This is a genomic window from Pandoraea horticolens (assembly GCF_902459555.1).
GTDB classification, from domain to species: domain Bacteria; phylum Pseudomonadota; class Gammaproteobacteria; order Burkholderiales; family Burkholderiaceae; genus Pandoraea; species Pandoraea horticolens.
Window position 1 is genome coordinate 1 of the sequence record NZ_CABPSM010000013.1, and the last position, 115,343, is coordinate 115,343.

At 60.0% G+C, this 115,343-nt stretch carries 101 protein-coding genes and 2 pseudogenes (1 of these 103 running past the window's edge); 34 read left to right on the forward strand and 69 right to left on the reverse strand.

Annotated elements, in window-relative coordinates; translation table 11 throughout:
- The 6 genes from PHO31112_RS27210 to PHO31112_RS19370 form a co-directional block, all read left to right on the forward strand.
- Positions 1–1,575, forward strand: a 1,575-nt coding sequence (locus tag PHO31112_RS27210; RefSeq protein ID WP_425495218.1) for an RCC1 domain-containing protein, incomplete at its 5' end; no start/stop codon positions are given.
- A 36-nt stretch (positions 1,576–1,611) separates the two neighbouring features.
- Positions 1,612–4,842, forward strand: coding sequence for an RCC1 domain-containing protein (locus PHO31112_RS19350; protein ID WP_150622118.1), 3,231 nt, complete (start codon positions 1,612–1,614; stop codon positions 4,840–4,842).
- A gap of 31 nt (positions 4,843–4,873) precedes the next feature.
- Positions 4,874–5,122: a hypothetical protein gene (locus PHO31112_RS19355; RefSeq protein ID WP_150622120.1), complete on the forward strand. Its 249-nt coding sequence runs from the start codon at positions 4,874–4,876 to the stop codon at positions 5,120–5,122.
- 48 nt (positions 5,123–5,170) lie between these two features.
- Entirely contained in the window at positions 5,171–6,613 is a 1,443-nt protein-coding gene (locus tag PHO31112_RS19360; RefSeq protein WP_150622122.1) for an RCC1 domain-containing protein, read from the forward strand.
- Positions 6,610–8,064, forward strand: a complete 1,455-nt coding sequence (locus tag PHO31112_RS19365; protein ID WP_150622124.1) for an RCC1 domain-containing protein — start codon at positions 6,610–6,612, stop codon at positions 8,062–8,064. The genes PHO31112_RS19360 and PHO31112_RS19365 overlap by 4 nt, the downstream gene beginning before the upstream one ends.
- A 143-nt stretch (positions 8,065–8,207) precedes the next feature.
- Positions 8,208–9,839 (forward strand): Ig-like domain-containing protein, encoded by a 1,632-nt coding sequence (locus PHO31112_RS19370; protein ID WP_150622126.1) that lies wholly within the window; start codon positions 8,208–8,210, stop codon positions 9,837–9,839.
- Here the strand turns inward: PHO31112_RS19370 and PHO31112_RS19375 are convergent.
- Positions 9,838–10,072 (reverse strand): annotated as a pseudogene (locus tag PHO31112_RS19375) (transposase); the annotation flags it as partial. The gene PHO31112_RS19370 and the pseudogene PHO31112_RS19375 overlap by 2 nt on opposite strands.
- A gap of 673 nt (positions 10,073–10,745) precedes the next feature.
- On the opposite strand from PHO31112_RS19375, the gene PHO31112_RS19380 reads away from it, so the two are divergent.
- Complete coding sequence (locus tag PHO31112_RS19380; RefSeq protein ID WP_174995791.1) at positions 10,746–12,239, forward strand: EAL domain-containing protein; 1,494 nt, start codon at positions 10,746–10,748, stop codon at positions 12,237–12,239.
- A gap of 351 nt (positions 12,240–12,590) precedes the next feature.
- On the opposite strand, the gene aqpZ is transcribed toward PHO31112_RS19380, so the two are convergent.
- Positions 12,591–13,295, reverse strand: a complete 705-nt coding sequence (gene aqpZ / locus PHO31112_RS19385) for an aquaporin Z (RefSeq protein WP_217427054.1) — start codon at positions 13,293–13,295, stop codon at positions 12,591–12,593.
- Positions 13,296–14,407: 1,112 nt separating this feature from the next.
- On the opposite strand from aqpZ, the gene PHO31112_RS19390 reads away from it, so the two are divergent.
- On the forward strand, positions 14,408–15,322 hold the full coding sequence (locus tag PHO31112_RS19390; RefSeq protein WP_150622133.1) for a LysR substrate-binding domain-containing protein: 915 nt from the start codon (positions 14,408–14,410) through the stop codon (positions 15,320–15,322).
- A gap of 191 nt (positions 15,323–15,513) precedes the next feature.
- On the opposite strand, the gene PHO31112_RS19395 is transcribed toward PHO31112_RS19390, so the two are convergent.
- The 23 genes and pseudogenes from PHO31112_RS19395 to PHO31112_RS19505 form a co-directional block, all read right to left on the reverse strand.
- Positions 15,514–16,242 carry a helix-turn-helix transcriptional regulator gene (locus PHO31112_RS19395; RefSeq protein ID WP_150622135.1) on the reverse strand — a complete coding sequence of 243 codons (729 nt, stop codon included), beginning with the start codon at positions 16,240–16,242 and terminating at the stop codon, positions 15,514–15,516.
- 928 nt (positions 16,243–17,170) lie between these two features.
- The gene (locus tag PHO31112_RS19400) at positions 17,171–18,121 is read right to left on the reverse strand and encodes a hypothetical protein (protein WP_150622137.1); all 951 of its coding nucleotides are present in this window, start codon (positions 18,119–18,121) and stop codon (positions 17,171–17,173) included.
- A 309-nt stretch (positions 18,122–18,430) separates the two neighbouring features.
- Positions 18,431–18,748 (reverse strand): annotated as a pseudogene (locus PHO31112_RS19405) (integrase core domain-containing protein); the annotation flags it as partial.
- Between the two features lie 688 nt (positions 18,749–19,436).
- On the reverse strand, positions 19,437–19,706 hold the full coding sequence (locus PHO31112_RS19410; protein ID WP_150622141.1) for an acyl carrier protein: 270 nt from the start codon (positions 19,704–19,706) through the stop codon (positions 19,437–19,439).
- Positions 19,703–20,968, reverse strand: a complete 1,266-nt coding sequence (locus tag PHO31112_RS19415) for a hypothetical protein (RefSeq protein WP_150622143.1) — start codon at positions 20,966–20,968, stop codon at positions 19,703–19,705. The genes PHO31112_RS19410 and PHO31112_RS19415 overlap by 4 nt, the downstream gene beginning before the upstream one ends.
- A 223-nt stretch (positions 20,969–21,191) precedes the next feature.
- The gene (locus PHO31112_RS19420; protein WP_150622145.1) at positions 21,192–22,202 is read right to left on the reverse strand and encodes an IpaD/SipD/SspD family type III secretion system needle tip protein; all 1,011 of its coding nucleotides are present in this window, start codon (positions 22,200–22,202) and stop codon (positions 21,192–21,194) included.
- A gap of 55 nt (positions 22,203–22,257) precedes the next feature.
- On the reverse strand, positions 22,258–22,548 hold the full coding sequence (locus PHO31112_RS19425; protein WP_150622147.1) for an H-NS histone family protein: 291 nt from the start codon (positions 22,546–22,548) through the stop codon (positions 22,258–22,260).
- Between the two features lie 93 nt (positions 22,549–22,641).
- Positions 22,642–23,976: an IpaC/SipC family type III secretion system effector gene (locus tag PHO31112_RS19430; protein ID WP_150622149.1), complete on the reverse strand. Its 1,335-nt coding sequence runs from the start codon at positions 23,974–23,976 to the stop codon at positions 22,642–22,644.
- A gap of 47 nt (positions 23,977–24,023) precedes the next feature.
- On the reverse strand, positions 24,024–25,892 hold the full coding sequence (sctE, locus tag PHO31112_RS19435; RefSeq protein ID WP_150622151.1) for a type III secretion system translocon subunit SseC family protein: 1,869 nt from the start codon (positions 25,890–25,892) through the stop codon (positions 24,024–24,026).
- Positions 25,856–26,413, reverse strand: coding sequence for a type III secretion system translocator chaperone SicA (sicA, locus tag PHO31112_RS19440; protein WP_425495219.1), 558 nt, complete (start codon positions 26,411–26,413; stop codon positions 25,856–25,858). The genes sctE and sicA overlap by 37 nt, the downstream gene beginning before the upstream one ends.
- A 120-nt stretch (positions 26,414–26,533) precedes the next feature.
- On the reverse strand, positions 26,534–27,643 hold the full coding sequence (locus PHO31112_RS19445) for an EscU/YscU/HrcU family type III secretion system export apparatus switch protein (protein WP_150622153.1): 1,110 nt from the start codon (positions 27,641–27,643) through the stop codon (positions 26,534–26,536).
- 11 nt (positions 27,644–27,654) lie between these two features.
- Positions 27,655–28,395 (reverse strand): type III secretion system export apparatus subunit SctT, encoded by a 741-nt coding sequence (gene sctT, locus PHO31112_RS19450; RefSeq protein WP_150622155.1) that lies wholly within the window; start codon positions 28,393–28,395, stop codon positions 27,655–27,657.
- A gap of 22 nt (positions 28,396–28,417) precedes the next feature.
- A complete protein-coding gene (gene sctS, locus PHO31112_RS19455) occupies positions 28,418–28,672 on the reverse strand; it encodes a type III secretion system export apparatus subunit SctS (protein WP_150622157.1) in 255 nt (84 codons plus the stop codon).
- Positions 28,673–28,717: 45 nt separating this feature from the next.
- On the reverse strand, positions 28,718–29,395 hold the full coding sequence (locus PHO31112_RS19460) for an EscR/YscR/HrcR family type III secretion system export apparatus protein (RefSeq protein WP_150622159.1): 678 nt from the start codon (positions 29,393–29,395) through the stop codon (positions 28,718–28,720).
- Positions 29,389–30,381: a type III secretion system cytoplasmic ring protein SctQ gene (gene sctQ, locus PHO31112_RS19465; protein ID WP_150622161.1), complete on the reverse strand. Its 993-nt coding sequence runs from the start codon at positions 30,379–30,381 to the stop codon at positions 29,389–29,391. The genes PHO31112_RS19460 and sctQ overlap by 7 nt, the downstream gene beginning before the upstream one ends.
- Complete coding sequence (locus tag PHO31112_RS19470) at positions 30,378–31,247, reverse strand: SpaN/EivJ family type III secretion system needle length determinant (protein WP_150622164.1); 870 nt, start codon at positions 31,245–31,247, stop codon at positions 30,378–30,380. Before PHO31112_RS19470 ends, sctQ begins: the two co-directional genes overlap by 4 nt.
- Positions 31,228–31,692, reverse strand: a complete 465-nt coding sequence (locus PHO31112_RS19475; protein WP_150622166.1) for a hypothetical protein — start codon at positions 31,690–31,692, stop codon at positions 31,228–31,230. Before PHO31112_RS19475 ends, PHO31112_RS19470 begins: the two co-directional genes overlap by 20 nt.
- Positions 31,676–32,980 (reverse strand): type III secretion system ATPase SctN, encoded by a 1,305-nt coding sequence (gene sctN / locus PHO31112_RS19480; protein WP_150622376.1) that lies wholly within the window; start codon positions 32,978–32,980, stop codon positions 31,676–31,678. Before sctN ends, PHO31112_RS19475 begins: the two co-directional genes overlap by 17 nt.
- A gap of 2 nt (positions 32,981–32,982) precedes the next feature.
- The gene (locus PHO31112_RS19485; RefSeq protein WP_150622168.1) at positions 32,983–33,390 is read right to left on the reverse strand and encodes an InvB/SpaK family type III secretion system chaperone; all 408 of its coding nucleotides are present in this window, start codon (positions 33,388–33,390) and stop codon (positions 32,983–32,985) included.
- Between the two features lie 15 nt (positions 33,391–33,405).
- Positions 33,406–35,499: an EscV/YscV/HrcV family type III secretion system export apparatus protein gene (locus PHO31112_RS19490; protein WP_150622170.1), complete on the reverse strand. Its 2,094-nt coding sequence runs from the start codon at positions 35,497–35,499 to the stop codon at positions 33,406–33,408.
- A complete protein-coding gene (sctW, locus tag PHO31112_RS19495; RefSeq protein ID WP_150622172.1) occupies positions 35,493–36,659 on the reverse strand; it encodes a type III secretion system gatekeeper subunit SctW in 1,167 nt (388 codons plus the stop codon). The genes PHO31112_RS19490 and sctW overlap by 7 nt, the downstream gene beginning before the upstream one ends.
- A gap of 4 nt (positions 36,660–36,663) precedes the next feature.
- A complete protein-coding gene (gene sctC / locus PHO31112_RS19500; protein ID WP_150622378.1) occupies positions 36,664–38,424 on the reverse strand; it encodes a type III secretion system outer membrane ring subunit SctC in 1,761 nt (586 codons plus the stop codon).
- Between the two features lie 100 nt (positions 38,425–38,524).
- Positions 38,525–39,217 carry a helix-turn-helix domain-containing protein gene (locus tag PHO31112_RS19505; RefSeq protein WP_343042769.1) on the reverse strand — a complete coding sequence of 231 codons (693 nt, stop codon included), beginning with the start codon at positions 39,215–39,217 and terminating at the stop codon, positions 38,525–38,527.
- Positions 39,218–39,600: 383 nt separating this feature from the next.
- Between PHO31112_RS19505 and PHO31112_RS19510 the strand changes: the two genes are divergently transcribed.
- The 8 genes from PHO31112_RS19510 (at position 39,601) to PHO31112_RS19550 (ending at position 45,812) form a co-directional block, all read left to right on the forward strand.
- Positions 39,601–40,869, forward strand: coding sequence for a PrgH/EprH family type III secretion apparatus protein (locus PHO31112_RS19510; protein WP_150622176.1), 1,269 nt, complete (start codon positions 39,601–39,603; stop codon positions 40,867–40,869).
- Between the two features lie 3 nt (positions 40,870–40,872).
- Positions 40,873–41,151, forward strand: coding sequence for a type III secretion system needle filament subunit SctF (gene sctF, locus PHO31112_RS19515; protein WP_150622178.1), 279 nt, complete (start codon positions 40,873–40,875; stop codon positions 41,149–41,151).
- 42 nt (positions 41,152–41,193) lie between these two features.
- Positions 41,194–41,508 carry a type III secretion system inner rod subunit SctI gene (gene sctI, locus PHO31112_RS19520; protein ID WP_150622180.1) on the forward strand — a complete coding sequence of 105 codons (315 nt, stop codon included), beginning with the start codon at positions 41,194–41,196 and terminating at the stop codon, positions 41,506–41,508.
- 7 nt (positions 41,509–41,515) lie between these two features.
- Positions 41,516–42,286, forward strand: a complete 771-nt coding sequence (sctJ, locus tag PHO31112_RS19525; protein ID WP_150622182.1) for a type III secretion system inner membrane ring lipoprotein SctJ — start codon at positions 41,516–41,518, stop codon at positions 42,284–42,286.
- The gene (locus tag PHO31112_RS19530; protein ID WP_150622184.1) at positions 42,283–42,867 is read left to right on the forward strand and encodes a type III secretion apparatus protein OrgA/MxiK; all 585 of its coding nucleotides are present in this window, start codon (positions 42,283–42,285) and stop codon (positions 42,865–42,867) included. The genes sctJ and PHO31112_RS19530 overlap by 4 nt, the downstream gene beginning before the upstream one ends.
- Entirely contained in the window at positions 42,836–43,570 is a 735-nt protein-coding gene (locus tag PHO31112_RS19535; protein ID WP_150622186.1) for an HrpE/YscL family type III secretion apparatus protein, read from the forward strand. The genes PHO31112_RS19530 and PHO31112_RS19535 overlap by 32 nt, the downstream gene beginning before the upstream one ends.
- Positions 43,571–43,840: 270 nt before the next feature.
- A complete protein-coding gene (locus tag PHO31112_RS19545; RefSeq protein WP_150622190.1) occupies positions 43,841–44,974 on the forward strand; it encodes a DUF2827 family protein in 1,134 nt (377 codons plus the stop codon).
- A gap of 307 nt (positions 44,975–45,281) precedes the next feature.
- Positions 45,282–45,812: a lytic transglycosylase domain-containing protein gene (locus tag PHO31112_RS19550; RefSeq protein WP_150622192.1), complete on the forward strand. Its 531-nt coding sequence runs from the start codon at positions 45,282–45,284 to the stop codon at positions 45,810–45,812.
- A gap of 1,191 nt (positions 45,813–47,003) precedes the next feature.
- On the opposite strand, the gene PHO31112_RS19555 is transcribed toward PHO31112_RS19550, so the two are convergent.
- Together PHO31112_RS19555 and PHO31112_RS19560 are read right to left on the reverse strand one after the other, a co-directional pair.
- On the reverse strand, positions 47,004–47,954 hold the full coding sequence (locus PHO31112_RS19555) for a hypothetical protein (protein ID WP_150622194.1): 951 nt from the start codon (positions 47,952–47,954) through the stop codon (positions 47,004–47,006).
- A 788-nt stretch (positions 47,955–48,742) separates the two neighbouring features.
- Positions 48,743–49,597, reverse strand: a complete 855-nt coding sequence (locus PHO31112_RS19560; RefSeq protein WP_150622196.1) for a CPBP family intramembrane glutamic endopeptidase — start codon at positions 49,595–49,597, stop codon at positions 48,743–48,745.
- 885 nt (positions 49,598–50,482) lie between these two features.
- Between PHO31112_RS19560 and PHO31112_RS19565 the strand changes: the two genes are divergently transcribed.
- A complete protein-coding gene (locus PHO31112_RS19565) occupies positions 50,483–51,001 on the forward strand; it encodes a hypothetical protein (protein ID WP_150622198.1) in 519 nt (172 codons plus the stop codon).
- 338 nt (positions 51,002–51,339) lie between these two features.
- On the opposite strand, the gene PHO31112_RS19570 is transcribed toward PHO31112_RS19565, so the two are convergent.
- Positions 51,340–51,591 (reverse strand): hypothetical protein, encoded by a 252-nt coding sequence (locus tag PHO31112_RS19570; protein WP_150622200.1) that lies wholly within the window; start codon positions 51,589–51,591, stop codon positions 51,340–51,342.
- A 353-nt stretch (positions 51,592–51,944) separates the two neighbouring features.
- Between PHO31112_RS19570 and PHO31112_RS19575 the strand changes: the two genes are divergently transcribed.
- Together PHO31112_RS19575 and PHO31112_RS19580 are read left to right on the forward strand one after the other, a co-directional pair.
- The gene (locus PHO31112_RS19575) at positions 51,945–52,685 is read left to right on the forward strand and encodes a response regulator transcription factor (RefSeq protein WP_150622202.1); all 741 of its coding nucleotides are present in this window, start codon (positions 51,945–51,947) and stop codon (positions 52,683–52,685) included.
- On the forward strand, positions 52,672–54,123 hold the full coding sequence (locus tag PHO31112_RS19580) for a sensor histidine kinase (protein ID WP_150622204.1): 1,452 nt from the start codon (positions 52,672–52,674) through the stop codon (positions 54,121–54,123). Before PHO31112_RS19575 ends, PHO31112_RS19580 begins: the two co-directional genes overlap by 14 nt.
- A gap of 5 nt (positions 54,124–54,128) precedes the next feature.
- Here the strand turns inward: PHO31112_RS19580 and PHO31112_RS19585 are convergent, their stop codons facing one another.
- A complete protein-coding gene (locus PHO31112_RS19585; protein ID WP_150622206.1) occupies positions 54,129–54,905 on the reverse strand; it encodes an acid phosphatase in 777 nt (258 codons plus the stop codon).
- A 375-nt stretch (positions 54,906–55,280) separates the two neighbouring features.
- Between PHO31112_RS19585 and PHO31112_RS19590 the strand changes: the two genes are divergently transcribed.
- The 5 genes from PHO31112_RS19590 to PHO31112_RS19610 all read left to right on the forward strand — a co-directional run bounded on the left by PHO31112_RS19590 (position 55,281) and on the right by PHO31112_RS19610 (position 61,116).
- On the forward strand, positions 55,281–56,774 hold the full coding sequence (locus PHO31112_RS19590; RefSeq protein WP_174995794.1) for an alkaline phosphatase family protein: 1,494 nt from the start codon (positions 55,281–55,283) through the stop codon (positions 56,772–56,774).
- A 115-nt stretch (positions 56,775–56,889) separates the two neighbouring features.
- On the forward strand, positions 56,890–59,229 hold the full coding sequence (locus PHO31112_RS19595; protein ID WP_150622209.1) for a TonB-dependent receptor: 2,340 nt from the start codon (positions 56,890–56,892) through the stop codon (positions 59,227–59,229).
- 67 nt (positions 59,230–59,296) lie between these two features.
- Positions 59,297–59,968, forward strand: coding sequence for a MotA/TolQ/ExbB proton channel family protein (locus PHO31112_RS19600; protein WP_150622211.1), 672 nt, complete (start codon positions 59,297–59,299; stop codon positions 59,966–59,968).
- 9 nt (positions 59,969–59,977) lie between these two features.
- On the forward strand, positions 59,978–60,370 hold the full coding sequence (locus tag PHO31112_RS19605) for an ExbD/TolR family protein (RefSeq protein ID WP_150622214.1): 393 nt from the start codon (positions 59,978–59,980) through the stop codon (positions 60,368–60,370).
- Positions 60,367–61,116 (forward strand): TonB family protein, encoded by a 750-nt coding sequence (locus PHO31112_RS19610; RefSeq protein ID WP_174995795.1) that lies wholly within the window; start codon positions 60,367–60,369, stop codon positions 61,114–61,116. The genes PHO31112_RS19605 and PHO31112_RS19610 overlap by 4 nt, the downstream gene beginning before the upstream one ends.
- Before the next feature lie 87 nt (positions 61,117–61,203).
- Here the strand turns inward: PHO31112_RS19610 and PHO31112_RS19615 are convergent, their stop codons facing one another.
- On the reverse strand, positions 61,204–62,076 hold the full coding sequence (locus tag PHO31112_RS19615) for a LysR family transcriptional regulator (RefSeq protein ID WP_150622218.1): 873 nt from the start codon (positions 62,074–62,076) through the stop codon (positions 61,204–61,206).
- Positions 62,077–62,172: 96 nt separating this feature from the next.
- Between PHO31112_RS19615 and PHO31112_RS19620 the strand changes: the two genes are divergently transcribed.
- Positions 62,173–63,585, forward strand: coding sequence for an MFS transporter (locus tag PHO31112_RS19620; protein ID WP_150622220.1), 1,413 nt, complete (start codon positions 62,173–62,175; stop codon positions 63,583–63,585).
- A 94-nt stretch (positions 63,586–63,679) separates the two neighbouring features.
- On the opposite strand, the gene PHO31112_RS19625 is transcribed toward PHO31112_RS19620, so the two are convergent.
- The 3 genes from PHO31112_RS19625 to PHO31112_RS19635 form a co-directional block, all read right to left on the reverse strand.
- Complete coding sequence (locus PHO31112_RS19625) at positions 63,680–64,222, reverse strand: GNAT family N-acetyltransferase (RefSeq protein ID WP_150622221.1); 543 nt, start codon at positions 64,220–64,222, stop codon at positions 63,680–63,682.
- 135 nt (positions 64,223–64,357) lie between these two features.
- Positions 64,358–64,795 (reverse strand): GNAT family N-acetyltransferase, encoded by a 438-nt coding sequence (locus PHO31112_RS19630; RefSeq protein WP_150622223.1) that lies wholly within the window; start codon positions 64,793–64,795, stop codon positions 64,358–64,360.
- 154 nt (positions 64,796–64,949) lie between these two features.
- A complete protein-coding gene (locus tag PHO31112_RS19635) occupies positions 64,950–65,498 on the reverse strand; it encodes a YbhB/YbcL family Raf kinase inhibitor-like protein (RefSeq protein WP_246178399.1) in 549 nt (182 codons plus the stop codon).
- 106 nt (positions 65,499–65,604) lie between these two features.
- On the opposite strand from PHO31112_RS19635, the gene PHO31112_RS19640 reads away from it, so the two are divergent.
- Positions 65,605–65,886 (forward strand): hypothetical protein, encoded by a 282-nt coding sequence (locus tag PHO31112_RS19640; protein WP_150622225.1) that lies wholly within the window; start codon positions 65,605–65,607, stop codon positions 65,884–65,886.
- Positions 65,887–66,001: 115 nt separating this feature from the next.
- Here PHO31112_RS19640 and PHO31112_RS19645 read toward each other — a convergent pair whose 3' ends face one another.
- On the reverse strand, positions 66,002–66,379 hold the full coding sequence (locus PHO31112_RS19645) for a MerR family transcriptional regulator (protein WP_150622227.1): 378 nt from the start codon (positions 66,377–66,379) through the stop codon (positions 66,002–66,004).
- 98 nt (positions 66,380–66,477) lie between these two features.
- Between PHO31112_RS19645 and PHO31112_RS19650 the strand changes: the two genes are divergently transcribed.
- Complete coding sequence (locus PHO31112_RS19650) at positions 66,478–67,317, forward strand: SDR family NAD(P)-dependent oxidoreductase (RefSeq protein WP_150622229.1); 840 nt, start codon at positions 66,478–66,480, stop codon at positions 67,315–67,317.
- Between the two features lie 217 nt (positions 67,318–67,534).
- Here the strand turns inward: PHO31112_RS19650 and tcuC are convergent, their stop codons facing one another.
- From tcuC to PHO31112_RS19680, 6 genes are all read right to left on the reverse strand, one after another.
- Complete coding sequence (tcuC, locus tag PHO31112_RS19655; protein ID WP_150622231.1) at positions 67,535–68,854, reverse strand: MFS transporter; 1,320 nt, start codon at positions 68,852–68,854, stop codon at positions 67,535–67,537.
- Between the two features lie 54 nt (positions 68,855–68,908).
- Positions 68,909–70,123, reverse strand: a complete 1,215-nt coding sequence (gene tcuB / locus PHO31112_RS19660; RefSeq protein WP_150622233.1) for a tricarballylate utilization 4Fe-4S protein TcuB — start codon at positions 70,121–70,123, stop codon at positions 68,909–68,911.
- Entirely contained in the window at positions 70,110–71,519 is a 1,410-nt protein-coding gene (gene tcuA, locus PHO31112_RS19665) for an FAD-dependent tricarballylate dehydrogenase TcuA (protein WP_150622235.1), read from the reverse strand. The genes tcuB and tcuA overlap by 14 nt, the downstream gene beginning before the upstream one ends.
- 63 nt (positions 71,520–71,582) lie before the next feature.
- Complete coding sequence (locus PHO31112_RS19670; RefSeq protein WP_150622237.1) at positions 71,583–72,536, reverse strand: LysR family transcriptional regulator; 954 nt, start codon at positions 72,534–72,536, stop codon at positions 71,583–71,585.
- 376 nt (positions 72,537–72,912) lie between these two features.
- Entirely contained in the window at positions 72,913–74,070 is a 1,158-nt protein-coding gene (locus PHO31112_RS19675; protein ID WP_150622239.1) for an epoxide hydrolase family protein, read from the reverse strand.
- On the reverse strand, positions 74,067–74,996 hold the full coding sequence (locus tag PHO31112_RS19680; protein WP_150622241.1) for an NmrA family NAD(P)-binding protein: 930 nt from the start codon (positions 74,994–74,996) through the stop codon (positions 74,067–74,069). Before PHO31112_RS19680 ends, PHO31112_RS19675 begins: the two co-directional genes overlap by 4 nt.
- A gap of 117 nt (positions 74,997–75,113) precedes the next feature.
- Here PHO31112_RS19680 and PHO31112_RS19685 point away from each other — a divergent pair, with 117 nt between their 5' ends.
- On the forward strand, positions 75,114–76,010 hold the full coding sequence (locus tag PHO31112_RS19685; protein ID WP_150622244.1) for a LysR family transcriptional regulator: 897 nt from the start codon (positions 75,114–75,116) through the stop codon (positions 76,008–76,010).
- A gap of 436 nt (positions 76,011–76,446) precedes the next feature.
- Here PHO31112_RS19685 and hydA read toward each other — a convergent pair whose 3' ends face one another.
- The 5 genes from hydA to PHO31112_RS19710 all read right to left on the reverse strand — a co-directional run bounded on the left by hydA (position 76,447) and on the right by PHO31112_RS19710 (position 81,457).
- Positions 76,447–77,931: a dihydropyrimidinase gene (hydA, locus tag PHO31112_RS19690; RefSeq protein ID WP_150622246.1), complete on the reverse strand. Its 1,485-nt coding sequence runs from the start codon at positions 77,929–77,931 to the stop codon at positions 76,447–76,449.
- Complete coding sequence (locus PHO31112_RS19695; RefSeq protein ID WP_150622248.1) at positions 77,928–78,656, reverse strand: maleate cis-trans isomerase family protein; 729 nt, start codon at positions 78,654–78,656, stop codon at positions 77,928–77,930. Before PHO31112_RS19695 ends, hydA begins: the two co-directional genes overlap by 4 nt.
- A 60-nt stretch (positions 78,657–78,716) precedes the next feature.
- Positions 78,717–79,505, reverse strand: coding sequence for an ABC transporter ATP-binding protein (locus tag PHO31112_RS19700; protein WP_150622250.1), 789 nt, complete (start codon positions 79,503–79,505; stop codon positions 78,717–78,719).
- Between the two features lie 26 nt (positions 79,506–79,531).
- Positions 79,532–80,359 (reverse strand): ABC transporter permease, encoded by an 828-nt coding sequence (locus tag PHO31112_RS19705; RefSeq protein ID WP_246178400.1) that lies wholly within the window; start codon positions 80,357–80,359, stop codon positions 79,532–79,534.
- Between the two features lie 87 nt (positions 80,360–80,446).
- On the reverse strand, positions 80,447–81,457 hold the full coding sequence (locus tag PHO31112_RS19710; protein WP_150622254.1) for an ABC transporter substrate-binding protein: 1,011 nt from the start codon (positions 81,455–81,457) through the stop codon (positions 80,447–80,449).
- 356 nt (positions 81,458–81,813) lie between these two features.
- Between PHO31112_RS19710 and PHO31112_RS19715 the strand changes: the two genes are divergently transcribed.
- Positions 81,814–82,527 (forward strand): GntR family transcriptional regulator, encoded by a 714-nt coding sequence (locus tag PHO31112_RS19715; RefSeq protein WP_174995796.1) that lies wholly within the window; start codon positions 81,814–81,816, stop codon positions 82,525–82,527.
- A 144-nt stretch (positions 82,528–82,671) separates the two neighbouring features.
- On the opposite strand, the gene PHO31112_RS19720 is transcribed toward PHO31112_RS19715, so the two are convergent.
- The 8 genes from PHO31112_RS19720 to PHO31112_RS19755 all read right to left on the reverse strand — a co-directional run bounded on the left by PHO31112_RS19720 (position 82,672) and on the right by PHO31112_RS19755 (position 88,947).
- Entirely contained in the window at positions 82,672–84,063 is a 1,392-nt protein-coding gene (locus PHO31112_RS19720) for an FAD-binding oxidoreductase (RefSeq protein WP_150622256.1), read from the reverse strand.
- Positions 84,064–84,303: 240 nt separating this feature from the next.
- Entirely contained in the window at positions 84,304–84,516 is a 213-nt protein-coding gene (locus PHO31112_RS19725) for a DUF1059 domain-containing protein (protein ID WP_150622258.1), read from the reverse strand.
- 177 nt (positions 84,517–84,693) lie between these two features.
- Positions 84,694–85,683 (reverse strand): lysozyme inhibitor LprI family protein, encoded by a 990-nt coding sequence (locus PHO31112_RS19730; protein ID WP_150622260.1) that lies wholly within the window; start codon positions 85,681–85,683, stop codon positions 84,694–84,696.
- 106 nt (positions 85,684–85,789) lie between these two features.
- Positions 85,790–86,020 (reverse strand): hypothetical protein, encoded by a 231-nt coding sequence (locus tag PHO31112_RS19735; RefSeq protein WP_150622262.1) that lies wholly within the window; start codon positions 86,018–86,020, stop codon positions 85,790–85,792.
- A 171-nt stretch (positions 86,021–86,191) separates the two neighbouring features.
- Positions 86,192–86,824 carry a GntR family transcriptional regulator gene (locus tag PHO31112_RS19740; RefSeq protein ID WP_246178402.1) on the reverse strand — a complete coding sequence of 211 codons (633 nt, stop codon included), beginning with the start codon at positions 86,822–86,824 and terminating at the stop codon, positions 86,192–86,194.
- Between the two features lie 212 nt (positions 86,825–87,036).
- Entirely contained in the window at positions 87,037–88,008 is a 972-nt protein-coding gene (locus PHO31112_RS19745) for an alpha/beta hydrolase (protein ID WP_150622265.1), read from the reverse strand.
- Positions 88,002–88,280, reverse strand: a complete 279-nt coding sequence (locus PHO31112_RS19750) for a 2Fe-2S iron-sulfur cluster-binding protein (protein WP_150622384.1) — start codon at positions 88,278–88,280, stop codon at positions 88,002–88,004. The genes PHO31112_RS19745 and PHO31112_RS19750 overlap by 7 nt, the downstream gene beginning before the upstream one ends.
- A 355-nt stretch (positions 88,281–88,635) precedes the next feature.
- Entirely contained in the window at positions 88,636–88,947 is a 312-nt protein-coding gene (locus PHO31112_RS19755; RefSeq protein ID WP_150622267.1) for a 2Fe-2S iron-sulfur cluster-binding protein, read from the reverse strand.
- Positions 88,948–89,182: 235 nt separating this feature from the next.
- On the opposite strand from PHO31112_RS19755, the gene PHO31112_RS19760 reads away from it, so the two are divergent.
- Positions 89,183–90,112 carry an ornithine cyclodeaminase family protein gene (locus PHO31112_RS19760; protein ID WP_150622269.1) on the forward strand — a complete coding sequence of 310 codons (930 nt, stop codon included), beginning with the start codon at positions 89,183–89,185 and terminating at the stop codon, positions 90,110–90,112.
- Between the two features lie 88 nt (positions 90,113–90,200).
- Here PHO31112_RS19760 and PHO31112_RS19765 read toward each other — a convergent pair whose 3' ends face one another.
- The 6 genes from PHO31112_RS19765 to PHO31112_RS19790 all read right to left on the reverse strand — a co-directional run bounded on the left by PHO31112_RS19765 (position 90,201) and on the right by PHO31112_RS19790 (position 97,072).
- On the reverse strand, positions 90,201–91,232 hold the full coding sequence (locus tag PHO31112_RS19765) for a 2Fe-2S iron-sulfur cluster-binding protein (RefSeq protein WP_150622271.1): 1,032 nt from the start codon (positions 91,230–91,232) through the stop codon (positions 90,201–90,203).
- Positions 91,233–91,250: 18 nt separating this feature from the next.
- Positions 91,251–91,730 (reverse strand): GlcG/HbpS family heme-binding protein, encoded by a 480-nt coding sequence (locus PHO31112_RS19770; RefSeq protein ID WP_150622273.1) that lies wholly within the window; start codon positions 91,728–91,730, stop codon positions 91,251–91,253.
- A 32-nt stretch (positions 91,731–91,762) separates the two neighbouring features.
- Complete coding sequence (locus PHO31112_RS19775; RefSeq protein ID WP_150622275.1) at positions 91,763–93,217, reverse strand: aldehyde dehydrogenase family protein; 1,455 nt, start codon at positions 93,215–93,217, stop codon at positions 91,763–91,765.
- Positions 93,218–93,315: 98 nt separating this feature from the next.
- Complete coding sequence (locus PHO31112_RS19780) at positions 93,316–94,047, reverse strand: iron-containing redox enzyme family protein (RefSeq protein ID WP_010806156.1); 732 nt, start codon at positions 94,045–94,047, stop codon at positions 93,316–93,318.
- Between the two features lie 147 nt (positions 94,048–94,194).
- Positions 94,195–95,514 (reverse strand): MFS transporter, encoded by a 1,320-nt coding sequence (locus tag PHO31112_RS19785; protein WP_150622277.1) that lies wholly within the window; start codon positions 95,512–95,514, stop codon positions 94,195–94,197.
- Between the two features lie 49 nt (positions 95,515–95,563).
- The gene (locus PHO31112_RS19790) at positions 95,564–97,072 is read right to left on the reverse strand and encodes an amidase (protein WP_150622279.1); all 1,509 of its coding nucleotides are present in this window, start codon (positions 97,070–97,072) and stop codon (positions 95,564–95,566) included.
- A gap of 282 nt (positions 97,073–97,354) precedes the next feature.
- Here PHO31112_RS19790 and PHO31112_RS19795 point away from each other — a divergent pair, with 282 nt between their 5' ends.
- Complete coding sequence (locus PHO31112_RS19795) at positions 97,355–99,691, forward strand: hypothetical protein (protein WP_150622282.1); 2,337 nt, start codon at positions 97,355–97,357, stop codon at positions 99,689–99,691.
- Between the two features lie 135 nt (positions 99,692–99,826).
- On the opposite strand, the gene PHO31112_RS19800 is transcribed toward PHO31112_RS19795, so the two are convergent.
- The gene (locus PHO31112_RS19800) at positions 99,827–101,137 is read right to left on the reverse strand and encodes a hypothetical protein (RefSeq protein WP_150622284.1); all 1,311 of its coding nucleotides are present in this window, start codon (positions 101,135–101,137) and stop codon (positions 99,827–99,829) included.
- Between the two features lie 412 nt (positions 101,138–101,549).
- Here PHO31112_RS19800 and PHO31112_RS19805 point away from each other — a divergent pair, with 412 nt between their 5' ends.
- Positions 101,550–102,428: an IclR family transcriptional regulator gene (locus tag PHO31112_RS19805; protein WP_150622286.1), complete on the forward strand. Its 879-nt coding sequence runs from the start codon at positions 101,550–101,552 to the stop codon at positions 102,426–102,428.
- Positions 102,429–102,471: 43 nt separating this feature from the next.
- Here PHO31112_RS19805 and PHO31112_RS19810 read toward each other — a convergent pair whose 3' ends face one another.
- From PHO31112_RS19810 to PHO31112_RS19840, 7 genes are all read right to left on the reverse strand, one after another.
- Positions 102,472–103,881, reverse strand: a complete 1,410-nt coding sequence (locus PHO31112_RS19810) for an amidase (RefSeq protein WP_150622289.1) — start codon at positions 103,879–103,881, stop codon at positions 102,472–102,474.
- A gap of 13 nt (positions 103,882–103,894) precedes the next feature.
- Positions 103,895–104,968, reverse strand: coding sequence for a cyanuric acid amidohydrolase (atzD, locus tag PHO31112_RS19815; RefSeq protein WP_150622291.1), 1,074 nt, complete (start codon positions 104,966–104,968; stop codon positions 103,895–103,897).
- Positions 104,969–105,111: 143 nt separating this feature from the next.
- Complete coding sequence (locus PHO31112_RS19820; protein ID WP_150622293.1) at positions 105,112–106,047, reverse strand: ABC transporter permease; 936 nt, start codon at positions 106,045–106,047, stop codon at positions 105,112–105,114.
- Positions 106,044–107,111: an ABC transporter permease gene (locus tag PHO31112_RS19825; protein WP_174995797.1), complete on the reverse strand. Its 1,068-nt coding sequence runs from the start codon at positions 107,109–107,111 to the stop codon at positions 106,044–106,046. Before PHO31112_RS19825 ends, PHO31112_RS19820 begins: the two co-directional genes overlap by 4 nt.
- 20 nt (positions 107,112–107,131) lie before the next feature.
- Positions 107,132–108,712 (reverse strand): ABC transporter ATP-binding protein, encoded by a 1,581-nt coding sequence (locus PHO31112_RS19830; protein ID WP_150622297.1) that lies wholly within the window; start codon positions 108,710–108,712, stop codon positions 107,132–107,134.
- Between the two features lie 2 nt (positions 108,713–108,714).
- Positions 108,715–109,761 carry a BMP family protein gene (locus PHO31112_RS19835; RefSeq protein ID WP_174995798.1) on the reverse strand — a complete coding sequence of 349 codons (1,047 nt, stop codon included), beginning with the start codon at positions 109,759–109,761 and terminating at the stop codon, positions 108,715–108,717.
- Between the two features lie 527 nt (positions 109,762–110,288).
- Positions 110,289–110,864 (reverse strand): TetR/AcrR family transcriptional regulator, encoded by a 576-nt coding sequence (locus PHO31112_RS19840; RefSeq protein ID WP_150622301.1) that lies wholly within the window; start codon positions 110,862–110,864, stop codon positions 110,289–110,291.
- Between the two features lie 147 nt (positions 110,865–111,011).
- Here PHO31112_RS19840 and PHO31112_RS19845 point away from each other — a divergent pair, with 147 nt between their 5' ends.
- Positions 111,012–111,695, forward strand: a complete 684-nt coding sequence (locus PHO31112_RS19845; protein WP_150622303.1) for a glutathione S-transferase — start codon at positions 111,012–111,014, stop codon at positions 111,693–111,695.
- A 42-nt stretch (positions 111,696–111,737) separates the two neighbouring features.
- Here the strand turns inward: PHO31112_RS19845 and PHO31112_RS19850 are convergent, their stop codons facing one another.
- On the reverse strand, positions 111,738–113,261 hold the full coding sequence (locus PHO31112_RS19850; protein WP_425495220.1) for an MFS transporter: 1,524 nt from the start codon (positions 113,259–113,261) through the stop codon (positions 111,738–111,740).
- Positions 113,262–113,418: 157 nt separating this feature from the next.
- Between PHO31112_RS19850 and PHO31112_RS19855 the strand changes: the two genes are divergently transcribed.
- Entirely contained in the window at positions 113,419–114,324 is a 906-nt protein-coding gene (locus PHO31112_RS19855; RefSeq protein WP_217427052.1) for a LysR family transcriptional regulator, read from the forward strand.
- A 428-nt stretch (positions 114,325–114,752) separates the two neighbouring features.
- Here the strand turns inward: PHO31112_RS19855 and PHO31112_RS19860 are convergent, their stop codons facing one another.
- Positions 114,753–115,343 carry the 3' portion of a cation diffusion facilitator family transporter gene (locus PHO31112_RS19860; RefSeq protein WP_150622306.1) on the reverse strand. The gene runs 285 nt beyond the window's last position, so 591 of the gene's 876 nt are visible here — the last part of the coding sequence; its start codon lies beyond the right edge, outside the window; its stop codon occupies positions 114,753–114,755.

Genomic DNA, 115,343 nt, shown 5'->3' on the forward strand with positions numbered 1-115,343 from the left:
ACCGTGGACAAGTCGATCGTCGTGGCCGACACCGGGCAAACCGTCACGCTCGACTACACCCTCATGCGCGCGGCCGGCGGGCAGGACGAAACCTCTCCGCCCTCCGTCTACGATGTGCGACGCGAAATCGGCAGCGGCGACGTGCTGGTGATGGGCGCCCGCTTTCATGGAGGCATCTACCGGGCTTCGGCGGCGCCGCAGTACCTGCGCGCGCTGGATAAAACGACGCGCGGCGATTTGATCGCCGAATGGCGTTACGACGACGAATCCACCTGGATCCAAGACACCACCTTCCAGGACACGCGCCCCTGGGTGGCGCTGAAGGTGCGCACCAAATCTGGCCAGGTGACGATCAACCCAGTCAACATCATCGGCTCGGGGTCGGACGCCGACGTAAAGACCCCCGTCGCCGCGCTCACCGCATTGCTGTCCGGCGACAGTGTGACCTGTTGGGGCGCACCCGACTACGGCAACAACATCTCCCCCACGATCATGACCTATACCAACGTGGTCGAGATCAGTTCGACGCAAGGCGCCTTCGCGGCGCGGCTCAGCAACGGCCGTGTCGTCCCATGGGGGAACGCCGCGCTGGGCGGAACAATGCCCGCCAGCACGAACATCATCAATGCCAAGCGCATTTTCGGTAATGGCGCAGCCTTCGTGGCGGTCGAGGGTAACGGTACGTTGGCCGCTTGGGGCGATGCGACCAAGGGCGGCACGCTCTCCGCCGAAGCCGCAGCGCTGAGCGACGTGGTGACGATCGCCTCCTCCGGCGGCGCCTTCTGCGCGCTGCGACGCAACAATCAGGTGACGGCCTGGGGCCCCAGTACCTTCGGCGGCGACGTGCCCAGCGACATCAAGGGGTTCAACGACATCGTGGACGTGCGCGGCAACTATGGATCGTTCTGCGCGCTACGCGGCAACGGCCACGTGGTCGCATGGCGTCGTCAGGACGGCTACGGCGGGGACGTGCCCAGCGCTATCGCGACGCGCAGCGACATCGCCAAACTGGCCAGTGCTTCGGCGCGTGCCTTCGCGGTGCTCACCACCGGCGGCGAGGTGTTGGCATGGGGCCCCCAGGCCTGGGGCGGAACGGTGCCCACCGACGTTGCAGTCCTCAACGACATCAAGGAAGTCAGCGCGACCTGGGGGGCTTTCTGCGCGCGGCGTAGCAATGGCTACGTGGTCGCATGGGGCGATCCGGCGCGGGGGGGCAATGTCCCGACGGAAATCGCCTTGTTGAACGATATCGTGCAGGTCGCGAGCACCGCTTCGGCCTTCGCGGCGCTGCGCCGCAACGGCACGGTCGTCGCATGGCCCGCCACGTCCTCCTCCGGCAACACGGCGGCGGTCGCCAGCCAACTCGTCAACATCCGCGCCGTGTACAGCGATACGCAAGCCTTCGTCGCACTGAAAGAGGGGGGCGGCGTGGTGACCTGGGGCGTTCCGGGCGCCGGCGGCGACAGTGCCGGGGTCAAATCGATTCTCGACAGCAGACTGTTTTATCAAGCGACATCGGGCGGAATCTCCTATGCCACGGAACAAGGCAAAGCCATCGCGGCACTCGATGTTTGATGCAGGACGTCCCCAACCACGCAAGAGGACATCTTCATGGACACTAAATATGTAACCCTGGTACCGTCGAGCGGCTCCGCCGCCGATCCCGATGCCGAGCGCGACGTGCGGCGGGCCGAGACGGCAAACGGCTCGGCGCCCGGCATCGAGCCTGGCGCGGTGCCCGTCCTGCTGCCGCCCCCGGCGTGCGCTGAGGCCGCCAGCGGCTACCTCAATCCGGATGCACTGCCGTCGAAGGGCGTGGACTTTACTATCGCGGCCTATCCTGGCATGAGCCAGGGCGACTACCTCTTGGGCTACTTCGACAAGGGCGGCCCTGGCGAGTACACGTCGCCGGAGATCGACATCACCAAGAATTCAGTCGGCAAGCCTCAAGCGTTCAACGTACCGAAAGCCAACGTCGTCAAGGCGCTCGATAAAGACGTGAAGGTCTACTACACGGTCGAATTCGCCGACGGCACGAGCGCGGACTCGCCCGAGCTCGCCCTGCACATCGGCGAGCCGACCCAGCTCAGGGCGCCCAGCGTGGACGAAGCACCGGACGGACACCTTAGCGATGCGCTCGCGCATGCCGACGTGCACGTCAGAATCCCCGTCTACGACGGCATGGCGGCGAAGGACCAGATCTACATGTACTGGGGCAACGCCGGCGATCCCGGCTACTACGACGACGAGATCACCATCCGCGCGGTACGCGAAGTCGCGATCCTGGTGCCGGCCGAGTACGTCGAGGCCTACATCGACAAAAGCGTGAAGGTCACCTACGACGTCAAGCGCGGCGATGCGGACTACCCGTCCGATCCTCTTACGCTGCTTATCGGCAACGCCGAGGATCCGAACCTGATGCCGGCGCCAGTGGTACAGGAAGCCTTCGACGGCATCCTCAACCCCGACCTGGTCAACCCCGACGGGGCCACGGCGCTGATCGGCCCCAACCCCACCCTCGCCAACGGCGTCACCGGCAAGGTCGTGTGGTGCGGCGGGCCGTCCAACGGCGGGGCGGAGTGGCCGTTCGACATCAGCGAGCATTACCTGACCAATCCCTACCCGGTCACAATCCCTTACGACAAGATCTCCCCATTCATCGGCAAGACGGCCACGCTCTCCTACGAGGCCGACATCATGCCTCCCACGCCGTTCCTGTCGAACACGCTCACCTTGAAAATCGAGAGCAAGACGGCCCAGGTAGAGCAAGTGTCCATCCCCGAACTGGTCAACGGCGTGCTCGATCCGCGCAACGTCTCGCCTTCCGACGGCGTCTTCGTTTACGTGCCGCCCGACGCGCAGATGAAGATGGGCGACACCGTCCGGCTGACGTGGGCCTGCGAGAATTCTCTGGGCAACTGGGACAATAGCTTCATCATCCTGCCGTCGGATGTCGGTAAATCGATCGGCTTCCAAGTGCCGTTCCAGTCGATCATCGCGGGCCGCGAGCTCAAGGTGACGGTCTCCTACGACATCGTGCGCGGCGGCAAAACCTTCGCGCAAGGCGCACCTTTGACGCTGCTCATCCATCAGGGGGAACTGCCGGCGCCGACGATCGACGAGGCCAAACAGGACAAGCTCAACCCGGCGGATTGCGCCAACGGCGCCACGGTACGGCTGGCCGCCTCGGGCAGTTTCCTCAAGGGCGACCTGATCACGCTGAACTGGCGGGGCGCAAACACGCTTGATGGCACGGTCTCCGTACCGCACGCCGTCACCGACCAGGAGTCCGGCGGCGACATCACGCTACTGGTACCCCTCAAGACCGTGCAGGCGGACGTTGGCCAGTCCGTCACGCTCGACTACACCGTCCAGCGCGCCAGCAGCACGCCGGACGAAACCTCCCCGCCGTCCATCTATGACATCGTCGCCGTGCCGGGCAAGGGCCAGTTGCTGGTGATGGGTGCGCGCAACAACCGGAGCATCTATCGCGGCACCAGCACCTCGCAGTACCTGAGCGCGTTCGACAAAACGACGCTGGCACCGGTAAGCGCGCAATGGACCTACGTGGACCAGAAGACCTCGATGGTGGGAGCGTCGTTCAAGGACACGCGCCCCTGGGTCCCGCTCACGGTGCAGACACAGGACGATTCGATCACGCTCAATTGGGCCAATATCGTCGGCTCCGGCTCGGACGCCGCCACGCCCGGCGCGTCGGCCCTGGCCGCCCACCTCAATCACGGCAACGTGATCGCCTGGGGCGTGGCCGACTTCGGCGGCAACGAACCGCCGACGACCATCACTTACAACGACGTGGTCGAGGCGAGCTCCTCGCAAAAGGGCTTCGCCGTGCGGCGTAAGGATGGAAGGATTGCCGCATGGGGCACGCCGGTACTGCCTGACGGCTTCGTCATGACCGACGCGGCGCGCATCTCCGGCAACGCCGCAGCATTCGCGGTACTGCGCACCACGGGCCAGGCGGCGGCATGGGGCGACGCAGCCAACGGGGGCAAGGTATCGGACGCCGTGGCCGCGCTGAGCGACCTCACCACGCTCCACATGGCCGGCTTCGCCTTCGCCTCGATACGGAAAACAGGGAACGTCGTGGCATGGGGCAATGCCGCATACGGGGGGGCCGTGCCCAGCAGCGACATCGGCCAAATGACCGACATCGTCGACGTGCGCGGCAATTACACGGCGTTCTGCGCCTTGCGTGCCAACAAGACAGTGGTGGGCTGGGGATTCGCCAGCGATGGCGGTACGGTGCCCACCAACATCGCGGCCCGTTCCGACATCGTGGAGCTGGCCAGCGCCTCGGCGCGCGCCTTCGCCGTAATCACCGAAGGCAGGCAAGTGCTCGCATGGGGCAACACCGCGAACGGCGGCACCCTGCCCAGAGACATCGGCGACCTGACCGATATCGTGGAGGTGACCGCCACCTGGGGCGCTTTCGCGGCACGGCGCGCCAACGGAACGGTGGTGGCCTGGGGCAATGACAAGCAAGGCGGCGTGGTGCCCGACGCAGTCGCCTTGTACGACGACGTTGTGCAGGTTTGCGGGACCGGCCGCGCCTTCGCCGCCTTGCGCAAGAACGGCCAAGTGGCGGCCTGGGGCGACCAGACGGTGGGCGGCAACACCGCGGCGGTCGCGGCGAAGCTCCAGAACGTGCGGGCGCTGTATGCCAGCAGCGAATCCTTCGTGGCACTTCTGGACGGCGGCGGCATCGTCACCTGGGGCGTGCCGGCGGGCGGCGGCGACAACTCGAAGGTGCCGACGATCATCAACGAGGAAGGGGGCCTGACCTACGTGGCGACGGCCGCGTCGCGCGGCCTCACCAGCTAGCGCGAAGCCCCCCCCCGAACGGAGCACCCCAATGACGGTCAAGAGCGGCAGGAATTTCTCACCGTCATTGCCGGTGCTCGTACTGGGGCGGGTCGGCGCACTGCCCAAAGCTGTCGCGCCATTCGCCACGGGCGACGGCAACGCACTGGCCCCGAAAACGGTCACGAGCCATCGACGGCTCGGCCGACCTGCTCCACACGGTCACGCGCGTTCGGGCATGCCTTACGCCTACGGTCTGAACGGCGACTCCGCGCAAGGCTACGTCACGGGACGTCATTAGGACGACGACCAGCAGGTGTCGGGCATCGCGCCCGAAAAGGAAACTGTCATGACGCAAAAAAGTACTGCTGCGGCGGCCGGCCAGGGCCCGTTGCTGGTGATGGGCGCCCGCGACCAGCGTTCGAGCTACCTCGGCACGCACATGTCGCTCAGCCTCAGCGCTTTCGACCGAACGACGCTGCAGCCGGTGACGGCACAGTGGCGCTACGTGGACGAGCCAAACGCCGTGGGCGGGACGTCGTTCAAAGATACGCGCCCCTGGGTTGCACTGAAAGTCCAGGCGCTGGGGGATTCCGTCACGATCAGGCCGACCCACATTTTCGGCACCGCCAGCTATACCACCATCGGCTATGCGGCCCTGACGGCTCACCTCGAGCGCGGTATGGTGCTTGCCTGGGGCACGGCGGGCCGGGGCGGCAAGGTGCCACCGACCATCCTCACGTTCGATGACGTGACCGAGGTCGCCGCCACGCTATCCGCCTTCGCGCTTCGGCGCAGTAACGGGCGCATCGATGCATGGGGCGTCGGCACGGCCGGAGGACTCGTGCCAGATGGCTTCGTGATGACAGATGCGGTCCGCATCACCGGCACCAACGGCGCATTCGCGGTGCTGCGCGCCACCGGCCAGGTGGCGGCATGGGGGGACGCAACCGTCGGCGGGCAGCCACCGGCTGCGGTGCAGGTGCTCGACGACGTCAAGGAGATTTACTCCAACTGGAACGCATTTGCGGCGGTGCGGAAGACAGGGAACGTCGTGGCCTGGGGCGACGCCGCGCACGGCGGCGCCGTGCCACCGGACATCGCGGCGCTTGCCGACATTGTCGACGTGCGCGGAAACGCAGGCGCCTTTTGTGCGCTGCGCGCCAACAAGACGGTGGTGGCCTGGGGCAGCGAAGGCAACGCCAGCAGGATACCCACCGAGATTGCGGCCCGCAGCGACATCCGGGAGCTCGTCGGTGCTTCGTACTGCACCTTCGCAGTGATTACCGAAAAGGGAAATGTGCTCGCCTGGGGGGATCCCAAATACGGTGGCGCTGTGCCGCAGGACATCGCCACGTTAAACGATATCGAAGAGGTGGCGAGCGCCCACGTCTCTTGCGCGGCGCGGCGCAGCAACGGCCACGTGGTCGCGTGGGGCGCCGCTGCTGACGGGGGCACAGTGCCGCCAAACATTGCGGCACTCGACGACATCGTGCAAATCACCAGCACCTATGGCGCATTTGCCGCCTTGCGCAAGAACGGTAACGTCGTGACCTGGGGCAATGTGCAAAAAGGTGGGGATTCGTCGGCGGTTGCGTCCCAGCTTCAAGACGTGCGCGCAGTGTACGGAAATACCGAAGCCTTCGCCGCAGTTCTGGCGAGCGGCGGCGTGGTGACCTGGGGGAATGCGGCGGGCGGCGGCGACAGCTCCTCGTTCAAGTCTCTCGCCAATGGCGCCGGCCTGACGCTAACCTATGAGGAGACCGCCCCTTCCGGCGGGTGGCAATCATGAATGACGACAGCGCAAGCCTCGCGCAGACCGCGGCGGGCAGCGGCACCTTGCTGGTGATGGGCGCACGCAACGACGACAACACCTATCTCGGCACGCACCTGTCGCACTACCTGAGCGCGTTCGACAAAACGACGCTGCAGACGGTGATGGCACAGTGGAGCTATGTCGACGAGAACACGCCGATCGCGGCAACATCGTTCAAAGACACGCGCCCCTGGGTTGCGCTCAAAGTTCAATACCAGGAAGACACCGTCACGATCAACCCGGTCAACCTCTGCGCGACGGCCGACTACAGCAGCAGCGGGGCCATGGCCGCTCACCTCGATCGCGGCATCGAGATTGCCTGGGGTACGGCAGGCCGGGGCGGCAAGGTGCCGCCGACCGCGCTCACCCTCGACGACGTGGTCGAAGTGACCTCCTCGAGCTGCGGCTTCGCGGTGCGGCGCAGCAATGGGCGCGTGGACGCCTGGGGCGACCCGGAATACGGTGGGGTCATACCTGACAGCTTCGTCATGACCGATGCCGTGCGCATCGTCGGCAACGGCTTTGCCTTCGCGGTGCTGCGCGCCACCGGCCAGGTGGCGGCATGGGGCCACCCGGGATACGGCGGGCAGACGACGCCCGAGGTCCAGGCCCTGCGCGACGTCAAGGCGATCTATGTGAGCTGGCCATCGTTCGTGGCCCTACGGAAAACGGGGCAGCTCGTGTTATGGGGCGATACCAATGCCGGCCGGAAAATGCCGGCCGACATCGCCGCGCTGAACGACATCGTCGACGTGCGCGGCAACGCCGGGTCCTTTTGCGCCCTGCGCGCCAACAAGACGGTAGTCGCCTGGGGCGACGCAAACTACGCCGGCGTGGTGCCCAACGAGATCGCGCTTCGCAAAGACATCGCGGAACTGGCCAGCGCCTCCGAACGTGCCTTCGCGGTACGTACCGAGAGCGGACAAGTGCTCGCCTGGGGCGATGCCAAGTTTGGCGGCACCGTACCGCCAGAGATCGGCATACTGAACGACATTGAAGAAGTGACCAGCAGTCAAGGGGCATTCGCGGCACGGCGCGGCAACGGCCACGTGGTCGCATGGGGCAGCGCTACAGCAGGCAGCAACGTGCCGGCCGACATCGCGCAACTCAACGATGTGGTGCAAATCAGCAGCAGCACCGGCACCTTTGCAGTGTTGCGCCGCGACGGCACCGTGCGGGTCTGGGGCAACACGGAAAACGGCGGCGATGCGTCGGCGGTCGCTGCGCAGCTGCAAGGCGTGCGCGCGATCTACGGAGGCGCGAAAGCCTACGCCGCTGTCCTGGCGAGCGGCGGGATCGTGACCTGGGGATCTGCCGCGAACGGCGGCAACAGCACGCCGCTCAAGCCGCTGCTCAATGACAGTGAAAGCGGCGTGACCTACGAGGCACCCGCCACGATTTCCGCAGGCAGCACCCGCACGGTGTAGAAGCGGGAGGCCAATGCAAATCATGCCGATAAAAAAATGGTTCCGCGCTGCGGCGGCCGCGTCCCGCGGCCTCATCAGCTAGGCGCTGCCGGCACGCCAGGCGGCCTCGATTCTCTCCTCGCATATCCGAACGGAGCACCCCAATGGTCCTACACCAAGACGCAAGTCAGACGCGCGATGGCGCCGCCCCCCTGGAGCAACCCGAAGTCAAAGAGGCGGTGGACGGCGTACTGGACCCGAACCTGTCGACAGCAACGGTCGTTGTCCCGATCTACACGGGCAAGGAAGTGGGCGATGAGATAGAGATGTTCTGGAAAGGCCGCACACCGGTGGACTCCACTGACGATAGCATCCGCGTCACGGTAGCCAACAAGGGGCGCCCCACCAACTTCTACGTCGAAGCGCAATACATCCAGCCTAACGAGGGCACCAAGGTCGAAGTGTCGTACACGGTGACCCATGCCAACGGCAGCACGGACGGCTCCCTGCCCCTGTACCTCAGCATCGGCCAGCAGACCCCGGTGCTGGGCGAGGTCCAGCCCCCGGTGGTCGATGGCGTCGCAAAAAACGGCGTGCTCAACCTGGAGAGCGTGCCCCAGCAAGGGGCCCGTGCGATGGTATCGCCTTACCTTGGCATGCAACTCTTCGATGTTGTGTTCATCGAGATCAACGACCGCGACTACGAGTGGGGTGCCAAAAGCATCGATACTCCGGCCCAGGTGGGGCAGCCGGTCGAATTCACCATCCCGCGCGACATCCTGGCCGGCTATGCCGGCCAGACTATCGAGCTGCGCAGCACTGTGATCCCGGCCAAGGGTGGCAAGAGTGTTTCACCGTCATTGCCGGTACTCGTATTAGAGCCGGTCGGCGCACTGCCCAAAGCCGTGGTGCCGCTCGCCACGGGCGACGGCAACGCGCTGGACCCGAAAACGGTCACGGGCCCCACCATCGAAGTGGTGGTCAAGCCGTACCCTGGCGTCGCCGAACGCGACGTGATCGCGTTCACGTGGAAGAACTCGAATGACCTGCCGCCGCAGCCGTTCCAGCAGAGTCAGACCGCGCCCCAAAATCCGCAGAAAGACTATTCATTCCCCGTGCCGCGCGCGTACGTGGACCAGAACATCGACGGCTCAGCCGACCTGTTCTACACAGTCACGCGCGGCACCGTCACGAAGCCTTCGGACGGCCTGACCCTGTGGATCGGCAATGCCTTCCAGGCACCGGCCAAGCTGGACCTGACCGGCCGCGGCTACATTGTGGCGGAAAAAACACCGCCGACAGTTTCAGACGCCTACTGCTACCAGCGCAGCGCCAACTTCGGCCAGGCGCCCTATACGTACGTGAGCAGCGATCCAGCGGTGGTCACCGTCGACAAGAACACGGGCAAGGTCGCCCCCGTCGACAACGGCACCGCGATCATCACCGCAACCGATAGCCAGAAGGTAAGCCGAGCCTACCCCATCACGGTGAGCGGCGTGCGCAAAGTGTATTTCGTGAGCGGGTCGGCCAACTTCAAGGGAGCGCAGGCGGCATGCGCAGCGGCGGGCCTTGCCACCCTCACGCTAGACGAGATGCGCCAGTTCTGGCGGCTCTACTATCCCAGTGCCGGGCCTGTCGCAGACTATCTTAGCTGGCTGTCCTACCCGTTCTGGACCAGCACGAACATCGGCGCGGGCACGGCTTACGCCTACGATCTGAACGGCGACTCCGCGCAAGGCAACGCCACGGGACGTAATCAGGACGACTACCTGCAAGTGACGGGCATTGCCCCCTAATGCGACCCAGCCGCGCCTTGCCGCCACTGCTGTACTGGCCGGGCGTCAGTCCTAGCGGTGCGATTAGACGAAGCCGGTCCTCGATGTTGCCGGCGTGCCCGAGTAGATCGCTCAGGCAACGTCTGCCCCCGCCCTGCAGGGTAGCCAGAGGCGACAAAACCCTGCCATGTCCGATGCAGGCAGAGCGCTGCCTGTTGGTGCTCGTCCTTCAGCAGTACGAAGCGCATGCTCGGGCATGTGCTATCACGGCCACGAGTCCGCCATTGACTATCGAACCCGATGGAATGAACCGATACTGTGTGATTTACGCGAGACTTATGAATTTAGACTGATTTATCGCGAAATTTGTGCACTAATATCACTACGAATGCCCCGCCAACATGTATATTTACGACGGCGTGCTTGCAATGCAAAGATACGCAAGCGGTTTGCACTCGATTCTCACCGTCCGAAAATTGTGGCAGGGTTAATCCCGCAATACGAAATCGGATTAACGCGTGCGTCATAGATTTTTCTTCGATTCCGAGCGAATGGATAGCACAATCTATGCAATATTCTTTCTTCCAAATCGGCGCAAATCGATGAATCGAGGTCGGCAATGCCTAACTGGAAGCATCGATCGCAGATAACAAACCCTGCGAGCATATGTCATCGCCTTTCCATTCACTGTGCTCCCCCTCTGTCAGCGCGCGCTCGCGGGTACTGTGAATGAAGGGAGCCAGACCGTGAATGCACTTGGCAATCCGGCGGAATCATGGGCGGCGAACTGCATCTGAACGGAGCTTAAACGGTAGCGCCTATTGCCCTGGCTCCGGCGTTGAGCAATGCCGCATGATCGCTGAGGGAGGAATGATGAGACGTTGGCGGTTGAATCTCCTCGCTCCGAGAAAGTGGTACCAGTGGCCTATGTTGGCAGCCGCTGGCTTGCCTCTACTCATTGGCTTGGCGGTGTCTTTCTGGCATGCGCACAGAGTGTTGCACGCTGATGCAGCGTCTCAGGCGCAACGCACACTTGGCCACATTGACCGGATGTTGGGCAACGCCCGTGACACAGCGTTGCGAGTCGGTCCGCGAGCGGGAATGGCCTGCGAGGATGTGGTGCTCGAGCTCCGGGAGCAGGTTAACTCGGTATTGTTTGTCCGCTCTGTCGACCTTCTGACAAATGACAACGAAGTCTACTGCAGTTCTCTATATGGCAATTACCACGGCCATCTAGATCTGACCGCTTACGTCGATGGGCATCTACGCATCGCTCCGCACAGCGGAACGCAACCAGACGCCACGTTGCTCGTCTATCGGAACGCAATCGATGGCCGGGGAGCGATCGTGACCATCGACGGCCGACACGTACGTGATGTTCTATCGTTGCTCGATCGCGAAGACGTCCTGTTATCGATCCAGGTCGGCGATGTGACGCTTGGCCCGAACGGGATTATCGATATGGCCGTGGCGCATACTCCAGATACCGTTTTGCGTTCCGAGCAATTTCCGGTATCCGTGCTCGCCACAATACCTGCCGGCACACTACCGAAACGCGTGGTTACGGACTACTCGGGGGTGATCGGTGTGTGCGCCATGTTCGGTTTAGTGCTGGTCATCTCGATCCAGAGAGCTTCCAAGCACGTCCGGGTACGCCAGCGCGAGATGGTGCGCGCCATGGAACACGGGGAATTCGTCCCCTATCTTCAGCCCTTGGTCAACGCCGCCGATGCGCGCTGGGTGGGTGCCGAAGTGCTTGTACGATGGCATCACCCGACGGAGGGTATCATCCCGCCCAACAATTTTATTCCATTGGCGGAGTCGAGCGCATTGATCACGCCTATTACGCGAGCGCTCTTTCGTGCCGTCGCAGAAAAACTCGCCCTCGTTAACCTACCCAAAGGTTTCCGCCTGAGCTTTAACGTAAGTCCGCAACATTTGACGGATGCGTCAATCATCAGCGACTGCGATGCCTTATTAGCTATGCTCGGAGAAAAGCGCGTACAGATTGTGCTTGAACTGACCGAGCGCGAACTGCTTGCCGCGCAAAGCGAGACGCGGCGAATTCTCGAGGCGCTACACTCGCGCGGTATTAAGATCGCTATCGACGATTTTGGTACAGGACACTCGAGCCTTGGATACTTACGCGACTTCGACATGGACGCGGTAAAAATCGACCAGTCATTCGTGGAAAAAATTGGTGCCGATCCGCTTGCAGAGCGCGTTCTGGAGAGCATCCTGGAATTAGCCGCCAAGTTGGAATTGATCACAATTGCCGAAGGTGTCGAAACTACGGAGCAGCGCAATTACCTCAGCGATCGCGGCGTACCACTGCTTCAGGGCTTCTTATTCGGGCGTCCGAGCCCAATCGATGCGTTCATCGTCGAACTTCAATCAAGAAGCGCCGCAGCTTCGACCTGAAGCTGCGGCTGAGAACGCCCGGTTGAAGAAGCTGTTGGCAGAGTCCCTGCTGGAAAACGGGTCCCCCGCGAAACGGATCGCGAACCGCTGTGCCGGTCGTCGGCAACATGGAAAGTCGCCAAACAGATCCCAGAGCTCGCGACTCAGAAGCACGTTTTTCGGAATCTCATCAAGCACCCGGAATTCTGGAAAGAGCCGGCCTGGTTGAAGAGGTGGCGGAGAGCCTCGACCACGTGCACGAGGCTCCCTGGCGGCGGCACGCAATCGACGAATCACACATCTCTGAACGAAACGCGCGACGCACGTGCGGCGTATTCACTGATCGTAGTAAGACCACAAGGACGATGCCAACTAGTTTTCCGCAGTTTGCGGATTGAGCAGCACCTTCCAGATTGCCGCGCCCAGTGCGCCGCCAATAAGCGGTGCAACCCAGAACAACCAAAGCTGACTGAGGGCGTCAGTATGCGCGAAGAACGCGACGGCGGTCGAGCGCGCTGGATTCACCGATGTGTTTGTCACAGGAATCGAAATCAGGTGGATCAAGGTAAGCGCCAAACCAATAGCCAGAGGCCCGAATCCAGCGGGTGCGCGCGTATCCGTCGAACCGAGAATCACGATCAGGAACCCGGCAGTGAGCGTGATCTCGGTCAACGCGGCAGACACGAGACTATAGTGTCCGGGCGACAAGGCCCCGTAGCCGTTGGACGCGAAGCCGCCTGCTTCGAAGCTCGGCGCACCGCTGGCGATTGCATAGAGCACACTCGCCGCCGCGACGCCGCCGACCACTTGCGAGATCCAGTACGGAAGAACGTCGCGCCAAGCAAATCGGCCAGCGACGGCTACGCCCAATGTAACTGCGGGATTGAAATGGCCGCCGGAAATGCCACCGACGGCATAGGCCATTGTGAGAACGGTCAAACCGAAAGCCAAGGCAACTCCGGCAAAGCCGATGCCTAGGTTCGGGAATGCGGCAGCCAGCACCGCACTGCCGCAACCGCCCAAGACGAGCCAGAAAGTACCAAAAAACTCCGCTGCTAATTTCTTGGTCATTGTAATACTCCACTCGGAGCCTCAAAACAGGTACGGTTCGAACACAATCGCGCGAACCCCGAAACCACCTCCGATAGCCCCTTGGGGTGAGGCTCCGACGTGGTTGGCAGCAAAAAACAGAAAGAAGTCCTACCAATTATCGGAATAACGATTTTAACGTCTCTCAAGAACCGGCCACAGAGCATCTGTGTGTCCCGAGTTACAGGGATAACTCCATTAGACAAAAGTAACGCAAATAAGAAAACCAACAGTTTTGATAGTTATGACATACTGAAATTTGTGGCCTCATGGCAGTCAGGCGAGAAAAACTGACACTTGTAGCATCTGGTCCCCGAGCACGGCTTCCACTTCTCCGTTAGAAGCCATTCTCTCAAGTTCAAGTGACCAGAAAATTGCTGGGTAAATCACCGGCGCACCATCGATGATGACAAATCATATTTTTTAGCCACCCAGTGCAAATCATTATATTGTTATTAATTGTTGATAGAAAAAGTCGGCCGATCAAGATTTCACGGGAAGATGCGGGGTGCATTAGGCAACAGTCGCTTTTCCCCTTTGGGGGGCGTCCTGAGCGTGGCACATAGGAATAATCAAGGCAACAAACTCACACTCAAGGAAAGTGGTTTCACCGCTGCGACCGAACCTAACGGGAGCGGAGCGCACCGGTGTCGTCAAGTCTGGCCACAGCGTTCAACCTCGCTCTATAAAATGATTTTTAAAAAAACTGGCATCATGACATATTAATTAAAATTATTTATCCATTATTCAGGCGTAATGAACCGTTGCGCAGGATTTTATGTCTTAGAATCTGGCTTCAGTTCACGCCCGCCCTTTCACTAGAAAATTCGAGCCTTCCTGGCGACGTTCGCGAAACGCGGCCCTCTTGGCTAAAGGGGGATTCATATGCAGTCCGGAATGTGAACCTCCGGTCTGATGTACAAGCGTCTGCTCGTCAATTCTTTGATGCTCGTTTGGGACGTTGGGGCAAGGAGCAAGCCGACAATGCCACGGAAACAGCCTGGATAAGAGAGTGAGCGACGCGCCAAGCGCTCCCCATGCTAACGAACCAGAACGGTTCACGCTGCAATGCAGGCAGTGCGTCAGAACGAGACGAAACTATGGCCATCGATGAAGAAATCACCCTGAAGAAGTTGCAGATATTTCAGTCCTTCATGGCGCTGGGCAACGTGGCGCGCGCCTCGGAAGCGCTTGGGCAGAGTGCCGTAAGCGTGCATCGCGCGCTGCGCTCACTTGAAGACGGGTTGCGCTGCCCGCTGTTTAAGCTCGATGGGCGCAAGCTGATCCCGTTGGCAACAGCCTACATCTTTGCAGATCATGTCAAACGCATTCTTAACGAATGTGAAACCGGCATCCGCCGCACCCGCGAGGCAGCCGGATTCACGTCGCCCACTATGAAGCTTGGTGGATTGTATTCGCTTACCGTTCGCACTATCCCACGCGTACTAGCCGGCCTGAAAACACGACGCCCCGCACTCGACATTGAGCTCACATTGGGCGCCAATCGCGACCTACTCGGTAAATTAAAAGACGGGCAACTCGACGCAATCATCATCGCATTAGGCGAACCCGGCAACGCTGATTTGCTCACCGTGCCGATGTTCAACGACGCGATCCTGTTTGCCGCCCCCGTCAATTCACCCTACGCAACGTATTCCGAAATAGACTTGCAGGCAATGCGCGATGAAAAGTTTGTTGCGCCCAGCGACGAGTTTGCGGAGTATCGCGACTTCGTCGAGGCTTTCCAGAAGGCTGGCTTTCAACCTAATATTGCATTGCACGTAGGAGATATTTTCTCGCTGATGAACTTTGTGAGCGTCGGCATAGGCTACGCGCTGCTTCCGCGTCGTGTCGGAGACTTCAATCCCAAAATTCAGTTGATCCCTCTCGGGGAGCGCTACGCTATCAGTCAGCATATTGGACTTGTTTTGCCACGCAATCGAGAGCGCGAGCCTAACCTCCTCGCATTATCTGCAGAGTGCCGGCTGCTCGGGGCGGAATGGTCTCGGTACTAGGACGGGAAATTGCCTGCATTTCGCGACTTCTGAAGCGCCCCCACGTAACCGAGGACACAAGACCTCTCTTGGAAATAAGGGATCGCCTTGCGCCTATCAGCAAGCCCGGTCATTGTCTGGAAAGCATCGAAATTCTGACCGAACCGATGGCACCTCGATACGAATTTGGCCGCCTTCGTACCGCACCGCAGTTACGCAGTATCGAGTAGTCCAATGCGAGCCGCTTTAAACACAACGGCGACTCTGGAGAACACACCAAACTTGCTGCGAATGTTCATCATATGGAAGTTGATAGTCGCCTCCGAGCACGAGAGTATCTGCGACATTTCCCACGTCGATTTCCCGCTCGCCATCCACTTCAAGCACTCCTTCTCGCGCTTGGTCAGCTTTGGAACAACGATCTCGAGGTGGCCTGCAATATGTTCCTGAGCGCTCTCGATAGCAACGTCGCGCAACAATGTCAGCGCCGGCAGCCGAAGAGATAAATCGCGCTTGGTCCTCGCCGTGAAGTCTTCGCTACTTGCAAGCGACAACATCCCGGCCTCCCGACGAGGGCCATGGATCGGAAAGACGAGCCCACTTCTGGCTCCAACCATCGAGGCTCCGTCAAATAGTTTGCGTTCGAGTGTGGACGTCGGTGAACTCTCGCCCCATATGATTGGAAGCGATTGAGCAGTAATTTGCTCAACCATCGGTTCCACAAAGTATAACCTCTGCTTCATGTAGAACCTAATCCAATCTGATGGATAATTATTTCTCACGTAGGCATGCCCAAAACCCAAGCCTTCGTGAGGAAAAATTGAAAAAAGAGTGTACTCAAAACCGTGATGGTAGGCAATGCCAGCTAAAGTATCGAACCACTCTTGTTCATTTTTCTTACCCAAAAGAGTAGACGCATCGCCAAATATCTGTCTAGCCATATCCCCCCCCGTGGACGCCAAAAATTGTCAAATTGATGACAGCATTCTGCGAAAACACTTTTTGCAACCGCTGCGCTAAGATGAGCCGCTTTGATTTCCTGGGGCGGGTTCTGAGGTTAGAGTCCAGCCTTTTTTTGGGAGCCCTCGGTCGCTGACCTAGGGCCATACTTCCTAGCAGATCCGCCGGTGTCAGCCAATAATGGCCAGACAGCCTCCATCTTGCAGCCAGAATCGACCAAAGACGAAAGCGGTACAGCATTCACCCGCCAACAGAGATTCATGTTGACAGGACATCAACGATTGTTAGGTACATACCGGAAGTCGCAAGTCCGAGAGGTATGCTCACGAGACCATCATGAAGTGACAGTTTGTTAACTTGCAATATGATTTGTATACCAAAATAACTTGGATTTCAAATTATTTGATTTTTTTACAAACTTTGAAAGATAATTTTTATTACTCACGAGCAAGAAAAATGTCTATGATCCCCGCCCATTTTGAATGGTATAGGGTTTGACTTCGTGGGCTGCAGAGGGGAGCCGCTCCTGACCATGCGGATACTCTGGAGTATGCGCAGCATGTGCCGATGGAGGAATGGACAGACAGCTGGTTTGGCCGGAGAATCTGCGTGGAGGAGCCGTCTCGTCCACGTGCAACGTTGGCGGACGGTAAGGACAGAGCTGTTCTGTTCAGTCTGGATTTTGACACGGCCAGCTTCAACCGCCGGACTGCACCTCGGTGACCTGGGCATTCTGCTGCCTTGATGTTACATTCACCGCTAGATGAAACCGCTTGGCTAACCGCCCATCACTGGAAGGTGAGAGAGGCGGTTAGCCTAAAGCGACGCACACATGCGGTCAAGTGAATTAGTCCGGCCGATCATGGCAAGCACGGCGATGTGTGGCGCCGCGCCTGCCCAGAAACAGGCTTACGGAATCTTAACGGCTTGGTCTGCCGCATTGAACTGAAAGTCGTAATCATCGTTTTTCGTCTGTGGGGGGGTAATGCGAACGATTGGAATAAACCCACCGCCGGTGACGTTGTAATAGTCTGTCTGATCTTTTTGAGCATTCGCAAGCGCCTGGCCACCAGGGGCGGAGCGGCTCGCTACATAGAAGAACGACTGGATCGGCAGCTCAGCAGGATTAATGGTTTTCGGCCAAGCTGAGATCACCAACTCGTTGTGGTCGCTGAACTCGGTGTCGCCCAGTAGCTTCATCGCTAGGATTAACTGGTTGAAAGCGTCGGTCGTGTCCTTATACGGTGAGCCTTCCCGTACGTCGAAACCACATTGATAGAGGTTTGTATTACTTCCTGCAGGCGCCGCATTCCAATGGGTCAGCCATGCCTGGGCGGTAACGATTCCTTGCGCCTGGCAGAGGACACTCTGCGTGGGAAACGTCTGTGTAGGTCCGCACCCAGAGTCAGTAGGTCGGTGGTCTGTCCAGCCGTCCATCGGAAAAGCGCAAAGTACATCGAGTTTCGCTTTGCCTGCGGGGCCCTTATACGGACCGAGAAGCGGAAACACTGTGAATCCGTTTGAGCCACCGCTCTTGAATCCACCGAATTTTGCATCTGTGCGGAGATAGGAAAACGAGATGCGGCCGGTCTTCTGATCTTCCGGGGAAGGTTGCCAGGAATAGTAGCCCGGACCCGGTTGAGTTTCGCGGATGATAATCCCCGTGCACAAGAATACAGGTGCAGTTTTACTGCCACAGTCACCGTGCGTATCCATATATTGATGCCACATATCGCGCGCCGTGTGGGGGGTTGTGGCGCTTGCCGCCTCGGCCGCGTTGGCCGCGTTGGCCGCGTTGGCTAGCAACGCAGACAAGACGGAAGTCGTAACGAAAACAAGCTGAAGCAGTATCTTCCTCATTTTTCTCTCCTAGACACAGCACGCATTAACGCTGAATTGTTGGCCGAAACAATCGCTTCGCTTGCACAACGACATTGACGGTGTGCTTTCTCTGCGTAGAGCCGAGTCTAGACGAGTATGAAATCAGGGAAACCTATCAATGCTAATAGTAGAGCCCTGGAAATGCATGGATGCGCGCGGCGCCAAGCGCTGAAAGCCTGGCCCGGGAGCTCATTTCCACTTCGGACTGCATCAGGAAGGTCTTTTTGCAGTACTACAATGATGTTTTCCCCATTCGTGACCTGACGGATTCTTTCGTGCCACGGGCGTCTAGAGATTCACGGCCCCAGCAGTTGAATAACGTTTGCTAACCCGACGAAATTCTGCCAGGGTTAAGTATTGCAAACTCGAATGCGGACGCACTTCGTTGTAATGAGTCCGCCAGTTTTCGATCACGATCTTTGCTTCGATTCGGTTCCGAAACCACGCCATCGACGAACATTCATCACGGAATTTTTTGTTGAAGCGTTCGTTGGTATCGTTTTGCCTAGGTTTGCCTGGATCAATCAGTGCCGTCGCGACCTGCCCTTGAACCGCCCATTTCAACAGCGCTGTGCTGACAAATTCCGGCCCGTCGTCGAGGTTGAGCCAACTCCTGTTCCCACTCAGAACACCGACAGTCACCGGACAGGCCTCGGGGTCCGTGGGCCCACAGCCTGTTTCGCAGGAACCGTGGCTCCTGCCCGAGGCGTTGGCCGACAGGCCGTCGAGCTCAGTCCAACAGCCATCTTCCCTCGAAACACGCGTAGGGGAAAAGTGCGCAGCGGCGCAGGACGCGGGCTACGTGAGCGATGCAGGTTCAACGTATTCTTCGGCAAAAGCCCCTCGCCAACAGTTAAGCGATGAGCAGGCGTGTTCGAACAGGCATGGATAGCGCCCCGACAGAGTATTGGGCGATGCAGGAACAACACCAGCAACCCCGGAGCCCCTCTCCCCTCAACCGACTGAACCGATCAATTCAGCGTCGACCGGCAGTCAAGTCAGCCAAGATCGGAAGCATAGGTTGCGGATAGTGGAGCCGGAGGACTTGTGCGGGCGATGCGTGACGAGCTGGCGAGCACTGGCGACCCATTTAGCCGGGCGGGAGTGGACACGACGGCTCAGTCTGAATCCCTGGGCAGTAAAAAATGGGTATGTAACGTTAGAAGGCAAGCTTACCGCGAAGGGACTGCGCCTGTTGAATCAGCAATAGAGCGACGTTTGGGGCTCCAGCGCGCATGCTTAACGTATCCGGGCCGGCAACGTGGTCCCGGGGCCTGGCAAGCGCTTGACCACGCTAACGGTATGACGTTTTCACAAGCGCGACGACGTCACCGACCGTCACGAGTTTCATAAGCCGATCCCGAGTAAGCGTGATTCCCCATCGTTCTTCGAGCACCATCAAGAGCTCAATCAGTTCGAGCGAATCCAGCGCCAGTTCGTCAATAAGCCGTAGTTCGGCGGCCATGCTCTCGACGGGCAGCCCAGCCAGTTCCGCGATGAGCTGTCGCACCGCGTTGCCCAAGTCCGCCGTATCTATTGTGGCGCCTTCGGATCCGACGCTCATGACCATGCCCCTCTGACGGCACTCTTCTTTGCCTCGATACGCGCCAAGATCTCCCCGCCTCCCGTCCATTTACCGTCCGCGCCCTGCTGCCAGTCCTCCGGCGCCCGGCGAATCGCTGGTTTTTGCTGAGTCTGGCCGGACATCACATTCCCAGCCAGCGAACCAGCAACCGGTACATCGACAGGCTGCGCTTCCAGCCCGCTGTCGCGCGCCTCGCTACCGTCGACCGCTACGGAAGAGCCAGCCACGGAACGCGCTCTATAAGAACGTTGCACCCCACGGTGTACCTTTGGCACATCAGGCCGCCGCGGTCCTTCCAGCTCGTCTGCGATTCGCCCGAATTCCTCGGATGCCACTGGAAGAGCCGCCCCGCTCTCAATGGGCTTGACGTCCTGATTCTGGTCAGCCTCCACGGTCTGACAGTTCGCCAAATCTGGCATCCCCCTGTCCGGTGTAGCTGTACCGGGGGAGGTCCCATCCGCCGGAGGTGAGGCGACGACGACACCCGCGCCGTCCGCGTCATTGCGCCACCTGACGTTTCGCAACAGATCCGGGCTGGCGTCCTCTTGACGTAACGCGGTAGCAATCATGCACAATTTGACGCCCGGAGAGTCCGCCCCCGTCGCCGACTTGAAAGCATGCTCTTTCATCCTCTGCTGGGCCACCGCCGCGTGCTTGTCTTTCAAGCCATAGACATCCCCCACGAGGTTTCCTCCGAGGCGCTCGCCCACGCTTTCATGTATCGCACGCCTCGTACACGCCTCCGATGCGATCTGTGCACTCGAAGCATGCTTTTCCCATCGACGAAGCGTGAGCTTCTGGAGTTCGCCGAACTTGTTCTTAGTGGTCCCCCCATCGCGGGTAACGTCGCAGCCTCCGGTTCGGGTCGCGCTGGCCGCCGAGCGAACAAACCCTGAAAACGCCTCGGCGATCTTCTGCAACTCCCGGTCATCCACATTCGCATCTGCGGACTTTGACACCTTATACAGCAGCGTCGCCACGTTATCGAGCTCGTCACGGTCGAGGCTTGTAAACTGCAGGGCATCGAACGCCCCTCGGTCCGCTTCGTCGAGCAGGCATGCGAGATATGCGCTGGCATTGCGCTCTTCCGCCGTCTTATACCGCTCCGCCGAGGCATCGGCAAGGCCGGTCTCATGCACTTGAGCATCGCCGCGCGCCGCACTCAGCACGCGCACGACCTCGTTGCCGATCACTCCGCCCGTCATGCGCGGGACGGCTGTTGCCACGTCATCGGCGAGCATTTTCCCCACTTCCCTTGACACACAACTCGTGCCTGCGACTGGCAGCCCTTGAACAGCGTTGCCGACGAAATTGACTCCGGCGAGACTCGATCGCCGCTCCTGTCTATGAGAGGGTGTGGTCAGCGCCATCCGGGTTTGGCTCGCAATCGCTGAAGTTCCCATGATCGCTCTCTTCTGTATTCCAATATGATCCGTGTGCTTGCACCGAGCTAGTCCTCAGCCGTCAGTTTTGCAGGTAGCCCTTCCACATCTCCTGCATAGCAGCGATCGTGCTACTTAGCACCTTGACCAGGTTGTCGTACACGGTAATGCGGTGGCTGTACTTCTCCGCCATCGTCTGCACATCGGTTTGTATGCCGTTTTCCTCGGAAATGATGCCGTTTGTCCACCATGCCTGATACTTGGCATTGTCGATCGTCCAATCCTTGCCTTCCCCGTCCAGACTCTTGACCATAGCCTGCAACTTCCCGGAGTTGATGACCACCCCGTAAGTGCCGTCGGCATTCTGTTTCAGCGTCACGGCGCCGTGGAACTCGCGTTGCAACGCTTCGGCCTGCGCCGCTGTCAGCGAAACATTCTTCATGGGGCCGCTGAATTTATCCAACACCTTCTGCAGCAGGTCCCTGATGGCGTCGGCATCAACTACCATGTTCCTACCATCCTTGTCCGCATGCATATGCTGCGAACACTGTGAGATGGCTTCCGATACGTCGGAATAGAACTCGGTCAGCGTTTGTATGATGTCTGCGTACGCGTCCATCGTCGCCTTGTCGCCGGCGAGGATACCGAATATTTTCTCGAACATTTCCCGGTCGGACACCATTGCGTTGTGGTCGTCTGCGGTGGTGGAACGCAGCCCAATGTCAGGGCTGCGAATGCCGTCGCCGCGACTTCCCATGCCCTCAGTGCGCCACTTATCGTACGCTTGCGCGAATGCCTCCCTCGGGCCGTTGCCTTGTACGCTGCGTTTTTCCAGCTCTGCGATCGCGTGCTTCAACTTACTGACCTTCGTATCGCGCATACGTGATTTCACGCGAAGCTGAGAGGCGAAATCGTCGGCATTGTCGCGGTCGATACGTTGAACGACATTCACGCTTCCATGGCCATCCTCGGCCAGCGAGTTCTCGTGCCCGACCTTCTCCGCGTTGTTCGCCATGTCGCCGGACAACTGAGGAGAAAAACGCGATGCTTCGATGCCTAGCTGCAGATTATTCTGAATCGCGATGCTCACCATCCTCTCCTATATCGTCGTTTTGCGGTACATACCGCAACTCCGTCAGTCGCACCGATCAATCCTGATCGATCAGGAACTGCCGTCGATCCTTCCCCCTGATCCAGCGCGGCTCCATGCCGCGCCCAGTCCACGTTGCCCCTGTCGACGAATCTCGATACTTGGGCCGGACCGGCGCCGAGGGTTTCGTCCGTTTGTGCCGCTCGAATATCTCTTGCGCCGTGATCCCATACTCGACCACCTTGGCGCGAATGTCCTCGATAGCCGCCTGCTTCAACTCCTGCCGCATCTGTTCAGCACGGCGGGTTAACTCCTCTGCTTGTTCCCTAAGTTCGTGGTAAGTCGTCAAAGTACTTTTCCTCCCTGTCGCGAAATCGATTTATGACTCACATCGAACCCCTGGAAGGTACATCTCTCCTGGCGAAACGCGCATCATCCGTGATTAGGCCCGCAGATTCGATGCAACCTGACTTGCCACGCCGCCGTTAGCGGTGTTCACCTGCATTGCGAGGTCATGCATCTTCTGCATCATTTCATGTATTTTCTGCGCGTTCTCGTGATCCCCGTTCGCCGTCGAGCTAGAGGTCTGCTCGTTATTCTGTTCGAGGGCCTGCTGCGCACGTTCGTTGCTCTGCGCCATGCTTGAGATGCCTTCCGCCTGGTTCTTCGCGATCATGGCGGACGTGCTGACCGCCGAGCCAACGTTCTGCTGCTTGGTGCCGATGATCTCGTTCTGCTTATGGTTGATATCGTGCATGTCGATGCGATACTGGCGTGTCGCCCGCTCTTCCGACAACACCGACGTGTGTTCTTCGCTGAGCCGGTCTCCGCCAGGCGCCGCCGAAAGACGCACGGTCTCGCCGTTCGGGCGATTGAGGTCTATGCGGGGCGATTCGGTTTCGGCCAGGGTCGGCCCGTTCCTGCCACGCATCGCGAATTGCTGCTCGGCGTCGAATTTCCTCAGTTCGGCCTGAGGCTTGAGCTCAGTCTGAATGGAATCGGCTCGAGTGTTGAGCCCCTTCATCTGCATTGCCCCACCAGCCACGCTCAGCGCCCCCAGCAAAACACCGCCGCTGATGGCGCCGCCCAGCATGTCCTGCCCCTGGCGCTCAAGCGAGCTTGCCTGTGACATTGCGGCTTGGCGCTGAATCGTCACCATCTTGCTTTGCATCGCGAGCTCGCTTTTCTGCGCTTTTCGCAGCTCCGCGGCGATCTTGAGAAGCACGTTAAACATCTCGTCCTGCACGCCGCTTCCAAAGGTGCCGCCTGCACTGGCGTTCCCTGCGCCACGTTCGGCCGCAACGTCGTCCACGCGCGCAGCCTCTGCCTGGCGTTGGCTCACGTCAGGGCGCGACGAAGCACTACCGAACTGATTAAGGAGCATGTCAACGCTCGTCGCCACGGACGGATTCTGCGATAGTTCCTTCTGCTTTTCCTGCATTTTTGCGACGCCGTGGGCAACTTCCCGCGCAACCTTCTGCGTGTCCGCCGAAACCGTAGGAGGCTTCAGGTCAGGGTCGCCCGATTTTTCTGCCGACATTGCCTGGCGAAGCAGTTCATCTTTGCCCGATGCACCCTCTACGCTCGTGTTGCGCGTTCGCATGGTCGAGACAACGAACCCTACGAGCGCCAGGTCGTCTTTTTTTGTATCGGATGGGTTGAGTCGGCTCGTTTCCCAACCGACAGCCGGATCTCGCGACTGCTCGGCCCTTGGGCCTCCGGACTGCGACGGATCCGAAAGAATGCGCTGAGATGCAATGGAACCAATTTCGACCATGTTGGCCTCCGTAGATGTTAGGTTGACAGAATCTGAGACGTACACGGTCACACCGCGCGTGCATTGCGCAGCACCTGCTCCCCTGCCGAAACCTGAGCTGCCATCGAATTAGACATCTCCTGCATGAGCTGAGTGAGCACCTGATTCTGGGCAGCGAACGTTTCGACCGCCTGCCGGAGCAAGTCACCGATCAGCCTCGAGTCGCAAAGTGCACGTTTGATCTCGGCCATCAGGTTCATAGCTCGCTTCTCCTCCATGCCGATCACAACATCGCCGACGGCTTGACTCACCTGGTTGCCCATGTTCAGTGCTATGCTGGCGCGCTCGATCCGGTTCGCAACCAGCAAGGTACCCGCCTCCGTTTCGATGCCGACGGCCTTGCCGAGACGCCCCATGAGCACTTCGGCGCGCGCCGCTAGCGACTTGAGACCCGAGTTCTCGATCGCTTCCATCAGCGTTTTGACCATTGTCGAGTCAAGGGTCCTGGTGAGATGACTCGCCATGACGTCTGCCACTCGCTGCGCCACAGCCCTCACGAGAGTCACGCCCAGGACCGCGGCCGCAACCAGCGCCACCCCGGTAATAACCGCACCGATGATGGAGCCGACGAATTGCGCGGTGTCGCTGTTGACCCCAAAAGCCTCCAGCACACTCGCAATTGCATCGGAAACCAGACTCATGAGCGGCTTGAGAATAGCCATAACCGGCTGCATCAGCTTGTCAATGATAGAAAAGCCGGTTGCCGCCTTGACGACCTGGTCCCCGATCACAAGCGCCAAGCCGACGGCCACAAGAGCGAGACTGGCTCCTCCAGTAAACACCGCCGCTGCAACACCCATCGCTGTAATGACCCAGCCAAGGGTCTTGCCGATGCAGCCCATCGTCTTTTGCATTTCCTCAGCTTTTCTCACCTGAGCCTGATATTCGTCAGATTTCTTCCGCATCGCCTCCTGACGCCTGGCCTGCATCTCAGTGAAGAGCTTCTGCTGCGTCTCGAGCTCCAGCACGCTACCCTTGGACATCAGCGCCGACAGCTCGCCAAGGATCCTCGTCAACTCGGCCTCTCCGCCAAAGCGCTCACGCTCTGCCTGTCGCACAACAGGAGAACCCGGCCCCAACTGCCGCATTGCATCTTGCACGGCGGAGTTGGCCTTCGACTCCGCCTCAACTGCCCGGTGCGCCTTGGTCGCCGCGTCGTCTGCGGCCGCAGCGGCCGCCGCCCGTTCGGTCATCGTATGGAATTTGGCCGCATTCGCCACCGCCTGAGCATCGTCAACCGCGCTCCTGCACTTCTGAATGTCAGCAGCGGAAGCTCCGCGCCGTTGCGCGTCCGCCAATGCCCGCCTCGCTTCATCCAGCGCCTTGTCGGCCATTTTTTCCGCCTGGACGGCCTGGGCCACATTGCCCGCCGCCTGCGAGGCCGCCTGGGTCGCTTCATGCGCAACATTATTCGCCGCAGCAGCCTCCAGGCTAAGTTGCTCAAGCGTGTTCTTTATCGCGGCAGAAAGCTCGTTCCACATCCGCGCATTGAGTTTCAGCTGATTTACGCTATCGCTGGTCGCAGTCGATTCGAGAACGGCCAGCACTTCCGTCAACGTCGCAACACCCGAACGCCCTGGCGTCGCCGCCTCCTTGGCGCCACCCATTCCGCCCTCGGCGCCGGAAAGCGCCACCTCGTATCGCGGCTCGACCAAGCGCGGTGCGCCCCCTAGCCGCTCTGCGGCATCGGGACTCGAAGCACGCTTCGACATCTCTCTCAAAAACGCGCGTTGCGCCGCTGACAACACCGCTTCTTGTTCGCTTGGGGACAGCTTACCCAGCACGCCCACCGCTTCACGCAACGGGTGCCTCTGATATACGTTGTCCAACGGTGCCGTTGTCATGTCACTTCCTTTTCCTTCCTGAGCGGCGGCCATTCGCTCTCGGTTTCGGACGGCGGCGCATTCCGCACGCCAACCCGATCAAGCCCATCCAGATATGACGAGGCCATCTGCTTCAAATAGTCGACGTCCGAACTGTCGCGGACGATTTCGAAACAACGCCTCGCTAGTGCGGCCCTACCCATCATCAATTGGCACTGGCCGGTGTGAAACATCGGGCGATGGTCGTCCTTCGAGAGCGAATACGCCAATGCATAAAGATCAATCGCCCTGGCATACTCCTCCTTTAACTGACAAACCGCCCCCATCCCCATCGCATACTCTGCATTGTAGAAATCGTAGATGCACAGGAAACGGAAGAAAGTTTCGGCATCGTCGAGACGGCCTTGCTGATAGAACTTGTGGGCAAACGCATACACGCCATCCATCAAGTCCTGGGAAACACCGTGCAAATCCTTCAGCGTCGCGCCTTTCTCGATTGCCGCGAATACCGTCTCCACCATCTCGTCCGTCTGCCCCATTTCCAGAGCATCCGCTTTCGATTTACTTTGAGGCATATCGCATCCCATTGGTGTCGATAGGAGAATCCGGTAAAACGTCCCGATGCGTTACTGCCGATCTCGCAGATGAAACGTTACGCTTTTTCCGAAAATCCTGATTTCAAAAAACCTTCATTTTTATTCGTCGGGCTCTTGTTTTTTGTTATTGGCCGCCGCCCCGGGGAAATCCTCGTCACGGTCCGCGTGCGCGCTCGCATCGCTATTCGCCATTTCAACCTGTCTGAGCCACACAAGGACGCGCATGACCGGCTCAAGGTCGTCGCCGCTAACGAACTGATAGCGCCGAGCACGACGGTAGACTGACCGGGCGAGTGGAACGTCGCGAACCACGGGCACGCCATTCGCCTCCGCGTGGCGGATGACGGCGAGCGCCCGCGCATTCGCCTCGCGTACGCAGACGAACGGTATGGGAACGATGTCCTCGTTCATATAAATGCCGATCGCTATGTGCGTGGGATTGGCAACGATGAATTTTGATTGCTCGATGTTCGCTTTGACCTCCTCCGAAAGCAGTTCCGAGTGCGTTTCACGCCGTTTCATCTTGGTCTCCGGACGACCTTCGGTTTCCTTGCGTTCCTGTTCGACCTCGCGCTTCTCCATCTTGACGTTCTTCTGATAAAGGAAATACTCGAACACCGCATCGAACAACGCGACTGGCAGCGCGCACAGCAGGACCACCATGACGAACTTCACCGTCAATCGAATCCACTCGTGGGTGAGCACTTCTGGGGATGCGCGGAATACCTGGAACAGATCGCGATGGTTCTGCTCGATGAAAATAGAGATCGCTGCGCAAAACACGACCAGATAAAGGAGCGCTTTGAGGAGTTCCTTGACGGCCCGCCAACTGAAAAGCTTCTTGACGCCCGCCACCGGGTCCAGCGCGGCGAAATCGAGCTTGAGGACTTCCGTTGCCAACATAAAGCGGCTCTGCACCAAACTCGGTAGCGCGCCGGCCACCGCGCAGATGCCGATAAACGGCGTGACCATCATTAGAAAGCTCCGTATCCATCCCAGGCCGTAGGACGCCGGATCTTGGTCGGCGCCGGCAGACGCCACATGCGAGAATTCAACGATGACATGTCTCAGTCCGATGACGATGCCAGCGGCAAGCGCCCCCACGGCCAGCACAATCAGGGTCGTGATGTCCTTTGCCTTGAACGTCTGCCCTTTTTTTGCAGCGTCGCGGAGCTTTTTCGGTGTGGGTTTCTCAGTCTTGGCAGACATAAACCGTTACCTCACGGAACGATGCGTTGGCCCCAAAGCGCATTGAGCTGATCGGGTGCGGCGCGCATGAAGTACAGGTGAAAGACAAGGAATGCCACGATGCTCTTCACGCTCAGCGAAAGCGAGAACGGGTTGGCTTGCGGACAAAACCGGGAGAAGATCCCCAGTAGAATATCGGAGAGAAACATGACAATCAGCACGGGCGCCGCAAGCGAGATGCTCTTCGCAACGAGATCTGTCAGTACCACGCCGAAGCGCCACGCATCCGCGTGAGGCATCATTCCTACAGGCATATGTCGATAGCTGTTGTACAGCGCTTGCACGATCATCAGCATCCCGCCTTGCTGCAGGAACGCGGCGGCATAGAAGAGACTGACGAAGGGTCCGAGTACGGACGCCTCCACTCCTGTGGCCGGATCGATCGAATCGCTGATCGTCGCTCCGCGCTGGTTGTCTATGAGCTCGCCGATCGCTGTCGCCACCCAGAAGGGCAGCGCCAGCGTCACGCCGAGGGTGATCCCGACGAGCGCCTCGCTCATGCACAGGCCGAGAAGCGAGACGCTCCCCGTCGCATTCGGGACTCGGGGCCCGAGACCGAAGATCACCACAACGATCAGACAGTTTCTTATGACACCGTTCGCCAGCACACGATCGTTCAGGAACGGCATCAGATAGAACACGGGCGCGACACGAGCGTAGGCGATCGCCACCGCACCCAGCTCTCGGTAGAACGGTGCAAGCCACTCGGTCATTGCCATCTCGCTCTACCCCCCTTCACTTTAGCCCCAGTTGAAGCATCTCAACTGAAAACGCAAGCATCTTCGCGGAAAGCCAACCGGAGAGCAGCAACAGGCTGCCGAATACTGCCAGCATCTTCAACCCGAAAGGCAACGTCTGTTCCTGCAGTTGCGTTACTGTCTGAAACAAACCGATCACGAGGCCTACCAGTGTGGCCACGGCGACAGGCACGGCCGCCAGCACGATCACCAGGAATAGGGCTTTATTGCTTGCGTAAGCCAACTCGGCCATGGTCCGCCTCCCGTCGAGTGTTTCATTGATCTATCCATTGCCCGCTCACTTCGTCAAATCCAGGTATTGTGTAACCAACCCTTTACAGACAAGGGTCCATCCGTCCATCGAAACAAACAGGATCAGCTTGATCGGAATCGAGATCGTCACCGGACTCATCATCATCATCCCGAGTGCGAGCAACACGGTCGACACCACAAGATCCACCACGACGAACGGCAGGTAGAGGTAAAAGCCGATCAGAAATGCGCTCTTTATCTCAGTCAGTGAGTACGCAGGCAGCAGCGAGAACAGCGAACCCAGCCCTTCGGCATCGCTACGCGCCGCAATCGGCGCGTCTTCATCCTCACCCACGCGCGCCTGCTGCGCCCGATCAAAGAACTTAACAAGTTCAGGATCCGAGTAACGCTTCAAGTACTGCTTGTAGCTACCGAGTCCCTCGTCCACGAACCCGTCGACCGATTGGCTGCTCATGGGGTCGAACGAGTGCGTCTGTAGGTACTCATAGGCTCGATGCGCGACCGGCATCATTACAAACAACGACATAATCAGCGCGATGCTGTTGAGCGCGATATTCGACGGCACCTGCTGAATGCCGAGTGCGTTGCGCACCAGCACGAGTACGATCGAAAACTTGAGGAAGCACGATCCAGAGGCAACGATGAAAGGCACCAGCGTCGCGATTGAAAGGACAAGGATCAGAGCGATTTCGTGATTCAGCATCGACCTCTTCCCAGTTGCGCGATTCGCAACGACCTAACCTCGACCGCCAGACAATCGCCGACCTGGATCAGTTCGCCAAACGCAATCACCTGCCCATTGGCGCGGATCGACACGCGGCCTTCCGCGCCCTCACGCACTGGAAGCACAGCGCCAGCGTGGAGCTTCGCCACCTCGGCAACGCTCATCGTTTCGCGTTGAAGAACGAACTCAAGCCGCACGGGCAACGAATCAACCGAAAAGCAAGGTGGATCTGCATGGAGTCCGTTCTGCGTGCCGGACAACGCGGACGCTTCTTCCCCGTATTCGCAATCATCCTCATCGTAAGGGGCAACGTTGTCTATTTGCTCATTCAACATGATGTAGTCATCCTCGATATCAAAACTGCACAACGTAGTGGCACCCACCATGGCGCACAGCCTACGAGAGCCAATCAGAAGCGCGTCGCCCAGCTCAACGGAATCGAGCACCGATAGCGACACAACGCTCGAACCCAGCACAAAGTCCATAACGGCAGGAAGTTCATTCGCCAACGAACCAACGCGCTCGAGTCCCTGCGGAAGCACCTCAGGAAACGTACGGAATAATGTCGACATGCCGTCGACGGACTCAAAGCTGATCAGTTGCTCCTCGGGTTGTGCGCGCTCGACAATACCCGTCGCACGCACATGCGCCCAACCTTGCGGCGGCGCGGGCAGTGGTGCGAGCATTCCTGGTTCGTTCAACAACTCGACGACATAGCGCTCATCTAGGGCATGCCACGCGAGGTCGTTCAACTCCGGGTAGCGCATTTTCAGTAGCGGCGCAAACCGCACCCAACCCGAGTAGTCGCGGTCTTCGTAGGTCGCATCAAATGCGGCGTAACCAGGTAGGGGCGCCCGCGAACGAAGTTGCATCGGGTGGCCTGCCGCCTGCCACGAGCGCGCGCAGCGGTAGAGCCGCCACTCGGCAGTACCGAGCGTGCGCAACTTCAGGGGCACTTTCCTCATTCATTTGCCTCCTGTTGGCCATCAGCCCAACGCGACTGCCCGCCTCTCTGCTGATCGTCGCCGGTTCTGTCGTGCTCTATGCGTACCGTCATGCCGGATGGGAGCCGGTCGGCATGACGCTCAAGTGCCACGCCAACCGACTCATGCGTCGGGCGCGCCATGACGACCGGCGCATTGAGCTTCGTGTCGATTCGCACCGCGACGGCGGGTTGCCCGTCCCACGTCGAGAAACTGTAGTGCAGGGTCGTGCCTGGCGTTTCCGTCTCCAGACTCCGCGCCTGTTGGCGGATGCTGGCGGCCAGCTCCGACGCCGCGCGGCCCCTCGCCTGTGCGAGCATTGCGGATGGCAGCGCCGACGCCACTTGAAATTGTGTCTGAGGTTGAGCCCCCACCTGGGTGGGGAGCTCGCCATCGGCTCTGGAGTGTGCGCGGGCGCGCGGTCCATCGTGAGTAGGAGGAGTTCGCGCTCCGGGCGCGATCTGCGCGCCGTCCTGCCCCGAGCCCGCGTGCCCCACGCCGGCCTTATGTGCCGGTTGCTCGCTGGAGGCCTCGCGGGACAGTAGCGTCAGCTGGGATGCCGTGCTCGTTCGAGTTTGCGCCTGCCCGCTGCCGCGCCCGAATTGCGGGTCACGGATGTGATGCAGAAATGGCCATAGCAGTCCTTGGGACGGCCCATTGACCTTGGGTTTCTTCTCGTCTCCCCTAGTCGGCTTTGCCGTACGGTCAATGTCGTAGTCGTCGTCTTTGGTCAGTTGCCGCGCGCTTCGAACCAATCGTTCGTCAAGAGGCGCAGGCGATGGCTGCAGCGCCTCGGTGGCAGCCTGGGCGTCCAATGCGCCCGCCGAGCTAATGCTGTTTGATTGCATGAGATGCCCTTCCGACAAGAACGTCCGCCTGATCCAAATACTCCTGCAGCAATTTCCTTTTAAAACTCTGCGCAGTCGTCCAATTTCGATGCTTGCAAAGGCGTTGCTCAAGGGCCAGTATCTCGAAACGGCTCTTTGCCAAGGCGCCCTCGATGCTGGAACGAGCGTCATGCAGTTCACATTCTTCCGCTCGCCGACGGGCGATCTCGAAACGCTTGGCCGCCTGCTCGCCACGCCAGCGCATCAACTCGGGCTGCGCATAGCTCCGACCAGCGCCCGCGACGGCAAGCGCCTCACGCAACCGCTCAATTTCTCTACGTTCGCCATCGATTCTCTCGACCACTTTCGAGAGCTCCGCCAGCTCGCGTTGCACCTGCCGTCGCAGAACTTCCTCGCGACGCGAGAGAAGTGCAATGAGCTTTCTTACCTCACCGAACCGCTTCATGGAGACACTCCAACGTTGTGTCGAAATCGGTCGCTTCCTGCATCGACTGCTGCACGAAGGCGTCAAGCAGCGGGCGCTTTTCCACAGCCTTGTCGTTATCCGGGTTTTCGCCGCGCTTGTACTCGCCGAGATCGATGAATAGTTGAATCTCGTCGAGCTTCGCCAGATACTTGCGAAACTCGCGCGCGATCTGGCGATGAGCCTCCGACACCAACCCGTCGAACAGGCGGCTCGCGCTCTTCAACACATCGACCGCAGGAAAATGACCTTTGTCCGCGAGCCTGCGACTTAGGTAGATATGGCCGTCGAGGATCGAGCGGATTTCGTCACCGATCGGGTCAGGTTCCTCCTCGTTTTCCAGCAGCACGGTATAAAAAGCCGTGATGCTACCCGCCGCAGTGCGCCCAGGTCGCTCAAGCAAGCGCGGCAGCGCTTCGAAAACAGATGCCGGATAGCCTCGGCGCGCGGGCACCTCGCCGGCAGCAAGCGCCACATCTCGCAATGCACGCGCGTAGCGCGTCACAGAGTCGAAGAACAGCATCACGTTCAGGCCGAGGTCGCGAAAATACTCGGCAATCGTTGTGGCCAGCAGCGCCGCGTTGCAGCGATCGACAGACGACTGGTCCGAGGTGGCATACACGACGATCGTGCTCTCACAGCGAGCCGAGCATTTGAGGCGCTCGACTAGTTCCGAGACCTCACGTCCTCGCTCGCCGACGAGCACGATCACGTACACGTCAGCGGCCGAATGACGCACCAGCATGTTCATCAGTACGGTCTTGCCGCAGCCTGCTGCCGCGAAAATTCCAAAACGCTGACCGACCCCGCAGGTGAGTAGCCCGTCAATGACGCGGACGCCAGTCTGCAAATATGCATTAGTCGGCCGGCGCATCGTATGGTGAGGCGGCGCCGCGTCAACTTCCCGCCGTTGCGGTGCGGCAAACGGCATCGCCGGCTCAGCGAATAGCACTTGCGTGCAGTGCCCCGTCGCATCAATTACCTTGCCAAGCATCGCCGGAGAAACACTGATGGCGAGCCGCTCCCCCGTCGGCACAAGTACGGACTCGCGCGAGAGCCCCGTTGTTGTACCGAGCGTACTCAAGATTGCCGTGCCGTTCCCAAAGCCGACCACTTGCGCGCGACCGATCACGTCTCTTTCGCGTACGTTGGGACGAATGAGGCAGAGCTCTCCGATTGCGACCTGTGGCAGTGGCGCCTCGATGATAGGCCCCTGCACGCGCCGCGGATGTGCGCACCGTTTGAATAACGTCAGCATGTTGGGTTCCATGCTCACCGGCCGAGTATCTCGCTGATGGCGCACAGATCTTCGTAGAATGCTTCCATCGCCTGCGTGAAGGTGTCCGGGTTTTCGGTAAAACGCTCTTCGACACGCGCGTGCAACAGCAGGTCGTTGTCCACGAGCGAGAGCAAGGGGCGTCTGCAGACAAACACGTCAGAGCCCCGTGGAAGAAGATAGCCCAGTAGATCCACGGCAACTCGCTCCAGCTGTGCCGCCCCTCTGTAGTCGAGTTGGCTCGTGAATACGACGTTGCCATTGTCAAGCTCGACGTACATCTCGGGCATCGAGTGAAAACCGATGCAGATCGGAGAATGGGCGTCGAGCTTTCCGGCAACGGCATCGCCGCAACCCATCTTCTCCATGCTCTCCTGCACCAGCCGCACGATATCGGTGTTCAATTTGCACTCCTTCGATCAAATCGTCTTTAAGACATCCACCGTTGCGCTGTCGGCGACCTCACCAAACGACAGCACTTCGAGCTCGGGGAACCGCCTTTCAATCAAGCGCTTGACGAAACGCCTGATTTCCATCGATGTGAGCAGCACGATGTCACGCTGCGAGAACCCCACGCGCGCGAGCTCCACTGCAATCATGTCCAACAGCGCTTCGCTCTTAGCCGGTTCAAGATTCAGGAAGCTCCCCGTTGAAGTCTGTCGTATGCCATTGCCGACAGTCTCTTCGATATCGTGAGAGAGCATAAATGCGTTGAGCCGTCCGCCGGTGGCGAAGCGATTCGAGATGTAGCGTGCGAGCGCAACGCGCACATGCTCCACAAGCAGCACCGCGTCCTTTTCTTTCGGCGCCCATTGCGCCAGAGACTCGAGAATCAGCTTCATGTTCCGTACCGATATCTTCTCCCCGAGTAGGCGCTGAAAAACCTCTGACACCCGCTGCACCGACGCATGGCGATAGGTTTCCTTGAGCAGCTCCGGGTACTTCTTCTCCATGTCGTCGAGCAGACGCTTCGCCTCTTGCACCCCGAAGAACTCGCTGATGTTGCGAAGAACCAGCGTCATGAATTGGTCGTAGAAATCGTCGAATGCAGTGCGCATGCGAACGCCCATCTTGGTGAGCAACAGGGCCTGCTCGGAACCCACCCAGAAGGCATCGCCGCCCGTGCCATCGGGCAGCGTCAGCACCTCTATAGGAAGCCCCTCAAGAACGAGCGTCGAGCCCACCACACGATGCTTTTCGAAGCAGATGTGGAAAGTCGCCGCGCGAATTTCGTTGATCAACACGACGACTTCGGTATCGGCCAGACTCGGCGAAGCCGAAATCTCTATTTCCGGCAGGCGCAGCCCCATGTCCGCAAAGGCTTGGCGACGAATCGCCGCAACCGTCTGCTCTGCCTCGAGTTTCGGCTTCACGGTCTCTGACAACATCACCATGAGCGGCACGGTCTCGGGAATCAGCTTATCGATGTCAGCACTCGCGTGTTCCTTCTGCGCGACATTTTGTTGGTCCGATGCGCTCGCGCCACCGAAGCTGGCCGCCAGCTTGCCTACCAGTCCGCGCCCATGACTGCGGCTCGCTGGCGAATCGCCGCTGCCCTTCCAGACTCGGCGTATGTACATGCCGCCGAGCACCGCGGCAATTCCTGAGAAGATCGGCATTGGAAACCCCGGCAGCAAACCTATGCCGAATGCCAACGTCGCGGTGGCCAGCAGCGCGAACGAGTTGGATAGCAGTTCGCCGACGATGTCGGCCCCGAGATTTGCTCCGCTTCCACCGACACGAGTGACCACAAAACCGGCGGCAATAGCGATCAGGAGCGCGGGGATCTGCGCGACGAGGCCGTCGCCAATCGTCAGAATCGTATAGGTCGTCAGCGCCTCGGACATTGACATCCCGTGCTGGGCAACGCCAACAGCGATGCCGCCGATCAGGTTGACGAAAATAACGATCATCCCGGCAATCGCATCTCCTTTGACAAACTTCATCGCACCGTCGAATGCACCGTAAAGCTGGCTCTGGCGCTCCAATTCGGAACGGCGCTTCTCAACGCCCGCATTGTCGATAAGGCCTGCGCGCAGATCAGCATCAATGCTCATCTGCTTACCAGGCATTGCGTCAAGCGAGAAGCGGGCAGCAACTTCGGCGACGCGCTCCGATCCCTTCGTAATGACGATGAACTGAACGATGGTAACAATCGCAAATACCACGAATCCGACCACCAAGTTGTCGCCAATCACGAACTGCCCGAACGTCGCGATGATCTTGCCGCCCTCCGCTTCAAGCAGGATCAACCGGCTCGTGCTGATGGAAAGTGACAGCCGGAATAACGTCGTAATGAGCAAGATCGCCGGAAACGTCGAGAATTCGAGAATATTGACGATATAGAAGGACCCCATGAACACGAGCAATGCCGTCGTGATATTGATCCCGATCAAAAGGTCGAGTGCCGCCGCTGGCAACGGCACGATCAACATCGCGATCACGATCACCATGAGCATCAGCACAACGAGCTCGGGTCGCGACTCGACTTTGACGAGCATGGTTTTCAGCATGTTGAGTCACTCAGCCTCGACCGATGTACACAGGGTTCAGAGCCCGGCGTAGCGCTGAGAGTGCTACGCCGTTCATGGGTGTAGCACAGGCCCAGGGCAGCCCTGAGCGCCGAGAGCATCTCCTGCCGCTCATCCGCGTCGCCGTATAGCGCGATCGGAATACCGGCGAAGCTTCGTAGCACGAGCTGCATCAGTTGAGCACTGCCCTCCGGGCCCAGGGAAGCGAAGTTCGCACCGAGATGCTCCAGGAGAACCCCGTCGATTTCGAACGGACTCTGCAGCCCGCCCAACATCAGCGCAAGCGCACGCTCCTCCGTGACAAGGCAGTTGTTCCCGAGCGAAGCACCGAGGAAGTGGGCGATGAAGAGTTCGTCAGCCGAGGTGAGCATGCGGACGCAGTTGAGCGTGCCCAGCAGCGGGCCGAATTCAACCGCCCCGCCGCAGCTCGGATCGAGCGAGTGCATATCGCAGACAAGCGCAGCTCCGATGTACTCGACGACACGCTTGCGCCTGGACGTCCCGAACTGCATGATCCAGTCTTCGTAGATCGCGACATGCGCCCCATCGGACTCGAGAAACTGCCGATATAGTTGACGCAGCCGCACAGCATTCAGTCGCAGCTTCCTGCCATATACCTTTGCCTTCAAGGCGACGTTGATTCCTGCCTTGATCTGCCTGGCGTCGCCCTCGCGCATTACCTCTTCCATCGCGCTCTCAACGACGTCGACCGGCTCACCGTCCAGCTTCCGGCGCCGACGCAGTTCGCGCAGCGCCAGTATCAGGTCGCTGTCGTCGCGAAATCGCTGCCGGGCTTCGCGCAACAGTATCTTTGCGCTAGCGGCATCATACTTGGCCACGTTGAATAGCTCGTCGACCTTATCCTCGGCGTCGGCGTCGAGAATTCGCTTGATGTCTTCGCTGCGCCGCGCCCTGCCATTGCCATTAACGTAGCCGCTTCCCAGGCGTCCGAACTGTGTTAGCACGTTGGCTGCCTCACTCTCAACTTCAGCGATCTGCGCCTGAACGTCAGGTACCTGAACTTCTGTAGGCGCCGGCTCCGCATCGAGCGCCGGCTGCGCGTTGAACCGGGCTTCCTGCTCGCGTGCGTCGCGCGCAAGCGCGCGCGAAACGGGTGACACACCGCTGATCAACGTGCTCATGGGTTCAGTTCGCCTCCATGTAGGGTTGAAGCATCTGGACTGTGCCGCTCAGCTCATGGTTGCTCTCGATGTCGCCTGGCTGCCAAGTTTGACCGCCCCGCCAGTGATCACCGAAGGCGAGCAGCTTGGGTTGAATCAGGAAGAGGCGGACTACCTGGTTGTGCCGCTCGCTGCGCCCGCGGAACAACCCCCCGATAAGAGGAATGCTCGCGAGACCGGGAATGCGGAAGTGACTACGGGTGACGTCGTCACGCGTGTAGCCACCGATCAGCAGGCTCTTGTCGCGGGGCACACGTGCCACGGTATTGATCTCTGTACGGTTTACCAGCGGCAGCGTGCCGTCGCCACTCTGCTGCGAGTCCGAGCTTAAGATGTCGGCGTCGCCGTCCTCGATGTTGACGTCCATTTCCACATCGGCTGCATTTTCGGACAGGCGCGGCAGTACGCTCACAAGCGTCCCGTAGGTCACGTGCTCCAGTTGGACACTACGTTCTCCCACGAGCTTTGTGTAAAACGTTTGATTATTGTCGAACGAAGCCTGTACGTTCTCTTGTGTTAGTACGATCGGGCGGGAGACGATCGTTGCATCACCGCGTTGGCTCATCGCCGTCACCGAGGCCAAGAATTTAGCCCCGTCGAGCGTGGAGGCATTGTGCGTATTATTCAAACCGATGCTGGCTTGACCAAAGCCCAGCGCCCCCTCCCAGTTCACGCCAAGCTGATCGATCATGTTCTTTCTGATGTCGACGATCCACAGTGAGAGTTCGATCTGACGCTTCTGCATATCGAGCCTATGAATGAGCGCCTCCATATCGTTCACCTTATCCAGAGGACCGGCCAACACGATACTGTTGGTGTCTGCATACGCGAGCGCGCGCACGCCCTCCTCGGCCGGTACGGAGGTGGTAGCCTCGACCGGCGCTGCGGCGTCCTTGAGCGATGCAGAAACATCCGGTCCAGGCAGCGGATCGGAGAGCGAGAATGCCCTATCCTGCCGCGCTGCCCCCCTGTTTGGCTTGTCTGGCGACGCCTTCTCGTCTAACGGCCTAGGGTCAGGGCCAACGACCGAGGCTTTGCGCCCGTTTCCGTAGATCTGATTGAGCACGGTGGCCATGCCCGGCACCGTCTGAGTCTTATCGCGCAGCGTGTACGTACGATCTCCGACGAAGCTGTTGCGTAGCGGCACGACTTTGACCACTTGCTTTTCGGCGTTCACTCCGTCGTGCAGCGAATCAAGGTATCTCGCCGCAGCCGTCACGAGGTTGACGTAGATGGGTGCGCCAGTTATGTAGAACGTCATGGCGAACTCGCCTCCGCGAATCGGGAAGGCAGGGTCCTCGAGCCGGGCTTGGCTGATAAAGTCACGTACGTTGCGCACCGTCGCGGTCTGCATCGAGACGATCGCGCTCTTGATCTCGGAATTGTCGTAGACGTAGATCGACGAACCGTCGTCGTACCAGATCAGTGACATGCTTTGGCTCAACTGCTTGAGTAATGCGATTGGCCGCTCAAGATCGAATTCGCCCGTCACGTGCTTGCGCTTCGCCTTCGCACTCACGATCACCGGCCGCTTCATACGCCCGGAAAGCGCGTCGAGCAGCGTTCCAATGCTGGCATCGTTGGCGACGAAATTGCCTTCGTCGCGGCCGCGCTGGGCTTCACCAGCGCGCGGCCCGCTGTTGCCGGGCTCCGTTTCGGTCAACGCCGCCCCCCCAGATCCACCGGCTGTGTATGCCGCCGGCGCGCTCGTCGCGCCCCCCCCCATCGGAGCGGCAACCGCGCTTGCGGCAAGAAGCAGTATTAGTATTGCACTCGCGCATGTCGAACGGCACACGACCTTGCCAATAGCGTCCATCAAATACACCCTACTTTCCTCCGCGCCTGAACTGAACAGGGGAAATACCAAACAGCTCTTTGATCTCTCTCGAGAAGTGCGACGAGGACGAAAAGCCGTTACGCATTGCCACATCGACCATACTTTCTCGACCCTCCACGACATTGAGCACCGCGCGGACAGCCCGCCAGAGTCTCAACTCGCGCTTGAGACTCCTTCCCAGCGCTTGACAGCATAGCCGCCGGAACTGCGACTCGGACACTCCATAGCGCTTACCCAGGGCCGCCACCGACTTCGCCGCCGCCCCCTCCTGCAATAGGAACCGCACAAGCCAGTAACATTCCTGGGCGCGCGCGAATTCGAACAACCCCTGCGCGTCGGTGTCGGCGTCGGGCACGTGTCCAATCAGCCAGGCTTCGAATTTGCGGGCATTCAGTCCGGTCGGCACCACGATCAATCGATCACACTTGGCCTGCGGCAACGGCATTTCATCCCCTAAGCAGCACTCGAGAAAGGCGAGCAGTTTTGCCACTTCAAAGAGTGAAATGTTCTGAAATCGCCAAGCGCCATCGCGAGAAACGATTTTCGCGCCCGCCGTGCTGGCAATTAATACTGATTGCCCTTCACCGATCGCGAGTCTCCTGCTCCTCGCAGCAAAGTCCACGTCTAAAGTGAGGCGTCTGGCCACAGGCCTAATCAACCAAATCCCGGGGCCGGAATGCACGCGACAAACGCTGGCTGAAACCACCGACCAATCGAATTTCCTGAATCTATTTATCAACTTTCCCCTCCGATTTCCGGATATTCGTCGCACACAACCCAAATTGACTTGGCAACCATAACGACGATTCCCTCGGAGTTCAATATAACCACATTAAAATCACAACTTTTTCATAGCAGTCCTTAGCTAAATTGAATCATTCATATCGTATTCATAGTTTTTCATATTTTCATTATGGCGATCGTTATATGCTCCATTGGCCTATATGCAACGTAATGGCATCGAGATTGCGGTCAACAGTTCTTTTCAATCGGAAAAAATTTCTCCTAGCGAAAATTTATTTTCGACCAAAGTGAAATATCGATATCCCGAATCGAGGGAAAAAGTTGAACACCCATACCTCTGGACTTGGAGTCCACCATCTTCGGATACTATTTGGGCCGCTCTACGGGGCCGACCTCTCGCTCCCGTCTCGGCAAGTTTTCTTTTGCGTGGGCGATAGCGTCACCGGCGAGCAGCCCCTTTCGGAGAACATGGTTCACGCATTGAATGCAACCTCCGATTCGATTTACATTCCGTATCGTGCGGGTGCAGCCAATTTCAAGCTGAAATTCGATGATTTTCCCAACGAAACGAAAGGAAAAGGCGGGCGGACCGTTAGCCATGGGCATGATTTCGAAATTGAATTTCTTTCACCCGATTCGGTGCAACGGCACCCCGCGCAGTACAACACGCTATGCTGCTTCGGAGACATCGTATTCGCCGTCAAGCCGGAAAATGTCCCATGGAGCGAAGAAGTCTCCGCTTTCACAAGAGATTGCGCGGATCAGAAGGAGATCGATGCGGGTCCTGTGACGCAGATTGGGCCGCGTGCACGCCTCTGGAGCCGCATCAAGCTCATTACCAAAATCGGCGCCATCCTCCTCGGAGGCACAGCACTGACGGCACTCGGCTACTGGCAGATCACGAGATACCAGCGGGCACGAGAGGTCGCCAGCGTATCGAATTTACTGGGGCATGCCCCCACACCCAACGTGGTCCTTGCTGGGCGTGACGGCGCCATCCATGTGCTCAACGCCTCTCAGGACAGCGTCGACTGGGACGAGCAGGCTCTGATGAAATCGGACGTGCGCGAGCGCGTAGATGTCGCGTCGCTGCCAGCCGAACGCCAGCGGCTTGAACGCGAATTGGACCTGCGAGGCATCGACTTCGTCACGGTCCGTCTCGATTCGCCCACACACCCCGAGCTCGTGTTGAGCAGTGGTTCCGCCCATGTTGTCGAGTCGGCGGTGAACGGCCTTCGACAAGCGGCGCCCTACATTCAGAACGTGAGCGTTCGCACGGTTGGTGTCACCACGCTCGAGCAGGAAGCTCGCGCGGCGCTCGACGCCGTCGGCCTGCGCTATCAACGCCTTGCACGCGAGAACGGCGCAACTTTCGATGTGAGTGGCGCGCTGACCGACGGCGAGCTCGCTCAGTTACAGAACCTCATTGGCCGTTTTGCCCGCAAATGGGGAACCCGCCGCGTCGACTTCAAGGTCGCGATGCGCACCGACTGGCTCAAAGGCAAATCCTACCGGGAAGGCGGCGAAGGCTACATGCTTATCGATCACGCGTCCTGGTATTTCCCCCAACCTCTGAGAGGAGCACCTTAAGCAATGTCCACCACGGTATATCCCAGCATCTACACCGCTTATCCCTCCGGTGCCGACGGCTATCTCGACGATCTTTCGATAGGTTTCGACTCAGGCGTGTCCAAAGCGAACTCGGCGCTGGCATCGGCGCTGAACGCGTTGACCGGAGACCCGTCCAACCCGACGCTGCTCGCGAAGTACCAAGCCGAGCTGTCGCAATACACTCTCTACCGCAACGCCCAGAGCAGTGCGATCAAGGCGATGAAGGATACTGACTCCGCGATCATTTCGAACTTCCGTTAATTCCGATACTGGCGCCACAGGCGCCGCGAGGCAACCCCTTCGATGACGAATACCGCGAACATTCACCCCCGCCCCCCCCTCCTTGCGACCGCCCAAGACATGAGTGAAATCGATGCAGGCGGCAGCCCGGTGCAGCTCGATGCGCTACTCCAGCGAATGCTCACCAGCGTCAATGACACGGCCAACGTTGACAAAAGCGCAATCGCGGAGCACTTCTCAAACCGCGCCGACTTCACGAAACCGGAAAATCTGATCGAGTTGCTAAGCAAGGTCTCCGACTACAACATCTCGATCTCCCTTGAAAGCTCGCTTGCGCGCAAGGCGGTCTCTGCCATCGAGACGCTCGTGAAGGGATAGTGACGCGATGAGACGACTCGCCTCCCTCGCGTTGCTGCCGGCCTTGCTTTTACTCGGGGCGTGCAACGATCAGCAATTGTTGCGCGGCCTCACCGAACAGCAGGCGAACCAGGTCGTGGCTGTGCTGCAAGCGCGAAATATCTCCGTGTCGAAGGGCGAGCTCGGCAAGTCTGGTTTCTCTGTCGAAGTCGCGCAATCCGACTTTCCGGCCGCAGTTGACCTACTGGAGAAGTACGGTCTGCCGTCGCCGCCCCGGGTCGAGATTTCGCGCTCCTTTCCCGACAACGCTCTCGTTGCGTCTCCGCAAGCCGAGCAAGCGCGCCTTCTCTCTGCGATTGAGCAACGACTGGCGCAGAACCTTGAGGCCATGGACAACGTCGTGAGCGCACGCGTGCAATTGAGCTATCCACTGCAGGCCGAAGCCGGCGGCGCCGCAGCCACGGCCATGCACGCGGCTGTACTCATCGCCTATCGCAACCAAGTCGACACTGACGTGCTGGTCAGCCAAATCAAGCGCTTCGTCAAGAACAGCTTCACAAACATCAGTTACGACGACATCTCCGTCATTGTCCGCCCGGCGCCACCAGTGTTCCGTGTGAGCGCAACCGAGCCACCTTCGCACGGCCTTCAGGGCTGGCTCTATGCGCTGCTGGCGATCCCGCTGCTCGCCACCGTCGCTGGATTGGCCGCGTTCGGCTATGGACGCCGCAAGAAATCGGGACAGGCTACACAGGAGCAGATGCCGCCCCTCTCCGGACGTGAGCGAGGGCAAACATGAACCCCACCATGTTGCTCAACATTCTCTACGCGCCGCTATCGTATGCGCATGTCGATCACCAGTGCATCGAAGGCGTCGACCTCGCCCATATGCCGGCAAGCGCGGCAAATCAGAAGTTAATCGACCTGCACCAGCTCCCGACTGGCCTGGATCTGAGCGCAGACATGGATCAGAACGCAAAACAGTGCCTCGACCATTGGGCGCGTCTACCGCGTATCAGCTTCCTGATGGGCGTGCAACGCTTGCGCACTGCACTGATCGAGGAACGGCGCTACCTGAGTCTCGACCCCTTGAGTCAGCGGTTCCTATGCCTGCCTCTGCGCACGCCGCAAGTGGTGTCGGGCAACTGGCCGATGAACCGCGATGGTCTTGTCAGCGTTGGCCTCTCCAGCCTCGCACCGGCGCTGCGACGCCTGCCCTCGTCGTTTCGTGCCCGGTTACCGCTCCTGTTTCCTCGTTCCATCGACCCGTGGCTTCGCGTTCTCATCGAGGAGAAGCCGAATCGTCAGTCGGAGTGGCTTCCCTTACTTTTTTCTTTCGCAACCGCCTATGCCATTCACGAACTTGCGCCAGCACTCTAAGGTGCCCGCCAGCGGCGGAGTTCTAATCCGCCGTGCATCGCTCGCGCGCGCCGTCGATGCAGACAATCTGATGCACGAAGCACGCCGTCGCGCGTGCTCGCTAATACGCGAGGCGGACAGGCAAGCCGATGCCTGCCTGGCGCATGGCGCCCGCCGCGGCTACGAAGCGGGGTTTCGCCTCGCGCTCTCGCAGCTCGCTGAGTACTTCGCACGCTGTCGGCAACGCCAGCTCGCTTTGCGAGACCGTCTCGTCGACGAACTAACGCAGACGCTGCGCAGCTACCTCGGCGATCCGGAGCTATTGCTTCGGCTGACGCAAGCATTCGCGGATCACCAAGGTGAAACGGCGCCCCATTTGCCGTGGCGCGTCTGGCTTCCCGAGAGCGCGAGATGCATCCTGCCCGACTTGCGTCAACTGCTCGCACAAGCTGCGCCATCGGCGCAAGTCGCCTGCACCGACACGCCATCGTTCATCATTGAATGGGGCGACGAAGTCATGGAGTTTGATCCCGGCGATGCTGCCGAGAATATTACGGAACGTGTGCACCAAGCCTGTCGGGATGCTGCACTCTCGATGGATGAAACCACACTCGCGCGCGACGTACTGCTCGAAGCGCTTGAGCGCGTCGACAGCAACAATCCCGCGAGAATGACCTCGACCGACTTTGAAGGAGCCCCCTCGGATGACAATGTCGAACATTGACGGTACCCGGATTCCCTACCGCGCGATAACCACAGACACCAAAGAAAACGGAACCGTGGAACACGCCACGTCAGAGGCTGCCCTAACAAACCACGAGACGCAGTTGGACTCGACGATGAGGATGCTTCTCGACCAGTTCAAGGAATCGATCTTCTCGCCTGACCCCGACGACCCGTCCAGTTCGCCAAAGCTCGACCTGAACGGTGGCTGGTAGCGGCCCGTACATCAATCGTACGCCGCATCCAACTCGTCCTCGGGCTGAATATATTGATGAAAGTGAACATCGCCATTTCGCTCAGCTTCTCCGATCAACCCGGCATGGGCATCTGGAGCAACGGCGGGAACCAGCACTGCGTGTTCCTCTACCAGTTGCTGCGGCACTCTCCTGTCGCAGGCGAAGTGTGGCTGGTTCATGATGACGCGTGCTCTGGCACGCCGCCCGGGTACATGATGGACGGGCTCGAGGACGTGCTACGCCCGGTTTCGTCCGTGATCAATCGGACTGATCTTTTTATCGAGATGAACGGCGTGCTAGCGCCCGCACAGGCCGAACAGCTTCGCCGACGCAGCGCGAAGATCGTCTCGTATCAGTTCGGGAACGCCTACGTCATGGCACTCGAGAATTTCGCGTTCAATGCACACACTGATTGGGCGCTCAATCCGCACCGCACGCGCTTCGACGAAATCTGGACCAATGCGCAGCACGAACACACCTGCAAGAGCTTCTTTGAATTTGCGCTGCGTGCTCCTGTCCACGTATTGCCCCATCTGTGGTCACCGCACTTCATCGAACGGAGCCTAGCCCGGCGCGGCGTAGATTATCGCGCCTGGGAGTATCGCAATCGCGCTCGAACGAAGCGCATCGCCGTGTTCGAGCCCAACGTCAACGTCGTGAAGAGTGCGCTTATCCCGGTGCTCGCGGCCAATGAGTTTCACCGCCGGGTCCCAGGTGGGCTCGAACACCTTTACCTATGCTGTACTGAACAGATGAAGGATAACTTCGCATTCAATCGTCTGGTACACGGGCTCGAAGTCGTACGTGACGGCAAAGCGACAGCCACGGGCCGCTTTCCGTTTTTTCAATTCGCGGCCAACTTTACCGATATCGTGCTCTGCCATCAGTGGGAGAACGGCCTTAACTATCTTTATTACGAGGCGCTGCATGGTGGGTATCCGCTTGTGCACAATTCGCCTTTCCTGCGCGACGTCGGCTACTACTACGAGGACTTCGACATCGATGCTGCCGCTGGGGCGATCGAGCGCGCGGCGCTGACGCACGACATCCGGCTTGATGGCTATCGGCGCGACGCTAAGCTATTTCTTGCCGAGGTGAGCGTGTCATCGCCCCTCAACATCGCGCTTTACACCGAGCGGATCCACGCCCTGTTCGAGCGCCAGGCGTGACGGTTTTCATAAGCTGACGGCACACCAACAGCGGCACATTCGACTGTCGGAATCGTCCTCGCATTGAACGCACGCCTCATGCGCTTCTCCTTCCGCCACTGTTTGACCGCGTCTGCGCACTGAGGGAGGATTCGCCGGCGTGACCCTTGCCACGTCGGCATCCGGTTTACGACGTCTTCCAGCACACACCGAACCCGGAAATGGCACGCGTGCGCACCAGCGACTATCGCCATACCCACGCCGACGTCGCAGCGACTTCTTCCCATGGTGCTGTTTTATTGGCAACTCAAGATCACGAGGAAATTGTATGGCAGTCAACCCTATTGGGCGACACATATGCCGGAATCTCGCACTCGGCGGGCTACTGTTGGGGTCTGCTGCTTACTCTAATGTCGTACAAGCCGATTCCATCGATGCCGCGGCCGCGCAATATGGCGTGAACGCTGGCGTCCTGAGGGCGATTGCGTACCATGAATCAAGCCTGAACCCGAATGCGCAACATAGAAACCGGAACGGTTCCGTCGATGTTGGCCTGATGCAGGTGAATTCGGTTCATTTCGCATGGCTTGAACGTCAACGTATTCGACCTGACATGCTGTGGAATCCGTCGGTTAACGCCCGTGTTGGTGCGGCCTTGCTGCGCAGGCAGATCGATCGCTATGGCAGTGTATGGCGGGCAGTAGGTGCGTACCATTCCATGAATCCGAATACAGGTGATGCGTATTCACGAGTGATTCACGATGTCTATGTCAATCGCAGGTGGGAGCGAGATCGACATCCACCGCGCGGTTCGGTGCAAGTGCCGCCCACCCTGGTCAAAACCATCGCGATCAATTAAGCACCGCCAACACAAGTCATTCACGCCACGGCACCGCTCAAATATCGATGCTAGGCGCGCATGGGCTCGCGGATCAACGCAACGGCGTTACGCACGCCGGTCTCCGCCCGCTTGAGCTCTTCCATGAGCTGGCTGTCCGTGAATCTGGGCGTCTTCACGCAGAATTTCCTCTCGATCCTGCGGCTAGAAAATTCTACCTTGAACACCCGTTAATTCTCGGGGAGACTGCCATTCCACGTGCGCGGGCCACCGTGCCAGTCGGCACGCATGATTTGATGGTGGCAGTCGGTGAGCATGCATCCCGTTCTGGCAACCACAGGATCAATTCTTGTGCGCCTTTGAATACAAAGTTGCGTAATTTTGCTTCCGGCTTTCGACACCTGTTCAGGCGCTACAGGCAGGATTCTTGTTGCGTTCCAGGCGTCATTTTTTATTTATTTACATCTACGCAGTGCCATACAAGCATCATATCCGCCGCCACAGCGGCGATCATAACCCGCTACCGGATACAGCCTGCCAGCGAAAGTGAAAGGAGGACTTCCATGCGAGATCTAATCGTTGATGCGTTCCTAATCAACAACACCAATGACACCTCTAATTGTCAAAACCCGGAGAACTTGTACCGCTACGAGAAAGTTCTCCAGCCCGGAAGAATGGCCGAGTATGCCCGCGTGGGTGGTGATAGCAAGTCGCTAAATGGGCACATCGATTTCACAACCAATATAAGTAATGGACAGATTCAGTTGTCCGCTACTTATAATTACGCGACAGCTACTCTCGTGCCGACGCCCCGCAATGGCGGCGAGCAAAAATACTCCATTAGCCCACCGGCCGGGGCGCCAGCGCCCGATATATTGCAAGGGAACTTCACTATTACGGCTCTGTAGCCATCAACCAGTTGATCGTGCATGAAATCCCATCGACCACCTTTTGTTCAAGGCTGACGGGACTGCCAAGGGCTCAATGACCCGGACTTCTCGACCCCTGTCGCCTCGGGTGATCCGCGCCTTGGATCAGGTCATTGAGCGGCGAGGCCGACCAACGGCGATTCGTTGTGACAACGGCTCCGAATACGTCAGCGACACGCTGAGGAACTGAGCGCAAAAGCGAGGAGTCAAGCCGCAATTCATTCAGCCCGGAAAGTGGACCGCTACCGGGATCGTAAGCAGTTCAATCATAGGCTAGAAGTGCCTACAATCTCGGCAGCGGTCTATTTGGTGGTCTTAGGTGTAACGCCGTATCCGATATTGCCGGGAAAACTCCGTAATTCGATGCTACAGCCCTTAACTCACTTCGAAAGGTTTCCGCATCGGGATAGCCTAATTCCTTCGCCATCGGCGCTACCAGAAGGAGCCCCTCCTCCTGTATCCGCCTACTAATTTCATGCTCCATTTCATTTATCCTGGCACCTACATCCCCTGATCTCAAATCGTAGTACGATTTTCTCACAACGGTTTGAAAAACATTCACGCCCAATGCCTTTGGTTTCTGCGTGCCAGTCCCATTTGAATTTTCCTCAGCCATGGTCAATCCCGCACTTTTTGCGATTGAACCAATGTTTCGAAGATATTCATTTCGCCTCCCCTTATCCTCTATTTTCGGCGCAGTTTTCTCCCTTTCGTTTCCATATATTTCAGAATAAAAGGCATCAACTATTTGTCGCTTGCCAACCTCATCTTTTCCGATACTTCTTATTAATTCTGCCATGGTGGTCAACCCATCATTTATAGCATCGAAAATCATATGATCCATGGATAAATTCACATGCTCACCCTGAAGTGGCAGTTCATCGCGTGCCTTTTCATTTGTTGCTTGAGAAACAAACTCATCCTTGTTTTGCAACATTCCACGGCCGGTCACAGGGAAAGACGAACTTTCGTGGGTGTCGTATTGCCCCACAAGCAAACTTTCATAGCGTTCGGTCAGACCTGCAAACGAGTCGCCTAAAGCGGGTTCTTGCCCCTCTATCACTGGCAGGTTGTGAGCAATGCTCACCATGTCCGCCAAATCTCTCACAATTTCGGCGATGTGACGTGGAAGGTGTGATTCGCTATGAAAGAGCTTGTCAAATGTGGCATGGCGGCGGGTGCACAGGCGAATAAGGGCTGCCGACATGCGGTCCAATTGTTCGTTGTCAGGCACCCTCCCCCTCGTTGCGCCAAGAAAAACGGCAACTCCAGAGGAACTTAATTCCACATCGCCGGCGCCGAAATTCAACTGCCGGTGTAGAGACAAGATGGTCGACCTCACCCGTTCCAGGAAGAGTACATTGCCTGAGAAATCGTGAATTATGTTGCAAACGATTTTGGTATCCGCGGCGCGCTGAGCGTGAAGAGAGACGCCATCATGGTCTCGTGCATACGCTCGGACGTCGTGTCCAGTTCTAAAGATCTGCATGACAGCTCATTTTTTGAAAGTGGATAGGCGATTCTCATAGATTACGGCCCACCCAAATTTCGTCTACTACATTTCGCTCATGAGCCTAAGGCGCTTCGCCTGTATCTGCGCGGTGCCGGCTGCTGTCAATCAGCGCACCTGGAAGCCTGCGAGGTGCCGAGCCGTCAGTGCTTCGGTAGATCGAGGTGCCCTGACAGGACCACAACAGCGAGGCCCGGTGCCCTTCATCGTTCTGAGCGCCGGCAGGAGTTGAGCCAAACTCGACGACGTATGAGACCACCCGTCAGCCTGACGCACTTCGCGCACGTCGGCGCCAAGGATAGACGACCGCGTTGAGGCCGTGACGGGGAGCTGGGAGCGCGGGGTCCCAGCGCCGGAAACGGGATACATTGATTTATCTCACGGAAGCGCTTTCGATAGCGGGCGTGCCCCGTCATCGTCGCAGCCTGCCGTGTGCTTTCATTCGCTAAGGCCGCCAATCGCAAGTTCTTATTGACGGGAGACGAAGCTTAGCGGGTAACGTGGAATGCAATTCATAACGGCCCGGTCGATTGCAGCATCGGGTAGGTAAATAGGAAAAAGTGCGTCACGTTCAGACCGAAATGAGCGAATATCGCAGCCCCGAGTCCGCCGAAGCGGTAAGCCAATCCATATCCGATTCCCGCGACACATCCGAGCACAACCCACTGCCATCCACCTGCGAAATGTGCGAGACCGAATAGCACAGCCGCAACACTGAGGGCTATCACATCTGCATACCGATACTGACTGAGCAGACGGCTTAGACCGCCCTGTAGATAGCCGCGGAACAACGCTTCCTCGGTGAGCGTGACGAGCAGCAGATTGTTCAGCAGCCATAGCCAGCTAGCGGAAGGCCATTTCGGTGCCCACCTAACGAGGCCAAACAGCACTGCAATCAACAGACAGATCGCAGTTGTCATCAGCATGCCGCCGAGGCCCGCTTTCAGCGCCACGCGCCATTTGAGCAGGGGCCGAGTCCACGGCAGGACTAGCAGCAGCCAGAAGCCGACCAGAGGCTTGTCGAGGTTGAGGTACATCGTAAATGGCACGGCATCCACGGTAAACCGCTCGGGGCCAATAACACGCGGATTATGAAAGCCCGGTAGCCAATGCATGTTCAGGGCAATGGCGAGCACAAGGAACAGCGCATGTCCAATGTATTGGAGATAGCGCTTGCGGTGCGGCGACACCGCATAGGCGACAAAGAGCAATGACGTGACGGGAATCACGGCCAAGGGGTCGAGCTGACCATTCACTAACGCAGCGCTATATCCAATAACGAGCAGCCCCAAACTGAGCCACCGGAAAGCGGGTGACCACGCCGCAAGAGCAGCAGGAAAAATTGCGATCCACGGTATAGCGAGCATTGGCACTCCTCCGGGAATTGATCCCAACTAGATTGAGGCTCCGAGCCGGAACCGCCGAAATTTCCGTCGTCCTAGTTCCAGCCTAGGCACAAGTGCATCCAGATCGATCGTCTTGCCGTCCCTCTCGAAAGCGTAATGGGGAAGCAGCGTGAGGCCATTGGGACACGGGAAGTAACGCAATGAAGCCAACGTCGCTGCTCCTGAAGAAGGTGACGAGATTAGCGACAAACGTAGCATACTGCGTCGGACAACTCGTCACATTTAGCGGATTGCTAAAGGAGCGATTTATGCAAGTGCGCTTGGCGCAGTACGCGCGATAATAAGAATGCTTATGGTGTGCCACCGACAACCATGAGCACGTCGCCGTGATCGAAAGCGCTTCCGTGAGATAAATCAATGTATCCCGTTTCCGGCGCTGGTACCCCGCGCTCCCAGTTCCCCATCACGGCCTCAACGCAGTCGTCTATCCTTGGCGCCGACGTGCGCGAAGTGCGTCAGGCTGACGGGTGGTCTCATACGTCGTCGAGTTTGGCTCAACTCCTGCCGCCCCTCAGAACGATGATGGGCACCAGACCTCTCCTGGGAAACGCGGGCCCATCGACGTCCACATCAACGCAGACGACTACTGTCAGCGTCAATGTGCGCTTGGTGTACCAAGCAGATCAGACGGGTGGGCAAACGGAACCGCCTATCCATACCGGGGCGATGGACGCCTGGCTGAACTTCACCCGACAACCTCCGTCCCCCGGAACATCGCAACTATCGGGCAGGTTTGAGGCTATTCAAGAGAGCTTTGAGTGGTGCATCAAGACTCAAGCACTGACCGACATGCCATCAAGCTCGTACCAACGGCCGCTACCCTCCGAAGCACAGGACCCACTGGCCATGTCTCTGTTCGCACCGACGACGCATGCCAATACCGGGGCGTCGGCCCTCAGACCGTCGAGCTCAGCCCAACAATCGCGTTCCCTCGAAGCACGATCAGGGCAAAGGCGAGCAGCGTCACAGGATGCCGGCAACGAGGGAGATGCTGGTTCAACGCCTTCTTCAGCAAGAGAACCTTGCCCAAAGTTAAGCAATGAGCAGATTCTATGTGTTCTGGCAGCTACCCAGGTCGCACGAGACCACGACGAGGGCATCGACAAACCTACGCTTGCTAAAGCGATCGGCGTGAGCCCCGAGATGTTAAGCAGATATGAAATGATCGATGTGTTAGCCAAGGGGACCGGCTTTAGGACGAAGCTTGGTGAGCGGGACTACTTGCTGGCGCTGGAGACTGTGGTAAAGAATGGTCGCCCGCTTGACGAGGCAGCATTTGCGAACAAGTACGGAGTGCGCCCCAGCAAGGTGCGGAGCGATGCAAAGACACTAAAAGCGATCCAGGAATATGCCCCCCGTTACTAGTCCCGATAATCGAGGCTTTGGCCAGCAAGGCCCGGCATGATTCCTCGCAGTCATGATCCGGGGAGGCACCGGGCCAGTGGGTGGTTGATGATCGCTGATAGGGGTTTCGCCGGGATATCCCCATGCCACCGACCGCTCACCCCGATTCCCCGTACAGCAAGAACGCGGCGGTGGACTGCTGCCGGAATCAAGACACTTTCCAGCTTCACGCCAAGGCGTTCAAGCCAGGTCGGGCCCATGAGACCGCGCATACAACCGCGGCAAGTGTCTTCGACCGCTCCATGCAGTCCAACGTGGTGTCATGTCACCTCTAACGCGCTCCGCCCATCTCCAAAAAACTACACATCGATTATTACGATGTTCATTAGTCCGGTGAGTTCGCTACTGTCGACCATTATTTTTGGTTTGGGCGTAAGCGATCCAATATGAAATAACAACATTCCCCCTTGGCCATTGAGGATATCTTCCGTTACAGCAACAAAATGATGCTTTCCATTCGGACTGACAACACCGGCCGGACCAAATCCGTTTAACCGAGCCACATTTCCAAGTAGCGTGAATTTTTGATCAGAAGATTCCAATTTGAGCATGGAATCGAAGTTCCCAATGGAGATGGCGAGCCATCCGACTGCACGGAATAAGGATGAATACTCCCGTATTCCAAGACGCAAGAAAGGGGGTTTTTTGGACCGCCGCCGAGACGGCAGCGGTCCAATACACCCGGCACAGAACTCTCATATAGCATCGCGAACAAGCATAGACACCTGTGTTTCACTACGACCGTCGGCGCACACTCGGCTCGTCGACGACATGCTTCACCGACACCCGCTAGTCCCAGACCTAGCCGCCGGCGCGACCATCGCTCCGATAGCTCATACCGTCACGGATTGTTCATGCAAATGCCATATAGTCATGCGTCCCCCCTTCGATCTGAACGCGAGCTATGGACGCAATCGCCACGAACGCCGACAAACCCTATGCCGTCCGCTCGGCCGCTTCCGTTCATCGCATTCTCGTTGTTGAAGACGAAGCCAAGGTCGCCCACGAACTTGTTTCCGCACTTGGGGAGCACGGATTCACGGTCGAACTTGCACGTGCCGGCGGAGAGGGGTTGCAACGCCTGCTGCACGGCCAGTACGATTGCGTGGTTCTCGATCGTCTACTGCCTGAGATAGACGGCATGTCGATCCTCGCTACGGCCCGCAACGTCGGTATCAAGACACCTGTCCTGGTGCTCTCCGCACTGGGCGCCGCCGATGAACGTGTGCGCGGCCTGCGTAACGGCGCCGACGACTACCTCACAAAACCCTTCAGCTTCGACGAGTTGACGGCTCGTATCGATGTGCTGCTCCGTCGGCACAGCGATACGGACACCGGCGCCAGCCTGCGTGTGGGTGACCTGCATCTCGATCGAGACAACGGCACCGTGACGCGCGCAGGCGTGCCCGTCTCATTGAAGCCTCGCGAGATGCGCCTGCTCGAGTATCTGATGCGCAACGCCAATCAGGTCGTCACGCGTGCATTGTTGTTCGAGTCTGTATGGAAATATCAGCACGACGTGCAGACCAACGTCATCGATGTCCATATCGCCCGCTTGCGCAAGAAGATTTCACTCGATGGCGCATGCTCGGCCATGATCGACACCGTTCGCGGCACCGGCTACGTCCTCCATGCCGACGACTGAACGCAGCTTTTTGCGCAGTCTGTGGGGCGCAGGCCCCATCTTCGCGATCTTCATCGTGTCGGTCGTCTCGCTGTTCGCGGTGGTCTACTGGCTCACGATGGGCTACCTGACGGATCTTGTCGATGCACGCCTGCAGCGCGAAAGCACCCAGCTTATCCGGCGCACGGCTGCCGACGCACGGACCAATATCTCGGAACGCAGCCGTCGCGAGGCCGCCAATGTGCGCCCCTACGGCCTGTTCACCGCCAGCGGTCAGCGACTGGCCGGGAATGTCGATGTGCTGCCAAAAGATGTACCCGACTGGCAAGCCTATCGATACACGAAGACCGTCGTCGACAAGGAGGGCCAGGCGTGGGCACGCCCCTATCGCGCCATGATCGCCACTATGCCCGACGCCAACCGGGTAATCGTCGGGCAGGCCGTCGACGATATCGACCGCTTTGATCACATGCTGGTGCGCGTCGCCATCGGCGGCCTGCTCGCGACGATTCTGCTGGGCGCCCTGTGTGGATATGCATTGCATCGCGCCGCAAACCAGCGCGTTCGTCAGTTGCGGGAGTCCTGTCAGGACATCATTTCCAGTCACTTTACGCGCCGTCTTCCGACGCGTGGCCGTCGCGACGACATCGACCTGCTGGTGGGCTTCGTCAACACGATGCTCGACGACATCGAGCGCCTCGTATCGGAACTACGCGGCGTGTGCGCTTGGATTGCCCACGATCTGCGAACACCGATGACGAGCCTTCGCGCAGGGCTGGAGCGCGTGCGCCGTGGCGCGACCTCCGTCGGTGACTACGATACGGCAGTCGAGCGTGCCCTGGAGCAGACCGACCACGTGCTCGATCGCTTCTCGGCCCTGCTTCGCATCGCTGAAATCGACGCTCACGCTCGCCGCGAAAACTTCCGTCTGGTCGACCTCGCCCGCATTGTCGAAGATGTCGTTGATCTCTATGAGCCGCTCGCCGAAGCGCGCGCGGTGACATTGACCGTGCAAACGCAGCGCAGCGCTCCCGTGCTTGGCGACAGCGATCTTATCTTCGGCGCGATTCAGAACCTGCTCGACAACGCGTTGAAATTCACCCCGTCGGGTGGCGCCGTGCACTTGCGTGTGATGGCGACGTCGCAACAGGCCATGGTGGAGGTGTGTGACACCGGTCCGGGCATTGCCAGCATCGAGCGTGACGCCGTGCTGCGGCCATTCTATCGCGGCGCAGGCGTGAGCGGCATGCCAACGCCGGGCCACGGATTAGGGCTGAGCGTCGTCGCGGCGACGGCCCGCATTCATAGCGCAGTAATGCGAATCGACGACGCCCAGCCCGGCTGCCGCGTCGCGTTGCGTTTCGCGGCTGCACCGGCCGCCCACTCAACATCCGACGCTTTGCCCGCAGCACCCGCGCCTCCGTGCGAGCCCCACTCGACCGGCACCGCCAGCGCCTGACCTGCTTATCGCAACGGCGGCAGACCCAATGCTTCGCGCGTCTCGCGCGTCGCCTTGACGAGATCGTCCCGAAACGACGGATTGGCGAGCATGGCAGAGGCAATCACGGTGCCGCTTATCTTGCCAGCCTCGACATCGCTCACATAGTGCACACCGCCCAACGCCCGGCCCTGTGCGTAGGCTTCGGCGCGGGAGAAAATTTCCGTTCGCTTCTCCGGAACCATCTCGGCGAGCACCACGGCAGTCAGATAGGCGAACGTCGCGTGTCCGCTCGGGTAGCTCGGTGAAGTGCCCTCGGTGACGATGCCAGGGTGCACCTCGGTGCTGACGTTGTACGGACGCGGACGCTTCCAGTAATCCTTCGCCACCTTGAGCGGTGCTGCGCCCGCCTTCGCCAGACGAGTGAAGAACATCTCAGTGAACGGCAGCCGGTCCGCGCGGAAACCCGCACCGACAACATCTGCAAAGCGGAACACGCTCTTGCGCGTGTCGCCGTCGGCAAGCGCCAGTTGCGCAGCAGTGCGTGAGCGTTGCAGCACGAGCACCTGACGCATATCGTCTGCCTGAGCGATGCTGCCGGGCGCGGGGGGTGGCGCGACAAGCGCGGTCAGATCCGGAGCCGTCGCGGCCAGATAGCCGACGTTAGCAACATCGACCCCGGTTGTAGCATTTACCTCAGGTGCCACAGGTGTCGTTGCGCCCACATGCACCGCGTGCAGCGCGCAAAGGAGCAGTGTTGCGGATGCGAAGGCGTGTCTATTGCGCGTTAAGACAGAAAGCATTGGTTCATTCCTTCGAGGATCGAATTGTCGGGTCAGTCATCTCGATCAACGTAGTGAGGTCGATCGGTTCATGAACGCAAGGAGGCTACGAGCCGTCCGTGACTCGGCAAAGGCGCAAACCTTTCCATCCGGAAAGGTTCACAAAGTGCCGCAAGTGCTGCCGCACGCGGTCTGTCTCGCTGGGAGGCCCGCAGTTGTCGCCTCTCCACCGATTTCAAAATGCTTGGCGATAAGGTGGCCAACTCCGGCGTTCATGTTGGCAAGCTTTGCTTCATCTGTACATCACGGGCATCCCCTACAGTTCGCCTCGCTGACCACCGGCGAGTACGCCGGTCCATTCAACCGAGCCCCCAGCGCCGACGAAGCACGATCCCCATGATGCCGACGATTTTTCGCGTTACCCCGACCTTAGCGCTCGCTTGCGCCATGCTGGTTCCGGTGGCGGCGTATGCCGACCAACCCACCCGCCTCGCGCCGGCTGAGCGTGTCCTGCTGATCAGCATCGACGGCATGCACGACCAGGATCTGGCGCGCTATGTGGCGTCGCATCCAGGGTCTGCACTGGCCTCCCTCGCCCGTCACGGCGTGACGTACCGAAATGCACTGACGCCCGTGCCGTCCGACTCGTTCCCGGGGATGGTCGCGCTCGTAAGCGGCGCCAGCCCCGCCACGTCCGGGGTGTACTACGACGACAGCTTCGACCGTAAGCTCGTACCGGCCGGCGAATCCTGCACGACGGCTCGCAGCCCCGGCGCCGAAGTCGTCTACGACGATTCGATCGATCGCGATCCGAAACGCATCGACGGCGGCGGCGCGATCGAAGCCACCCGTTTGCCGCGCGACCCCGCTCGCCACTGTGCACCGGTCTATCCGCATGACTATATGCGTACGAACACCGTATTCGAAGTCGTGCGCACCGCCGGTGGTCGCACCGCCTGGGCAGACAAACATCTCGCCTACGACTTCGTGCACGGCCCAAGCGGACAAGGGGTCGACGATCTCTATACACCGGAGATCGCCGCCGTCGGCGAGAAACTCGCCGCCTTCCCGGCCTATGACAACTTGAAGGTCGACGCGTTGCTCAAGCAGATCGAGGGCCGCGACAGCCGTGGCAGCGGGTCGCCGGGCGTACCGCGTTTGTTCGGCATGAATTTTCAGCAGTTGAGCGTGGCGCAGAAGTCGGGCGACGGCTATCGCGATGCGCATGCCATGCCGGGAGATGCCATCGGCAAGGCACTCGACCAGATCGACGGCTCGCTGCAACGCCTGCTCAGCGCGCTGGCCGCACGTCATCTCGAGACCTCCACGCTTGTCGTGATTGCCGCGAAGCACGGTCAATCGCCGATCACGCCCGGACAACTTCGTCGAATCGACGGCAAGCACGTGCTCGACGTCATCGCGCAAAGCGCCCCGAATGCCCTGTCCAAAGCCACGCTCGACGACGTCGGCTTGCTGTGGCTCAAACAGCCTCGCGCGACGCAGACCATCGTCAAGGCGCTGCGAGCCAATGCCAAAACGCTGGGCATCGAACATGTGTATGCAGGCGAAGACATGCCGGAGGGCTGGGGACGCGTCGGTCGGGACAGCCGTGTGCCGGATATCGCCATCGAGACGACGTACGGCGTCATTTACACGCACGGCACGAAGGTCGCCGAGCACGGCGGTTTTCATGACGACGACCGTCACGTCGCGCTGCTGATCTCCCGTCCGGACATTGCAGCACAGGAAGTCGATGCGCCGGTCTCGACGCGTCAGGTCGCCCCGACGCTGCTTCAGGCGCTGGCGCTCAAGCCAGGCGCTCTCGACGCCGTGCGCCGCGAAGGCACCACCCCGCTGCCCGGTATTGTTTTCCGCACAACTGCCGACTGAGGTGCCGTCGCGTCCCAACACCGGCTTATCACGACTCAGCACGACTTAACACGATGTATCAGGGCCGCCGGCCATCTTTGGCCGGCACAACTTCCAAAGAGAACGCACCCAAGCCATGAAACTTCAGACGTTGCGTAACCCGCGTCACGCGCATCCTGCTCGTCCCGCCCGTCTTGCCTTCGCCCTTAGCGCGCCGCACCTGACGCTCACCGCCATCGCGCTAGCGGTGCTGGCAAGCACCGCTCATGCCCAGAGCACCGCGCCAATCACCGACATTGGCGATGTCTCCGCCTCCGATGTCGGTGCCCCCGTCAACGTCACCGCCACCCAGTCGCGTAAGGCACCGACAGAAGCCGCCGCGAAAGCGCTCACGCAAGCGCCACTCGAAGCGACTTCGCCGCAAACGCAGATCAGTAGTGACTACATCGCCAATCAGATCAACCCGCAGGCCGACTACGGCACTATTCTGCGCATCGCGCCGAGCTACAGCAGCTCGTCGCCGAACGGCCTCGGCCTGTCGGAGGCGAAGAACCAGACGCTGCGCGGGTTTCCGGACGGGCAGTTCAACGTGACGTACGACGGCATTCCGTTTGGCGACACCAACGACTTCTCGCACCACACGACCTCGTATTTCCCGGCGGCGACCATCGGTGGCGTCACCATCGATCGCAGCCCGGGCAACGCCACGACACTCGGTTACGCAACCTTTGGCGGCTCGGTCAACCTGTTCTCGCCCACACTCAGCCCCACGCGCAAGATCGAGTACTCGCAAACCGTCGGCTCGCACGCAACGTGGCAGGAAAACCTTGGCGTGACGACGGGCATCATGCCCGGCCTGCTCGACTCGAACATCTTCCTGAACATCCAGCGCACCGACTCGAACGGCGCGTTGAGCAACAGCGCCGTAGGCAATACGAACATCTTCCTCAAAGGCGTAACGCCGATCGGCAGCAGCACGCTCGTGACGTGGGTCTACGCGTACGACAAGATTCACTTCAATAACCCGGGCGGCGCCACGCTCAACCAAGTGGCTCAGAACGGTTACAACTACGGCCTGAACGGCGACCCGAAGAGCCCGAACTACTGGGGCTACAACTATCAGGACAAGAACACCGAGTTCGCCTACCTCGACGTCAAACACGACTTCGACAGCGGGTGGAGCCTGAACAACAAGCTCTACACGTACTACTACTACAACCTGAGCCACGAACTGAACGGCGACAACACGTCATCGCCACTCTCGGCATTGAGCGCTGCCAAGCCCTTCTCGGCGGGGCAATCAGGTTCCGACATTGCCGGTGCGTTGAAGCTCAACGAGTACCGAACGTACGGGGACACGCTGAGTGCGACACACACCGGCACCTATGGCACATTCACGGGTGGCTTCTGGGTCGAACACACGCGTAATCCGCGCAATCGCTTCGCGTACGACGCCACGACCGGCCAGTCGATCAAACAGAACGCCACCTACGGCAACACCTACTACGACATGATCGACGAGGTGAACACCGCTCAGGCGTTCTCGCAGTACGCATGGAAAGCAACAGATGCACTGACCGTCACACCGGGTATCCGCTACCAGCACTTCGAGCGCTCGTTGTCGGCCAGCGTGTTGCAGAACAACCTGCCCGGGACGTCGGCTAGCAAATCGTGGAACAGCGTGCTGCCGAGCCTGGATGTCAACTATCGCTTCACGTCGCTGTGGTCGGGCTATGCGCAGGTCTCGCGCGGCGCGCTCGGGCCGAACCTGAACACGTTGTACTCCGCCAATCCGGCGGGCAACAACTACGTCAATCCTCAGACGTCGATGGCGTACCAGATCGGCACGGTATTCAAGGCAGATCGCTTTACGTTCAATGCCGATGCCTACCTGATCGAGTTCAGCAACTACATCACGAAGAGTGGTTCGGGGGCAAACGCCAGCTACTTCAACGCCGGCGGCGTGCGCTACACCGGTGTTGAAGCCGAAGGCAACGTGTTGCTCGGCAGCGGCTTCTCGTTCTACGCGAACGGATCGCTTAACAACGCCACGTACACGCAGAACGGCACGGGCTCGCAGATTTGGAAGTCGGGTCAGCGAATTTCGTTTGTCCCGCAGTACACGGCCGCCATCGCACTCAATTTCGATCAGGGGCCGTGGCACGCGGGCATCAACACCAAGTTCGTCGGCTCGATGTACCAAGGCAGCAACGGAGCGGCTGACGGCTCGATCTACAAGGTCGGACCGTATAACGTCACGAGCATGATGATCGCGCGCGACTTCACCAACCTCAGCTCGGTACTCAAGAAGGTTCGCGTGTCGTTCGGCGTCGACAACCTGTTTGACACGCACCGCATTACCGACAACCTCGGACCTGCCGCGACCGATACCAGCAAGGGGACCGACGCGAACCAGTTCCTCTACTACTTCGTGCCGGGCCGCAGCTTCTACGTCAACCTGCGCGCCGAGATCTGATCGGCTCCCCAATCACCGGCCGCATGATCATGCGGCCGGCGTTCATTTCTGCGGAAGGGAAATTTTCATGAATCTGACTCAATTCAATCAACTGGCGATGTCCTCGGGCGGCACGCTCTATCTCATGGCGCTGCTAGCGTTCGTCGGCATCACTGTGATCGTGGATCGCGGTTTGCGCCTGCGCCGGACGTTCCGCCGCGGCCAGCGCATTGTCGAGGCGGTAAGCGCACTACCCGTCGTCGACGTGCACGACGCCGACGAATTGCGCGCCGCTGCCGCGGGCTTGCCGCACGGCCATCTGCTCGACACATACGCGCACAATCTCAAACGCTCGCACGACGGCGATATGGAATCCGCCATCGATGAAGCGATCTACCTGGAGGTGCCGGGCATCGATCGCGGCCTGTGGGTGCTCGACACGGTCATCACCGTTGCGCCACTGCTAGGCTTGTTTGGCACGATCATCGGCATGTTCCACGCGTTCGACGTGCTCGGCGCGTCCGGCGGCGATCCCACGCGTGTGACCTCGGGGGTGGCAGAAGCGCTGATCGCGACCGCATGCGGTCTGGCCATCGCCATGAGTCATCTGTGGTTCTTCAATGGCATGCAGGACACCGTGCGTCAGACGGTCCATCAAATGGATACGCTCAAGCGTCTATTGCTCAACCGGCATTACGTCGCAAAACAGGCCCAAGAGCCGACGGGCGTGGTGCTGCGTCACGAACGTGCTTCGGCGTGAGAGTCTGCGATGCGATATTTCGAAACAAAAAAAACCCGCATCGAAGTCGTGCCGATGATCGACATCATGTTCTTCCTGCTGGTGTTCTTCATCATGATCACGCTCAAGATGATGCCGTCGATGGGTATGTCGGCCAAGCTGCCGGGAAGCTCGACCGCGCAAGACCTGCCGCACCCCAAAGTGCTCGTTGCGTTGCACGCCGATGGTAGCGTCGAAGCCGATCACCAACCAGTCACGCTTGACGCCCTGACCGCCAGCCTGCGTGCGCACGACCCTGAGCATACGGTGGTCACCATCGCCAGTGAAAAGACCGCCAACGTCCAACAGTTGACCCGTTTGATGGATGCATGCCGAACGGCGGGTGTGACGCAGATCGGGATTGCGACGAAAGAGGCCTCATGATGACGATCGATGTGGCCAACCCCCTCCCCTCACGCAATGCAACGTCCCCGATGACGCCGCACACCGGGCGCTGGCCCTGGCGGGCCATGGCGGCAGCGTTAGCGGTGGAGGCGATCCTGTTGGGGTTGACGACAGGATGGCTCGCCAGTGGCACGCCAACGCCGCAAACGGTTAGCACCGACGCCCCGGTGATGTTGTCGATGCTCGTGCCTGAACCGGAAGCGACGCCCACGCCGGCCGCCAAACCCGCCGAGCCTGCCAAGTTGCCCTCACCGTCCATCAAGCGCGAAGTCGTAGCGAAACCGGACACGTCGCACGTCCGCAAGCCGGCACAGGTGCCTCGCGCGACGGTAAATGCCGAAGCGCCACTGATCGAGACGGTGAGCGGTGCGGACGCCCCGCCGGCACCGTCCGCAGCCCCCGCAACTTTGCCCGCCGCACCGCCAGTAGCCGCCAGTTCCGGCCCCGACGAGCGGTTCGTTGCCAAGTTGCGCGCCGCCGTGCAGGCGGCCGTCGTCTATCCGATGGCGTTACGGGGTATGGGGCTGGCGGCCAGCATAGACGTCGAGTTCGTCTATATGGATGGGAGGGTTTCGAACGTACACGTCGCCCGTCCTGGGCATGTGGCAACACTCGATGAAGCCGCCATTGCCGCAGTGCAACGGGCCGCGATGCCCTCTGCGCCTCCGAGTCTGGCAGGGACGCCACATGCATTCAAAGTGCGCGTGATATTTAGAGAAACGTAAAATGTGGAGCGTGAGCTCACGCAATGTATGTTCGCTGTGACATACATATCCGACGCCGTGCCCGGCTGTGTGAACGCCGAATAAGTGCTAGCGCCCTGAAATCGGCCCAAATGTCTTACCGACAACGTCTACAGCGAAGTCGACGACCGCGCGAATCATTTGGGAACGCCTTAGGTCAGGATGCACGACCAGCCAGATTTCGCGCCGAAACGGCTCACCATCGAATGGTAGCGGTTGCAACGAAGGATCATTCTCACCGATAAACACCGGCAGGCCGGCAACACCGATGCCCGTGCGTGCTGCCGCGTGCTGCATGGTGATGTCGCTCACTTCGCAGACAATGCGGCGACCTTGAGCGATCGATTGAAGCCACTTTTGATGCGGCATTTCAGCATATTGCGCTTCATATCCGATAAATGCCCATTCGTTCGGCTTCGATGCCGATGCATATTCCCGGCTTGCATATAGCGCAAAGGCCATTTCGCCGAGTTTGCGCGTTACGTTTTGAGGCTCCTCGGGGCGGAACAAGCGTATCGCGATGTCCGCCTCGCGACGCCCCAGCGACACGCTTTGTGCTTGACTGGCAATCGCCAACCGAATGCCCGGGTGCAATTGCACGAACAGATGCAGGTGCTTTGCGAAGAGATTATTTGCGAGGACAGGCGGCACGCTGATCACCACAGTGCCCTGCATGGGGGCCTGTTCCGCCTGCGCGAGCCGTTCGATGGAGAACGAGTTCTCCTCTATCTTCTCGGCGACTTCGAGAACCTGCTGGCCTGCGGCGGTGAGCCGGCAGGCGCGTGGCATCCGGTCGACAAGGCGCATGTTCAGTTCAGCTTCGAGCGCGCTCAAGCGCCGGCTGGCGGTTGCATGATCGACCTTCAGCCGGCGCGCGGCCGCCGAGATGCTGCCCGATTGTGCGATAGCGATAAAAAAGCGCAGGTTTTCCCAGTCGAACATCGGTGCGTTTTCTCCAGTTAGCCGTGCGAGTTTACGGAATATTCGCACAGAAGGAGGTTCCTTACACTGCAACCTTCCGTATTCGAAGGATCACCCATGCACACCCCATCGAGGCTCCGTCCTCACTTGGTCCAGATTGCGACATGCCTTGGCTTCGTCGTCGTACTGATTGACGTCAGCGTCGTCAATGTCGCGCTTGACGCATTGCGGGCCGTCTTTCGCGCGAACGTCACGGGCCTGCAATGGGTCGTCAACGCGTATGCGCTCGTCTTCGCGTCATCGCTGTTGATGGCAGGCGCACTTGGCGACCGGCTCGGCACCAAGCGCGTATTCATGACTGGCTACGCGATTTTCACGCTCGCGTCGATTGGCTGCGGCCTCGCGCAGTCCTTGGAGGCCTTGTTAGCATGGCGTCTCGTCCAGGGCATAGGCGCATCGCTGCTGGTGCCGAACTCACTGGCTATCCTGAGGCTAGCGTTCCATGACCCAGCCGCGCGCGGCCGGGCGATCGGTTGGTGGGGGGCCGGTGGCGGTATCGCGCTGGCCGCCGGCCCGGTGATCGGCGGGTTGCTCGTCACCACGCTCGGGTGGCGCAGCATCTTCCTGGTGAACGTGCCTGTCGGCATCGTCGGCATCTGGATGACGTGGCGCTTCGCGCCCGGCACCGATGCGCAACGCGACCGCAATCTGGACGTTCCTGGACAACTGGCTGGTGCGCTAACGCTGGCCGCGTTCACGTACGCGCTGACCGAAGCCAGCGCCCTTGGTTGGCAGAGCCCAGTCATTCTCGGCGCGCTCGCACTGAGCATTGCGTCAGGCCTCGCGTTCGTGCGGTTCGAAGCGCGCAACCCCGTCGCGATGCTGCCGCCCGCATTGTGGCGGAACCGGACGATTCTGAGCACGACCGCCATCGGCGTAATCCTGAACCTCGCCTTCTACGGTGTCGTCTTCGCGTTGAGCCTGCTCTTTCAGACGATCTGGCATATGGCGCCGGTACGGACAGGCGTGGCATTCCTGCCGATGATGGGCATCCTGATGGTCATGAATATCGTCGCGGGACGACTGGCCAGCCGAATCAGCGCGCGTGCACTGGCTACGGCCGGCATGCTCATCTCGGCTGTCGGGTATCTGGCGATGATACCGGCGCTCGCCGCGCAGTCTCCCTGGGTGCTCGCATTGCCGATGTTGCTAGCAGGCAGCGGCGTAGCTCTCACGATTCCGACTATCACCCACGCGATGCTTGCGGCGGTAAACAGTGCACAGTCGGGCATCGCGTCCGGCTTGCTGAACGCGGCGCGCCAGATCGGAGGGGTGATGGGCGTCGCACTGTTTGGCTTCTTTGTACGTCACACGGAGACGGCGCTGTTCATCCGCGGCGTCGAGCAGGCACTAGTGACTTCCGCCCTGCTGTTGCTTGTAGGGGCCGCGATAGCCTTACGAAACCTGAATACGGCGAGGCAGACCGCTCGGCCGAGTGTGGCCGTTGGCAGCCTCGAAGCGGACATTTGAATGGAATGGAGTGGTAGCAAGCCGCAGGCTGATGTTAGCCGGAAGCGGCCTTGCGCTACTGGCCGTTCCCGCCCCGAAGCGGTTGCTCATCCCTTTATCGCGATTCGGTGGGTAACCTGGAATAAAGCAGAAAATCTCCAGGTGTTCCACGGACCATCCGGTAAGAGCGCAGCAGCCCTTCGCGTTGGAAGTGACAACGCCGGAGAACGCTCTCTGAACGCGAGTTTGTTCTCAGAACCGTTGCTTGCACGCGAACGAAGCCATACGTAAAGAAAGACCATCGCGTAACAGCGTCGCATACCGCACTCGCAATTCCTCTTCCCCAATGCGATGGGGCAAGGTCATAGGCGATTTCGGCAGTCCTGTTGGCGCTTGAGACAGTATGAAACCCGATCGTACCGACCAATTGCAGGCTTTGACTGTCAACAATGGCGAGGCGCCGCACTGAATCTGCAGACGTTGAATCGAACGCATCGAACATGGGTAGCAGATCCTCGCTCGATTCCAGATTCCAGCTGGTGTGCTCAAATACCTCAGGCAACGCGAGATACGCGTACCAATCACTTGCGTCTGATCGTTCAAGTTGTCTTAGGGAAACGTCGGGATGCTCAGAGTTTGGTGCCACATTGATTCGCATAGATTCACCTTTCGCGGCAATAAACGGCTGTTCCTGCTATCACTGGCCCAGCTCCATCACCGACATCCCAATGATCCGCGCGGAAGACTAGCGATCGACAGCGGCGCAACTGTCCGTCTCGGACGCAAAGTGCCATCAAGATTGCCAGACAAGCTGCGCGTCGACTGATGATTCCTTGACAGGCCGAAAGCCGAGTTTCTCGTATAGACGGCGCGCCCGATTGCCGTGAACAACGCTTAGGGATATGCTCGCGCCCTCGGCCCGGGCTTCCTCCAATATTCCTCGCAAGACGGCCTCCCCAAGGCCTCTTCCTTGCCGATCGGGCAGTAATTGAATTTGCCACAAATGCCACATCCCGTGGGTGCGAGTCAACTTCAGCAACCCTACAGGTGCGCTTCCCTGGCAAATGATCTTTGCATCTTCGAAATTCGCATTGATCCGCTGACAGTGGGCTTCGTCGTCAGTTGCCAGACCAACCCTTAATAGGTGCTCGGTCATCGTCAACTTCCGCAACGTCAGCAGAAACGGCAAATCCGAATTCAGGGCTGCTCGCAAAGAGACTTGTTCCTGCATAGAGTACCGTGGTGGTGGACGAGATAAAGCCATTATCCGGCATTCTTCGGGTTCGACGCCCCCCCTTCTGGCCGGTTCGCGTCTTTCACGAGCGGCCGAAGACGACCCAAACCGGTCCCTCGCTTCTCTCGGAAGCGGCCATTCCGACTGAGAGCTAGCGAGCGTATTGGACCGTAATCGTCGCTTTTGCCAGTTCCTGGTAGTGAGCAAAAAAGCCGACCACTGCCGGCGTCGCAGTGCTATCAACGGGCAAATCGGGAACTTTGAGCGCAGCGACCGTGATGATGTAGCGATGACTCTCACCTTCAGGAGGACAGGGACCCAGGTACCCTGCCTTGCCGGTATCGTTTCGGATCGCCATTGCGCCTTTGGGAAGTCTGCCGACCTCGCTCCCGGCGCCAAGGCCGAGAGTGTGGACTCTCGCAGGCAAATTTGCTACGACCCAGTGCCAGAATCCCGAGCCGGTAGGCGCATCGGGATCGTACATCGTAACAAGAAAGCTCTTGGTTCCTGCCGGCTCACCGGACCAGCTGATAGCCGGCGAAATATTCCCACCGTGGCACCCGAAGCCATCGGATGTCTGAGCATTATTAAAGTGTCCGCCTGCAAGGTCATTGCTCTGGATTACAAAACCGCCTGCTATCGCATTGCTCATGACAACCAGCCCAGCAAAAAACGTGAAGATGAATTTACCAATTTTCATCGAGGATGCCTTTCAGAATAAGGATAACGAGCAACATTGATATTTGGATTGAATCAGGATTGTCGCAACGCTTACCACGGCGAACAAGGCAACGGCCGATACTGGTATGACCAATACCGGCATCCAAGCCAGTGGTTCTTTCGGAAAGGAATCAGGAATTTTCAAGATAACGCGCGAAGTGGAACGCTTCGTCAGAACTGCCAGTCAGCGAATAGGCGCGCCTCCAGTTGTCAGCCTGGCCGCGACCGTCGAACGTCTCAAACCGGCCGGACAGCGTCCGCTCGTTGAGACTGCTGCAATCGCTGGGCCAGGGAGGTTATTTAAACGGCTTCCTGCCTCGTCCCGGCTCATCGTCTATGCGACGTTCGCATTTGATCGACCACTGTAACAAATCCACTCTGAGATCGAAGTACGGTCGGCTCCAGCGTCTGACCCGCAACGCGATTGCGAACGTCGAAGTTGGCTTTCGGGCTCAATGACGCGTGCGACGCGTCCGTCCGGTCTCATTCGACATCTTCAGTGTCCTCACACTTCCGGCCAACTTTATCCAAGGCGTTCCGCAGCCCTACCCGCAGGGCGCTCAACGCACGACTCTTTTCCTCAAGTTCGTCGAGTTTTCTCTGTAGACATGCAACCTTCTGCTCTGTGTCGAAACCCGGGCTATCCCACACTTCGATGACCTCGCGAATTTCGGCGAGTGTGAAACCCAAAGCCTTCGCGTGGACCACCAGCCGAATCCGCTGCAACGAAACAGCGGAATAGCGCTTGTAGGTATTCGTTGCGTGAGGTTGCGTTGGCGTTTCCAGCAGCCCCAATCTTTCGTAGTAGCGAACCGTATCGCGAGATACGCCCGCCTGCTTGCTTAATTCACCAATGCGCATGCTGCCTCCGTCGAAATCGTAAACCCACATTAGGACTTGACCGTTGTCTATAGTCAACGGTTTACAGTCCTGTTCGTCTTTCACTCCTTCAACACGTCATGACCACTCATTTCGACTTTCGCGGAAAGACCGCACTCGTCACTGGTGCATCATCCGGGATCGGACGGGCATTTGCATACGCGCTCGCAGAACGAGGCGCCAAACTTCTGCTGGTGGCACGCTCGCACGACAAGCTGCGCGATCTCACAGAAGAATTGCGACGCGACTTTGCGTGCGAAGCAGATTTTCTGACTACCGACCTGAGCGCATCCGGTGCCGTAGATGCAATCGCCGACAGCCTCAGAGCATCGGGGACAATCGTCGATGTATTGATCAACAACGCTGGCTTTGCAGCATACGGGCGCTTCGAAACAATCCCCTTGTCGCGTCAACGCGATGAAGTACAGGTGAACTGCGTGGCGGCGGTCGCGTTGATGCACCTTGTCTTGCCAGGAATGCTGGCGAAATCGGATGGCGTGGTCGTCAATGTTGCATCGACGGCAGCACTTCAGCCCGACCCGTACATGGCAGTCTATGGTGCCACGAAAGCGTTCCTGCTTTCGTTTTCCGAAGCTGTTTGGGCCGAGAACCGCCATCGTGGGGTCAGGGTCGTCGCCTTGTGTCCGGGTGCGACGCAAACTGGCTTCTTTGACGTGGTTGGCGCTCAGGAGGCAGCCGTCGGGACACCAATGCCTATTGCCAAGGTTATTCAGGATGCGTTCCGGGCCGTGGACCGTAACAGAAGCCATCGCGTTGTCGGGACGAAAAATCGGCTCCTTGCCAATTTGCCCAGGCTACTGAGTCGTCAAGGCGTCGCTCGACTCGTTGAAAAAATCCTCAGACCGAAGCAATCTCGCGAACTCGGCGCGACGCCGAAACGGCTAGGTCCCCCACGTTAACAAATATGTCTGCGGTACTCGGAAAACCGTTGACGATTTCGAGGGTGGTGTCGAACGTCTTAAAGTGGCCAGTTCGCGTCTTTCGCGAGCGGCCGATGCCAACCACACTTTCCGATGATCGTTTGCCCACATGCAGATGAGAGATTCCCACCAAGCCCACTCGTCGGCCAGTCAAATGGCCTTCAACCCATCATCTGCGCGCCGGGCATATGAGCTATCAGGCCGACGATGCCGCCGGCGCGTTGCTGCCCGCGCGGCGACGGTACAGCCCGAGCGTCGCGCACAAGCCGCACAGCGCAGCGAAGCTCAGCCAGTAGCCGGGGGCGGCCTTGTCATGCAGGACCTGAATCAGATACGTCGATATCGCCGGCGTAAAGCCGCCGAACAGCGCCGTCGCGAGACTGAACGCCAGCGAGAAGCCCGCGACGCGCACTTCGACCGGCATCACTTCGGTGAGCGCGGCGACCATCGCGCCGTTATACATGCCGAAGAAGAACGAGAACCACAGCAGCACGATCAGCATGCGCGCGAAGCTCGGTGCATCGGCGAGCCAGGACAGCGCCGGATACGCCGTGAAGATCGTCAGCAAGGAAATGGCGAGCAGCAGCGACTTGCGGCCAATGCGGTCGGAGATCGTGCCGCCGATCGGCAGCCAGACGAAATTCGATGCAGCCACGAGCAGCGTCACCATCAGGCTGTCGGAGGTGGACAGCTTCAGCACCGACTTCCCGAAGGTCGGCGTATACACGGTGATGAGATAGAAGGTGGTGGTGGTCATCGCCGTCAGCAGCATGCCGCCGATGACGGTGCGCCAGTTGCCGAGCAGCATCGCAAAAATCTCGCGCGCCTGCGGATGATGCCGCCGCGCTTCGAACGCTTCGGTCTCCTGCAGCGAACGGCGCAGCATGAACAGGAACGGCACGATCACGCAGCCGACGAAAAACGGCACGCGCCAGCCCCATGCACCGATCTGCTGTGCGGACAGCCACTGGTTCAGCCCGTAACCGATCGCCGCCGCCACGACGATGGCGACCTGCTGGCTTGCCGACTGCCAACTCGTGTAAAAGCCCTTGTTACCGGGCGTCGCCATTTCCGCGAGATAGACAGACACACCGCCCAGTTCCGCGCCCGCCGAGAAGCCCTGCAACAGACGCCCGAGCAGCACGAGCGCTGGCGCGAGCAGGCCGATGGTCTCGTACCCGGGCACGCAAGCAATCAGAACGGTGCCGCTCGCCATGATCGACAGAGTAACGATCAGCCCGGTGCGCCGTCCGACCCTGTCGATATACGTGCCGAGAAAGATCGCGCCGAGCGGACGCATCAGAAAGCCCGCGCCGAACACGGCGAAGGTGAGCATCAGCGAGGCGAACTCACTGGTCGACGGGAAAAAGACCTTCGAGATCGATGTCGCGTAGAAGCCGAACAGAAAGAAATCGAACTGTTCGATGAAATTGCCGCTGGTCACGCGCAACACGGCGGCGGCCCTCGTCATGGGCGAAACGCCGGACGTAGCGGCGATCGATTCTGTGCGGTTCATTGTGTCTCCTGATTCTTATCTATGGTGATGGGTGCCCACGCGCCCTAGTGACTGCTAATCCGAGCCGAGGCTCAGTGTGTTGCGTTGCCGCTTCTCTATCGACGATTTGAGCAACGCCGCCGAGCGGAAGATGCCGTGCGCAAACTTGCCGTAAGGCAGCGTGGCGAACAGCGCCATCACGATGCCGAGATGAATCGCGAGCAGCGACGGCATCGCCGAGGTCGTGCGGAGTCCGAGCAGCGCGAGACCGGATGCGCTCGTCAGAAGCAGGAGCGCGATGAAGCCGCGGTCCATCGGACGCTGACGGGCATCGCCCCGCTCCGGAACGCGTTTCAGGTTCAGCCACAGCAGTCCCGCCGGCCCCGCGATCAGTCCGATGCCGCCCGCCGTTCCCAGCAGCACCGGCACGCTCAGAAACGGATACGGCGCCTCCAGACCGAATGCATAGTGATAGAACGTCGCGACTGCGGTTGCCGCAAAGCACAGCATGAAGCCGTAGAACGTCAGGTGATGGAAACGGCGCCGCACCAGCGTGAAGGCATCGCTCTCTTCGTTGCAGCCATCGCCGTGGCCTCCGTCCAGGTACTTGAGCGTCAGCGCGTTCCTGGCCGCTTCCGCGACGGCTGGCGCGCTCGCGCTCGCCGTTCCTGCCGACACGTCGCGCCAGAAGCGCCTGACGCCCAGACCGAGCGCGAGAATGGCGAGCAGGAAAACGGCGCCGAACATCGCCGCGAGCAGGTTGTGCGGGAAGATCGCGTAGAAGTTCGCTGGCGCGACATCGCTCGACAAGCCGCCGTGCAATACCGTACCGAGCAGCAGAAACAGCGCGAGTCCGGCCGCCAGTGCAACCGACAAAGTCAAGCCGTTTCGCTTGTACAGCGCGCCGAACGACGCGGGAAACGCGTATTCGGTGTAGGTTTCGAGCCGGACTTCGGCCATCGCTTTCGGCACGTTCACGCCGAATTCATGCGGCGGCGCGTATTGGCACGCGTGATAGCACGCGCCGCAGTTGTGGCAGAGATTCGCCAGATAGTTGACGTCCGCCTTGCCGAATTCCAGGCGGCGCGTCATGGCCGGGAACACGGCGCAGAAGCCTTCGCAGTAGCGGCAGGCGTTGCAGATCTGCATCTGCCGCGCCACTTCGGCTTCGCTGGCGCTCATCTGCACAATAGGGATCACGCGCGCGGCGCTGCTGTGCGAAGTTTTTTTCGTATCGACCGATAACGCCGTGCGCGTGCGTTCGGGTGCGAGCGGGTCAGACTGCTGCACTGGTTGTCTCCGTTGTCTTGAGTGCGGCGCGCGCGGCCTGCGTCCCGGCAATGCGCCCGAAGGCCGTGCCGATCGACATGCCGACGCCCGCTGTGTAGCCCTTACCGAGCACGTTCCCGGCCATCGTTTCGCCGGCTACGAACAGGTTCTCACTGGCTTTGCCGCCGAAGTGAACCTGCGCGCGGTCATTGGTCTTTAGTCCGAGATACGTGAATGTGATGCCTGGCCGCAACGCATAACCGTAGAACGGCGGCGTCTCGATGCGGCGCGCCCAATGCGTCTTGGGCGGCGCGAGGCCTTCGGTGTGGCAGTCGTCGAGCGCGGTGTGGTCGAAGGTGCCGTCGCGGCATGAATCGTTATAGCGCGTGAGCGTTTCCATGAAGCGCGCTTCCGGCAGCCCGAGCTTGCGCGCGAGTTCCGGTAGCGTGTTGGCCATTTCGCCCGGAAACACCGGCGGCATGAAGCGGCCAATTGCTTTCGAGTCAATGATCGAATAGCCGATCTGCCCTGGCTGATGCGCAACGAGCCGTCCCCATATTGCATAGCGCTTCGGCCAAAAATCCTCGCCTTCGTCGTAGAATCGCTCGGCGTCACGATTCACCACGACGCCCAGCGACACGCAGTCGATGCGCGTGCAGATGCCGCCGTCATACAGCGGCGCGCGTGCATCGATGGCGACGCAGTGCGACTGAGACGGGTCGCCGATCATGTCCGCACCGGCGTCGGTCATATGCTTGATGAGCACGCCCTTGTTGAAGCGCGTGCCGCGAATCAGGAAGTTGTCGGCGGGCCATTCACCGCGCTCGTTTTGCCCCCACGCTTCGCGCAGCCATTCGCGATTTGATTCAAAGCCGCCTGCCGCCAGCACACAGGCGCGCGCCTCGAAGCGCTGGCTGCCGCTGCGCGCCGCGATGAAGAGGCTGCCGTCGAGTTCAAGCGAATCGACGGGTGTTTCGTAGCGGATATCGACGCCGAGCGCTTCGGCACTGCGGTAATACGCGTTGACGAGCGCCTTGCCGCCCCCCATGAAGAACGCGTTGGTGCGTGCCACGTGCAGCGCACCGGACAGCGGCGGCTGGAAGCGCACGCCGTGTTTCTGCATCCATGGCCGGCACGACGATGACGCACGGATCGTCAGCCGCGCGAGATGCTCATTCGTGATGCCGCCGGTGACTTTCAGCAGGTCCTGCCAGAATTCCTCTTCCGGATAGGCATCGACGAGAACGTCTTGCGGCGCATCGTGCATGCAGCGCAGATTGCGCGTGTGTTGCGAGTTGCCGCCGCGCCATTCGCGCGGCGCGGATTCGAGAACCAGGACCGAGGCACCCGCCTCGCGCGCCATCAACGCGGCACACAGCGCGGCATTACCTCCTCCGATTACGAGCACATCGACCATCAGACTTGTCTCCTTGTGGACAAATCGTAAAGGTCTCGTGCCCGCGTCGCTACCAGCCAGCCGTCAAGGGGTCTTCACTTTTTGTAAAGGCTGAGGCTCCCGCAGCCGCGCGCCGGGCCAGCGCCCCTCCTGCACCAGTTGACGGGCGACATCGGCGAGTACTACGCGCGCAGCGAGAGCGGCGGGAGACAGTTCGTCGTCGGAGATGCTTGCGAGCATATTGGGCCGCGTGGCGTATTTCTCCGCGACGGGCACGCTCGTCAGTACCACGTTCTCGGGCCTTGCGAGCGCCGCGCCCGGCTGTATCGTCGCGCCGATGCCGGTGCGCACGAAGTCCATCAGGAGCGCAAGGCCGTCGACTTCGGCGACGATGTTGGGCTCGTACTCGGCGCGCCTGAACGCCGATAACAGCTGCGAACGCAGCCCGTGCGTGCCGCTAGGGAGAATCAGCGGAAGCCTGCCGAGATTTTTCAGCCGGACGGATGCGCTCGTCGGCATGCCATCGAGATCGCCCGCACCGATCAGGAACAGCCGCTCGTCCAGCAGCGGCAGCACGCTCCAACGTTGCGCGGGCTCCTCACGGAACAGCACGGCGAGATCGATCTGACGCGCGCTCAACATGGACGCAAGATAACCGGAGAGGCTTTCGACCATGTGCAGCCGCACATCGGGATAGCGCAAGCGCATGGCCTGCATGAATGCGACACCTAGCACGCTCGCCGTGCTCGGCGCCATGCCGACGCTGACATGGCCCGACAAACGAGCTGAGCGTGCAGCGAGCGCGGCATCGTCGATATGACGCAGCGCGAGTTGCGCCTGACGCCAGAACGCCAAACCTGCGTCGGTCGGAACGACACCGCCCGAGGTGCGTTGCAGCAGACGCGTGGACAGTTCGCCTTCGAGACGGCTGATCTGCTGACTCAATGCCGAGGTCACCACGCCGAGTTCCAGCGCTGCCTTGCCCATGCTTCCGTGTTCCACGACGCTGAGAAAATAACGTAGTTGTCTGATTTCCATTCCGTGATCGGTCAGAAGGATTAGGCGGATATTTTGACAGAACCCATCGTGGCCTTTCCAAAAGATATATCCTCGGCATAGGTGCCGCAGCGCGTCCCCCGTAGCGTCTGCTACCGGTGTGAAAACGGACTACGGTTCGGTTGAACGACCCGATCATGGCCGATTGCGGCCGATCACAAGCGTTTGCTTCCGACCCGTATCGGCCTATCGGTCAACATGTGTTGAAAGTCAGCTACCCGGATATAACGGCCATTGCTGCAAGCGAAGTTGGTCGGTAAGTAAAGAGCCGACTTGCCTCATCTACACCTGCAGTTGATTGCCTTATGAAAGAAGTACCCGAACGACGTTCGGGCGGAGGCATGGCATTGGGTTAGCTTTAGCGGAGACTCGCAAAGGTCGAGCGAATATCGCCTACCAGAGCATCCGGATTCTCCAGCGCGGCGAAATGGCCACCCTGCTGGTGTTCAGCAAAGTGCCGCACGTCGCTGTAGCGTTGTTCAATCCAGCGTCGCGATTTACGCACCTGTTCGCCAGCAAGCATGGTGAATCCAGATGGCACGACAATTGGACGATCGATGCGAGCCGCAGAGGACCAGTTGGATCGCTTTAATTCCCAATAGAGTCGTGCCGACGAAGCTGACGCATTGGGTATCCAATACAACATGATGTCGTCGAGTATTTCGTCGAGCGTAAAGGAAGCTTCTACGTTGCCTGCCGTACCACACGTGTCCTGGAACATTGCGTAAATCCACGCTGCCTGGGCGACTGGAGAATCTGCGAGCGCGTAGCCTATCGTCTGCGGTCGGGTCTGCTGCACCTGGGCGTATCCAGATAGCGTACTCCAGAAATACCGGGCACTGGCGAGCATGCCCTTTTCATCCGGCGTAGCGTCGCGGATTTCGTCTGGCGTGGGCATGAACATCGCGAAGTTCAGATGGATACCGATAAGCTCGGGGAGCGCCAGTGACGCGACCTCGTCGGTCACACCTGCGCCAAAATCGCCGCCCTGCATAGCCCAGCGTTCGTAGCCAAGCCGCCGCATCAGCTCAACGTAAGTACGCCCAATGCGAGACATATCCCACCCGGGTTCGCTCGGTTTGCCGGAGAAGCCAAATCCAGGCATTGACGGAATGACGAGGTGAAACGCCTGCTTCGGATCGTCGCCATGTGCGGCGGGATTGCTGAGCGGCGCTATCACCTTGCGGAATTCAAGCACAGAGCCGGGCCAACCATGCGCCATCAGCAAGGGAATCGCGTCAGGCTCAGGTGACCGAATGTGAAGAAAATGGATGTCCAGGCCGTCAATGGTCGTCTTGAACTGCCCGAAGTCATTCAACATCGACTCGCAGCGACGCCAGTCGTAACCGTCCATCCAATGCGCGACCAGTGCCTGCAGCTTTAAGAGTTGCGGACCCTGGCTCGTGTCATTGACGGTTTCACGGTCTGGCCAGCGCGCCCGCTGCAGTCGCCCGCGCAACTCGGACAGCTCCTGCCCAGACACATTGAGCTGAAACGGCTTGATCAGATCACTCATCGCGTGCTGCCCCTGGTTATGTAGTAACGTTTCATGAAGTCGAGGAGCGATGTCGGCCGCACTGTCGGATATTGGTCATTTGCGATGTCGCGCAAAGTCCCTTCGCCCGACATCATCGGTAGCAGATACTGGAGCGGCAGCATTGCCATCGGATGAGCACCGGCCTTCGCCATTCGCCGTAGTTCGGCATATCCGTCTGCGATCGAGCCTCGACGCACCCGACGAAGCTCCTTGCCCGTTGCCGCTGCATAGTCACCTGCAATCTGAGCAATGGTGCGGCAATCACCTGCCACGGACACTATCCTGTTAACCGCCGCAGGATCCTCGACGGCAGCCACTATCCAAGCTGCAACGTCTTTCATGGAGGTGAAATCGAGGGCCACTTCATCGTCTCCCCAGTAAGTGATCGTGCCCGCCTCGGCGTCGATCAGACCGGGGTTGGAGAACACGGCCTCCATGAATCCACCGTTCAGGATGTGGGTATAGCCGATGCCACTCGGGGCGACCTTGCGATCGAAGGTCCGCCGCATGTCGAGATAAGGGTTAAGGCCCTCAGGGATTGAGAACAGGTTCTCAGAGAAGTCTGACGGAACAAATCGCCCGACGCCCGCCGCGAGCGCTGCCTCAAGCAACCGGGACTGACCGTCAATGATGGTATCAGGGCCACCCTGAACTGCTGAAATAATGGTACCGACGCCTGCACAGGCGTGCTTGAGGCTGAGCGGGTCGTCCAGGTCCATATTGACGACGGTTACGCCGTTCGCTATCCACCCTCTTGCCCGATTGCCGTGTTTGCCTGCTGAACCGCCGCGAACACCCGCACGGATCTCCCTGGCGGGCCGTGTGCGAAGTAACGCATCGATGATTCGGTGCCCCAGATCGCCGGCGGCGCCGGCGATCAAATAGCTCGTGTGAGTGTTCTCCATTTCTCCCTCGGTTCGTCATGACGCGCGGTGTATGTCGTCGGGGAGAAGTCTAGGGCGTTCCGAGTTTGAATATAAGATAGCTTAATCGCGACTCACTGTTCCGGAAAACGACACGAAATGGACCAGGCCGACCTCATCATATTTCTTCGATTAGCCGATAGCGGAAGCCTTTCGGGCACGGCACGGATGCTGAAGTCCCCCAAATCGTCCGTAAGCCGGGCGCTCTTACGATTGGAAACAGAGATTGGATCAGCGCTCTTCGACCGGTCCACACGACACTTCAGGCTAACTGACGCGGGAAAACTGCTACTACCCTACGCGTCGCGGGCAGTTCACGACCTGCAGGAAGCACAGGCAATCATCGATGGTTACGCGGGGGAGCCACGCGGGCTGCTACGTATTAACACAACGCAATCGTTCGCACAGGGACTCATTGCGCCCATGCTGCCTGACTTTCTCGACCGCTATCCGGAACTGACCGTCGAGCTAACCACGGACTCAAATTACGTTGACATTGCGCGCGAAGGTATCGACGTAGCGGTGCGCGTCGGCACACTTCCTGACTCGTCGCTCATCGCTCGCAGACTGCCACCGGTCGAATTGTGGCTATGCGCAAGTCCATTCTACCTATCGCGGTCGGGCGTTCCGACGGAGGCAACTGAACTTCATGGACATAGGCTCGTCGTTCGGGAGGCACCCACGAGCTGGGTCTTTCAGGATGGCCAAACGGAATTGACCGTACAGCCGCGAGGTTCGGCAATCATCCCGGACGCGGCTGCGCAGAAGATCGTTCTTGAAGGCGGCGGCGGGATTGGTTTTCTTCCAAGCTACCTCGCGGCTCCCGCCTTGACGGCCGGTACCCTGGTGCGGGTGCTTCCGTCATTGAGACGAGAACCCATTGAGCTTCACGCGCTGTATCCGACTCACCGCAGCATGTCAGCAAAGGTCCGCGCCTTCATTGATGCCCTGATTGGTCACCTTGATACGGTCAAGCTAACGTGCTCTCGCAACTAACAACTGTCCTCCGTAGGCGAGCATCGACGCATTGCTAGCGGCAAGTGCCGAACGAAAGCACGGACTGAACGTCGCTTAGCTGCGTGCCGCAGACCCTTGAATGTCCGGCGCCTTCGCCCGTCGACTGACCGGCATTGGCCGGACAGCGTCCGAGAGCCGTCCGGTCGCGTCGGTCACACGTCGGTTTGCTCCGCCATCCCAATTGGCGTCGTCGACCTCAATGCCGATATCCACTCAGGGAATATCGCTGCATCCATCGGAACGCCTTTACCATTCGGCTCACTCCACAATGCAAGGCTACCGAGGAGTGAGCCGAGTTCTTCCGGGCGGTCGGACCGCTCCCATTCCCTCTCGAGAAACTCGAACATGATGAGGTACGCCCGGCGCAACGTAACAGGCGTTTCCATTGATGGATCGCAGTGGACGACCAAGGCGCCTACATCCCCAACGCCTCGAGCCACGGAAATACTTTTCCCGCAGTCTTCCGCGTATGTCGCGACCGGTGTAACGCCACCGGCCGTTCACACGGCAAAAACCGCCCGCGCCCTGGCGCATCAGCAACGAACCCGGTATCGCGCTGCCACACGGCATCGCCGCGCGAAATCGTGATGCCCGGCCACGCGCGCACCAGACGCCCCTCATACGGCGTGTAATCAACGTTGTGATGCAGGTCCGCGTTGCAGATAGGACGCGGCTCGAACGTGTCCCAGATCACCAGATCGGCATCGGCGCCAATGGCGATCGTGCCTTTGCGCGGATGCAGGCCATACAGCTTGGCCGGCCCCGTCGATGTCATCTCGACAAACCGGTTCACGTCGATGCGCCCAGCCAGCACGCCCTCGGAAAACAGCAGCGCGAGCCTCGTCTCCAGACCGGGGATGCCGTTCGGCACCTTGTCGAATGTGGCTTGCTCGCCGTGCGCCTTCTTGCCATGCGGACCCTCGAAACGAAACGGCGCGTGGTCCGATGAAAAAACGCTGAACACACCATGATCGAGCGCGCGCCATACGGCATCCTGGTTCGCGGCATCGCGCGGCGGCGGACTGCAAATGCACTTCGCGCCTTCGAAGCCTTCGAGCGCGAGGTCGTCTTCGGTCAGAAACAGATACTGCGGGCAGGTTTCGGCGTAGATCGGCGCCCCGCGCCACTGCGCCTGCTGGATCTGCTCGATCGCCTCGCGTCCTGACACATGCACAATCAGCACAGGCGTATCGAGCATTTCCGATAGGGAAATTGCCCGATGCGTCGCCTCGCGCTCGACTACTGGCACACGCGAGAGCGCGTGATACGACGGGGCCGTCAGGCCGCGCGCCAGCATGCGCTCCGTCAGCCAGGCGATGCAGTCGGCGTTCTCGGCATGGATCATCGTCATCGCCCGCTCGCGTCGTGCGATCGCCAACAGATCGAGGATCTGCCGGTCGTTCAGTTTGAGCGCGTCGTACGTCATATAGATCTTGAACGACGTATAGCCACGCGCGATCAGCGCAGGCAGTTCGCGCTCCAACACATCCGGCGTCGGATCGGTAACGATCAGATGAAACGCGTAATCGATCAGCGCGCGCCCTTGTGCGCGCCGATGATAGTCGTCGACGGCCGCCTGCAAGGTGCCGCCACGCTGCTGGCAGGCAAATGGAATCACCGTCGTCGTACCGCCGCAGGCGGCCGAGCGCGTGCCGCTTGCAAAGTCGTCGGCCATCACGGAGCCGTCTCCGGTCGGCTGGTCGAGATGGCAATGCGCGTCGACGCCGCCCGGCAGCACCCAGCGCCCTGCCGCATCGATCTCGCGCGCGCCGCGTGGCAACTGTGCGCCAAGCATGACGATCACGCCGTTGGCGATGCCGATGTCGGCGTTGAACACGTCGGCGCCTGTCGCGATGCGGGCGTTGCGCACGACGAGGTCGAGGCACACGTCATCGTTCATGCGACCTCCGTGAACAACCGCCCCCAGCCGCGCACGCGCGACGGATCCATGCCCGTCAGCCGCAGCGCCTTCCAGACCACGGTTGCGATCGTGTCGTACACCGGAATGCCGAGTGACTGCTCCAGTTCCTCGACGAGCGGCGCGCCCCGCAGGTTGGTGCAGAAGATCGTGATCGCATCTGGCTTCGCCTCGGCGACCTCGTGCACCATGCGGCGGATTTCGTCGCCGCTCACCTCGGAGAACGAGAAGTTGTCCTGCTTGCGCAAATGCCGTTCCGCCACGCACTCGAAGCCGCTCTTCGCGTAGTTTTCGATGATGCGCTCCTGCACATTGTCGAGATACGGCGTGACGAGACCGAAACGGCGCACGCCGGTCATCGTGAAGATTTCGTTTAGCGCTAGCACCGAGGTGCAAGCGGGAATGCCGGTGCGTTCAGTGATGCGCTCGCATAGCCGTTCATCGGCGTCGAAACCGAGCCAGCCAGACGAGGTGCCATTCCAGCCGATCACATCGAGCTTCGCGTGGGACAGCAATTCGGCGGCCGCGAGGATTTCGCTGTCGTCGAACTGCGAGAGTGCCTGTTGCGATAACGCAATCTCCGTGACACGAAAGCGACCGAAATGCACGCTCGCTTCGGGCAGCCCGTCGAGCATGGAGGAGGTAACGGGCTCAAGCGTCGTATTCGACGACGGTGTGAGCATGCCAAGCAGAATGCGTGCAGTCATGTTGATCGATGCAGATGATTGATGGTCTCGATTATTGGAACCGGCGGCTAGGGATCCGGGTCAGGCAGCCTGCCGCGCGAGCCGGTTGGCCGCTGCGGCTTCTTCGCGGATCAGCGCCAGCACGTGCCGCTTGAGATCGTTGAAACGCGGCGATGTGATATCGCGCGGCCGCGGCAAATCCACCGGAATCAGTTCGCGGATACGGCCGGGCCGATGTGTCATCACGGCGACCTGAGTACCGAGCAGCAAGGCCTCATCGACGCTGTGAGTGACGAATACGATCGTCGAACGCGACTTCTGCCAGATCGTGACGAGTTCCTCCTGAATCTCCGACTTGGTCTGCGCATCGAGCGCGGCGAACGGCTCGTCCATCAGAATCACGCCAGGATTCAGCAGCAACGCGCGCGCAATGCCGACGCGCTGGCTCATCCCGCCCGACAGCTCTGCCGGATAGTGATGCTCGAAACCCGTCAAACCGACGAGGTCGATATACGGCTGCGCGAGCGCGTACCGCTCTTTCTTCGAGCGCCCCTGCAGTTTGTGATAGAACGCGACGTTCTCCCACACCGGCAACCACGGCATCAACGTGGCCTGCTGGAAGACCATGCCGCGATCGGCGCCGGGCGCATCCACCGCGCGGCCGCCGACGCGCACCGTGCCGCTGGTGGGCTTCTCGAAACCGGCGATCATATTGAGCAAGGTCGACTTCCCGCAGCCCGACGGGCCGAGCAGGCACAGCAACTCCTCTTTCTCCAGACTCAACGAAACGTGATCGAGCGTGACGAGGTTCGTACCGCGCTTCGCATCGGCGAAAATCTTGGTGATATCGTCGAATTCGACGTAGGACATGATCAGACTCCTTCGATGACTCGTGTTCAGCGGTGGCCGGCGTTGGCGCCGCGGTGTTGCCAATGCAGCACGGCGCCCATCAGGCGCTTCATGCCTAGATCGGACAGGTAGCCCAGCAGGCCGATGCTCACCATCGCCGCGATCACGAGGTCGTAGCGCAGGAAGTAATACGAGTCCCACAGCGCGTAGCCGAGTCCGCTCTTCACCGCAACCATTTCGGCGGTCACGGTCAGCATCCATGCAGAGCCGATAGCGATGCGCAAGCCGGCGAAGATGCTCGGCAGCGCAGCCGGCAGGATGATGAAGCGCAGCAATTGCAGCTGTGTCGAGCCCATCATCGCGGCGGCACGGATCAGGTTGCGATCAGCGGCTTTCACGCCGTGGATCGTGTTCATCAGAATGGGGAAGAACGCACCGAGAAACACAAGGAAAATCGCCGGCTTGTTGGCGATACCGAACCAGATGATCGCGAGCGGGATCCACGAGACTGGCGGAATCGGCCGCAGCATCTGCAGCGTCGGCTCCACGGCCTGCTCGACCCAGCGCCACCAGCCGATCGCAATGCCAAGCAGGATGCCGGACAAGGCGGCGATCGCGTAGCCCGACAACACACGCGTGAGGCTCGCAGCGGCGTCGAAAAGCCAACGTCCACTGTAGGATTGCGATGCCCCGTCGGTCGCAAACAGCCAGTCGGCCCAGGTGACGATCACACGCGACGGCGCCGGCAGTAACGAGGCCGGAATGATCCCGGAGCGCGAGAACACTTCCCAGAACACGATCAGAACGACCGGCACGAAGAACCTGATGAAGCCGGCGCGCGCCTGAGCGCCCGACTTCGCGAAAGTAAGAGCCAATTGGGTTCTCCTGTTGGCGAAGGCCGCGTCAGCGTGCTTCGCGGATGCGCCCGTGGCAGAAGCTCGAGACATGAGTGTCCTCCCGACTTAGTAACCCAGCGCCGTCTTCGGCTGACCGGTTGCTTCGCTTAGAAAGGTGTAGTTCATGTTCTTTTCGATGCCACCCGTCACATCAGTCGAGACATAGCGCAGATCCTTCATCATCTTCGCGATGGCGACGGTCTGTGTGCGGTACATGTGGTAGTCCGGATAGGCGTTCTTCAGCGACTCGATGGCCACCGTTTTATCGAGCGCGGTGTACTTCTTGATCGAATCGAGCCAAGCGGTTTTATCGGTCTTCAGACTGTCGACCATCTTGACCACCGCGGCGACCGTCGCCCTGACCTCTTCCGGGTGATCCTTAATCATGTCCGAGCGCGTGACGATCAGATTGCTCAGCTTGCCGGCGGCCTGCTCGTACGGGAAATTGAACAGCTTGCCCGCGCCGGACAAACGGATCTGCGACGCGAACGGCTCGACCGAGCAGATCAAATCGATCTCGCCGCGCTGCAATGCGCCCACGTGGTCGGCCGGATTCGGGATGTTAATGAACTGTACGTCCTTGTTCGGATCGATGCCGTGCATCTGCAATTCGCCGCGCATGTGCAAATCCTGCGCGTTGCCGCGCGAGGCGGCGATCTTCAACGGTGTGCCCTTCGCCTTGGCATCGTCGACGAGTTTTTTCAAGCCCGCCCAGTCATCCTGCTTCAGGTTGAGCCCGTTGCGCATCACGATCGCAGAGCCACCGTTCACTTGACCCGATACCGCGACCACGTCGAGCCCGCGATCCAGCGCGGTGACGAAATGCAGATACGTGACCTGCGCGATGTCTACGCTGCGAGAGACAAGCGCGGTCAGCACGTCGTTGCCGGAAGTGAAATTGATGGCGTCGATCTTCACGGTTTTCGTGAACTGCGGCACCAGCGCCATCGACAGGCACTGCGCGCATTTCGCAAAACCAAGTTTCACTTCCGGCGTCGCGCCGCTGGACTGCGCGTGAACCGGAGACGTGATGGCGAGGCCGACAAACGCGGCAACGAGCAATGCTTGACGAAACATGAGTGCTTCTCCTCGAATATGTCCGCCGGATGGCGTGCCGAAGTCATACGCAATATTTGTGCCAACAATGTTCAACGATTTTGTATGCAAAATAGATTAACTATGTATTCGCTTTTCAGGCTTGGCGAAATGCTCGGCACGAACCGTAGTCGAATAGGCGTTCCCTGACCGAACGAGTGGCGGCACGCTCGTCCGCAATGTTTCGCACTGGTGCGCTCGGTGCCGCATCGCGGTGCACGCTTCCCAGGTTGGGGCGAAGCGACGGCGAGCACCGTCATGGCCAGACGTCTTTATGTACACAAAAATTTCGCCGATTGTTCTATCATTACCCCAAACATCCAGTGACGAGACCTATCTTGCCCCGCACATCTACGCCACCCGCCAGCAGAAGCACCGAACCTCGAACGCCCTATTCGAACGAGGAGATTTACGCGCGCATCCAGAAGGCGGTGCTTGAGCATCGGCTCGCGCCCGGCACCAAACTGATAGAAGAAAGGCTTGCAGAAGTTTCCGGCGTGAGCCGCACCAAGATACGTGAGGTATTGAACAAGCTCGCCCATGAGGGGCTCGTCACGCTGGTGCCGAATCGCGGCGCGTTTATCGCGAGTCCGAGCGTCGAACAGGCGCGTGACGTGTTCGTCACGCGCCGCATGATCGAGCCGGAGATGGCACGCCTCCTCAGCGAACGGGCAACGCCCGCGCAAGTCCGCGCGCTGCGCAAACACGTCAAGCTCGAAGGCGACGCACGCAAACGCAACGACAGGCCGGCGATCATCCGGCTGTCGGGGGAATTCCACGTATTGGTCGCCGAGATGGTCGGCAATGAAATTCTGGTACGCATGATGCGCGAACTCGCGCCGCTCACGTGCCTAGTGATCACCCTCTACGACAAACCGAACGCACCGGCCTGTCCGCATCACGAGCACGACGATCTGATCGACGCGATCGAAGCGCACGACGGTGCACGCGCGGCCGCATGCATGCTCGAGCATCTGCAGCATATCGAGGCGACGTTGAACTTCGGGGTCCTAAAGGAGGCTTCGCCGGATATCGAAGCGATCTTTTCCTGAGACGTTGGCATACGGCCATCGCAAGTGGGGGGAGGCGTTGGCCAAGAAAAATGCCCCTGATAGACGATGGAACGCGTCGACATACCGCCCCCCGAAAAACGGTAGCGCGTAATCGACGCGCCCAACGAGGCCGGCGCCTCGACGTCAGCGATGGGAAGGCTTGATATTCTGGTTGTGACGGAACAGGTTATGCGGGTCATACCGGGTTTTCGCTGCGACGAGACGCTCGTAGTTCGGACCATAGGCCGCACCGATACGCTCCGCTTCGTCCTGCGTCAGGAAGTTGACGTACGCGCTACCCAGCGCAAAGGGCGCGGCCGCTTCAAAAAATGCGCGTGCCCATGCGATACATCGCGCATCGTCGTTCGCGTCGTCCCAGCGTCCGTGCACGTTCATGACATATTGTGTATCGCGGCTCGGATAGGCCGTGGCATCCGCCGGATAGCGAGCTGTCTGCCCCCCGATCTGCCCGAAGAAGATTTCGCATTGCGGCGACGGTAGCTTGCCAATGGCGTCGATCAACACGTCCAGCAGCCCATCCGGCAATTCGGCCAGATTGTGCGATTTCCAGTAATTGCGGGCGCCGGGGGTCAACAACGGATCGAATGCCTGCTGCCACATCGCATACGGCATCGGGCCGAGGTGTTCTCCGTATGGGGTACCGAAGCGGCGCACAACCTCTAACGCTGCCGGGCCGTCTTCGAGAGCGCCTGTGTAGCAGCTTGCAAAAGCGACAACCGGTTTGCCGTGGACATCCTCCGGCAGGAACGGCAGCGGCGGTGCAAGGCGCAGCACGGCCCATACAGAGAGTGTGTCCGGCATTTCGTTCGCGGCAACGCGATATTTCCCGAGCGCCTCTTTCGCCTGTTCCATCGGCAGTACGACAAGGCCACCGAACACCTCCGGCCCCACAGGGTGCAGCCGGAATTCGAACATCGTGACGACGCCGAAATTGCCTCCGCCACCGCGAATCGCCCAGAAGAGGTCCTCATGCGTATCGGCAGCGGTGTGAACCAGTTCCCCGTCGGCGGTGACGACATCCGCCGAGACGAGATTGTCGACCGTCATTCCGTATTTTCGACTGAGCCAGCCGAACCCGCCGCCGAGCGTCAAGCCCGACACGCCGGTCGTCGAGTTGATCCCCAGCGGCGTCGCCAACCCGAACGCCTGTGCTTCGTGGTCGAAATCGCGAAGCGTGGCTCCTGGTTCGACGTAGGCGCGACGCGCAACCGGATCGACACGCACCGATTTCATCGGCGACAGATCGATCATCAGTCCGTCGTCGCAGACAGCGGTACCGGCGATGTTGTGCGCACCGCCACGCACGGCAAGCGGCAGGTTGTTATCGCGCGCGAAGACCACCGCGCGGCGGACATCCGCGACGCCCGCACAGCGCACGATCACCGCCGGGCGGCGGTCAATCATGGCATTCCAGAGGCGTCGCGACTGATCGAAATCGGCATCCCCCGGCCGCAATACCTGGCCTCTGGTCGCCGCGCTTAGTGCTTCGATTGCATTGTTGGTTAGCTTGGCCATGAAACACCTCATGCCGTGGGAACCATATCCGAGGCAATCACAGGGAGACTCGACAGATCTCGAAGGCCTGCCCGCTTCAAAAGAGGACGACAATACGCGTCGCCATCGGTGACTCTGTGTCGCTAATCTGTGAAGAGGGGCATTGTCGCCACAGCGACGATAGGCGGCTATGGCCAACGAAGATCAGGCGTTGGCAATTGGGGGGGCAGGGGCGTGCTCGTCAATCGGTCAGCGAGGGCGTTACCCGCGGCGCGGTGCTTCTACTGGTGGGGCGCCGTCATGGAAAAGCGTCTTCAGTTGTGAACGCAATTCCGGTGAATCGGCATGCTTGTGAACCGTAACCGCATGCTGCACGGCCGCTTCCAGCAACTCACTTTCGGAATCGGCGCTTAGTGCGACGGAGCAGTTCGTTTCGCTCGGGAATTCCCGGCAATCGATATATTTGCGGGCCATGATTTTCTCCTCGTATGAAAAGAAATAGGCAGGGTTTGTGTGGATGACCGCGCGCGACGTTCCGCGAAGTCCGTTAAGCACCGTTGCGCCCCCTTCTCGCGAACGAAATCATTCAAAAAGTATAGGTCGCAGGTGGAAGATGTGAAGCGGCGCCCCAAGTGCTGCCAGGCGACGCCCTCATGGCATCCAGTCGATGGGCATAGCCGTATCGATAGTGTCGTGCCACCGCTGAATCGTCTTGGGCACCATCGTCTTCCACGCCGCGACATTGGTGTAATAGCGCATGTGCGTCCTGCCATTGGCATCGAAGGCGAGCAGACCGATCCACAGTTCTTCGTCTCGCCTCATGACAATGGAGGCGTTGGTCGGGGCCAGTCCCCGTACAAAGAAACTGTCGACCTTTGCACCGAGATGGTCCAAGTCGGGACTCCCTCCCTCGCTCATGTTGATGGTGTCGACAAGCGCTTGGTAGTCGTTCCTCAGTAGATCGTGCGCTGCGACATTCTGGCGAGAGTTATCCAACGCCTTAAGGGACAATAGATCCGCTTCCGGCTTGTCAGCGAGCCGCGAAGTGGTGATGTACGTCCCACTGTGGTCAACGCCCATGGCTTGCCCGCAAGCCATGGGATCACCGCCCTGCGTGACTATGACGTGATCGCTTGAGCGCTTGAAGTTAAGGCCACACCCATTCGCTTGGTAGCTCGCGCCCTCTCCCTGGACAACAACATCTCCATCATACCCCCCGGCGTGCCCACCGTTGTAGCCGGCGATTTCAAAATGCAGACGCGGGAGCTGACCTGTGAAGGTCAGGGTTCCACCGACACCGGGGTAATTGCTGTCCAGATGCCACGTCTGGGTCCAGCGATTGGCTGATGTATCAGGGTTATCTGCGAGTGCCGCTAAACGTTCGTTATAACGTGTACTGAGGCACGCTACATCAGCGCCGCAGGTATCGCGACGCTTTAACCACTGCAATTGGGACGCCACCAAGGACGGAGTGCTTGACGCGCGGGAGACTCGTTTCCAGACGACTGCAAGGTCGCTATCCAGCTTCGACAATTTGGCGTCGGCGCAGATAGCCTTCTCCGTGGCGGACGCAGCCTTGGTGCAATCGAAGCTTGCGGCGTGACTGGCGAGTGGCGCCAAGAGGCTCACGACAACTGACATGGGGAACGCCCAACGGCAAAAGTAACTTTTCACGGCAGTATTCCTCGTGCGTTCTCATGCGTTGGTCGGTTCAATCCCATGCTGCCAGCACGCTCTTCAATCTACCTCACGTTGTCGGCTTTAGTACGTTCATCACATTGCCGGCGTCATACACGTCGTGATTGCGCACGCCATCCTGATTCCAGTCACCGGCAATTGTTTTGTAGTACATCATTGGCGCAGCAAACACTACTCTTAGCGCGTCCCTCAATACGGAACAGGCCCAAAGCTTCGGACGACGCACCTCCATCTGCCTAGCCCTCACGCCAGCCAGCACGAACACCGAAGGCGGTCTCATCAGCTCCGATACAAAATGACGCGACGTCAAGTCGCTGACGACTGCCGGGTGTAACGAGAGTCTTCGGCACGCCCGGTTACCGCGCTGTCAAAGAGTGACGGATTGGCGATGCCCACCGCCGGTCGATCCGCGTGAGGGCGCATCAACCAGCGACCGACACGCGGCAACGCATCAGCGTGCCAGATGATCGAGATAGTACTGAGCCGCGCGGGTGACGTGACGTTCAGCGAGAAGTGCAGCGAATGCTGCGTCACCGGATTGGACTGCGCGCAGGATCGCCGCATGCTCTTCCCACGTGAGGCGCACTTCTTCGTCGTTCGTATTGACAAAGAGCATGCGAGAGCGATCGCGCAGCGAACGCATAAGCTCGGCAAGCATCGCGTTGGCGCCGGCGGTGTAAAGCAGATCGTGAAAACGCGCGTTGAGTTCCAGCAACCCCGCTGTCTCTCCTGCAGCGACCTTGGCGTTGCCTTCTTGCAAGACCTTTTCGATACGCTTGACCAACTCCGGCGTGCAGCGCTCGGCAGCCAGACGCGCGTTAAGCCCCTCGAGCGTGGCGCGGATCTGCACCATTTCGCGGGCCGACGCCGGGTCGAACGACGCGACCACGGCGCCATGGCGCGGGCGCACTTCCACCAACCCTTCGACGGCCAGCGCCCGCAACGCCTCTCGCACAGGCACGCGCGATACATCCAGTTCATCGGCAATCCGGCCCTCGACGAGCCGGTCGCCCGGCTTGTACTGGCCTGATGTGATCGACTCGCGCAAGCGGGCAATCACCAGATCCGAAAGCTGCTGGTGCATGATCGGCTCGCGCCCGTTTGCCCCTGTGGCTCCCCGCACCATATTTCCAATCTCCACAAACCTTTGATGGCGCTGATCGACGCGTTACGCGCCAGATCACGGCGTTTTATTCATCAGCGCATTCTAGCAGCGCACGGCATTTTGTAGACTGTACACGGTGCTTAAAGTGACACCTGTTGTGCCACATCAACTTACCCGACCGCCCCCCCCAATCAGGGATGGCGTGGCACCGACGCCATAAACGCCAGAATCTCCCGTCCTAACCACTCTTCCCCCGAGTTGAAGTGCGCAACGATCGAGGTATGGTTATGTCCGCGCATCTGCACGAAGCGGGGCGCGACGCCACGCTGTCGCAGCAAGCGCTGGAAAAACGCCGCGCCATAGTCGTCGAGAAACCGGTTCTCGTATTCGGCAATCGCGATCATCGTCGGCACCGGATTGCGCGCGGCATGCGTGAGCGGGGAGCGCTCGGCATAACGTGCTTCGTCCGTGCCGAAATAGGTACCCACCGGCCCCGCGTTCGGGTTGCGCGGATCGACGTCGGCGAACAGACGTGCGCTGATCAGCACGAGCCCCGCCACATCACCGGACGGCTTGTCACGCGCCTGTGTCACCACGGGGTCGAACAGGCAGCTCGCCGCATGCGTACCGCCCGCCGAATGGCCAATCAGGAAGATGCGGGACGGATCGATTCGCCAGTGCGCGGCGTGCTGATGTACCCAGGCAATGGCCTGGGCAACGTCATGCGCACCGCCCGGCCACGGCGCTTCGTCGGCCAGACGGTACTCCACGTTGATCGCGACGAAGCCCTGCCGCGCGAACCAGTGGCAGACATTGTCATAGACCTCCCCGTTGACGCTCTTGTTGCCGCGCACGAACGCGCCGCCATGCACGAACAGGACAGCCTCGCGCAACTCACCCGCCCCCGCCCCGCCCGCCTGACCTGTGTCGACCGGCTCGAAGACATCGAGTACCTGGCGCGCGTTCATGCCGTAGGCCAGATCGCGCTCGACATGGGGACTCTTCTCGGCACTCGCCAGAAGTGGTGTGTAGCAGTCGATGACGGCTTTGCGGTGGGCGACGATGTCGTCATTCCAGCACGGGCCGAGGGCGAGCATCCGGCGTTGCTGCTCGGGTGAGAGTGCCCCGAACGGGATCATCGCGGCGCTTGAATGGCTCACCATGACACGCTCACATTGCCGTTGATAAAAGTCTGGCAAGCCATCCGATACCCGTTCTGAATATCTTCGGAACTCAGGTGACGCCGCTCCTTTTGCTTAACCTCGTCGGTATGTTCGCGGCCGGCTTCCACCCTGCAACGGCAGGTGCCGCACAGTCCGCCGCCGCATTTGAACGGAATGCCCCCTTTTTCACGCAAGGAAACGCGCAGCAAATTGCTGTTCGGCTGCGCCTCGACCGTCTTGCCGCCGTTGTTCAGAAATGTAATCCGGACCATTGCCGCAACCGGTGGCTCAGTATTGCGGCGGCTAAGACGTGCCTGTGCGTGTTCGTGCCCGACCAACGCCTCCAGAGACGCAACTGCCTCGGACACACTCTCGAACTTCTCGTAGAACTTTGTCGGCACCAGATTCACGCCTTGCGGCGCCACCTCTTCGACGATCCGCACCCTTGCCTGAGCGTCCAGCTTCGCAACGACAAATGCAGCGACATGGCGCGTGCCGTAGTAATAGTCGTGAGTTTCTACGGGGGTTATGCCCGGGGTCGGCTCGCTGCGATACTCGCCCGGCCGGCTCGTAAGTACGATGTACATGCCCTTTCCTTATTACGGGTGGCCTGACTTCCGGTGCCGCTCAACGCGCCGCCGGCAGATCGTCCCCCTGCTCCAGTTCAATGTCGTGTTCGATCCACAACTGGCAGACCAGCCGATAACCCGCGTCAAGCCGGTCACCCAGTTGTTTCTTCTCCTTCCAGTTGGGGGCCGGCAGATGTTCCTGCCCCGCCAGCACCCGGCATGCACAATGCGCGCATTTGCCCATGCCGCACTCATAGCGCAAATGCGGGAACGGGAACTGCTTGATGCCCGCGCGAACCACCAGATTGGTGCTGGCCTTCACTTCTTCCCGGTACGTCTGCCCGCTCCTGCGAAATACGACGACTGGCATGCTCCCTCCTGTTACCTGAAACGCCCTAGCCTCAAGGCAGCGAGGCTTTTGGCGAAAGTGTATCGCATTTGTGGATACTGTATACCAAAATTAATTCGACGCGCGCCTCTCTGTGTGAAATTCCCCTATTCACGGGTTTTTCCGAATGCCGGGTGTCAGGAGAATTCGAGAGAATTTGAATTTATGTATACTGTATTCAAAATTGCACTTCATCCAATCCACCGGACCTCACGTCATGATCCATCTCACCGATTCACAGATTGACGAACTCATCGGCTTCAAGCAGGCCATTCCCGCACTGGAGAGTGCCTTTTGCGAACTGGCCCGCGGCACTGCCGCCGTACAGCGTCGGATACGTACCGAGGCCGGGGGGACCAAGCTCAGCACGCTCGGCGCGGTGCTGAGCGGCGCCGACGTGGCCGGCGCAAAAATCTACACCACGATCCGCGGTCAATTCAATTTCGTCATCGTGCTGTTCCGCGCGTCCGATGGTCAGTGTCTGGCCACGCTGGATGCGAATGCGATCACGCGCTTGCGAACAGCGGCCACGACCCTGCTCGCCGTGCGATCACTCGCCCGAAACGGTGCGCGAACGGCAACGATCTTCGGCACCGGTGTGCAAGGCAGCGCCCATGCGCACGCATTGGCCCAATTCACAGACATCAGGACGCTTCGCATCGTGGGCATCGAAGGGGATGCAGCGCTCGCCGGCAGCCTCAACGAGGCTTATGGCGAGCGTGGCTTGACCGCGCATGCCGTCGAGGCCACTCAGGCGATCGTGGGTGCCGACGTGATCGTCACGGCAACCCGCTCGACAACCCCGCTCTTCGACGGCCGGGCCTTGACGCCGGGCACACTCGTCGCGGCCATAGGGTCGAGCCTGCCGCACTCACGAGAGACCGACGATGCCACGCTTGAGCGCGCCAGTCGCATTGTGGTCGAGCTGCGCGATCAGGCGCGTGAGGAGGCGGGCGATCTGGTGCTGGCGTCGCCGGGCCTCGTGAATTGGGGCAGCCTCGACGAACTGGGGGATGTCCTCGAAGGCAAAGCGCCGGGTCGCCAGCGCGACGACGAGATCATTGTCTATAAGGCAGTCGGATTCGGCTTGCAGGATGTGGCGCTCGCAGCACTGGCGTACAAGACGTTCATGGACCGCGGAATCTGACTTCGCCGGCGTGTCCGATCAATCAGATTGAGAAGAGGGCCAGGCATCGCCTGCCCCTTGGCGTCTGTCTTCCCCTGCCCTTACCCGTTCAGGCGGCGGCTTCCACCGTTGACGAATGCCCGAACGTGAAGCTGTCGATATACAGATAGCGCACGCTGGCGCCATTGGCGACAAAAGCGCGGCTGGCATCGGCGATCATGACCGGCGACCCGCACAGGTAAAGCGCGTGCTCCGACAGATCAGGATGGTCCGCCAGCACAGCATCCTGCACGTATCCACGGGCTCCGAGCCACGCGGCGTCTGGCCGCGAGAGTACGGGCACGTAGCGGAAATCCTCGTACTGCGCCGCAAGTCGGGTCAATTCATCATGCAGATAGAGCGCGTGCTGCGTGCGGCCGCCCCAATACAAATCGATTGGCGGTGTATCGCCACTGGCGAGCATCTCGGCGAGCATACTGCGCAGCGGTGCGATCCCCGTGCCTGTCGCAACCATCACGATTGGCCGGTAGTCGTCCGCGTGATAGCCGAACCCGCCCAGCGGGGCTTCCACGTCGAGCATGTCGCCAACGCGCAGCGCACTCAGGCGCGTCTGCGTAAAGTAGCCCCCGTCGATCCGGCGAATATGAAGTTCAAACCGGGAAGGCGCATCCAAAGCCTCGCGCATCGACGCAATCGAGAAACTACGCGGACCGGCATTGCCCGGAAGAATGTTGACGTACTGTCCCGGACGGAACGCCCACGGCTCATCGTCGGCGAAAGCGAGCACAAGGCGGGTGACGTCGGAACTCAGCGGCGCTGTGCTCATGACCTTGGCCTTGCGACGCCGCGACGGTGCTGGCGCGGCGAGCGTGCGCTCGGTGCTGACGGCGAGATCCGAGGCCGGGTACGCCTGACATAACAGGGCGTAGCCGGCGTCCACCTCCTCCTGCGATAGCGCGGATGGCAGTTCCTCGTACTGCACGCGGCCCTGCTGCACCTTCACCCGACAGGTTCCGCAACCGCCGAATTCGCACTCCGATGGCAGTACCACGCCCACCCGCCGAGCGGCTTCGAGCACCGTTTCGTCAGAAGCGGCCTCGAAGCTGCGCTGGGCTTCGATCCATGTGATCCGATAGTTCACGAGCACCTCTCGTCGGATTCAGAGCTTGATGTCGGCCTGGACCAACACTTCGCGTCCGCTCTGGCTCAGCAGGTTTTGCAACGCGGCAAGACCTGCGAGCCCGGCCTGCGTGTCCTGCTCGCCGTTGCCGCCCGACAGGCCGATACCGCCGACCACCTGATTGTCGACCACGATGGGGAACCCCCCGACGAAAGCGGCAAAGCGCCCTTCGAAGCTCCACTGAATGCCGAATGCCTCGTTGCCCGGCAATGCGGGACCGTTGGGCGGCGTGGTGAACAAATGCGTCGAGCGCTTGTGACCTGCGGCCGTGAAGGCCTTGTTCCAGGCGATCTGCGGCCCGGTGACGCGGCCGCCGTCCATACGCTCCAGCGCGAGCGGGAAGCCGCCTTCGTCGACCACACAGATCGATTCGAGGACGCCGATCTCCTGCGAGCGGGCAACGGCTGCCGCAATCATGTGCCGGGCTTCGGCAAGTTCGAGTTTGAGAAATGGCTTCATGGCTAATATGAGATATCGTGGAAAAGCGCTCGTCAGACGCCGCGATAGACGGTCTTGATTTGCAGATAGAACTCGAGCCCGTCGCGTCCAGACTCGCGGAACGTGGCCGTGCTCGATTGCTTGATGCCGCCAAACGGTGCATTGACCAGATTGCCGGTGGTCGTGCGATTGATCTTGACCGTACCCGCTTCGATGTCATTCGCGAAGCGGTGCATCAGGCCGGCGTCCTGCGTGACAAGCGAGGCCGCGAGACCGTAATCGCTGTCGTTCGCGACGGCGATGGCGTCGTCGTAGCCGTCGACATCGATCACGGCAATCACCGGGCCGAAAATTTCCTCCCGCGCGATACGGGCATCGCGCGGCACGTCGGCGAAGATGGCCGGCGTGACGAAATAGCCATGCGCGTACCCGTCGTGGGTGAGTTGCTGACCGCCGCAGACTAAGGTGGCTTCACGCTTGCCGATCTCGATGTAATCGAGCACGGTGCGCAGTTGTCCCGCCGTCGCGAGCGGGCCGAGATCCATGCCGGACACCAGACCGTTGCCAACCTTGAGTGTTTGCGCCTTGGCCGCGAGGCGCTCGACGAAGGCCGCGCGAATCTCGCGAGCGACCAGCACGCGGCTTGTGCCGGTGCACGCCTGCCCGGTCAGCGAAAAGCCCCCCTTGATCGTGAGGTCGACGGCGCGATCGATATCCTTTTCGTCGAGCACGATCAACGGGTTCTTACCCCCGAGTTCCATTTGCGTACGTGTGGAAAGCGAGGCTGCCCGATGGATCTGCTCGCCGGCGGCCGTCGATCCGGTGAACGAGATCGCCTTCACTTCGCGTGCGCCAGTCAATACCGGGCCAACCGCAGAAGCGCTTCCGGTGACAAAGTTCAACACGCCTCTGGGAATCCCGGCTTGCACAAACGCTTCGGTCAGACGCAGTCCGCTCAGAGGCGCATCCGATGCGGGCTTGAACACCACCGTGTTCCCGCAGATGAGCGCGGGCGCGATCTTGCGGGCGGGAATCGAAACGGGGAAGTTCCACGGCGAAATAACCGTCACGACACCCAGCGGTTCGCGCACGGTATATACCGTCATGCCGGCGTCGTCGTTCGGGAAGGTTTCTCCGCCATACGATTGGGCTTCAATCGCGTAATAACGAAGCGTCTGCGCGGCGCGCATGAACTCGTCGGTCGCGAGGCCCACTTGTTTGCCTTCCTCGCGCGTGAGTTCTTCACCGAAACGCTTGGCATGACTTTCCAGATAGGCGGCGGCGCCCAGCAGGATCTTTGCACGAGCGCTCGTCGAGAGGCGTCTCCAGCTGGCGAACGCCGATGCGGCCGCGCGCACAGCGGCTTGTGCGTCAGCCTCGCCCGATGCCTGGAAATGGCCAACCACGTCGCGGGTATCGGCTGGATTGACGTTTTCAAAGGTGGCGCCCGATCGGCTCGGGCACCACTCGCCGTCGATGTAATTCAAGAACGTTGGAACGGTTGTCATGAGTGCAGCAGTCCTGCAAAGAGGCTTGAAGACCCGTGCCCCTCGTTCGCCCTCCTCCCGGAGGGGCCGCGTGGGGGCACGGGGCTGCCGGATGTCGCTCAGGCCGCGAGACCCAGCTCGGGCAGCGGGACTTCCTTCTCGACATAGTCGTAGTAGAGCGCCGTCGTATAGAGCAGACGCATTTGTGCGCCAATCTCGCAAATCTTCAGGCAACGCTGCTGCAATTCCGGCGTATTCGCGTTCTCCAGCACGATCTGGTAGCCGCGTTCGCCGTGGATCTCATCCGACACGATATGCAGATCGAAGAACTCGACCTCTTCGTCGGTGAACTTGTACGTATCGCGCAGCGTGGGCGTCTGTTTGCGATAGATCGACGGCACCTGCGACTCAAGGCCGACGACAAGGCCTGCAACGGCAACCACCGGGTCTTCGCGCATCGCCACCGCATAGCACCAGCTTTGCAGGCCGCGCGTGGTCGGCGACATGTTGTCAGGGTCGACCACACGCTCACGTGTCGTGCCGCACGCTTCGGCGAAGCGAATCAGCAGATCGGTGTGGCGATCTCCCCCGATTTCCTCCTCGTACATGTTCGCGAGCAGAAAATCCTTCGCTTCGGTCATGTGGTCCGGTGTACGGGCGTACAGATAGCCGAGGTAATCCGCGAACGGGCCCACGTAGTGATAGTGATTCTCTGCCCAACGAGCCAGGTGTGCGCGCGACAGCTTGCCGCTTGCCCACGCAATGCTGAACGGCGCCTTGTTCGCGCTCTTGCCCTTGATTGCCTCTTCGAGTGCTGCGCGGAAGGTCTCGCGATCCATCAGTTCTGCCATGTCTTACTCCTTGATTTCAGGTGGATAACCCGCTGCGTTCATGAATGCCGGGTCTCGATCTGCATTTTTGTACACTGTATACAGTTTTAACGAAAATGCCAATACAACAAATTCTGTATGCGGTGCTCCGGTGAGGCGCGAGGAAAATCAATCGGCCGCGTTGCGAACGGCGTGCGACATCGGGGGCTCGACTGCGGGTGCCGGGTTTGCGCTGGGTTTGACGGGGTCGATGGCGTCCAGCTCGATACCGTTCGTCTCGGGCAACATCAAGGCTGCGATGATGACAAAACCGTACCCGACGGCCGCAACGATGGGAATCGCGAGTGTGAGGGTCGTGTGACCGCTGGCCAGCCAGCCTGCCATGAACGGGAAGACGGAGCCGATGACGCGGCCTGCGTTATAGGCCACACCGTAGCCGGTCGCGCGAATCTCGTGCGGATAAGTCTCCGAGATTGTCGCCGCCACGCCCGCGAAGGTGCCTTGCATCAGCACGCCCATGAGGAAACCCAGCACCATCATGACGGGCATGGGCGCGGGAATCAGCATGTACGCAATGCTCATGACGAACGCCCCGAGTGCGAACAGGATGTACGTCGGACGACGCCCCAGCCGGTCGGTGCTCCACGCACCTACGGCGTAGCCGACAATCGATCCGCTGATCGTGATCGCCAGCCACAAGCCGGTGCCCGTGACAGAGAGCCCTCGCTCGGTCTTGAGCCAGGTAGGCATCCACGTCGCGATGGCATAGTAGGCGCCGAGCATGCCCCCCGAAAGCAGGCTGCACAGGAACGTGCGCGCCGCTAGACGCCCGCTGAATACGCTGCGGATCGTCGTGAGCGGGCTCGTCTTGCTTCGTTCGGCCAGCGTGCGCGTGAAAGCCTCCGGTTCTTCGAGATTGCGTCGCAGCCAGAACACCATCAGTGCAGGCGCCACACCGATGAACAGGCAAACCCGCCACGCCCAGTCAGGCGGCAACCAACTGAAGATCACACTATAGGCCAGTGCCGCCAGCGCCCAGCCGAACGAGTAGCTGCTGGCGGTGAAGCCCGAGAACTTGCCGCGATGCGCGGGATTACGAATCGTCTCCATCACGAGCACCATGCACAGCGACGACTCTCCGCCGAAGCCCAGCCCCTGGATGATTCGCAGTACGGCCAGTTGCGTTGGCGAGTTGGCGAGACCGCAGGCGAAACACGCCAGCGCGAACAAGGCGATGGTCCAGCGAAGAATGCGCACGCGTCCGTAGCGGTCGGCCAGCAGGCCTGCCCCGATGGCGCCTACGAGCGACGCAATCAGTGTGTAGGTGACGATGCTGCCGGCAGTCGCCTTGCTCATGCTCCAGGTCGTCAACAGCACCGGGATGAGAAAGGAATAGATCATGAAGTCGTAGACGTCGACCGTATGGCCGATGAAGGTGCCGGCAAAGGCGCGCTTCTCGTTTTTCGACAGTGAGTTGAGCCAGGACATGAAGGTGTCCTCCTTAGGTTGTCGTGGTGTTGTGGGGATTTCCGGGGTGTCAGGCAGGAGGTACGAAAGCGTAGCCGGCGGCTTCCAGCAATCTGGCTACATGAATCGAGCGCAGGTCGTGATACAGCGGCGCCACGATCTGAACGCCCACGGGCAGCCCGTCGACAGTGCGCCCTGCCGGGGCGACGCTCGAGGGCAAGCCGCACAGGCCGGAGTGACCGGCCCAGAAAATCTGTGTGGTGAGCGGCTGCGCCCGCCCGTTGACGTCCAGCGTGCGTTGCCACGGTGCGCCCGCCTCGTTCAAGGTGAACGCCGGCGTAGCGGCCACGGGACACAACAGCACGTCGACCTGCTCGAATAGCGCGCGCCAGGCGGCGGCAAAGCGCTCGCGTAGCGGTTGCAGCTTGAGCCAGTCGCGATGCCGCATGACGGCCCCGACATATTGGAGCGACGCATAACGCCTGTCATCCTGAGGCACCTCGGCAGCGGCCGAGACGGCGGCGGCGAAGGCGTCGTCTCCGAGATAGCCGCTGGTGGCCGCGCGCAGCATCAGTGTGTAGACGCGCAGCAAGTCGCCGGCGTCCAGAGACGGACGCGCATTCCACACTACGGTCGCCCCGCGCCGCTCGAGGTCTTTGCCGAGCGCCACGATGCACTGCTCCACTTGTGCATCGACTTCGGCAATCGGATGGTTGGGCAGAATGCCGAAGCGGATCTGGCTCAGATCGCTGGCATCGCACCGAGGCAACTCGAAACGGACGGCACAGGCAGCGTCGGCGGTTGGGCCGGCAATGGCTGAGAGCACCAACTCAAGGTCGTTAGCGCTTCGGGCGAGTGGCCCGGCAACGTTGATGTCGGGGAACGTCATTCCGCCCGGCAGCCCATGACCGTCGAGAGGCACCAGACCGTGAGTGCTCTTGTGCGAAAAGATGCCGCAGTAATGGGCGGGGTTGCGGACCGATGAACCGATATCCGAGCCCACGTCGAAGAAAGCCATGCCGGAACAGACGGCGGCGGCACTGCCACCGGACGACCCGCCCGGTGTGCGCGAGGTGTCGTGCGGATTGCGCGTCGTACCGTAAACATCGTTGTAGCTTTGCCAGTCGCGCAGCCAGATCGGTACATTGGTTTTGCCGAGCAGGACAGCCCCGGCGTCGGTCAATCGCTGAACAACGCCGGCGTGACGCACCGCGATGTTGTCCGCGAATGCCGGATCGCCGACGCTGGTCGGCCAATCCTTGACATCGAACGACTCCTTGATCGTGAACGGCACCCCGTGCAAAGGGCCTCGAACCCTGCCCGCACGCAGTTCCGCATCGCGCGTCTGCGCCACCGCATAGGCCTGGTCGAAATCGCTCACGATAACCGCGTTCAGCCGCGGATTGGACTGGCGCCAGACGGTCTCACAGGCAGCCACGAGATCCGTCGACGTGGTTTCCCCTCGTCGCAGGGCCTCCTGAGCCGCGGAAATCGTCGCGTAATGCCAATTGACAACGGATGGTGTCGACCCCGAAGCTTCACCGGGAGCGTGCGCGGCGGCCGTGGAATTTGTCATCATGGAACACCCAATTCAGTATTCTGTATACCATCGATGGACAAATTTACGCTGTCAAGTCACTTGCCGATCAGGGTTTGTGCGTAAACGCAGAGGCCTCATCCGATCCGATACCCAAGGCGAAGCTTGCTAATATGCCACCCGGCTCAGGTGGGGGCGTGCTGCGCTATGTCTGCGCATCCTCCAAATGGATGAATACGGCAGGCGTCCCGCGACGAGATAATCGCTCGGCGTAGATGTCCGCTGCCAAGGTGATCGCGCAGCGTATGCGACAGGAGAATATCAATGAAAACGAAACGAATCGCGGCCAATGCCGTTGGCCTCGCCGCCACGTTCGCCCTCGGCTCATCCGCCGCGCTGGCAGCCGATGTCGGCGCGGTCATGCGCAGTTTGCAGCAATTGCAGACGGTGCTTGACCAGAACGATCGTGACAATGCGAACCGCCAGGCACAGGCCGCGGCCGAGCAAGCACGGCGCGCCGCCGCCGATGCCCAGAAAAAGCGGCAAGAGGACGATCAGCGTCAGCGCGCCGCAACGGCACGTGCGCAAGCCTCAGCCCAGGAACTCGCCGCGCTCGCGCCGCCGCCGGAATGGGCAAGCCATCTGGTCATCAATCGCAAGCTGCTTGAGCGTAACCCGGCTTCGAGCGGCGGCGAAGTGGGCATCATGTCCCGTATGTCACCGGCCGTGTCACAGGACAGCAGCCTTCTGGCGTACGTCAACACATCGAATCAGGTCGTCGTGCGGCCATTCGCAGGTGGCCCGGAGCGTGTCGTCTACACGCTGCCCAAACCGGATTCGTCCGTCATCCTCTCTTTCGCAGGGAATCAATCCCTTCTCATCACTGGCATGTCCGGCATGACCATCGGCGTCGAACTGGTCGATCTCCAGGGGCGTGCGCTGATGTCGTGGCCGAAAGGATGGTCGGTATATGCGTATGAAAACCGCATTTACGGCAGTCACCAAACTTTCTCGCCGAACGTCTGTCATCAGGTCGCACTCTACGACACCAGCGGCAAACCGATCACCCAGATGGATCTCAGCGGACAGTCGGCCAATCGGTGCGACTCTCGCCTGACGAGAGACGGTAAGTTCCAGGTCATCGTACAGCGCGGCAACGAGGTATCGGTCTACGTCAACGGCCAGCAAACGGCGTCGTTTTCGGGCGACGGCCGCAAGGGCAGCGAATACGCCTCAGCGACGTACGTCGTCGTCGAAGACGGGCGCTACGCGGTCTCCTGGCTCAACGGCGGCGAGCCTGAAAAGACGATGCCGTTCAGGGTCTGGGACGTGCGCGCCAACAAGTTGCTGTGCGAGTTGCCACGCAACGACGGCTGGCTCGGCGCCGATAAACAAGGGCGTGTCAGCATCAGCACGCCGCCGGCAAGTGTCGACGTGCCCAACTGCCGGTTACAGGCACTCAATATTCCGGGCCAATTCTTTCGCGACGGCGATTTCGCGACGGTAATGGACGGCAAGTCGGGGCAGTTGACGCTGCTCGATCCCAATACGCTGCAAGTCCGCAGGACAGTGACGACGAAGGTACGCGGCGACTACATAAGCGCGCGACCCACAGCCCCGGGCAGCCAGTACGTGATCGTTGGCAACCCGGCTTACGGCGATGACCACGATGACGATTTTGCGCAGGTGTTCGATAGCAAGACTGGCCAATTGGTGCAACAGCCGGCAGGACGCCTGCGCGGATCAACGGTGGCCTACACGCTGGCCGAGGCAGGTGAATGGAACAAGGTCAAACCGATCCGGATCACGCGCATCGCGCAATCGAGCGCAAACGGCAAAGGCGATGCGTACTCCGCGTACCTGAAGTCGCTCCAGAAAGACAAATACGAAACGACGGCCGAGTACCGCAATCGCGTCGGGAAACTCGCACAGCCCTTCGAGATGGAAGTTGCCGTGCGCGATTACAACGCGGACGGTAGTTATTTTTCAGGCACCTATCAGGGCGTGCCGATCGGTGTGCCGATGCCCGGCGCGCAGGCCCGGCGACTGGACGGCATGACATCGCTGAACGTCAAGGGCCAGTTGAGCGTCGTCGACGAGGACTTTCTCGAACTTCGTAACGCATCGATTACGCTGCAAGACGGCAGCCTGGTGCAGATACCTCAGACCAAATTGCCCGCACGGCGGGCGGTGCGGGCAGATGCCGCGGCGACAGCGCCCGGTGTGATGCTCAAGACAAGTGCCGCGACATCCGGTGCTGCGAAAGGCGGGAGCGCCTCTGCGGAATGTCGCGGCGACTTCAGCTATCTGGCGCCGAACCTGCGGGCCTACACAAATAGCGATCTGGCGCGGGCGCGACAGGAAATTCTCACAACCTCCGTACCGGAGACGCTGGCGGACATGCGTCGCAAAGGCGTCACGATGGCGACCGTCAACCAACGCATCGCGGAACTCGACGAGGCTGCCAATCAGGCCGCGCAGACGGCCAACCAGACCGACGGTGGCGGCAACAGCATCCAGAAGGCAAAAACGGACACGCTGCCACTGAATTGGCCATGCGAAGGCATCCACTCGTCGGCCGTGTGCGTCTACATCTTGCAACGCTGGGAAGCACAGCTTACAAGGGAAGTCGCGGGGATGATGAGCAAATGCGGTGTTTGATAACTGAGCCGCCCAGGCTTCCCGGTCTGGGCGGCTGCCGGCATCGAGGGACTTTCCCGCCTCACACCCCCGCCTGAGTCCCGGTGCATCGGCCCACCGGAGCCCCGGCAAACTATCGTCTGCCGGGCGAACGCATTATTGGCCCCATGCATACTGAAGCTGCAAGCGATTCTGGAAGAACTTTGCGGGCTTGGCCGGCGACGACTGATAGGCGAAGAAGTCGACGATACTGAAGCCCTTCAGCTTTCCCTGAAAGTTGTACATGACGTACACCAGATACTCGGATTGATTCAGACTCGGTGCCCCAGGGGTGCTCACGAGATCCATGAACGAGTACTGGGTGCCTAGCGTCAGGTTGTCCACAGGCTTGCCACTGATCGACAGCCCATAAGCCCTGCCAGCGCCCAAATCCTGCGTGCTGGTGATGAACGGCTGGGCAAAGAATGGCCCCGACGACATGTTATGGGCATAGGGCGTCACCAGCGAGCCATTCTGGTAGGCGTTGGCGTCTGGCCTCGTGTAGTCGTAGCCCAGCGAGACATTCAACGAATTGTGTTTCACGCCGACTTGAAAGCCGTAGACCTGACTGCGAATTCGCCCCAGAAGATTGCTATCGCCACCGTTCTCATACGCGACCTGAATGCCCGCATACGGTTGAAGCACGCCCTCGTTCAGCGACACGTGGCCGTCCGCATAGAACATTCGCGCATAGTTCATGTAGTTCACGTACCACGCCTGTCCGTCCACACCGTAAGCGCCAAATGATTGCTTACCGGCACCGCCGGCACCGTAAAAACCCGGCGTGCCGTTCATGCCAATCGTCGAGCCGCCATCGAAGTCCGAGTTGTAAGCCGTTCTGTCGGTGAACGAGTCGCTGGTCCACGACTTCCAACGGAACATCCGGAAGGCCTCGATGTAATTGTCCTTCGTGCCGTATCTGCCCAAGACCCCCTGGAACAGCTGCGGCGCAATGCGGTAGTCGTACGGTGAGATGAACGGCACGTCAAACGACTGATTCCCCGCCGTCGCCGTAAATAGCGACTTCCTGTATTGGACATAGGCCTCGCCGAGTGTCGTGAATGACGGCCCCAGACTGCCATCTACACGAGACGTGTCTGACGGATGAAGCAAGGAACGCGAAGCGTATGCGCTCACGCCGAAGGAAATGCCATAGAGCGACGCCGATTGCAACGTCAGGCCGCCACCGTAATTGATCGTGTTCTGGTTGAGTCCCTTGTTATAGAACGCGTTGTGCGCGCCGTAGTAGAACGCGCGCACATCCCCCGAGACATGGCCTTCCGTGAAGAGTCCCGCAAGACTGCTGGCTTCCGGTGGCTGCCATGTTTCCAGCACCTGCGCCGACACGAACGTCGGCGCGACGATCAATGCAGTTGCGAGCCAAGGAAACATGCTGCGGCAATGCGTGGCTTCCGATTTGACATTCATGGTTGAGTTGGTCTGCCCTGTGTGATTGTTGACCCCTCTGTCAGCAGTTCAACTGTCAAAGGACCCGCTGTAAATTAACGAGCCAGAATCACGACGCATTCGACATTTCGCAGGATGGAAGCCCACCGGTAAAATCTCGCCACTTCATATAGTTAGAGAAAAAAAGCGTTGGACTTTACGTGCCGCCCAACACCATGTGCGCTTGTGGTGCATCCCTTTCCCTATAACGGATCGATGGCGACGCACACGCCACTGCCGTGGTGCAAATCGACGGCTTTCTCACGGAAATACGAAGGCACGTTGTTTGCTTGCCTTTCCCCGATAGCTGTCAAACCTCGTCGCCCCCTCACCGACCGTACGCGTCACCGCCTGCGCTTCGGGATCGCGCGCGGCAACTTTCGGTATAACGCGTATGGCACTGCTCCCCGGAAAGTCTCGCAACGACGCATCACGCAAGGTGGAACCCATTCTGCGCGAAGATAAGTCCTCCGTTCAGGCGCTATCGAGAGCGCTCACCGTGCTGGAAATCCTTTCGGAAGATGACGACGGCTACCGGCTCGTCGATCTTGCCGAGCGTAGCGGCCTGCCTGCCCCGACGATTCATCGACTGCTCACAACGCTTCAGCAGCGACGCTTCGTGGTGTTCGAATCGGAGAAAAATCTGTGGAGAATCGGCCCGCAGTGCTTTGCCGTCGGATCGGCGTTCATGCAGCGCCGCGACATGGTCGCTATCGCAACGCCTATGCTGCGGCGTCTGCGCGATATCGTCGGAGAGACGGTGAATGTCGGAGGACTCGATCAGGATGAAATCCTGCTGTTGCATCAGATCGAGAGCAAGCAGACGATGCGCGCCATCTGTCGTCCGGGGCAACGCTCACCGCTCGCGAACACGGCGATGGGAAAGTCGATTCTTGCGTGGTTGCCACCGGAGCGCGTCACGCAATTGGTCCAGCAAGGTCTCCCCCGTCTCACTCCGCAATCGATTAATCGTGGCACCGCGCTTCACTCAGCGCTGCGGGAAATTCGCCAGACGGGATATGCCGTCGACAACGAAGAGGTGGCTATCGGGTTGAGATGCATTGCGGCACCGGTCTTCAACGAGTTCTCGCTGCCCATCGCCGCGATCTCCGTAGTCGGCCCGACGCTTCGCGTCACGCTCGAACGCCTGGACGGTTTGAGCAAATCGGTGATGGTGGCGGCCGCCGAAGTCACGGCCGCCATTGGTGGCCGTCTGCCTGCGGAGGTCAAGGCCATCATTTCCGCCCGCATGTCGACTGTCACATGCGGTTGATGGCCCTGCCCCGGACACCGGCACCCGATAACGGCAGGCTGACTTAGCGCAAAGGCCAAATACGTGGCGGACGAAATGCACTTTCGTATTGCTCGCCGATGTCGCAAAGCAGCTTGTCGGCGCCCACCGGCCCGACGAGCTGAAAGCCGATCGGCACGCCTCGCGCATTGGGTGCCGACGGCAAATTGATCGCCGCGCAACCTGACATGTTGACGAACCCCGTAAAGATCGCGTGCCCGCGCGGCCCCACCGGCTGATCGTCGATGATGTTGGGGAACGCTTCGCCGGCGGGCCATGGCATCGCGGCGGCGGAGGGCGACATGATCAGGTCATAGGCTTCGTAAAGCTCAGCGAGTGTGGATTTAAGCTCCGCCAGCATCGCCAATGCCTCGTAGTACTGCTCGGCGCGTAAGCGGCTACCCGCCTCGTACATTGCCTGGATATCAGCGCCCACGCGATTTCCCCCGCAGGAATGACGCTTCAGCAACCACGTCAGACCGGTCTGGCTGATGGTCGTCCATGCCATTCCGAGCGCGTCGATGTCGAATGGCACCGCCCCGGCTTCGACGCGATGTCCCAGCGACGACAACAGATCTGCGGCCTGTGCCACGCTATCGGCGATCTGACGGTCGACCGGCGATGAACCGAATTCCGGCAAGTAGAGAATTCGACATGGCTTCGGGCGGGCCGCTTCGTAAGCATCATCGGCGAGGAGCACAGACATCGGATCGCGGAAATGGGGGCGGCCGATGATTTCCATCACGCGGCGGACGTCCGCTACGGTACGGGCAATGGGGCCGACCACCTCGCATTCATGAAGAATGGCGGCAAAGCCGTCCGCACGGGCAACCCGGCCCCGCGAGGGTTTCATACCGACGAGTCCCGTGTACGACGCCGGCCGGCGAATCGACCCTCCGCCGTCCGTCGCGATCGCAATCGGGCAGATGCCTGCGGCGACCGCAGCCACGGCCCCGCCGCTCGAGCCTCCCGGCGTCAGATCCAGATCGAAGGGGTTCCGGGTAAGCCCGAAAATCGCATTGTCCGTATATCCCTGCACGGTGAGTTCGGGGCAATTCGTCTTCCCCACAATGACGGCTCCCGCCGCACGCAAACGCGCCACGCACAACTCATCCTCGCTCGGAACGTAGGTACTGAAAAGTTCGCTCCCCCACGTCGCACGCATTCCCGCCACGGGGACATTGTCTTTGACGGTCATCGGAACCCCATCCAGCGCGCCTGACGGACAGCCGTTGCGCCATCGCTGCGCGCTTGCCTTCGCAGCGATACGCGCAGCATCAAGATCCGTCGTAACCACCGCGTTGATGCGTGGATTGATGTCCTCCATGCGAACGATGACACTCTCCAGAACGTCGATCGGCGTGTATTCGCCTCGCCCGAACCCCGTCGCCAGTTCGCTGGCGGAATAGGTCCACAACTGATCGTCTTTCGGCAAAGGGATCCCCGACTTAGTGACGAACGATGGCGGCAATCGGCATTTTTCCCGGCGCGCATTGATGCTCCGTCCCGCCCGAAACGAAGATCGCGGGGTCGCTGGTGACTGATCCGATCACGGCCCCCAACGCCGCACGCGCGTGACGCTCATAGTTGATGTCGGCGTCGGTCAGCATCGTGGTTCTCCATCCGCGTATCCGGCCGTCCGGACTCGCGTCGGCCTTTGCGAAGATCGCGGCAACGGCGCCGCGTGGCGCATCGCCAATCAGATCCCGGACAGTATTCGCGTCGATAACGTCATTCAACACACCATGACGAATCGAGAAATCGCTCGTCGATCGTGGTGAATTACCGAAAAGGAGTACCTCGCAATTTCTCAACTCCCCGCCCGCCGATGTCGATGCGACCGACGAGTACAGCTCAAGCCGTTTCGCAATCGCTTCGTTCGACACGCCGGTGGCATCCACTTCGTCGAGCGCGACGGCAACCCCCAGCGCGGTTGCGCCCCGCGCATACGGCTTCGATGCATTCGCGTCACGGGTGACGATCGGCTTGCCGCGCTTGTCTGCATCGGCGATGAGGGCCGGTGTCAGCAACGGCCCTTTGACCTGCACGTAGTGGACGTCCTTGGCATCCGAAATGCCGGCCTGAAGCATCGCGCCACGTACCGCTTCCGCAACCAGCTCGACTTGCCTGAGCGTGCCGATTTCCTCGGGCAGAAGATCTCGGGTTACGGTGACTCCCAGGACGAGTCGTGCCGCCCCATTGGAGCTCGTAGCGCCGTCGTCATCGACTCGCGTGAAGATGGTGGCGTGAGGCGACAGCACCCCTTCCGTGCCCCCCGACCATACAAAGCAAATCCGACTCGCGATGGTGTCGCGCGAAACGCCCATTTTGCTCGCAATCAGCAGTTGAAATGATTGCGTGGCAAACCCTCGCGTGAAGTCGTTAGCGCCGCCATTGCCCTCAGTTTTGCCAATGACGGCAACAATCGTGGACGGATCGATATCGCCGCAATCGATCAGGCGTTCCAAGGCCGACGTATCGCTCGGCGACATCATGGGAATTTTATGCAAATGGATCTTCATCAGAGGTTCCTAAGAGATCGATATGAATTTCATCGGATTATGGAATATGGGATACGTCGGATGTGCCGCCCAACCTCTCCCAAAGCGATATGGAGACATCGACGGTGAAGACGGGCGGCCTCTCAACATCTGACGATGGGCGATCAATGACGGACAATCGCCGTGCCCAACGCAGACGGCATGCGCGTCGCGCGGCCGAAGAAACACAGGACGGCGAGCGCCATCAGATACGGGGCCATCTGGATCACATAGGAACTCGTCGACAGCCCCCAACCCTGCATGTTGAGACCGACGGCATTGCTCGCTCCGAACAGCAGACAGGCGAGCATGACCGGCACCGGCCGCCAGCGGCCGATCAACACGGCGGCGAGCGCAATGAATCCCCGGCCGTTGGTCATCCCGTCGGTGAAGGTGCCCAATTGATCCAGCGCCAACGCCGCGCCGCCCACACCGGCAAATGCCCCGGCGGCGATGAGCGCCCAACCCCGCACGGCGGCTGGACTGGACCCGGCAGCGAAGACCGCCGACGGGTTTTCGCCCGTGGCACGAACCAACAACCCGGTTTGCGTGCGTCGCATCAGAAGGTGAAGCAGGAAGGGGCAGGCAAAGGCGACATAGGTCAGCAATGTCTGATGAAACAGGCCGGGCCCGATGACGGGCAGCTTCGATAAGCCGGGAATCAACACCGGGCCAGGCGTAGGAAGTTGCAGATTCGGTGCACGTCCTCCAAAGAGAGCGCGAAGCGCAAAGCTCGTCACACCTGCGACCAGGATATTGACCGACAGCCCCGTGACCATGTGATCGGTTCGGAACCTGCCGGTGACGACAGTCATGATCAATCCAATGGTTGCGCCCCCCAATGCGCTGAACAAGAGGCCGGCCATGTAATTTCCGCTGAGGTATTCGACAACCGCGCCCGAGAACGCGCCCATCAACATCATGCCTTCCACACAGACACCGAAGGTTCCGGCGGCCTCGCAAAGTGTCGCGCCAAGCGCGGCGAACATCAGCGGCGTGGCAATGCGAACCGTGGAGGCGATCAGTCCGGCCGCAACGTTCGTGTCGAGAAAAAGGTTCATACGCGCTTATGCCTCCGGTCCAGCCCGCGTGCGCAAAGCACAAACACCATCGTCAGTCCTTGAAGCACATAAACCAGTGACGACGGCACACCGATGTCTCTCTGCATTGCAAGGGCGCCGGCCTCGACGAAGCCAAAGAACAGTCCCGCCGGGATAACCGCCAGCGGGTCGAGTCCTGCCAGCAGCGCCACAGCGACACCCTTGAAACCGAAGCCGACGGAAAAACCTTCAATCAGGCGAGATTGCACGCCGAGCACTTCGATCGCCCCCGCGACACCGGCCAACCCACCGGCAATCAACATCGCAACGACGACGACACGTGTCTGCGACACCCCCGAGTAGCGAGCGGCCGACGGACTCGCACCGACCATGCGAGCACTGAATCCGAAGGGGGTCATCCACAGCAGGAAGGCCACGGCCAGGCAAGCGAAGATCGCCAGCAGAATGCCAATCGTCAGATCGGTATTCGAAATCAGCAGCGGCAAGAACGTACCATCCGGAACCACCGGGGATTGGGGGAACCCGGCCCCTGGCTCGCCCATCGGGCCATTGAGCACCTCACCCACCAGCAGCAGGCCCACGAAATTGAGCATCAGTGTCGAGATGACCTCATTGACACCCCGCCAAATCCGTAGCGCTGCCGCGAGGAAAGCCCAGAGGGCTCCCCCGATGGCCGCACTCAGCAGTGACATCAGAAGCGGCAACGGGCCGGATAGATCGCAGGTATGCAACGCCGCCCATGTCGCGAAGATCCCGCCGACGGCAATCTGTCCTTCTGCACCGATGCTGATGATGCGGGCGCGGAAACACAAGGCGATGCCGGCAGCCGCGAGGATGTATGGCGCACTCTTGTTCAATGCGAAGGCCACTGCATCGGCCGATCCAAAGGCGCCGATCGCCATATGCCAGAATGCAACCGCCGGGTTGTGCCCCGACATCATGATGAAGATCGCCGTCACGCCGAACGCGAGGAGAACGGCGAGGATCGCGTCTCTAAGAGCGCGAGCCAGCGTGAGGCGCTGCAAGATACGGTCGATCAGCGATTCTGGCCGGGTAATTGCCATCGTAGAGTCTTCAGTGTTCATCACGTCAATGAACCCTCCATGACTTTCGAACGCTCCGGCGTCTCGTCCGCCCCGGACATCAGCATGCCGATCTGCGTCAGATCGACATGCGCGCGGGCGACGACGCCCTTCAATTGCCCCGCACTCAATACACCGATGCGATCTCCCAGCATCAGCACCTCTTCCAACTCTGCCGAAATGTAGATGACAGCCGCGCCGGCATCGCGAAGCGCCAGAATCCGGTCCACAACGAATCTCGTCGCCCCGGGATCGAGGCCCCATGTCGGCTGCATCGCGATCAGCACGCGTGGCCCTCGCCCTATCTCTCGCGCCAGCACGATCTTCTGCTGGTTGCCGCCGGACAACGCGCCGGCAATGCCCTCGGGGCCCGGGCAGGCAATCCGGAACGCCGCGATCTGTTCTTGTGCACGACGGCGAAACGCCTTGCGATTAAGCATTGCCCCCTTGCTGAATGGTTTTCGGGAGAAATCTCGAATCGCGAGGTTGTCTTCGACGGTCATTGCAGGAATCAGGCTCGTTTGAGCACGATCGACTGGCACATAAGCAATGCCTGCCGCGAGGCGGCCGCGTGCGCCCATATCGGTGATGTCGACGCCGTCGAGCGTGATCGAACCGCTCTGCCCCCGGCGCAGTCCGGCGAGCGCCTCGGCGAGTTCCGTCTGACCGTTTCCATCGATGCCGGCAATCGCCAGAATCTCGCCCCGGCGCAACTCGAAATTCACGTCGTTGATCCGCGGTTGGCCGAGCTTGTCCGCGACGGTGAGTCCGCGAACCTGAAGCACGGTTTCGCGATTGCCAAATTCGGCACGGCGCGCCGGCTCGTCGATATCGCGATCGACCATCAGACGCGCAAGCTCGGATCGATGAGTGTGGGCTACGTCAAACCTGCTCGCCACCCTGCCTGAGCGCAAGACAATGCCCTCGTCGCAAGCGTCCATCACTTCCCCGAGTTTGTGGGTGATGAAAATGACCGACCGCCCCTCGTCCTTGAGCACGTGCATGATCTTGATGAGGCTCTGCACCTCAGGTGCACTCAGGTTGGAGGTGGGTTCGTCGAGGATAAGCAGATCCGCGCCGCGCAGGATCGCCTTGACGATCTCGACACGCTGACGCTGGCCGAAAGAGAGGTCCGAGACGAGACGCTCGGGGTTCAGCTCCAGACCGTAGCGGGCACTGGCCTCCCTGACCAATTCCGCCATCTTTGCGCGGCGTAGCCAGCGTCCGGATGCGGGCCATCCGAGCATGACGTTGTCCACGACGGCCATCGACTCGACGAGCATGAAATGCTGATGAATCATGCCGATGCCCGCGGCAATCGCATCACGCGGGTCATGCCCCGCAAGCTCTCGCCCTTTGAATAGAATCACCCCGCTGTCAGGATGGGTGATGCCAAACACCAGCTTCATCAGCGTGCTCTTTCCCGACCCATTCTCGCCAAGCAGTGCAACGATGCGCCCGCGAGGCACGACCAGATCGACGCTGTCATTGGCCACGACGGCGCCAAACCGCTTACATATCTTCTGCAGTTCGAGAATGGGCCGCAACGGCGGGTTGCCCGCCGTGCTCTGCACGCTCGTCATCGTTACAGTCCGCCGCGCGCGTCTTGCGGTGTCACGGTGATCTTCAGATTACCGTCAGCAAACTTTTTCTCAACGTCGCCCAGCTCCTGCGAGATGGCGGCCGGTACCACGGGGTTGAATTGCTGTCCCGTTTGGTAAGCGAGTTGCGCGCCCGTACTTCCTTTACTATTCAGGCCGTACAAGCGATATTCCCCGCCCTTCGGGCCGTGCGTTGCGGAATCGGCAACGGCGGCGTACATATCGCCCCATTGCTCGACGATATTCGTCAGCACATTCTTCGGTGCGAGCGCCGTGTCAGCGACCGAACGGCCAGCGGCGTAGACATTTTTCTCCTTCGCCGCGGCAATGATTCCTGACTGACCCGCATTCAATTTGCCAGTGACAAAGTCGGCTCCCCACGCGATCAGCGACAGTGCCGCTTCCTTGGCCGCGCCGGCGTCCTCCATGTCCTGGACATAGATCACCTTGACCTGAATGTCCGGCCGCACGCTCTTTGCCCCCTTGCGGAATGCGCCGACCTGAGCGACCACATTAGGCAGGCCCTCGAGGCCGTTCACCGACCCGATCTTCCCGGTCTTGCTCATTCGTGCCGCCAGCACACCTTCCAGAAAGCCGAACTGTGTATTGTCGAAGTCGACCGAAGTCACGTTTTTTCCAGACCCGGCCGAGCCGGACCCCACGACGAACAACGTCTTCGGAAAGCGTGGGCCAACGGCTTGCGCCGCCGACTGAAAGCGCCCGGTATGACCGATGACCAGGCGATACCCCTGACGAGCGTAGTCGCGCATGGCCTGTGCCATGTCCGCAGGCTGGACGTTCTCCGAGTAAGCAACGTCCCAACCCATGGCTTTGAGTTGCTTCACCCCCGCGTAACCCTGTGCGTTCCAGCTCTGGTCGTTGACACTACCGGGCAACAGAATCGCGGCCTTCTCTGCAGCAAACGCCGAAGCGGAAACCACGGCCATCCCGGCAAGCCCCAGGATGAACGCCTGCCTCAAACGTCGGGCGATGCTTTTACAGGAACGCACTTCATTTTGTTTATTGAACATAGCGATGTACCGTGTGTAGAGAATTTGACGGTTTTCGAGCGCGCTTTGATTGCGATCCATGCACCCGACAGGACCAATATAAGTCGCTAAAAATTCGTCGCGGGACGTCATTTCACCGAGCGGAAGCACGCCCGCAATTCCAATAGCAATCAATTACTTACATTGTTTCCCGGATGAAATCTCCGTCCACCGGGATGCCACTGGAAAAGTAATATGGGAAAAATGGGGAGGGCCGCGCTCGAATTGGCGCGTGGTGTTTGAGCGACACCGCGTCTTGCGAGGAATGGGGAGACCCGGTATCTGCGAGACCGAGCTGAAGATGACGACGTATCGCTGAGCGCGTTCGATGAAGCCGGGAAGATGCTTCCCGCTCCGGCCGCGTCGGGCTGGCAGCGAGAGCGTGTGCGTGTACTCGTACAGACCGTGCTTGCCGTCAGCGCCGCCCCCCGAGTTTCCTCATGTGCCGGCCGCGTCCTTTAATCGCGAAGTGAACCTTTGGACAATATCCGGTTACGGCATCGCGACTGCTATGCCGGCAGAAGACCCGCAACGCGATAGCTTTCAATTAGCCCGTCATAGAGAGAAATATCCGAGCGGCTCCTGGCAATGAGCTGAGCGCCAGCGACGGCTGCGAAGATGGCGCGAGCACGCCGTTCGCTATCCTCAGCACCGACCACGGCCGCGGCGGATAGCACCCGGCTCAGCCACGCAACGTTCACATCGGCAAAGGTCCGGACCTCTTTCGTCACCACTTCCGGCAGGTCATCAGATTCCGCGGCCATGAAGCTGCAAAGGCACATGCGGTTGCCACTCTCAAGCGCCTTGCGAAAGGTATCGGGATAGTGGCGCAGGCAGTCGATCGGATCTGCGGATTCGGCCCAAAGCCCATCCAGGGTCGCGGCTGACTTCTCCCAATAACGCCTCGCCACCGCTGCGCCGAGATCTGCCTTGCTTGCGAAGTGATGGTAGATGCTCGCGGGCTTGATGCCGATATCCTCAGCGAGCTGGCGATAATTCAAGCCGCTGTAGCCGTGCGCCTGCGCAATCTTTGTGGCAGCCACCAGGATTCGCTCCCTGGAGTTCAAGCCTGAGTCGTTCTTCACTACTACTGCCTCCACAAACTGGAATGACTGTTGACGCAGGAGAGTATAGCCGCTATCGTTAATCTAACGAACGTTAGGTAGATATCCTGGGCAATTTCCTTCTTATATTGTCCGGTCCCATGTAACACAGCACGCAGTGAGGCAAGCATGACTTCCGGCTCCATGAATTTTGACGTAACCACGCTCCCGATCATGACGATTTACGATTTTCCCAAGGGACCTTATCCGACGCGCGTGCGTATCGCCCTAGCCGAGAAAAATCTGCAATCGCGCGTCGAGTTCGTGATGGTCGATCTTTACAAGGGGGAGCACAAAAGACCCGAATTCATCGCCGAGAAAAACTACTCGGGCACGCTGCCGGTCCTCGAACTCAACGACGGAACCTGCATCGCCGAATGCACCGCCATTACCGAATATCTCGATACGCTCGATGGCGCACCCACGCTAACCGGCAAGACGCCGCTTGAAAAGGGCGTGATCCACATGATGAGTAAGCGCGCCGAGTTGGAGGTGCTCGATGCCATCAGTGTCTATTTCCACCATGCCACGCCAGGGCTTGGGCCCAACGTCGAACACTATCAGAACTCCGAATGGGGGGGTCGTCAGCGCGACAAAGCCCTGAGGGGCATGCGCTACTTCAATGACGTTCTGAAAAAGCAAATGTTTGTCGCCGGGGACGCCTTCTCGATGGCCGACATCACCCTCATTGGCGGTCTGGTCTTTGCGTCGATCGTGAGGCTGTCCGTGCCTGCAGAGTGCGAAGCCCTTCTTGCTTGGTACACGAGAATGCTGGAACGCCCGAGCGTCAAAAACCAGCCGGCGTTCGCCTGAAATCACACAAGAGCGGACGTTTTGCATGCGTTTGGCGAGGCCTCAAGGCTCAACGCGTTGAGCCGACATCTTGGTGCTCACTCCGAAGGCGATCCGACTGAGCAGTGCCAAAAGCCAGGCGCCAGCCATGCCGTAGAGCATCACCCACTCGAAACCGCAGACGAGCGCTGCGTGTGCCATTGCAAGATCCGTGCTGGTTGTGAACCCTGCAAATTCACCGGCCGCAACCTGCTCAGCGAGCCGCTGCGAGGTTGCGGCATCCCATCCCTCCGGCAATGCCCGAGCGAGCCTGCTGTGAACACCTTCAAGAAGCAGGAATCCCATGACGGCGATGTTGATCGCGAGGCTGATCAGTCGTGCGCTCATGTCGATACCGGATGCCATGCCCGCACGATTCGGCGAAACGGCTCCCGTCGCCGTGTTCGTGGCCGGCGTATTCGTTAGACCAAGGCCGGTGCCGCACAGGACGCACCCTGGCAGCATCGCCAGCCAGCCCGCGAGGGGAGCGCCAGTTCCGAGTTTCATCAGTAGGAAGCCAAGACCGATGGTGAACATGCCGAGCGGAATGACGCGTTTCGCGCCGTATTTCGCGGCGAGGCGTTCGGCGAGCGGCGGCACCAACAGCGTCGGCAACGTATAGCTCAGCAAGGCCAGTCCGGCGACCAGGCCGTCGTAACCCAGCACACCGTGAAAGTAGATCGGCAGATAGATCATGAACGGCCAGTAGCTGAAGTTCATTCCCATCGAGCCGAACATGGCGCCCGAGAATGCGCGAATCCGGAACACTGAAAAATCGAACGTTGGGCGCTCGGTGCGCATCTCGATAACAACGAACATGACGAAGCTGATGAGCGCTAATAGCAGCATGCCCAGCGCGGGCCGACTGCCCCAGCCAAGAGCCGCGCCTTGGGTAATGAAGTACACGAGGCAAAAGCTCGAGATCGACAGCGTGAGGATCCCGCCGATATCGAGCGTTTGCGCATGCGGATCGCGCGACTCCTGCACGCCTGATACCGTGAGCCAGAGCGCGACCATCGAGATCAGCACGTGCACGAGGAAGACCCAGGACCAATAGGTAAGCGCAACAATTGCGCCGCCAACCATCGGGCCGAAGCCAAGACCGATGCCGAAGATGATGCCCCACACACCGAACGCCCGGCTGCGCTCGCGTCCTTCTTGAAACTGGTGGGACAGGATTGCCACCTGACAGATCAGCATGGCGCCGCCGGCCACCCCTTGCAGGAAGCGGCTGACGATCAACACCGAGGTGGTCTGGGCAAGGCCGCACGCCAGCGACGTGATCGCGAACAGCACGATGCTGATTGCGTAGACGCGTTTGCGGCCGAAACGATCCGCCAGCGATCCAGTCGCCATCAGCACGGTAGTGCAGGCCAGCGTGTAGGCATTCATGATCCATTGGAGCGCCTTGAAGTCGGCATGCAGGTCGGCGGCCAGGGTCGGCAGTACGGCAGGAACGCTGGAGATTTCCAAGCCGAACATCAGCGCGGTAAGACAGACCGCCGCGAGGGCGAATTCGTTGTTTAGGGAACGTTTCATCAGAGCCATCGGGATCAGATTGACCCACAGGGCGATAGCGGCCCTGTGAGGCGGAGCGGCGAGTGGCTGACAAGCAGCCAGCGCCGGGGGTTACAGGTACTATATCGGGAGTTAAATTCCCCATTGCTGAAGTTTTTTCCCGGCAATGAGGCTATGGAGGCCCCAATTGATTGGCAAACTCGATGGTGTCGATGTCTTCGTCCAAGTGGTCGAAGCTGGCAGCTTTACGGAGGCGGCCGAACGGCTGCATATCACGCGCTCGGCGGTCGGCAAGGTCGTGACGAGGCTTGAGGCGCGACTGGGCACGCGACTGCTTCATCGCACGACGCGCAACCAGACGCTAACGGAGGCGGGACGGGCCTATTACGACCGATGCGTTCGGGCGCTAGCGGAGCTTCATGCTGGCGAGGCAGAACTCGAGAGCGGCGCGAGTGAGCCGCGTGGCCGGTTGCGCGTGAGCGCACCCACTGCCTTTGGTCACCGCTGCGTCGCGCCCGTGCTGTTCGCCCTGACTCGAAAGCACCCAGAGCTACAGGTCCACATTTCGTTTTCAGATCGCGCGGTGGATCTGGTCGAGGAGGGATTCGATCTGGCCGTACGCATTGGCGATGTGGGCGGCACAGGGCGACTGGCTTCTCGTCGCATCGGTGTCCAGAACCAGAGCATCGGCGCGGCGCCCTCGTACCTTGCCCAGCACGGCGCGCCGGTGGCAGTGGAGGACTTTGCCCGGCACGTCGGTGTCACGTATGCACGTGCGGGCGCGGTGATGCCCTGGACCGTACTCGAACCGGATGGAATGGCGAAGGAGTTGCCAATTTGCGGGCAACTCAGCATGGACGACGTGCAGGCCGTCGCCGACGCGGGGTGCGACGGTTTGGGGCTCGTGCAGTTGCCCTGTTGGTTGTTGTCGCACTACGTCACCACGGGCGAACTGGTTGCCGTGCGCGAGCGTTGCGCCGCACGGCCACTGGACATTCACGTGGTCTGGCCACGTACACCGTATCTGCCGTCGAAGACGCGGTTTGCGATTGAAGCGCTTGCCACGCAGATTCCGACCGGTCGACTCGATTGACGCAACGTGTGGGGACACAGCGGGGTGATTGAGAGAGGGCGTCTGCCCCTCTCCCCCGGCGAAAGCCGGCCGGGGCCGAACACACACGCCAGGCCGATTTTGGGTGTCACACGGCTAACCAACAACATTGAAGAAGGCGACCGAGGTGACTAGGACAATGGCCGCCCAAGCCCGAAAGCTGTCGTTTGTAAACCTATCCTCCGGCACCTGAAACACAAAAATCGCGACAAGTACCGCGATCTGCATCACCAAGGCCCCGCGACAAGCAACGCGCAGGCTAAGTCGCAAACGAACGGCTAGCAATGGCCAGATTTGCCGGAGTGACGCGGCGAGCATCGTGGCGCATTTCATGACGTTGTCTCCGTTGGGATCTATCGCTGTGATTCAATTGTTGGAAACGCGAATAGCTCGCACGTATGGCGTGCAGATCAAAGCCGCGCTGCCGGCACGGGATCCACGTGCGTCATGACGTCCAGGACTTTGGGTATCGCTTTGAGTCGGCGATGCACGGATTCTGCGATCTGGTGGCCATCTCGCACCGACAGGAATTCGTCCACTTCGATGTGAATGTCGACGAGGACAAAATCGCCCACGGTGCGCGTACGAAGATCGTGAAATCCGCGCACGCCACTCACGCCGGCAACTGCATGTTCGATTGCCAATATTTCTTCATCTGCGGCTGAGTGATCCATGAGGTCGCTCATCGCGGCCCATCCAATCTGCCCCCCCATTTGCGCGATCATTGCCGCGACAATCAGGGAAGCGATCGGGTCTCCCAAGGGAAATCCGAATGAGTTCGCAAGAATGCCGGCCAGCACCACGAGCGACGAGGCCGCATCGGATCTTGCGTGCCACGCATTCGCAATCAGCATTTTCGAGTCGACACGCCGGCCAACCGTGAGCATGTAACGGAACAGCAGCTCCTTCGCGAGCAGCGCGAGAGCGGCAGCCCAGATAGCCGACGCGTGAACCACAGGAATGGAAGCCGGGCTGAGCAAGCGGGTCACCGCCGTCCATCC

Bases quoted from the DNA above. Each gene is read 5' to 3' on its own strand.
- PHO31112_RS19350 (WP_150622118.1), top strand. From the start codon at position 1,612: ATGGACACTAAATATGTAACCCTGGTACCGTCGAGCGGCTCCGCCGCC.
- PHO31112_RS19355 (WP_150622120.1), top strand. From the start codon at position 4,874: ATGACGGTCAAGAGCGGCAGGAATTTCTCACCGTCATTGCCGGTGCTC.
- PHO31112_RS19360 (WP_150622122.1), top strand. From the start codon at position 5,171: ATGACGCAAAAAAGTACTGCTGCGGCGGCCGGCCAGGGCCCGTTGCTG.
- PHO31112_RS19365 (WP_150622124.1), top strand. From the start codon at position 6,610: ATGAATGACGACAGCGCAAGCCTCGCGCAGACCGCGGCGGGCAGCGGC.
- PHO31112_RS19370 (WP_150622126.1), top strand. From the start codon at position 8,208: ATGGTCCTACACCAAGACGCAAGTCAGACGCGCGATGGCGCCGCCCCC.
- PHO31112_RS19380 (WP_174995791.1), top strand. From the start codon at position 10,746: ATGTTGGCAGCCGCTGGCTTGCCTCTACTCATTGGCTTGGCGGTGTCT.
- PHO31112_RS19390 (WP_150622133.1), top strand. From the start codon at position 14,408: ATGGCCATCGATGAAGAAATCACCCTGAAGAAGTTGCAGATATTTCAG.
- PHO31112_RS19395 (WP_150622135.1), bottom strand. From the start codon at position 16,242: ATGGCTAGACAGATATTTGGCGATGCGTCTACTCTTTTGGGTAAGAAA.
- PHO31112_RS19400 (WP_150622137.1), bottom strand. From the start codon at position 18,121: ATGAGGAAGATACTGCTTCAGCTTGTTTTCGTTACGACTTCCGTCTTG.
- PHO31112_RS19410 (WP_150622141.1), bottom strand. From the start codon at position 19,706: ATGAGCGTCGGATCCGAAGGCGCCACAATAGATACGGCGGACTTGGGC.
- PHO31112_RS19415 (WP_150622143.1), bottom strand. From the start codon at position 20,968: ATGCTCGCCGATGACGTGGCAACAGCCGTCCCGCGCATGACGGGCGGA.
- PHO31112_RS19420 (WP_150622145.1), bottom strand. From the start codon at position 22,202: ATGGTGAGCATCGCGATTCAGAATAATCTGCAGCTAGGCATCGAAGCA.
- PHO31112_RS19430 (WP_150622149.1), bottom strand. From the start codon at position 23,976: ATGGTCGAAATTGGTTCCATTGCATCTCAGCGCATTCTTTCGGATCCG.
- sctE (WP_150622151.1), bottom strand. From the start codon at position 25,892: ATGGCCGCCGCTCAGGAAGGAAAAGGAAGTGACATGACAACGGCACCG.
- sicA (WP_425495219.1), bottom strand. From the start codon at position 26,413: ATGCCTCAAAGTAAATCGAAAGCGGATGCTCTGGAAATGGGGCAGACG.
- PHO31112_RS19445 (WP_150622153.1), bottom strand. From the start codon at position 27,643: ATGTCTGCCAAGACTGAGAAACCCACACCGAAAAAGCTCCGCGACGCT.
- sctT (WP_150622155.1), bottom strand. From the start codon at position 28,395: ATGACCGAGTGGCTTGCACCGTTCTACCGAGAGCTGGGTGCGGTGGCG.
- sctS (WP_150622157.1), bottom strand. From the start codon at position 28,672: ATGGCCGAGTTGGCTTACGCAAGCAATAAAGCCCTATTCCTGGTGATC.
- PHO31112_RS19460 (WP_150622159.1), bottom strand. From the start codon at position 29,395: ATGCTGAATCACGAAATCGCTCTGATCCTTGTCCTTTCAATCGCGACG.
- sctQ (WP_150622161.1), bottom strand. From the start codon at position 30,381: ATGAGGAAAGTGCCCCTGAAGTTGCGCACGCTCGGTACTGCCGAGTGG.
- PHO31112_RS19470 (WP_150622164.1), bottom strand. From the start codon at position 31,247: ATGCAATCAAACAGCATTAGCTCGGCGGGCGCATTGGACGCCCAGGCT.
- PHO31112_RS19475 (WP_150622166.1), bottom strand. From the start codon at position 31,692: ATGAAGCGGTTCGGTGAGGTAAGAAAGCTCATTGCACTTCTCTCGCGT.
- sctN (WP_150622376.1), bottom strand. From the start codon at position 32,980: ATGGAACCCAACATGCTGACGTTATTCAAACGGTGCGCACATCCGCGG.
- PHO31112_RS19490 (WP_150622170.1), bottom strand. From the start codon at position 35,499: ATGCTGAAAACCATGCTCGTCAAAGTCGAGTCGCGACCCGAGCTCGTT.
- sctW (WP_150622172.1), bottom strand. From the start codon at position 36,659: ATGAGCACGTTGATCAGCGGTGTGTCACCCGTTTCGCGCGCGCTTGCG.
- sctC (WP_150622378.1), bottom strand. From the start codon at position 38,424: ATGGGGGGGGGCGCGACGAGCGCGCCGGCGGCATACACAGCCGGTGGA.
- sctF (WP_150622178.1), top strand. From the start codon at position 40,873: ATGTCCACCACGGTATATCCCAGCATCTACACCGCTTATCCCTCCGGT.
- sctI (WP_150622180.1), top strand. From the start codon at position 41,194: ATGACGAATACCGCGAACATTCACCCCCGCCCCCCCCTCCTTGCGACC.
- sctJ (WP_150622182.1), top strand. From the start codon at position 41,516: ATGAGACGACTCGCCTCCCTCGCGTTGCTGCCGGCCTTGCTTTTACTC.
- PHO31112_RS19530 (WP_150622184.1), top strand. From the start codon at position 42,283: ATGAACCCCACCATGTTGCTCAACATTCTCTACGCGCCGCTATCGTAT.
- PHO31112_RS19535 (WP_150622186.1), top strand. From the start codon at position 42,836: ATGCCATTCACGAACTTGCGCCAGCACTCTAAGGTGCCCGCCAGCGGC.
- PHO31112_RS19545 (WP_150622190.1), top strand. From the start codon at position 43,841: ATGAAAGTGAACATCGCCATTTCGCTCAGCTTCTCCGATCAACCCGGC.
- PHO31112_RS19550 (WP_150622192.1), top strand. From the start codon at position 45,282: ATGGCAGTCAACCCTATTGGGCGACACATATGCCGGAATCTCGCACTC.
- PHO31112_RS19560 (WP_150622196.1), bottom strand. From the start codon at position 49,597: ATGCTCGCTATACCGTGGATCGCAATTTTTCCTGCTGCTCTTGCGGCG.
- PHO31112_RS19565 (WP_150622198.1), top strand. From the start codon at position 50,483: ATGTCTCTGTTCGCACCGACGACGCATGCCAATACCGGGGCGTCGGCC.
- PHO31112_RS19570 (WP_150622200.1), bottom strand. From the start codon at position 51,591: ATGCTCAAATTGGAATCTTCTGATCAAAAATTCACGCTACTTGGAAAT.
- PHO31112_RS19575 (WP_150622202.1), top strand. From the start codon at position 51,945: ATGGACGCAATCGCCACGAACGCCGACAAACCCTATGCCGTCCGCTCG.
- PHO31112_RS19580 (WP_150622204.1), top strand. From the start codon at position 52,672: ATGCCGACGACTGAACGCAGCTTTTTGCGCAGTCTGTGGGGCGCAGGC.
- PHO31112_RS19585 (WP_150622206.1), bottom strand. From the start codon at position 54,905: ATGCTTTCTGTCTTAACGCGCAATAGACACGCCTTCGCATCCGCAACA.
- PHO31112_RS19590 (WP_174995794.1), top strand. From the start codon at position 55,281: ATGATGCCGACGATTTTTCGCGTTACCCCGACCTTAGCGCTCGCTTGC.
- PHO31112_RS19595 (WP_150622209.1), top strand. From the start codon at position 56,890: ATGAAACTTCAGACGTTGCGTAACCCGCGTCACGCGCATCCTGCTCGT.
- PHO31112_RS19600 (WP_150622211.1), top strand. From the start codon at position 59,297: ATGAATCTGACTCAATTCAATCAACTGGCGATGTCCTCGGGCGGCACG.
- PHO31112_RS19605 (WP_150622214.1), top strand. From the start codon at position 59,978: ATGCGATATTTCGAAACAAAAAAAACCCGCATCGAAGTCGTGCCGATG.
- PHO31112_RS19610 (WP_174995795.1), top strand. From the start codon at position 60,367: ATGATGACGATCGATGTGGCCAACCCCCTCCCCTCACGCAATGCAACG.
- PHO31112_RS19615 (WP_150622218.1), bottom strand. From the start codon at position 62,076: ATGTTCGACTGGGAAAACCTGCGCTTTTTTATCGCTATCGCACAATCG.
- PHO31112_RS19620 (WP_150622220.1), top strand. From the start codon at position 62,173: ATGCACACCCCATCGAGGCTCCGTCCTCACTTGGTCCAGATTGCGACA.
- PHO31112_RS19625 (WP_150622221.1), bottom strand. From the start codon at position 64,222: ATGCGAATCAATGTGGCACCAAACTCTGAGCATCCCGACGTTTCCCTA.
- PHO31112_RS19630 (WP_150622223.1), bottom strand. From the start codon at position 64,795: ATGCAGGAACAAGTCTCTTTGCGAGCAGCCCTGAATTCGGATTTGCCG.
- PHO31112_RS19635 (WP_246178399.1), bottom strand. From the start codon at position 65,498: ATGAAAATTGGTAAATTCATCTTCACGTTTTTTGCTGGGCTGGTTGTC.
- PHO31112_RS19640 (WP_150622225.1), top strand. From the start codon at position 65,605: ATGACCAATACCGGCATCCAAGCCAGTGGTTCTTTCGGAAAGGAATCA.
- PHO31112_RS19645 (WP_150622227.1), bottom strand. From the start codon at position 66,379: ATGCGCATTGGTGAATTAAGCAAGCAGGCGGGCGTATCTCGCGATACG.
- PHO31112_RS19650 (WP_150622229.1), top strand. From the start codon at position 66,478: ATGACCACTCATTTCGACTTTCGCGGAAAGACCGCACTCGTCACTGGT.
- tcuC (WP_150622231.1), bottom strand. From the start codon at position 68,854: ATGAACCGCACAGAATCGATCGCCGCTACGTCCGGCGTTTCGCCCATG.
- tcuA (WP_150622235.1), bottom strand. From the start codon at position 71,519: ATGGTCGATGTGCTCGTAATCGGAGGAGGTAATGCCGCGCTGTGTGCC.
- PHO31112_RS19670 (WP_150622237.1), bottom strand. From the start codon at position 72,536: ATGGAAATCAGACAACTACGTTATTTTCTCAGCGTCGTGGAACACGGA.
- PHO31112_RS19675 (WP_150622239.1), bottom strand. From the start codon at position 74,070: ATGAGTGATCTGATCAAGCCGTTTCAGCTCAATGTGTCTGGGCAGGAG.
- PHO31112_RS19680 (WP_150622241.1), bottom strand. From the start codon at position 74,996: ATGGAGAACACTCACACGAGCTATTTGATCGCCGGCGCCGCCGGCGAT.
- PHO31112_RS19685 (WP_150622244.1), top strand. From the start codon at position 75,114: ATGGACCAGGCCGACCTCATCATATTTCTTCGATTAGCCGATAGCGGA.
- hydA (WP_150622246.1), bottom strand. From the start codon at position 77,931: ATGAACGATGACGTGTGCCTCGACCTCGTCGTGCGCAACGCCCGCATC.
- PHO31112_RS19695 (WP_150622248.1), bottom strand. From the start codon at position 78,656: ATGACTGCACGCATTCTGCTTGGCATGCTCACACCGTCGTCGAATACG.
- PHO31112_RS19700 (WP_150622250.1), bottom strand. From the start codon at position 79,505: ATGTCCTACGTCGAATTCGACGATATCACCAAGATTTTCGCCGATGCG.
- PHO31112_RS19710 (WP_150622254.1), bottom strand. From the start codon at position 81,457: ATGTTTCGTCAAGCATTGCTCGTTGCCGCGTTTGTCGGCCTCGCCATC.
- PHO31112_RS19720 (WP_150622256.1), bottom strand. From the start codon at position 84,063: ATGGCCAAGCTAACCAACAATGCAATCGAAGCACTAAGCGCGGCGACC.
- PHO31112_RS19725 (WP_150622258.1), bottom strand. From the start codon at position 84,516: ATGGCCCGCAAATATATCGATTGCCGGGAATTCCCGAGCGAAACGAAC.
- PHO31112_RS19730 (WP_150622260.1), bottom strand. From the start codon at position 85,683: ATGTCAGTTGTCGTGAGCCTCTTGGCGCCACTCGCCAGTCACGCCGCA.
- PHO31112_RS19735 (WP_150622262.1), bottom strand. From the start codon at position 86,020: ATGAGACCGCCTTCGGTGTTCGTGCTGGCTGGCGTGAGGGCTAGGCAG.
- PHO31112_RS19740 (WP_246178402.1), bottom strand. From the start codon at position 86,824: ATGCACCAGCAGCTTTCGGATCTGGTGATTGCCCGCTTGCGCGAGTCG.
- PHO31112_RS19745 (WP_150622265.1), bottom strand. From the start codon at position 88,008: ATGGTGAGCCATTCAAGCGCCGCGATGATCCCGTTCGGGGCACTCTCA.
- PHO31112_RS19750 (WP_150622384.1), bottom strand. From the start codon at position 88,280: ATGGTCCGGATTACATTTCTGAACAACGGCGGCAAGACGGTCGAGGCG.
- PHO31112_RS19755 (WP_150622267.1), bottom strand. From the start codon at position 88,947: ATGCCAGTCGTCGTATTTCGCAGGAGCGGGCAGACGTACCGGGAAGAA.
- PHO31112_RS19760 (WP_150622269.1), top strand. From the start codon at position 89,183: ATGATCCATCTCACCGATTCACAGATTGACGAACTCATCGGCTTCAAG.
- PHO31112_RS19770 (WP_150622273.1), bottom strand. From the start codon at position 91,730: ATGAAGCCATTTCTCAAACTCGAACTTGCCGAAGCCCGGCACATGATT.
- PHO31112_RS19775 (WP_150622275.1), bottom strand. From the start codon at position 93,217: ATGACAACCGTTCCAACGTTCTTGAATTACATCGACGGCGAGTGGTGC.
- PHO31112_RS19780 (WP_010806156.1), bottom strand. From the start codon at position 94,047: ATGGCAGAACTGATGGATCGCGAGACCTTCCGCGCAGCACTCGAAGAG.
- PHO31112_RS19785 (WP_150622277.1), bottom strand. From the start codon at position 95,514: ATGTCCTGGCTCAACTCACTGTCGAAAAACGAGAAGCGCGCCTTTGCC.
- PHO31112_RS19790 (WP_150622279.1), bottom strand. From the start codon at position 97,072: ATGATGACAAATTCCACGGCCGCCGCGCACGCTCCCGGTGAAGCTTCG.
- PHO31112_RS19795 (WP_150622282.1), top strand. From the start codon at position 97,355: ATGAAAACGAAACGAATCGCGGCCAATGCCGTTGGCCTCGCCGCCACG.
- PHO31112_RS19800 (WP_150622284.1), bottom strand. From the start codon at position 101,137: ATGAATGTCAAATCGGAAGCCACGCATTGCCGCAGCATGTTTCCTTGG.
- PHO31112_RS19805 (WP_150622286.1), top strand. From the start codon at position 101,550: ATGGCACTGCTCCCCGGAAAGTCTCGCAACGACGCATCACGCAAGGTG.
- atzD (WP_150622291.1), bottom strand. From the start codon at position 104,968: ATGAAGATCCATTTGCATAAAATTCCCATGATGTCGCCGAGCGATACG.
- PHO31112_RS19820 (WP_150622293.1), bottom strand. From the start codon at position 106,047: ATGAACCTTTTTCTCGACACGAACGTTGCGGCCGGACTGATCGCCTCC.
- PHO31112_RS19825 (WP_174995797.1), bottom strand. From the start codon at position 107,111: ATGGCAATTACCCGGCCAGAATCGCTGATCGACCGTATCTTGCAGCGC.
- PHO31112_RS19830 (WP_150622297.1), bottom strand. From the start codon at position 108,712: ATGACGAGCGTGCAGAGCACGGCGGGCAACCCGCCGTTGCGGCCCATT.
- PHO31112_RS19835 (WP_174995798.1), bottom strand. From the start codon at position 109,761: ATGTTCAATAAACAAAATGAAGTGCGTTCCTGTAAAAGCATCGCCCGA.
- PHO31112_RS19845 (WP_150622303.1), top strand. From the start codon at position 111,012: ATGACTTCCGGCTCCATGAATTTTGACGTAACCACGCTCCCGATCATG.
- PHO31112_RS19850 (WP_425495220.1), bottom strand. From the start codon at position 113,261: ATGGCTCTGATGAAACGTTCCCTAAACAACGAATTCGCCCTCGCGGCG.